This is a genomic window from Proteiniclasticum ruminis DSM 24773 (assembly GCF_000701905.1).
In the GTDB taxonomy this organism is placed as follows: Bacteria; Bacillota; Clostridia; order Clostridiales; family Clostridiaceae; genus Proteiniclasticum; species Proteiniclasticum ruminis.
Genome location: NZ_JNKC01000009.1, coordinates 1 through 115,343, shown reverse-complemented (window position 1 = coordinate 115,343; position 115,343 = coordinate 1). Strand labels below are relative to the sequence as shown.

Sequence of the window (115,343 nt, the reverse complement as noted above, 5' to 3'; positions counted from 1 at the left end):
TTATAACTAGTAGTTTCTGCATACTTAAATATTTCAAGCTGATCAATGAATTTTTTAGAGTCATCTACACACGGTAAAACATCCATGTGAAACTTCGCTTCATCATGATAATTCAGTGTCCAGCATCGCTTACCATTTTTAGGTTCATTGATCATGTTTTTACTTTTAGCATAGGATTTCACTTCTTTGCCCAGTAAAGTCTTTAAGTCTTTCTGACTTATTGTCTGTTTGGATAAGTTATTGAACTTACAAACCATATCTATGTCGTAGCTATCATTTTCACCTACTGGCTTTATTACGGTTCCTAGCTTGAAAGACCCTTGTAAATAAATCTCCGGTTCGTATTCTCTCAATGACGATTCATCCCGATCTAACCAGCTATTAAAAGAAGTGTAGCTTGTATTGGCCTTCTCGTAATAGTTCTCAGGGATGTCTAGTTCTTTATATAGTTGTTCGTAAAAATCATCAATTTGAGAGAATAAAAGCATCTATATTACATCCTTTACTTACAGAATATGTTTAGCATGTTCACCAGTTTTCTTTGATGATCCATTTAAATCAATACATTCTTTACTGATATCATCTTGAGTTGCTAGAATAGCTTTTTCGGGATTAGATTCACAATATTTAACAATCCGTTCTTCCTCTTGATTGGTTAATTCTAAATCGTATATTTCATAAAACAAAACTTCTTTACATTTGAAGTGTTTCGAAAAGTGAATATTGGTATTCACAGTTTTACAATACTCAGGAGTAAAACTTCTCAATGAATTAACTTCTAATATTTCTGTCATTATCATCTCTTCATAGAATTCTCTATGTACACCAACTTCACGATTTTTTCTTGTGTAAAACCAGTTAAAAAGTTTCACTAGATTTTTCCCTTGTACTCTAATTCTTAAGTCGTCCTTACTTGTTTCGTCTATAGGTAAATGATCATCATCTGTTATTTCATAGTTGCGTTTTATATCTTTGAAACTCGGCAACATTTTAAATACGCCACCGACAGGCTGATATTGATCAATTCTATTTCCTTTTACCAATAAGTACTTTCCATTAATTTTGATTTGAAATAAATATGAAATACTTACTCGGATTTCTGTTTTCCATAATAGCATTGCTCTTACAGCAACAGATAAATGCTTTCTATTCTCTAAAATATATCTGAAAATCCAGAATAACCAACCGGATATAAGTCCTGCAACAACAGACAATAAGAATGCAATTAGATTACTACTCATAACAGAACTCCTTTCTTGATTTAGGTCTATGTATTGTATAGAGGTGCTTTTATATATTTAGCATCTTAATTTTCTTCTCTATATGTAGTATTTTGATTGTTTTCAGGTGCTATATCTTGCATAATTCTATGCTTTGATTGGATGCTTAGACGTGTAATGCTTCTGTAACATTAGTACATTTGTCTGCTGTGCTGAAACCCTTGATATTACTGACTTACAACTTCTTTATCCTTTCACCATACTCACGTCGACGCGGTTATGGTAAAAGAATGTAATTTATGCAACATATGGTAGTCAAATATTTTTGACCCACTACATATTGTGGTTTCGTTCTTTTAAGATACTCACGTCGCGCAAAAAATCCAATCACTTCAGTAAATACGGAACATCATCTTCGTCTTCACCTATGTCATGCACACTACAAAGCAATCTTTGAGCCACAATACTTATTGTACCATGACCAGGGCTGATATTTTCTCCCTCTTTCAGTATAAATCCTGCTAATAGTGTTTCGTTGTGCTTTTTCCAGTTGCTACAAGATGACTCTCATATTCTTTAATAAGCTGTGTCCGATGATACTGACAATCACGTTCTCTTGCATTTACCAAGATATCAGTCCCCTTAAGAGAAGCCAAGGCAAGAAGAATCGCAAGGAGCCCCATGACCGCAAGGAGCTCAAGGAGCGTACATCCCTTTTCACTCCTTGAGCGTTTGTTCTTGGATTTTCCTAGTTTCTTCATCAGATACTTCTTCTTCACAAAACCACTCCTGTAATCAAACATGAGCATACCCTGTGCTAAAAATAGCCTTACCTCAAATCCGGTGTATAGGTCTTCACAATAGAACCTACAAGCTCCTTCACCATCTTTGAAGACACGTCGTCATCATGGATCTTCTCCTTCAGCATCATCAGTGTCTCTTTCAGCGTCTCCTTGTCAAAACCGTTGGGCCTTCCAATATAGATGAGTTCATTTGGAGTCTTCTCCAGTCCTTCCTCTGCCATGAGAAGCTCCTCATAAAGCTTCTCCCCGGGACGAAGACCCGTCACTTTAATCTCAATGTCCTCATGAGGTTCATACCCGGAAAGACGAATGAGATTTTCCGCCAGATCATAGATCCTCACAGGGTCTCCCATATCCAGCACAAAGATCTCTCCTCCCTGGGCGTAAGACCCAGCCTGAAGGACCAGCTGCACCGCTTCCGGAATGGTCATGAAGTATCTCACAATATCCTTATGGGTTAAGGTCACAGGGCCGCCGTTCTTAATCTGCTCCTTAAATAGAGGAATCACAGAACCATTGGATCCGAGAACATTTCCAAACCGCACTGCCACAAACTCCGTCTTTTCCGCATCTGCGTCCAGGGTCTGCACAATCATCTCACAAAGCCTCTTGGAAGCGCCCATGATGTTCGTGGGATTCACTGCCTTATCCGTAGAAATAAGAATGAACTTCTCTGCCCCAAAGTTTCTCGCCGCCAAAGCCACATTCAGCGTACCAAAGACATTGTTCTTAATGGCTTCTTCTGGGCTGGTCTCCATGAGCGGCACATGCTTATGTGCCGCCGCATGGAACACCGTCTCCGGTTTCTCCGCTTTAAAAATCCTGTCAATCTTCTTCTGATCTCTTACAGACGCAATGAGGGTCAGAAGATGCATCTCCGGATACTTTCTCTTCAGCTCATTTTCAATCTCGTAGGCATTGTTCTCATAGATGTCCAGGATGATGAGTTTCTTCGGCTGAAGGGCTGCGATCTGTCTACAGAGCTCACTGCCGATGGAACCTCCGCCTCCTGTAACCATCACGGTCTTTCCTTTGATGTACTGAGAAATCTTGTCGTTATTCAGCTTGATCTCTTTTCTGCCCAGAAGATCAGAAATCTCCACATCACGGATGGAGGAAATGTTGATTCCCTTATCCACCATCTCATAGATCCCAGGAAGAGTCTTCAGCCTGGCCTTGGTGGTCTTTGCAATGTCCAGTACACGTCTTCGGTCCTCATGGGAAAGACTTGGAATGGCAAAGAGGATTTCATCTACTTCTAATTCTTCCACAAGTGCAGGAATCTCCTTGGCCCTGCCAAGAACCTTAAAGCCTGCGATTCTTGCCCCTTGCTTGAACTCAGAATCATCCACCAGGCCCACCACTTCCATAAGTAGCTCCCGATGGTTTCTGATCTCCTTGATGATCATGGCTGCCGCCTGACCCGCGCCAATGATGAGAACCTTCTTCAGACCTGGGTGCACACCACCCTTTTTAGGTAGTTTCTCCAGGAGAAGTCTTCTATAGATTCTGAAGTACATTCTCACCGCCAAGGTCCCCGTCAGAGCCACGATGGATCCCATGATGATCACCGAGATAGAAACAAGACCATTATAAAGAAGAACAGCGAGAAGGTTCACCACAAGCCCTGAAATGACATTGGCCATGACCACATTACGGTAGTCATAATACCCCGCCACGGTCCAGAGACTCTGATAGAGACCAAAGGCATGAAATATAAGAACATATGAAAGTGGAATCACTATCCCATAAAATGAAAAGGTGCCCTGATCAATCAGAGGCACACGAAATTCATGAAGCAGCATATTGGCCATGACAAAGGAAAAGAAGATGAGAAGAACATCCGCCATGAGGATGAAGATTCTTTTATATTTTCTGTATTTCAATAGCATCATTGTCATTTCATCTCCATCAGTAGTCTAGATTAACCTTGCATATCCTCAGAAAAAGGAATGGCTGCAAGAAGTGGCAGGTTCAGTTCATTTGTGATAAAGTCTGGATCCTTCACGGTCTTATCCATGAACTCCATAAGGAATACTAAGAATACAGACAGCATGAGGCCCAGGACAAATCCAATGGCCAGATTCATCTGAAGATTCGGGGACGAAGGTCCCCCAGGCACATTGGCAGGATCAAGGATCTGCACAATGTCCGTGCCTCTTAGTTCTCTCGACACTACCTTGAGGCTTCTTGCCATCTGATTGGCCACTTTATAAGCAAGCTCTCTGTCTGTGGACGTAACACTTAAATTCAGAAACTGTGTGTTTCCTTTTGGAGAGGTACTGATCATTCCCTGGAACTGCCCTACGGTGAGAGTAAGGTCCAGGTTCTTAATGACATCTTCAGAAACAGTTCTGGACTTGGCAATCTCTGCATAGGTGTCCACCAGCTTCTGGTACATGTTGATGTCATTGATGGTTTCAGACACAGAGTTTCCGTCTCTCTCATCACTGATAAATACAGAAACAGTACTTCTATACTCCGGTTCGATGAAGAAGAAGGTGACAATACCAGCCAGCATGGTCACAAGGACCGTTAACACGATAATGAGTCCCATCTTCTTTCTAATCATCTGCCATAATTTACTCAGGTCTATGGTTTCTTCATTCATATACTGCTATTGCTCCTCTACGATCTAAAATTCAAAATACTAACTACATTTCTCGAATATTAATTATAGCATAATTTGCCATGCTCATTGCAGTTTTTATATTACATAGTTCGCAAGCTGCACCTTAAAACTTTAATTGTTACTTTATTGTAACCAGTGAATTCCGTAGATACCGCGAAGGCAAGTGGATTCTCGTGATCTATTTTTAGATTTTATAATAGAATACAACTTCCATCAGACAAAACTCCTCGCGAAATTGCAGTATCACAAATATTCGACAATCCTTCACCAATAGTGCTCTAGTTTTTTTGCTTTTGTCAATTCCTACATCTATCATGCGAATAAAACAAAAAAATAATATTTCTACGCATGCATAAAAACAGAGCACAGGAACTTTCACGTGAAAAAACCTCCAGAAGGGTTCTCCATGACGGAACCTTCCAGAGGTTTTCTAGTGATCTTTTTCCTATAGTGTTTTTTGCAGTCTATTCTGCCATCTGCTTCTGTCGTCTGCTTCTGTCGTCTACTTCCTTTGTATGCTGGATATCATTTGTCTTTACGCATCATTTTCCTTCTACTGTCCTTTTGCCTTATTATCATCTTTCTTTATCTTTCTTTATCTGTCATTTATCTACATGAAGTAGTGGCACCATCTAAGGTTTTAAGCGTACAAAGGCACATCTGGCGATGCAACCCTCTATTTTAGTACCATTCTCTTCTAGTGTACTGCTCTATCATAGCCTGGCTCCTCTTCTTTCCCTTTTCCTTTTCTCAGACTTTAGAAGTAGAGTTCCAAAATATCCTCCACCGCCAAGAAATAGAAGGAGTCCCAGAAGAGGCCAGTACTCTTTGGCGGAACCAGTGGATGGCAGAGCAGTAACATCCTCTTCCGAAGAAATCTCCGGTTCTTTAGGCGATTCAGGTTCCTCCGGCTTCACTGTTTCTGTCTTTTCCTTTTTCAGAGTCACCTTGGCAGAGGCAAAAAGCTTTACTCCTTTTGGATCTTCTCCAGAGACTTCTGCGTTGTTTTCAAGCTCCTGCGCCTGAAGATCCGCCTCCGTCACACGGTAGACCGCCGTAAGACGAAGAGACTCTCAAGACAGAAGGGTTACTTCTCCATTTTTTATATCCTTTGTAAGTACTTCCCCGCCTTTCGTCAGAAGGGACAACTTCACATCATAAAGATGTGGCAAGAGATCTGTCAGCAGCACCTTATTTAATGTGACGGCTCCTTGGTTCTTCGCCTCTACCGTGAAGCGGATCTCTTCCCCAAGATGGCTGAACTTTGTTTTGTCCGATGTCTTTGATATAGAGAGGTATGGCACCTCATTACCCGTTAACACCGCAGTATCCTTTGCTTCCAGCTTTTCCCCTTGGGGGTTTAGCGCTGTAGCTACCGCTTCATTCACTAGAATTCCGGCATCCACATCTTCCTGTGTCACCCTGTAGGTTGCCTTTGCTGTGAGCACCTCTCCCGGAAGAAGGGAAAGACTTCTTAGTTTTTCCACCGCTTGTCCATTAACTTCCATTCCAAAAAGCTCCGAAACCTTTGGAAGAGCATCTGTGATCTTAAGATCCTGAAGGGTTTGATCTCCAGTGTTCTGTAAAGTAAAGGTATAGGTGAGTAGATCCCCTGCCCGTAGCTCTTTCTTGTCCACGGTCTTTTGGAAGGAGAGACTAGAGGTTCCTGATCCTTTTGATGGCAGGAGACGCTATGGTCTCCCCTTCCTTATTTCTTATGACAAAGGACACATCATAAAGATCCGGGAGAAGATCTTCAATCTCCACCCCATACAAGGTCACATTGCCCGTATTCTCTGCAATGAGAGTGAAGTGAATCACCTCTTCTGTCTCCTTGTAAGAAGACTCCTCAGAGGTTTTGGTCAAAGTAATTTCCGGTAGAAGCTCTCCTTCCACCCGGACCTTTGCCTCTTTTTTCAGCTCCTCCCCCTCCTTGTCAAAGGCTGCAGCCTCAGCATGGTTCAGAATAAAGCCCCGGTCCACATCCTTTTGGGTCACCTCATAAGAAGCCTCCGCAGTGAGGGTACTTCCTGGAGAAAGCACAAGGCCTTCCAGAGCATCCACAGGCTCCCCATCTGCTTTATAGTTTTTTAGATCACTGATTCCATCCAAGGTATCGGTGATTTTTATATTATGAAGAGAAACTGTCCTAGTGTTTTTTATAGAAAAGCTGTATAAAAGGGTATTTCCCAGCACCAGCTCCCCTTCTTTCAAGGTCTTGGTAAAGGCCATGTCAGAAAGAACTCCTAAGAATCCCGCATTTTTAGGCACCTTGAGGTTTTCCCGGTTTAAGGTGAAGGCTTTGGTAGTGCCTTCCGGCTCCAGATGAGACCTTAGATTCTCCTCCTCTTTAAGGGTAGTGATTTCATAGCCTTCTGGCGTCTTCACCCGAATCTTGTAGGTGCCTTCTCTTAAGACATCCAGATGATAATACCCCTTCTCATCGGTGAGAGCCTTTATCGGTGTTCCATGAAGATCTAAAACAGGATTCCCCTTTTCATCGGTGAGCTCCACCTCATAGCCGGAAAACACACCTTCCTCATCCTGAAAAACTCTATCGCCGTCTTCCTCTTTGAATATGTAGCCATTCCACCTCATAGCGGTACAGCGCCGTGGACACGGCGTTGGTTTAAAAGAAATTCTTTGTGTTCACCGTACCCATAAAGGAGTTTGTGGCCATCATACCGGTTTTAAGCCCATCATCCAGAGGCACTTCATAGGGCACATAGAAGCTCACTTTTTGACCTGTCTTAAGAACACCTTCTGTCAGGACAATCTTCACCGCCTTCACCGCGCTGTAATCTGAAACCTCTCGGCTCCAGTGATCTCCCGCGTAGTAAGCTTCCAGATCCTTTCCAGGCAAGGTGCTGGAATTCTTTCAAGAAGTATGGGCTCTTCTCCTGCTGCAGATAAGTTCGTTTCTCCCGTTTCCAGGACTTCATAAGTCAGATAAACAATTTCCTCTTTTGTGCTGGCGTGTCTACCGCCAGTTCTCTGAAAGCAGCTCTTTTTCTTTCTTTTTCTATTTTATCTTTTTCATTCGACTTCTCATTTGACCTTTCTCATTTACCCTTTTTCATTAACCTTTTTTGATATTTATTATTTGCTCTCTTTCATTTTATCTTTCATTTTTCAAGATTTCCCACTTTTTTCTGCACCCCGGTACTATGCCTTAAGTTTCTGCGGAACTTTTATCTGAGCCATCATATCACTCCAATGATAAACATTTCTACGTATCTAAGTTAAAAGCAGCGCTAATGCTATGAATCACAATATCTACCGGACGGCTCAACTGGCTTTATTACCATAAATAGTGTTCTTTTGTTCTACTTCTAACACGGCTATGGTGTTTATTTCTGACTACTCCGGCATCGGTAAGGTTTTTCTTACAGCTCTTCTTTCTCTAAAGAGATTGTTCAGGTTGTTTTATCCAGGTATTACGATAAATACTAAACAAAAGCGACTTCCCCATCCGGTAAGTCGCCTTCATGTTTCATTATCCTACTAAATATAGTGTTATATGTGCTATCTAGCTCATTATTTAAACTATGGCTCCGCAAACAATACTCCGCTTGATTCCAGTTGGTTTCTGTTTGTTAGTTGTCAGGAACCTGATAGGGATCAGCACCTATTCCACCAATAAACCGGGAAGTATAGTATAAAGACTTTCGAGAAAGTTCCGTGTTCATCTGAATCCCGTATTCCTCCAAAAGAGTTTTTTCCCCCGAGAATAGATCTACACCAAGTCCCAACTTATTACCCTCAATCTCTACCCCCAAACTGGATAACGTAGACGGAAACAAATCAAAGGCAGTGAACTCACGATTCTTTAAAATTTCCGTATCCGCTGTCTTAGCCGGATTCACAAACACATTATACATGGTTCTTTCATAGTATGAATCAATATCATCCAGGAAATCCACATCCATGGTGCCATGATCCCCCACAATCACCACTGTGGTATTCTCATAAAAATCTTGCTGCTTTATCCAGGATAAAAAATCATCAACCTGTTTGGAGGAGTTTGCAATGACATTGGCATACTGCTCTTCGAACTTATCCTCTGTTGTCTCACCCATATATCCATCTTCATGATGGGTATCCGCCGTAAGCATTGTCAGGTTAAAGGGCTCTTCTTTTTCACTCAGTTCAAGAAGCTTCTCTTTGGCAAAACCAAAGAGCTTTTCATCCTCATAGCCCCACCATACACTATACCCATCCGGAATCATCCCCTCTTCCAGGGCTCTCTTGTAGTCCACAATATCATAGTCTCCATGCTGCAGATAGAAATTTCTTCGCCCACCAAAGGTCGCATCGGAACCGATGAGTAGGTTGTTGCTATATCCATGCTCCTTCAGAATATCCCCTATAGATATCGCTCCTGGTAAGAATACACCATACTCCGACATGGTATTTCCCTGAATTGGTAGTTTTAAAGGAAGTCCTGTGGAATGGGAGAACATGGCTGCCATGGTCCAGCTGGTCCCGAAGGCGTCCTTATACCCACCATATCCGCTGGTGTTGGAGAAACTGTAATTTTCTTTGGCAATCTCCAGAAGCTCTGGAATATAGTCATCTTTGAATGCACCTTGATTCTCTTCTGAAGTATAAGTAAATTCCATAGACTCCAGGAAAATGTAGATGAGATTTCTCTTCTCCTCCGGAAACGTGAGTTTCCCCACCGGATCCACATAGTGGTCTTCAATAAAACTAGAACTGTTCAACTGGTCTGATATATAGCTCTGCAGCGCAAAGCTCTTATTTGCTGAGTCAAAGGTGAAAATCAGAAGAAATATACAAGAAAGCACCAGAAGCCTTGTATAAATCTTTTTAGACCATAGCGGAATCTTATAGTGTTTGCCACTTTCTTTGAAATGCAGATTCACGTAAGTTGTCACAGAAATCTCACTGTGGATGAACAGCAAGACACCAGCCACTAGCACAACCAGAAATGCCGGTGTCAGCACCTCTTTGAACACTGAAGTCATGAAGCTCGTGTCTGCACCTTCCAGTGGCACTAAAATATGAAAAATCACCTGGTCCATGGTCAAGTCCGCAAAATTCCGACTGGTCCACTCTACCAGCCGGTAGAGTCCATAGGACAGAAATAAAGAAATGAGCACCAGGATGGAGTACCGTTTATGCACTATGGTCTTAACTATTTTTTTCAATACTGCTCTCCTTTACCTGATTTTTTTCTACGGTAATAACAATCTGAACTTTTTTCTTCAGCATCTGCCAACCTTTTCCAATAAGAATCGAAACAATACTGAAAATAAGAAGGCCTTTTACAGAAACTATCGAAGGATGAAGTCGACCTTCAATAAAAGGCGCTGGCAAACTGAATGCTATTTTGTAAATCGAAACAGAAACAATAACGTTGAAATAAATGAGAAGTATCAGATTCTTGAGCAGCTTCAGCATCTCATGAAAAGCGGGTTTCTTTTGAATGGATACATCCTCATGTATGATGATAAAAGATAAAATACCCGGTAGTATCAAAAACAAAAAATCCATCTGTATCCCCCCATAGTAGAGCCTCTTTCAGAAATAACACCTAAAGAACTTTCCACAAATAGGATAATTGTATCAATCCAAGACACTATTGTCAATTTGCTTCATAATTATACATAACTGCATAACCCAAACCTGAATCACCTGAAAAACTTAATCCATTCCCCTTCGTCAAATCTCGCTAAACGATCCTGATCTATGTCAAATTACAGATAACAAAAGTGTTCCAACAGCCTTAGTTTCTACGATCAAAGCATCTCCTCATTATCCAAGCCCTCTTACTCTCTCTTTTTTCGATAATCAGCGTGTTAAACTAAAAAAGCCAATCCCCATGGCATCTGTCTTGTCAGATGTCTCAGGGGATCGGCTTTATATTATTTCTATTATGATGATGATAATTTATTCATGCATTTTCATTATATGTTCATTTGAGAAAAGATCCCAAACAGCTCCATACAACTAAGCCTTCTTTTTCTCTTCTTTCAGCTCTTTTCGGCTGCCAGAAACAAGGTCTCTTAAATCAGATGCCGCAAGAATAGAACCAAAAACAATCACGGCCGCGAAGACAATATCCAGCCACCCCACTGTCTCTTGAAGGATGAAAAACCCGAAGACAATGGCCCAGGCACAGTAAGTAATATTCAGCGCCATGGCTTTGGAAGCACCAATCTTATGGATGGCCTTATAGTAGAACAGATAGGAAGCAGTACCAAAGAAAGCGGAAAGAAGAATCAGGAAGACCGTACTTCCTCTAAAGACCTCCATACTCAATCCCCATCCTCCAAGCACCGGTAGAATGATGAAGGCATAAAACAGAGTAGACGTAAGCTGCCTGATCTGCAGAGCGTGTTCATCGGAGATATCAGGATCCTTCAGTCCATAGGCGATGATCACAGCCTCCACCGCCCAGCCAATGACACAGAGAAACGCAAAGAAGAATCCAAGAAGCGCATTTTCAATCTCACTGCCTCCAGGTGTGTACCCCAGAGCAATGACTCCGCCAATGCTGACAAAAAGGCCCACCAGCTGGTAGGGCTTCATCTTCTCTTTTAGAAACAGATACGAAAAGAGAGCACCCACCGCAGGAAAGAGAGACGAAATGATGGCCGTATAGGCTGCACCAATATACTTGATGGACAGTACATACCCCGTCATCCCTAAGGGTCCTCCCATAAGTGCCGCAAGAACAATAAATTTACCACTTCTGGATCTAAGTACCCGAAGAACATTACGGTACTCTTTTTTCACTCCCATGAGAATGAGCATCCACACACTGGAAAAGAAATCATGAACAAAGGTGCTGACAAAAGGAGAGAGAAATATCGCCTGTTCTGTTGTGAGAAAAGGCGCACGAGACAATGCAATTCCTAAAATAACCGTATCAAGCCCCCATAAGAGACCTGCAGACAAACCTTCAAACATACTTTACACCTTTCCTACACAGCTATGAGTGCTGTCAGTTTAGCCAGATTTTTTTTTGCTCTTTCATAACGTTCATCGGCATAGGCATGAAGGTCCTCTCCACAGGCTGTTCTCTGCTTGCCCCATAGACTCCATAGGAAGTCCAGAAAGATTTTGTTCATGAGAATTCTCTTGCCTTCCTCCTCCGTCATAGCCCCTTGAAAATAGAAGGATTGGAATAATTTCTCCTCTTCTTCAGAGAAGTTACCTTCAATAAACACATCTGCGATATCCCACATCGGATCATTCATGCCAGCGTACTCCCAGTCCACAAGGTACATCCGATCCCTGCCCCGCACAAAATTTTCACACAATGGATCATTATGGCACATGACTGGATACACCCCATAAGACTTATAAAGATGTTCCAAGCCATAGACCTCTTCTTTGATCTTTGCATAATCATCCCAAAAATAGTTTTCTTCTTCCGCCTTTAGAAGATTCTCATACTCCACAATTTTCTCAAAGACATCAAAAATCACAGGAATGGTTTTTCCAGAATGATGCAGCTTATGGAAAAGCTCCGCAGTCTCTCTCATATACTGAGGTGTTTTTATGAGCTCTGGGTTCATGGTCACTGCATCCTCAATGTATCTTGTGATCTTCATGCCAGTCTTCTCATCAAACCACTGGTTTTCCGCATCAATGCCAATGTCATTGGCAAGTCTTGTGGACAAGGATTCTTCATAGCGGCTGATGAGTTCTTCCGTACCAACTCCTGGAAGCCTCACCACATAGGATCCTACCGGGGTGTCCACCTTGTAATTGAAGTTTGTGAGACCTCCAAGCCTCACAACCGAAGAACCATCCAAATCAATATTTAGCTTTTCCTTCATCAGTTCCTGAACTTTTTTCTTCATATCGTCATTCATTGTCCACACCCCTTATTTCATGATTCTCATAGCTGTACTCATACTTCTTCTCATTTGCTTTAAAGATAAATCCATGAGCCATCCCTTGAACGGATACTGGGCTTATCACGTCAATCTCAGCTTCTTCACAAAGAAGCCTGCGAGAAATATCTTTTAAGATGGAAGAACGTGAATCCAGCGCATAGCTCTTGTCAAAATCTTTCAGCTCAGAAAGGGAGTCAAACTCCTTGATGATGCCCTGAGGAAACTTCTTGATCTTCATCTTCAGCTTCTGAAGATGCTTGAGATACATATGCTCCCACAGCATCGTTTCACTTCCAGGCATTGCATAGGTTTCTTCCAGGATCGGGATAAATCTCTTGGAAAAATCCTCCGTAAAAAAAGCATGTCCGATCATATACCAGGCATCGCTCCCACCAATGGTGACACCTGAAATGAATCCATCCCCGTCTTCTTCCATGCACCACTCTTCCGTACTGCCCTTGGCATATTCTGCAGAATAATAGGCTTCCATCGGCTCCTCACAAAAAACGTTGGAGGTGAAATAATTATCTGCAGAGCAGATATATGTATCCCTAAGCCGGTCTTTCACCGCATACATGGACGAAAGATTGTTTTTTACTGCATACTCTCTATTTTCCACAATCTGCACCTGGAATTTCTTTTCAAGGTACTGGAACATCTCCTTTTTATACCCCACCACCAAGGTAATATCCTGTATCCCTGCTTCTATGAGCTGCCGAATCTGGCGCTCGATGAGCACCTCTCCTTTCACCTCCAAGAGTGCTTTGGGTTTTTCATAAGATAAAGGCGCAAATCGGGAAGAGAATCCCGCCGCCAGTATAATCGCATTTTCTTTTCTACTCATTTTCCCAATCCTTTTCCATATAGTCCAGTACAATTTTGCTGTATTCTTTGGCGTAGCGGTACTGCCTTAGGGAGTACTCCCCAAACTCAACACCAAGCATTCTTTTATATTCACACCAGTTGCTCCATAAGAGGCCACAGACAGCTACATACGCATAAAGCTTCATCCTGGTCTTTCTGTCGGGCTTTGTCTTGAAATACGCCTCCATGAGATGATCAAACTCCTGTTCGTCATACAATGCATAAATAGCAAACATAGCCAGATCCACATGAGGATCCTGCATCCCCGCGTATTCCCAGTCAATGAGGCGGATGCCCTCTTCCGTGAAAAGAAAATTATCAGGCACCGCGTCAATATGAGTTAGAACGAAATCCCCTCTTTCTTTCTCAATGAAAAGCTTCAGAGCCGTGACCTTTTCCTTGACCTTCCCGTAGTCCCCAAACAGTGTTTCTCTGGTCCAGAGACTTTCATAATAGTCGATGCTTTTAAAGAGATCAAAGGTGTGCGGCACTGTAAGCTTCTTCTCATGGAATGCTCTCAGATACTTCATACACGAAGATACCTCCTGGAGGTTCTGTGGATCACACTCCCTGGTGTCCTGCCAGTACTTCGTGATCTTATAGCCTTTCTCCGGACAAATAGCCACCACCTGATCGGAGATGCCTTCACCCTTTATTGCTTTATAGGTGTGATATTCACCAGTTCTATTGATGAGGTGCTCAGTCCCTTCACCAGGAAGACGCATGATATATCGCCCCCCTCGCAGTTCAAATAAGAAGGACCTGTTCGTCATCCCTTTCTTCATGAGAGAGATTTCTTGGATTTCTTCTATAGACGCATGAAAAACCTCAGCAATATACTGCAGCACTTTAGAGTTCAGATGGTCAGACTCCGCATCCAGGCTCTTCAAATCCATATAAGTTGTAATCTCTACGGCTTCCTCTTTTCGGACAAACTTTGGGAAGATGCCGCCCATTTTCTTCTGAAACAGCGCTTCCTCCCAGAAAGAATGGGCCCAGTCGTCCTCTTTCATGAGATCTTCCATGCAGTCTGCCAAAAGCTTGCCTTTCTCTTCTGTGAGATAACTGATGCCAAGGACCCGATTTCCTTTTTGATCCAATGGAACCCGCTTCACAGTGCCAGAACGGCTTACACGGAATCCCGAACCTTCTTCCTCCTCTCCCAGCATATACCAGGAATAGGTTTCTTTCTGGCTAAAAGGATTGGTTATGGTGTACACATCTCCTGGGATGATGTAGGCGTTTCTGATCTTGTCCTTCGCAAGCCCCAGTGAGAAAAGGTTGTTCTTCTTATCGTAATCTTTATTGTACAAAAGATGCACATGAAACTCATCTATGAGGTACTCAAACATTTCCTTCAGATACCCCACAACCACATAGATTTCTTCAATCCCTTTTTCCTGAAGCTGGCGGATCTGACGCTCAATGAGCACTTCCCCACGCACTTTCAGAAGCGCTTTAGGCACTTCACTGCCAATAGGCACCATCCGAAGGCCATACCCTGCAGCAAGAATCACCGCTCTTTCAGGCGTGAAACACCTCACTTCATCTGCATCGGATGGCCTGACTTTCATGTCTTTCGTAAGGATTCCTTCCGCAATCAGTTTATTCAATGTTTTATTCACAAGTCCCAAGGACAGTCTTGTTTCAGATGCCAGCTGTCTCTGGCTTTTATACCCATCTGATAAGATGGTCTTTATAATAAGATGCTCGTAATAGTTCATCAGCGCCTCCAAATTCATTTTAGTGAACACAAAGAGTAGTATACAGGGATGTATAAGACGAATCAATAACGATCTGGTTACAAAGGAAAATAATTTCACAATCCTTCCCTTTTTCCATGACTTTTCCAAATGTCGCCCTCGGAGAGCATGAACCCATCTGATTCCAGATGAAGATGATCAAAGTAGAAAGAGGACAGCGCAACCATCTCCATGGGCACTGTCCTCTTTCTTTTTTTAGTCTCCCCTATTTCTCGTAAGCGATGAACTGATGATGACTGATTCTGTTTTCCTCTTTCGGAAGCTGCATATACTCCCCATAATTGTTTTGGAGCCACTCATCATATCCTTCAGGAATAGGATAGGTCTTTCCTTCAAACTTTCCTAGTAGACTGCTGGCAAAGGCTGATGAAGAGGCACAATCTGTGCTATTGTCTGTAAACACAAGGTTGCCCATCCGGTCTTCCACTTTTGGTGCTTCCTTGGCTAGCCTGTCCATTTGCAAGGCAATGCTGTGGGCGCTCTTGCTTTTTAAAAGAATCTTTCCCACTCTAAGAATCAGATTTTTTACAAAAGATCGCTTTTCATGAATCCTGATGGATTTCAGCATCAGGTATTGATAGAGCATCTTCATCTTTTTCTGCACTTTGAGATCTTGTGGCAGATAATCTAAGGGAAAAAGGTCGATGTTCACACCAATTTCTTCTGTCATATTGTCATTTTCTTCCATGAGCACCGTGTCCGTTTTTGCCACCTTGGCATAGGGAAATGGAAACCACTTGGTGTTATGGCAGGTATACACCTGATAAAGAGACTGGGAACGATTGAACCTTTCGATGAACTTTTCATACTCTTCCCTTTTCATCACAAGATCTATATCATCATCCCAAGGAATATATCCTTCGTGTCTCACGGCACCAATGAGTGTCCCATACCCTAGAAAATACCCCAATCCCTCTTTCTTGCAAAACTCATCTACACAATCCAGGATTTCCACCTGAATCTCCTTTAAGCGACTATGATCGATTGTCTTCATCCTTGTCTCCTTCTTGCCAGCGCTGCTGCAGGTTCCTTATATTACTAGCGTTTTCCTTCTTATTGACCAGGTGGAAAACACATGATTATAGGTTTCAATCTTCTATTTTCATTTTCTATTTTCTATTTTCTATTTTTCAGCTTGTTTTTCACGATATCCTTCAATTTCTCCACCTCTTCAATTTTAAAGAGCCAGATCAGAAGAAGGTATAGGGCACCTGCCACCACGATGGAGAAGATCAGCCCTAGACTGCTTCCAGCTTTAGACAGGAATACAGGGTAAGAGAATTTCGCCAAAGCACCCATGAGCAGAGCCGCCCCAGTAATTTTAATCATTTTCATAAGACTTGATTTAAAGGAGAGTTCCATGGATTTCTTTTTGAGACTTCTGTATAAAAGCACCGCTGTGAATATGGCAGAAATACTTGTGGCCAGCGCCAAACCTGCAATCCCCATGAATCTGGATAAAATGAGATTCAAAACGATATTTGTCACCACACCAACGACGCCATTGATGGTTGGTGTCTTTGTATCGTTACTAGCATAAAAGACCCTCGTAAAGACATCTCTTACCCCATAGGCCAGCATACTGATGGCATAGTAAAAGAGTGCCTGGGAGGTCAGTACTGCTGCCTGTACATCAAACTCACCTCGTAAAAACAGAAATTCTACGATAGGTCTTGCAAGAACCATGGCGCCAACGGAAGCAGGAATAATGAGAAGCCCCATGGAGACCAGAGACTCATTGACGACTTTATTCATTCCTTCCTCATTATGCTCCACCACCATTTTAGAAATGGTGGGAAAAATCACAGTGATGATGGGGATGACAAAGAGTCCATAGACCAGTCCACTGAGCCGGTCTGCATAGTTCAGCGCAGAGATGCCGCCTTCAATGATGGTGGATGCAATATTTTTATCCACAAGAACATTCAGCTGGTTCACCGAGGTACCGATGATGACTGGCACAGCCAAAATCAGCATTTCTCTGACATAACGGTTTTTATGGCTTAGTAGTGCATAATACTTGAACCTATTCTTCATGACAGATGGCAGAATAAAGACAAACTGAATCAGAATGGAAAAGAATAAGCCATAGCCCAGAAGAATGTTCCCAAACCTGCTTGCAGCCGCATAAAACATAATCAGTACAAGATTCATGGGCAAGCTGATGAGTGCTGGGATGATAAACTCGTCTTTCAGCTGAAGATATGCATTCAGAATATACACCAAAGACGTGAAATAAATCCCGAAAATACTGATTCTTGTAAAGGTAACTGCCAGAGAAAGGGTCTCCCCTCTAAAACCTCTAGCAAAGACTTTCACCACTTGCGGGGTAAAAATCAGTACAATCAGAATGAGCACGCTGCAGATGACCAGTACAAGATTCATCACATTGGACGAAAAGCGCAAAGCACTTTCTTCCCCCTCTTCCGTTTCCACTTTACTGAAGATGGGAATAAATGTAGTAGCAAGTCCCGTGCCCACTAAAGCAAACAGCGTCGTGGGAATGGTCTGGGCAATGAGATACACATCAGATATGGCTGTTGCCCCGAAAAAGTACGTAAGCACAATCTCTCTTACAAACCCCAGGGCTTTTGTAAAGAGCGTGATCAGAATAATGATGGCAATGTTTTTTTTCATCTGTTCTATCCTCCGGATACAAAAATCCGTTCATTTCAAAGTAAATGTTATTCTCTCATATGGTAATTTCTTGGTGTGGGATCTTTCCCGACATAATGCATAATGTAATAGAAATAAGTATTATAATACTGCTCTTCTTTTGTGAAAACAGAAATATACGGTACCCACTCTTTATCCAGAATGATCAGGCCGGACTGCTCTTTCATGGTTTCTACTTCCTTTACAAAATAAAAGGAGGTCAACAGCAGAAGCCCTAGAAGAAATACGGTACCCTCCAGTTTCGGACGTCGGAGATAAACAATTCGTGTAAATATAATGATTTCCATGAGTCTTCCGTACACTGCAATCCTAGCCGCAGTAAGTTCAGAAAACTGAAGCAAGAAGTAAAACACAAAACTCAGAAGATACACATCGGCAATCTTCTTCATCATGGGTGAAACCAAGGAAAGCTCGTTGTAGTAGTACAGCACAATGCTAAGAAGACCCAGTCTTGCTAACACCTGAATGCTGAATAGCTCCTTTAACGTAAATGCATCATCCAAGTAATAAGACAGTCTCAGAAGAAAAGGGATTTTCTCACTGAGCATCTCCACCAGGTTCCCTAGAGGGATGAAAGCAAATAAAATACTGGCGGCAATGGTCAGCATCATCCATTTTCTATTCCATGGAATGAATCGAACCAATACATAGAACACCATAAAAATAATACTGGAAGTGTGTATTGTGAGCAGGAGTATCGACGCTTTGTAAAACTCTTTTCTTTTTTCAATTGTATCGCTCCTAAGTGCTTCCAGCAGATAGAAAGCGCCCACAGACATGGCCAGACCTTGTCTTAATCCGCTGTAAACCCAGACGAAGTAGAAAAAGGCGTAGTAGATGACCATGGAGAGCATCGGATTTTTAGAGTACCGGACACAGATCCGGTAGATATAATACAGCGTAATAGCAGCCAAAATGGCCACATAGGTCTGATAGCTCAGCCCAAAGGTCTTGATGAACGATCCAAGGGCTCTGAATCCCACTTCCTGTTTTTCTGTACCGAACAGAATTTCTGGAATCACGAAGGGTTTCAGCTGCTTGTAGAGAAATTCATAAGCAAAATAATCTGCGCCAATCCCATAACGGAATGCAGCCAGAATTGTCAGGAAGATGGTGTACAGCTTTGCGGCTTTCATTTTGTCCTGCAGATAAAAGGCTCCGGCAAGTCCAATGAATAATGTTAAGTAAAGCATATGTCCTCCTGTGTTTGTATGGTCAACGGTATTCTCTTAAAATACCCTCATATAGTGCAATGTAGTCTTTGTAGCGATCTTCTCTTGCATAAAGGTCTTCTGCTCTCTTTCTGGCTTGTCCGCTATAATGAGCCTTTCCTTTTTTTCTCATGAGATCCACCGCATCCCTCAGCTCCTCCAGATTGCCTTGCTCGATGACGATCCCTGTCTGTTCATCCACAGCTTCTGGGCTTCCGCCGGTTCTGAAGGTGATGACAGGGGTACCGCAAGCCAAAGCTTCCAGATTTGTTGTCGGGAAATTATCTTCCAAGGTGGGATTCAGAAGAACATCGCAGGAGGCATAAATCTCCGCCAGTTCTTTCACATGGTCGGTTCTCGTAATCTTTACAATGGAATCTGGAAGTTCTTTCTTCAGCTCCTCCGTAAGGCCTACCAGCACAAGCTTTTCGTCCTCTTTCATGGATTTCTGAAATTCCAGCAGATATTTTAGTCCCTTACGCGGTGTCCACTCAGAACTCACCATCAGCATGACAAACTTTCCTTCCAGCTGATGTTTCTTTTTAAAATCACTTTCAGCCGGTCTGAACGTGCTTAAATCAATCCCGTTCGGAATGACAACAGATTTATACCCTCCGAGATAGGATTCTTTCAGAAGACCTTGCAGCCAGTGAGAAGGGGTGACAAAAGTAAGGTTTCTCACACCTTGGAAAAGCTCTTTCTTATCCTCATAATTTCTCTTAGACTGGTCCAGGATAAGACTCGCAGGATAGCTTTTTTTCTGAGGACACGCATGACATCCTGTTTTCCACTTCTCACAGCCAACAAAATCAAAATACGCGCAGTGTCCGGTAAAGCTCCAACAGTCATGGAGAGTCCACACTACAGGAATCCCTCTTTTTTTGATGTACTCAAAAAGAAGCCCCACGTGGAGGTAGTAGCCATGTATGTTATGAAGATGAATGAGGTCTGGCTGATAGCTCTCCACTTCCTGAAGAAACTCCTCCGTCGCTTTCTTCGAACCAAAACCATGCCGATCAAAGGCTCTGGACATGATTCCATGAACATATAGATCTTTTTTAGATCCGATTTTAATGGTTCTGTCACAATTTTTAGCTTCCAGCTGGCCATAGGCAATGACACCTTCGTGTCCTTTTTCAATGAGAAGCTGATGGATATCCGAAGCAATTCTTCCAGTACTTCGGATACCACAAACGGAATTGATCTGTAAAACTTTCATCGGTCTTCCCCTTTCCATACACCTTAAAAAAGCGTCCATTCCACCCATTAAAGATATATTTTTCAAATCTTTCCTAACATCCACACATGGCGGTTAGGTGCAAAGCTCTGATGGATCATAAGCTCTGGCTCTTTTCTATTTTTTCTGCCAAACCACACGGTTGACATAATCTGTATAGGAAAGAATGATGCGCAGCACCTTTTCAGAAACATTGGGCATACTGTAGTCTGATACATGTCTCAGTGTACCTGCATCCTGAGTTTCCAGAACGCTTAGCCCTTGAAGGATTCTCTCCTTTTTGAGGCCTACCATCATGACGGATGCTTCTTCCATGGCTTCAGGACGCTCATGAGCCTGCCGGATATTGAGCGCTCTGAATCCGAGAATAGAAGACTCCTCACTGATGGTTCCACTGTCACTCAGCACTGCTTTCGCATAGATCTGAAGTTTGTTGTAGTCATTGAATCCTAAAGGCTTCAAAAGCTGAACCTTCTCATGCATCACAATGCCTTTTGCTTCCAGCATCTTCTTTGTCCTTGGGTGAGTGCTGACAATGACAGGCAGTTCATAGAGTGCAGCAACGGCATTCAAGCTGTCGATGAGATCTCTGAAGTTCTCATCGGAATTGATATTCTCATCTCTATGGGCAGAGACCACAAAGTATTCTCCTTCCTTTAAGTCCAGCCGTTCCAGCACATCAGAATTTCTGATGTCTTTTTCTCTGGAGTTTAGAACCTCAAACATAGGGCTGCCTGTTTTGATGATTCGATCCGCTGGAAGACCTTCCCGAAGAAGATACTCTCTTGCAATATCACTATAAGTAAGGTTGATGTCCGCTGTATGGTCTACAATCTTCCGATTGGTTTCTTCCGGTACACGCTGATCAAAGCAGCGGTTTCCGGCTTCCATATGGAAAATAGGAATTTGTCTTCTTTTGGCCGCAATGGCACAAAGACAGCTGTTGGTATCTCCCAGTACCAGGAATGCATCAGGCTTTTCTTTTTCCAAAATTGGATCGATTTTCACAAGGATATTGCCAATGGTCTCCACTGGGCCACCCACTGCAGCATCCAAAAAGTGGTCCGGCTTTCTTAATTTAAAATCACTGAAGAACACTTCATTCAGCTCATAATCATAGTTCTGGCCTGTATGAACAAGAATATGCTCCATGGCTTCAGATTTCTCCAAAGCGTGAATCACAGCTGAGAGTCTTATGATCTCAGGGCGGGTTCCCACCACAGTCATTACTTTCAATTTTTTCATCGTTACACCTCCAGGAAGAATGTGTCTGGTTTCTCAGGATCAAAGGTTTCATTGGCCCACATGACGGTGACCAAATCCACATCCCCCACATTCACGATGGAATGCGTATATCCAGTAGGGATATCCACAACCTCAAGTCTTTCCCCGGACACTCGATATTCAATCACATTCGTTTCCTCAAGTTTCCGGAAGCGGATCAGTCCTTCTCCGGATACCACAAGGAATTTCTCATTTTTCGTATGGTGCCAATGGTTCCCCTTTGTGATACCCGGTTTTGATACATTGATGGATACTTGGCCATAGGCTGATGTCTTCAAAAACTCGGTAAAAGAGCCTCGGGCATCCACATTCATCTTTAATGGATAAGAGAAATCATCCTCTGGAAGATAGCTGAGATAAGTACTGTACATCTTTTTCTGAAGTGGGTCTCCCATAGAAGGAATATAGTGGCTCTTTCGGCTTTCCTTAAAGCTTCTGATCATATCTGCCAGGTTTACAAGCAGAATTTCATGTTCTACTGGTACCTTATAGAACTGAGATGCATCTGGGTCCTTAGTCCCTCTTCCTTCTAATGCGCCAATGAACTCTTCCACCACATCATCGATGTAGGAGAGCCTCAAAAGGGCCTCTGGGTTATAGATTTCAATGGCCTCATCTCTTGCAATCTTATGACAGAAGGTAGCTACCACACTGTTGTAGTTTGGGCGGGACCATTTGCCAAAAAGGTTGGCAAGACGGTACACATACACTTTTGTATTATTTTCATTGCCATAGGAGAAAAGAAGGTCTTCTCCCGCCTTCTTGCTCTTTCCGTATTCGTTGTCCAGTTCTGCCTGGATGGATGACGTGATGAGTATGGGTGGGTAGTGCTTGTGCTTCGTTAAGATACTCAGGACCTCACTGGTGAATCCAAAATTTCCCTCCATAAACTCTTCCTGGTGAACTGGTCTGTTCACCCCTGCAAGATGATAGATAAAATCACAATCTGCCAGTGCGCGTTCCAGATCTTCTTTAGAGGAAGTCGTATCATATTCGAAAATATTCTCATACCCTCTGTTTTTTAGCTCACTGACTAGATTCTTTCCAACAAAGCCCTTGGCTCCTGTTACTACTACCTTCACTGCTTATCCCATCCTTTAAGCTCATTTTGAATGTACTCCAGCTGAAGAAGCTTCTCTTTTACTTCTTCCACTGTGAGTCTGTACGTATTATGGGAAGTATACTCTTCCTCCAGTCTTTCTTCGACTCCTTCTACAAAATACTTGTCATAGTTGAGATCTCTTTGGTCTGCTGGCACGCGATAAAAGTCTTTCAGATCTTCTGCAACATGAAACTCCTCTTTTGTCAGAAGGGTTTCATACACTTTCTCCCCGTGTCTGGTCCCGATGATCTTAATCTCATTGTCCACATGGAACAGTTCTTTCACCGCTATGGCCAGATCCATGATGGTGGATGCGGGAGATTTCTGAACCATGATATCACCGGCCTGACCATGCTGGAATGCAAAAAGAACCAGCTCCACAGCCTCTTCCAGAGACATGAGATATCTCGTCATGTCTGGATTGGTGATGGTGAGAGGCAGACCTTGTTTGATCTGCTCCACAAATAGGGGGATTACAGAGCCTCTGGAGGCCATGACGTTCCCGTATCTGGTTCCACAGATTAAGGTTTTCTCTGGATTCACTGTTCTTGACTTCGCCACAAACACCTTTTCCATCATAGCTTTGGATATCCCCATGGCATTGATGGGATAAGCCGCTTTGTCCGTAGAAAGACAGATGACCTTCTTCACACCCGATTCGATGGCGACAGAAAGTACATTGTCTGTCCCAATAATATTCGTCTGCACGGCCTGCATGGGGAAGAACTCACAAGATGGCACCTGTTTCAAAGCTGCTGCGTGGAAGATATAATCCACACCATGCATGGCATCTTTGATGCTGTTTCTGTCACGGACATCTCCGATATAAAACTTTATTTTGTCATGATGATACAGTTTACGCATATCATCCTGCTTTTTTTCATCTCTAGAAAAAATTCTGATTTCCTTAATATCGGTCTTTAGAAAACGGCTTAGAACCGCGTTTCCGAAGGAGCCTGTTCCACCTGTAATGAGCAGTGTCTTATCTTTAAACATTTTTCTCTTCTCCCTTTAAGTGTTTCAGCAAGGACTGAATGAAGTTTTCCTTTCTGAAATGATTCTCATAGTACTCAAACGCTCTTCTTCCGCAGGACCTGACCAGATCCGCGTCATTGATATATTTTACCATAATTTGGCTTAGCCCTAAAGCATCCCCACTCTCCACACAGTATCCTGCGCCAGACTCTTTGATGATATCCATGCTGTCATAGGATATGGCTCCAGCGATGGCTTTTCCTTTGGCCATATAGGTCTGTAACTTACCGGGGATGGTTCTTCCGATAAAATCATCATTTCTTAACGTCAGAAGACATACATCGGTACACTTGTAAATATCATCCATTTCTTCTTGGTCTTTTCGTCCATGAAAAATGAAGTGCTCCTCTACTTTTTTCTTTCTGACCAGATTACGAATGGCGCCCTCGTTGGACCCACTTCCGACGATATGAATCTGAAAGGGTTTTCCCTTGATCTTCGACGCAGCTTCTACTATCGTTTCGAGGTCCTGAACGAAGCCTATATTTCCGGCGAAAGTGAATGTACGCAGCTTTTCCAGTCTCACATCAACACTCTTCTGATCCTTCTCCTCAGAGTTTAAAAGTTCTTCTCCCTCAGCAATTTCATCCGTGTATTGAGGTAAATAATCCATACGATCGAATGAAAGGCCAATTTTTTCTTTGAGATACTCCATAAAGGACGGCGAAGACACAAGAACTTTGTCGGCTCCTTTATAAATTCTACTGCTCATCCTATGGACCAAATCAAAAAAGAATGTGCCTTCTCTGATGGACATGGCCTTTACAGATTCAGGCCAAAGATCCAGCGTATAAAGCACACTGCGCACCTTATTCTTTTTTGCATAAACAAGCCCAGGAAGGAACATGGTGATGGGTGAAGTCTGGAAGGAAAACACTACATCATACTTTTCTCTCAGAAAAAAAGTATAGAATGACCCCATCAGGGCATAAGAAATGTAATTCAGACTCCTGAACACTGGGCCTTTTCTTCTGGATATGATGGGAACTCTTATGACTTCTGCTCCGTGGAAGTTCTCTCGTCTTCTCCTGAAGAGACGGAACTCTTTTGGCACTTTCCCTAAATCATAATCCGGCAGTCCAGTTACCATCTTTACCTGATGGTCTTTAGCCAGTTCCTTCACCACATCATTGATTCTAAAATGGTCCGGATAAAACACCTGACCTACTACTAATATTCTCATGCTGCACTCCAATTCTTTGCCATCGCAATCTCAGCTACACTACTTGCCTTTAAGTGAAAAGAACGTTAGTCCCATGATTTTCAGATCCAGAAGAAAACTCATATTCTTCAGATAGTATAAATCCAGTTCAAATTTCTCATTCTGATCTACGGTATCACGTGCCATAACTTGAGCAAATCCTGTAAGACCTGGACGAAGCTTATCTACATGGGCTTCCTTTCTTCGCTCGACGATCTCTCCCTCATTTGGAATAAAAGGTCTTGGTCCAACAAAGGACATCTCTCCCTTTAAAATATTGATGAGCTGGGGAAGTTCATCCAAACTTGTTTTTCTTAAAAAAGAACCAAGCTTTGTGACATACTCCTTATTATGAAGCTCATGGGCAGAGACATTAGGGGCGGACAACGTCATACTTCTGAACTTCAGGATTTTAAAAGGCATACTGTTTCTGCCCAGTCTTTCCTGAATGAAAATCACCGGTCCGTCTCCTTGAATTTTAATCAATAGAGCAATGATGACAAATAGTGGAGATAAGAGAAGCAGCAGTCCAACAGACAACAAAACATCTCCAACTCTTTTAGCGTGTAAATATATATTTTTCTCCATGATAACCCCTAGTTGTTCAATTTCAATATTCTGATACAATAATTTTTGTCTAGCCCTCATTTTTATCACCTGATTTTAAGATTCATGGGTTAACAAACCTCTTCTGTATAATCTTGGTGAAAGCAGCGAAAATTTGTGATATCACTGCCGCTACCAAAGTTTACTTAAATTATACTCTAAAATAAAATATTTCTATGACAATTTAATGACACTGCAGTATGTGTGATGAAACTGCAGTGCTGTTTTCTTCTTATGCTATTCTCATTTTGAATGTCTCACAATCACCTTGAAAATTAATACCTTTCTGATCACATGCTGCCTGGTTCCTTATTGAAGCCTAATTTTGTGATCTCAGATTTTCTACAGATTTAGAATAAAATACATCCGTAGGCTATCTTATCACGCGGATGATATTTCAACAATAGTATTTTTGTGAGGAAATACTTACAGAACTTGTCCTGCATTAGTGCAACAACCAATCTCATAAAATATTGTGTGATTGATGAGATTGAGGTTTTCCTTGCCCCTTTCTGAACATACTCAGATTTCAATCTATTATATCCCTTTCGCATCAAGGAAGTTTAAACATTGTTTTATTATAAGAATAATTTTCTCTTAATTTATTGAATGATGATTCTTTACATGAAACCAGCTTTGAATCCATGTAACCTCAACTCCTCTGGTGCTGTTGACTTACAAGTTAAAATTGTCATATTTTCGAATCTTACAGTGTAATCTCTGACTCTACTCCAAGGTCTACTCCAAATCCGAAAAATTTATCCGAAATGTAATGTTTTATCTGAAAAAAGGGCTATAATTGTTAAGAGAAAGAACACTACCACAACAGCGGAGGCGCAATATGAAACGTAGAAACATAAGAAAAAATGAGGAAAATAGAAAAAAGAGATGGAAGGTCGTACTTCTATCTATTCTAATGATTTTTCTATTTTTTACAGGAGTAGCATATTCCTATATCCATAATTTGCTGAATTCAACAATTCAGGATGAGATTGGCGAGACAGATGAAGAGCTTGGTATTGGGAATCCAGATTTTGAGTTTGAGCAAGAAGGAGAACCAGAAAATGAGTATGTGGACAGCCCGTTACCCTTTTTCTATGAGGAAGTAAAGGGTATTACAAACATTGCACTTTTTGGTGTGGATGCGCCTATTGGCGAAAAAGGCCGAAGTGATGCCATTATGATCGTTACAATAGACAGAAACTCAAAAAAAATAAAACTGTCTTCTGTAATTAGAGACAGTTATGTGAATATTCCTGGTAGAGGTATGGATAAAATTAATCATGCTTATGCTTTTGGAGGTCCTGAACTTGCGATAAAGACACTCAACTCCAACTTCCACTTAAACATCAAGAATTATGCTACGTTGAACTTTACAACGCTCCCTCGCGTCATTGAGGCCCTAGGGGGTGTTACCATCACCATAACAGATGCTGAAGCTACTCAGATTCCAGGAATTAATGCAGGTGGCACCTACAATCTCACAGGTGATCAAGCCTTGACCTATGTTCGTATTCGTCAGATTGATTCTGATTTTGCACGATCAGACAGGCAACGAACAGTTGTGGAAGCTACAATTAAGAAGATGCTGAGCCAACCTGTGACTTCTTATCCAAGAGTTCTAAGTAAAATTCTACCACTGGTTACTACAAACATGAATTCTAATGATATCTTGACCATTGCTGGCAATGTTGTGGCAAGTGGTATCAGAACCATAGATCAGAAGCGATTCCCAGAGGATTCCTATTCAGAGTCTAAGAAGATTAAAGGAATCTACTATTTTGTCTTCAATCGGGAGAAAGCAATTCATAACATGGGAAACTATATTTATCTTGATGAAGAGCTCATTGAAGAATGAAAAACCCTGAAATGCTAACGATAAAAGCACGGATTCAAAGTAGAATATAACTATGAGATAATCTTCTCAACAAACCGGTTTTAGTCCCAGCTATGCATGCATAGCCAGTGTTAATACCGTGAGCAAGGAGAGGATCACAAATTGGCAACAATGCAACAGGCTCGTCACGAGCTATTGAAAGTGAAATGGATGGAAATCATTAATGAGCAGCGAATCAGCGGTTTAGCGGTAAGAAAATGGTGTGAGGCGAATGAGATCTCCGCTCCCAGCTTCTTCTACTGGAGCAGAGTAATCCGTCAGGATTCATTGGTGAAAGCCGGTACCATGGCGGTAAATGGGCAGACCTGCTTTGCGGAGATTACCCCCGATCTGGACAGACTGAAGTCTGTAAATATAAACGGAATCTGTGCCGTCATCCGATTTCATGGAAGTGAAGTTTCCGGATGATGTCCGCATCTTCATAGCATGCGGACAGACAGATATGAGAAAGTCCATTGATGGCCTTACAGCCATAGTCAGTCAGATCTATAAGCTTGACCCATTCCAGAATGCGCTGTATTTATTCTGCGGTAGACGAAGGGATCGGGTCAAAGCTCTGTACTGGGAGGGAGATGGGTTCTTGCTGTTCTACAAGAGACTTGAAAACGGAAGTTTTCAGTGGCCTCGGACGAATGATGAAGCAAGAGAGATTACTCCGCAGCAGTACCGTTGGCTATTGAAAGGTCTATCTGTTGATCAGAAGAAAGTCATTCAGAACATCGAAAGTAAAAGAATACTCTGATACGCTGAAAATGTTGAGAAATCAATGAGTTCAGCGATATTTTTTGTGCAAAATTATTTAATTTATGATATAATCCGAGTTTCAAGAAAAATAAATGAAAAAATATAGCGGAAAGCCTCTAATCTCAGTAGTTAGGGGCTTTTCAAAACGCTTTGAGTATTCTTTTGAAAATTGACCCACCTGTCCGGTCTTTAGATACCGCAGTTCCGATACTCTGATACCAGGATTCCGATTAGTGAGTACCGCAACTGCATCATAGGAAACGTTACCTTATAATATATCTATACATCGCAAGATGTAAATATATTATAAGGAGGTCATATTCATGACCGAGTATCGAGAAATCTTGAGGCTACATGCATTGGGCTTTAGTCAACGAAACATTGCCAATAGCTGTCACGCCTCAAAAACTACAGTCAGCCATGTTCTAAAAAAAGCCAAAGAGCTTGGCATCTCCTGGCCACTTGATGAAAATCAAACCAATGGAGCATTGAAAAAGCTGTTCTCCTCTCCTTCGCGCAAGCCTGAAGCCTCTAGCCCATTACCTGATTTTGCCTATATCAGAAAAGAACTGATGAGAAGTGGAGTGACCAAGAAACTGCTTTGGGTAGAGTATATGGAGGAGTGCAAACTTAATAACCAGACTCCACTGATGTATTCTCAGTTTTGTCACTACATCCAACAAGATGAGCAAAAACGAAGAGCTTCAATGCACATAAATCGTAAACCAGCAGAACAGATAGAGGTTGATTGGGCAGGTGATCCTGCACAAATAATCGATCCTGATACAGGAGAAATTACAAATGTTTCCATCTTTGTTGCTACGATGTCATACAGCCAGTACTCCTATGCTGAAGGCTTCCTGAACGAAAAACAGCAAGCTTGGATTACAGCTCATGTACATATGTATCAATATTTTGGAGGAGTTACTAGAATTCTTGTCCCTGATAATCTTCGTACAGCTGTAGATCATAACAAAGACTGGTATACACCTAAACTAAACAGATCTTATCATGAAATGGCCGAGCATTATGGGACGGCTAACATACCCGCAAGGGTCAGAAAACCCCAAGATAAACCTAGTGTAGAAGGCGCTGTAGGTCATATTTCCACCTGGATAATTGGTGCACTCCGTAATGAACAATTCTTCTCACTTTCAGAACTCAACAGTGCAATCCTGAAGAAACTTGATGCACTTAATCGCAAAGAATTCCAAAAGAAAGAAGGAAGTAGATTGAGCCTCTTCCGCAACGAAGAAGTCCCTTATTTACTCCCACTCCCTTCTACTCCATATGAACTTGCTGTATGGAAACAAGCCACTGTTCAGTTCAATTATCATATATCCATAGAGGGAATGCTATATTCCGTTCCATCTGAATACATAAAGAAAAAAGTGGACGTAAGGATTACTGAAACAATAGTGGAAGTTTTCTATAATCACACAAGGATTGCTTCCCACAGGCGCCTCTACGGGCGTAGAGGGCAATATGGTACCCTCAATCAGCATATGCCTCCAGATCACCAGAAGTATGCAGAGTGGGATGGAAACAGATTCAGAAAGTGGGCAACTAAAATCGGACCTTTTACCGCTAGAACCGTGAACTCTATGCTCTCATTCTATAAAGTGGAGCAACAGTCATACAGGGCTTGTATGGGCCTACTTCAGCTATCAAAAAAATATGGGGATGAGAAATTAGAAGCCGCTTGTGAGAAAGCTGTGAGCTTTACAGGAACTCCGAGCTCCAAAATCATAAAGAACATCTTGGTTACCGCAGCATCTAATAAAACACCACTATCAGAACCAGTGGAATCAAAGAAAAATATTTACGGCATGACACGTGGTGCGAAATATTATGGTGGAGGCAACGAAGATGATAAATAGAAGTACACTTGAAAAACTCACTGAAATGAATCTAACTGGGATGTCTGATGCCTTCCGGCATCAACTCAGTGATCCTCAAATGAATGATGTTGCTTTCGAAGATCGGTTTGATATGATGGTGGACATTGAATATAATCGACGAAAGAATAATCGTCTTGATCGGCTAATTAAGAATGCCAACTTCGACCAGCCAGATGCCAACATCATGGATATTGACTACAGATCGGGTAGAAAGCTAAACAAAGAGCTCATTATGAGGCTTGCGTCTTGTGAGTATATCACAGATCACAGAAACATCTTCATCACAGGTGCAACAGGAACGGGCAAGAGTTATCTGGGATGTGCATTTGGTATGGAAGCCTGTAAACAATACTATAAAACGAAATATATACGTCTTCCTGACTTCTTCATTGATCTGGAATATGCACGAAGTAACGGAACATATAAGAAGGTTTTGGCTAAATACTCCAATCCTGTACTACTCATCATTGATGAGTGGTTACTGACGAAACCCACTGAGAGTCAGATTGTGGATATCTTCGAGCTGGTGCACCAAAGAAGAAAAAGATCTTCAACAATAATCTGCTCTCAATATCATCATAAAGGATGGTATCAGGAACTTAGTGGCGATGAGAATCCGCTTGCTGATGCTATCCTGGATCACCTTGTGCATGATGCGTATAAGATACACATTGAACCAGTTGATCCGAAACACGATATATCCATGAGACAACTCTATGGTCTGGATAAGTCAATAAGTGAATAAATTTTCTTAAGTGGTATCATGAGTCCGGACAAGCGGTATTCACCGCACCGGATTCATGGTACATCTAGAGGAGAATATCCACGCTTATTTTATGATATAATATTAACGTACTTAAATGGTAAAATTAGGAGGGTTCTATGCATATTGAGAAGTTTAAGTTAAATGGAACAGTATATCTCCGACTTGCAGAAAGTTATACCGTGATGGAAAATGGTGTGTCTAAGCAAAAAAAGAGATCCCTCTATCATATTGGCCCCCTACATCGGTACGATGACGGGGACCCGAACTATCTGGAACGACTGAGGGAATCATTTAGACAAGGTGCCCCTCTCATTCCAGAGCTAAAACCCTATGTCCAAAAGACACGCGACACCGTTGGATCATAAAGACATCTGAGGAATGGCTCAGTCCAGTAGTCGCACGACTACTGAAGAAGCTGCTGGATGAATCCTACATCCATGCTGATGAAACAGTTGTTCAGGTGATGAAAGAGCCAGGGCGGAGCAACACGAGCAAGTCATATATGTGGGTCTATGCTACAAGCCGTCACACTGCACGCCCCATCCGGATCTTTGATTACCGTACCGGTCGCAGGGGCTCATGCTTCGGAGTTTCTGGAAGGCTTCCACGGCTATCTGCATACGGATGCCTACGCCGGGTATGAGAAGGTGAAGGATGTCACCCGCTGTCTCTGCTGGAGCCACAGCCAGCGTTACTTTCATGATGCTCTGCCCAAAGATCTGAAAAGTACGGAAGCCACATTGCCTCTTGAAGGTATCCGATTCTGCAACAGGCTGATCAAGATAGAGGAGTTGTGCAGGGATCTCTCCCCGGAAGATCGTAGAATCAAGAGTCTTGAACTGGCAACGCCAGTACTGGAGGCTTATTGGGCATGGGTTGAAAAGAATGCGGACAAAGTCCTGCCCAAATCGAAAATCGGAAAGGCTTTCCAGTATACCCGGAATCAGAGGGAAGGGCTGATGAACTATCTGGAGGATGGTCACTGCGAGATTTCCAACAACATTGCGGGAAACAGCATCCGCCCTTTTACCGTAGGAAGGCGCAACTGGATGTTCTCGGGGAGTCCGAAGGGTGCTTTTGCAAGTGCCATCGTATACAGCCTTGTGGAGACATCCAAGGCCAATGGTCTGAATCCCTACAAATATCTCAATCTCCTTCTGGATGTTCTTCCCCGGTACTCCGTTGAAGAAAGATCCGAAGGCATCGAACAGCTCCTGCCCTGGAATCCTCAGGTCAGGAAAGAATGTTCGACATAATAGTCAACACCGGCGGTCGTAAGGTCGCCACTTGTTTTCTCTCACCAAAAATTATCACATACTTCCCTCATCAGATACACCCATCCGATTAAAGACCGCTTACGGTTTAACGGTAAGAAAATGGTGTGAGATGAATGAGATCTCCGCACCCAGCTTCTTATACTGGAGCATAGTAATCTGTCAAGATTCATTGGTGAAAGCCGGTACCATGGCGATTATTTCACAAATAGTCCCCTAATATCAGAAAGAGTCTTAAATAGTCTATAATTATAGGTTATTAAATACCCATTTTTCAATCCATAAAAACCGTTATCTTTCCCTGTTTTTTTGATTCTTTTGACCTCAGATGATATCTCTTTTCTCTCATTTCTTGTTAATAAATCGTAATTCTTAAATATTATCTTATGCAATTTCCCAAGTTTCATTTTTGTTGCATTATCAAATGCTAGCATTTTCTCGTCACAATACTCATAGCAAATGTTATTGTATACTGTAATGTAACCGTGCAAGCTTTTTAGTCTATTTCGATTTGTCATAATGGAGTTTTTTCTGATTCTGCGCATAAAAAACTTACGTGGAATATACATTGCATTTTGAGATTTCATAAAAACGTTAAATGTAAATAGTTCATCTTCGTGTATGATTCCTTCTGGAAATCTCAATTGATTTATATCTAGCAAGTCTTTTTTTACCATATATAAGCATGGCGAAACTATAAACTCACTATTCTCTAGCATTTTTTCAAGCAAGTCTTTTCCAACGTGTTTGCCATTATAACTGCCTTTTCTAGTATAGTTTACTCCATATTTTTTCCCGTTTTTATAATCTTCATCGTAAAAACTGTCTCCATCAAATATGATCAGATCAAGTTCGTCCTTCTCACACGCATTATATAAAAACTCAATTGTGTCAGGTAATATATAATCATCACTGTCCATGAAGTATATATATTTACCTTTTGCTTTACTCAACCCACTATTTCTCGCAGCGCCCTGCCCCATATTAATCTGGCTTATCAAAAAAAAATTATCATATTCATCAGCATATTCTTTGAGTATATCGAGACTTGAATCTGTAGAACCATCATTAATTAAAATTACTTCATAATTATCAAAAGTCTGATCAATAATACTATCGATACATCTCTTTAAGTATTTCTCTGTGTTGTAAACGGGAACCACAATAGAAACACCATTAAACCTGTCTTGCACTTTGCATCCTCCTGTCCACAAAAAAACAACTCTTAATCTCATCGATTCGAACTTTTCTATTTATACTAACTTTACATAAGTAACACAATATAAGCGAAACAATCTTAGAATTTTATACAGTATATGCGGGATAAACATACTAAAATTATTTTCGATTTATAAAGAATTTTATCGAATACTATTTGTTTTATACATCGATTTTATTTCATTATAGCTATCTAATGTACCGATATCATATCTGGAACCTTTAAAGTGAAAAACATGGATTACTTTTCTCTTTAGTAACCAATCAATAACCATACCTGGAGCATCTCCATTATTCCCTTCATTTATAAACTCTTCAATCAATGGTATCGTTTCTTTTTGATAAATATAAAATGGTGGTACTGCATACGATGATTTTGGGTGAATTGGTTTTTCTTCAAAAGAAACTAGACGAAATTGTGCATCAACTTCTGCAACTCCGGTCCTTTTAAGCTTCTCAATGTCCTCTAGCTTGTGAGCAGTAATACAATCGGTTCCTACACTTTGATAATAATCCACAAAATCATCTAACCCAAACTCAAATAAATTATCTCCAGCTAGTATCATAAGTGAGTCATATATATTTAGGTACTTAACCGCGAATAAAACATCATTTATGGCACCTAATCTTGTTTCATTTGATATTGATCCATCGTCAAGAACTGTGATTTTTTTTGCTCCTCTGTAAGTTTCTCTCCAATTCTCAAAATGATCAATAAATTTGTGGTTTGTTACAATTACAATCTCGTTTACAATATGAACCGCTTCTATCTTATTAACAATATGATCGAGAATTGTCTTGCCGTCTACTTCTAATAATGATTTTGGCAGATTCTCTGTGAGTGGATATAGGCGAGTTGCGTATCCTGCTGCCAGTAAAATACATTTCAATGCTTCATCCCCCTATATCTTATGATAATGTGCACCATCAGCAATTTTACAAAAGTGTACTTTGTAAAGATCTTTATACTTTGGATGTTTGACTGGATATACTGAATCCATGGTCTTTTCTATTTCTTTTTTAAACGCAGGATTAATTAAACCAATACAACAGCCTCTATATCCCGCCCCACTAAAACGAGCCCCATACACACCTGCTGAATTTTTCAAAGTATCAAAGATGGTTATTAGTTCTGGACATCCGCATTCATATTGATGTACTGAGCTATCACCAGATTCGTTCATTAGTTGTCCAAAAGATCTTAAATCTCCACGTTTCCAAGCTTCAATGCCATCCTTAACACGCTTCTGTTCACTGAAGTAGTGTTTGGCTCTTCTTTTGAACCGACCCGGCAGCATGTGAGAATATTCTTCAAAAACCGAAGGATCAATATCTCGTAGTTTAGACTCCTTTAAATTCGGTAAAGTCATGGAAGATATTTCATGTAATAACCAAGAAGAAACCTTACATTCATCAACACGATTATTATAGTCAGTTCTAATAAGCGATGTAGATATTCCTGAATAGACAATGACAAACTCCAAATCATGCTCAATCGCACCAATGTTTTCAAGTTTATACTCATTAGACTTGCAATCCATTACCATTAATTTATTATTTTCACTCAGAATATTAGCAGATTGATCCAATATTCCATTCTTTAGTCCAATATACTGTGTTTCAACCCAGTGACTATACTGAACCAGATCCAATTTTGAAATCTTAATGTTATTGACATCACACAAAGCCATCAAGTAGGCTGTTGTAACGGCAGCAGAAGAACTCAACCCACCGATAGGTAACTTCCCACTGACAATTCCATTTATTCCATTTCGCAGTATATAATCTCTTTTTAATGAAAGCGCTGCTCCCTTTATGTAGTTGCCCCAAGATCCTGGAATAACCTCTGGAACATGATCAAGATGAAACATTTCCTCATCAGGAAAATCCTGACTTTGTATCCTAATATAACCATCTGTCGATGGAGTGTATACTAGATTAATACTGGAATCAAGTGCTACCCCTGTTACCAATCCGCCCTGATGGTCAACATGTGCCCCTAGTGGACAGATTCTTAAAGGAGATCTGACTGCTCTAATGTCCGTTGCCTTAAATTTTTCAACTAACTTTAAGCTCAAATCCTTCATTTTGTTGCCACCTTAGTATTAATCTCTACTGAATAAATCACGAGTATACACCTTTTCTGATACATCTCTAATCTCATCTGACAGTCTATTTGCTACGATCACATCTGAAATTGTCTTAAACTCTTCGAAATCCTTAATAACCCTTGAGTTGTAGAAGTCATTTTCCTTGAGCGCTGGCTCATAAACAACTACTTCAACCCCCTTCGCTTTAATTCTCTTCATTACCCCTTGAATTGCAGATTGACGAAAATTATCTGAATCCATCTTCATTGTTAATCTATATATCCCAACTATTTTAGGATTACTTCTTAAGATCATATCTGCGATATGATCTTTTCTTGTTCTATTTGCGTCGACAATTGCAGACATAATATTCTGCGGAACATCAGCATAGTTTGCTAAGAGTTGCTTTGTATCTTTGGGTAAGCAATAACCGCCATATCCAAAGGATGGATTATTATAATGTGAGCCTATTCTTGGGTCAAGACCTACTCCTTCTATAATTTGCTTTGTGTTTAATCCTCTTACCTCTGCATAAGAATCAAGTTCGTTAAAATATGCAACACGTAAAGCCAGATACGTATTGGCAAATAATTTTATCGCTTCTGCCTCTGTAGAGTCGGTATAGAGTATTGGAATATCATTTTTAATAGCTCCTTCAGCTAGTAGTTCTGCAAAAACTCTTGCCCTTTCAGACTGCTCACCTACTACAATTCTTGATGGATAAAGATTGTCATATAATGCCTTTCCTTCTCTTAAGAACTCCGGTGAGAAAATAACATTATCTGTATCAAATTTCTCTCGAATATTCTCTGTATACCCAACAGGGACCGTCGATTTTATAACCATCACAGCTTCTGGGTTAATTGAAAGCACACTCGCAATGACAGCTTCGACCGTCCTTGTATTAAAATAGTTCTTTTCAGGATCATAATTAGTGGGTGTAGATATAATGACATAATCAGCATCTTTGAAAGCCTCAAAATTATCTGTTGTAGCCTTTAAATTCAGTTCTTTTGTTGCGAGGTACTCTTCAATTTCCGCATCAACTATTGGTGATTTCCTATTGTTGATCATATCAACTTTTTCTTTAATAATATCCAATGCTATAACCTCATTGTTTTGAGCTAAGAGTATTGCATTTGATAGTCCTACGTAACCTGTACCTGCTATTGTAATTTTCATTATTATCCCCCTTATGCTTGTTCATCATAACTAACGAAATTTATTCAAATCTAATATTATAATAATCCTTATACCAATTAACAAATCTGCTAATTCCATCTTCTATGGTTGTCGTTGGTTTGAAATCTATCGCTTCTTCCAGTTCATCAACATCAGCATATGTCTTGACAACATCTCCCGGCTGCATATCAAAAAATACCTTTTTCGCTTCTTTTCCTATTGAACTTTCAATCGCTTTTATAAATCTCATTAGTGAAACTGGCGCATTATTCCCTATATTATATATCTTATATGGTGCAAAACTGCTACTAATAGAATCCTTTGATTCATCCCAATTTTTAACGCTTGAAGGTATCTGCTTGAGTAATCCGATAATCCCTTCAACAACATCATCAATATATGTAAAGTCTCTCTCCATTAAACCATGGTTAAATACTTTAATCGGTCTTTCATCAAAAATATCCTTGGTAAATGAATAATATGCCATATCAGGTCTTCCAAAAGGTCCATATACCGTGAAGAATCTTAGTCCAGTAGTTGGAATTCCGTACAAATGACTATAAGTATGAGCCATCAACTCATTAGATTTTTTGGTTGCGGCATATAGTGATACTGGATGATCAACATTGTGACTGGTTGAAAAAGGAGACATTTTATTCCCCCCATAAACAGAACTGGAAGAAGCGTACAGTAAATGTTTAACAGGAAAATGCCTGCATGCTTCTAAAACATTCATAAATCCATAAATGTTTGAATCGATATATGCGTATGGATTTTCAATGGAATATCTAACTCCTGCTTGAGCAGCAAGGTTTATTACGATTTCAAATCCAGAATTCTCGAACAAAGTTAACAAAAAATCCTTATTGGTTATATCGCCTTTTAGGAATTGATAATTGTCAAACTCAACCAGTTTCGATATCCTATCATATTTGAGTTGCGGATCGTAATACTCATTCATGTTATCAATACCAATAATTCTGTGACCCTCTCTTAATAGCGCTTTTGTTAGGTGATAACCGATGAACCCAGCACCACCTGTAACTAAAATTTTCAATGTCTCCACATCCTTCATCACTATACTTTAAATCCTTCTGCTTATTACTTATTAGTTCGCAAGTATTCTACTTTGGGAGTATTGGGACTCTTTATCTTTGATTGAAGCTTCATATGAACACTCAAAGTTATAGTTTGAACGAACTTATCCAACAGCAAACCTATCGATATCCAGAGTGGTAATTTTTCTATGTGTCGATACACTTGCCACTGATATCGTACTAAATCTGATTTCTTGCTGGATAGAGAACCTTCTCGAACCCTATGATAAGTAAGGGGTGTTTGCAATGTATGCATTGTTTTAGCTTCTTTTATAACCTGTAACCACATAACAAAGTCGTTTCTCCGCCTTATGTTAGGAATGTAGAATTTCCCTAAGTGGAGTGAGTTATACATGACAGTACTGTTGCCAGGGCATCTTCTTAAAAGTTTATAATAATCAAGTATTTGAGGGCTCTTCACAACTACGTCTAAAGGTTCTCCACTTTCACTCATTTTCTGATAATATGTACAAGAAAAATAGTATTTATTACTCACCATAAAGTTTAATTGATCTGAAAGCTTGTTGGAATGCCAAACATCATCACTATCAATGAATGCAATAAAATCTCCTTTTGCAATCTTTACTCCACTATTTCGAGCAATTGCAGCACCTTGATTTTCAGCCAAATAGATTGATTTAATACGAGGATCAACTTTTGCATACTCTAATATAATTGATTTTGTTTTATCAGTAGAGCAATCATCAATAATTATGAGTTCCCAATTACGATAATCTTGCGCTAAAACTGAATCAATCGTTTCAACAAGGTAAGTATCCGCATTAAATGTTGGCATGATTATTGATATTAAATGCTCTTGTTTGTTATCCATATACCTTCCCTTCCGATTTATACTCCCCTATTATTAAAAATAGTGAGTAAAATAATTTTAATATCTAAGAAAATAGATTTATTTTCCAAATAATATAAATCTAACTCTATCTTCTTTTTTTGGTTGTTTGTGTTCCTTGCCATTATCTGAGCCCAACCTGTCAATCCTGGCTTCAATAAGTGAATTCCATACTTTTCCCTTTCTTTAAGAATTTCACCTTCATTCGGAATAAATGGTCTTGGACCGACGAAAGACATCTCTCCTTTAAGAATATTGAGTAGCTGTGGCAACTCATCTATACTTGTTCTGCGAAGAAATCTTCCAATACCTGTAGTGTATTCGTTGTTTTCAATATTTCTTGATGCGACATTAGGAGCCTCTTTTTTCATACTTCTGAACTTATAGATTTTAAAAAGATTCCCCCATAATCCAACTCGATATTGCTTGAAAAAAATAGGCCTGCCATCAATGACTAATATTGCTGCCATTACCAGCAAAAATAACGGTAACAAAATAATCAATAATGAAATTGATCCTAGTATGTCAATTATTCTCTTTAGTATATTATACCGCGTACTCCCCATTCGCTACTCCTATTTCTATTTATATAATTTTAATTTTATATAGCCTCAATAAAAATATAGCTTAACAATGTGAAAACTTGAATTATTTTCAGTAATTATTCATTAATGTTAGGTGCGACAGAATATTCATATTCATTAATCAATATCTTACTAAGAGATTTAATAATTATCTAACGCACTCAATCATAATCACACAGTTACACTCGTTACATTTACAATTTTTAAATGAGATAATACATTATCTCTAGGAAACTTTGGTCTTTTTCTTTTTTCGCCCAAAAGCCATGAGTAGAATCTTATACCTTTTTGTGAAAACCAATGTAGTACAATATACTAAACTTCCAATAACAAGTTTCGTGCCAAAGGAGATAAATAATGAATCAAATCTAAACTGAGAAACCACGAATATAGCACCAAAAGTAATGATGAAATTGAAAATATCTGGTAAAAACCCCTTATAAAAATCAACTAAACTCTTGCCAAGTCCAATTTTAATTAACATAAAAAATGTGATAAAAAAGTTGATATTATAACCAATTGTAATAAATAGTGCTACTGAGTTAATATCACCTAACAAAACTCCTATTAATATCGATGAAACTTGAAGTGCTGAAGACAGTAATCCCGTCTTAAAAAGTAGTTTTGTATTTCCAATACTTTGAAAAATCGATCCCGTACTCGAAGTAATCATCTGAGCCCAAATAGACAGTGCTAAATATCTAAAACTGATTACAGATAGCCCCCATTGATTGCCATACATAATCAAAATGATTTCTTCAGCAGCAAAAAATGAAAAAGCAGATACAAAAACACCTAATACTGAAAGGATGTTTATTACCTTTTTATATTGATTAAAAAGTTTATCTTTATCAAATTGAGATGCTGACAGAATTGGGTGTAGCACAGGTGTAATAACATGGGTTAGATTGTTAACTGGGTATAACATGAGACGGTATGATTTATCATAATATCCAAGCGCTTCACTTCCGATAAATCTACCTATCAACAAATTATCTAAATTTCTCGAGAAATAATTTATTACACTAAACCCCATTTGAAAGGAAGAGAAGGACCTTATTTTCTTTATGCTATCACTATCGACACGGAAATGAAACTGCGGCTTCACAGTAAGATAGTTCCAAATAAATTTTACGAAGGAAACCAATATTGAGTGAAGAACTATTGAGTAGTACTTGAATCCAAAATTTGCCATTATGAGTGTTGGTATCGCTGTAATAATGGTCACTGATACTAGTCTCATGTTCACAAGTTTAAATCTATGTTCTTTTAACAGTATTGCATTGGGAACAATATTAACTGTATTGAAAAATAGAGAAATAGAGAGAAGTATCCCGATTGGTATGTATACACTGTCACCATAAAACATTGATAAAGGAATCGAAAAAAGACTGAATGCAATACCAATCAACAGCCCTATATATACTGTGTACGAATATATATTGTTAACATCATTATTACTTAGTTCTCTATTTTGAATTATTGCTGGTCCGATTCCCATGTTTGCTAGCAAGGAAAAGAATGAGGTAAATACCGTAACAACTGCAACAACACCAAAGTCTTTGGGTTCGAGAAATCTCGATAATATTGCACTATATACTAGGCCCAAAAGAATATTTGAATATTTACCTACAAAGTTAATCATTACAGCTTTTCTGATCGATGTATTTCCCATTATATTTCCTTCCAGTTGTTCATACGAATTATTTTGCATGAACATATATGATATATTTTTATATGTTTCAATCAAATTTAATATTTCAATTTGTCAATCTTTCTACTTAAGTTATATTTATAATATTCCAAATAGATTAAAATCACATCATTGTACCCATATAAGTAATGTTAAGCCTCAAATTCGTATAATTATCTTGAGAAGCACTTTTAAACTATCTTTATTAAGTACTTTAGAAGATTTAACTGATGTTTTCCAAAATGAAAACGCTCGTTTTTTATCTCCACCCATTAAGTATACTTTTGCCAAGTCTAAGTTCTTCTTTGCAAAGATCTTTTTGTCAAGAAAAAAGTCATCATAGTATTTTTGATATATATATTCTCTTGAGGCAATTTTCTTAGAGCTGTCGTTAGATATCCTCTCACCATCATGAATAATATAGTTCATCAAAGGTTCATCTACATAATCGATCTCATGTCTTTTCGATATCCGAAGATAAAGTTCATAATCCTGGGATGCAGGTAGGTTAACATCAAATCCTCCAATATCCCTTAAAGTCTGCGTTTCGACTAAGATACATGATGTTGAACCAATATAGTTCTTTAATAATAGTTCTTTATAAATATTACCCTTTTTTGTAGCTTTATGTATTTGTGTGTTGGAGGATCTTACCATGTAATAAGAGGAATAAACCATTTTGAGATTGAGTCGTTCAATCAAATCCACTTGTTTTCTCAGCTTCTCAACCAACCAGATATCATCATCATCTAAAAAAGCCACATATTTACCTTTGGCAGCAAAAATCCCTGTGTTCCTAGCTGCACATGCTCCGAGATTTCGATCATGTTTAATATAGCGAATTCTGGGATCATCAATTGAAATTATTTTACTTTCAATAATTTTTCTTTCATTGTAGTCATCAGGACTATCATCAATAATAAGAATTTCTATGTTTTCGTAAGTTTGCTTTAAAACACTGTTTAGAGCCATTTCGATAGTTTCGAACTTCCGCTTATATGTAGGAATTACAACAGATATTAAACTACTCATAATCTCTCCTTGGTATTGATCTAAGGTCTATCATATCACCAATTCTCAAGTTCCATTCGTCTGGAGTGAATTTACCATAACCACTTTTGGGGAAAAAAGTCATTTCGCCAAAAATGACACGCTTATTTACATAATAAAAGTCAACTCGTACAAATGGAAAATCTGATGCTAAAATAGCTGCAACTTCAATCATTTCATGAAGCCCCTCTGGTTTTTCAGTTAACTTAGGGGAAAAAGATGCTTTTTGAAGACCATTGAAATCCATATGATTCCAATTCATATCATAAAAATCTACTTCAACAGATTTTTTTCTATTTTGAATTACTTGGCAATAAGTAGGTATTCCATTAAAACAGTATAACTTATAATCAATTAACTCATTAGACTGTTCCTCATCTACAAGAAACTCTTCACAAATGATACGCGGCTTAATATCTTTATAAACCCACTCTCTTCGCTTCCAGTAATAATTTACTTTTAAAGCCCTCTTAAGCTTTATTTTCTCTAATTTCCAATCATACGTACTCTTATCTTTACAAATTGATATAAACCCATTACCAGAAGCATGCGTTGCTTTTAACACGAAACACTGCGGGAGTATTGAAAGGTCAATATCATCCACACTATTATAATAACTAATTAATCGATTAAGGTACTTTTTACCAACTTTCTTTTCTACATAATCTCTAACCAAGAATTTATCCGCACATTGCTGAGCTTCTAGATTAAACCAATGTAGTTTTAGCCATTGTAGTTTCTCTGAGAACAATTCTGGACTCTTCAAATTCGGTTTAAAACCAAGCTCTTTTTGATACATCTTCGTAATTAATCTAATATCACTATAGAAAAACTTATAATAAGATTCAATCAATAAATCATACGTTCTTGACACTATGTAGATTCGTTTCAGTTTGTCTACTATAAATTTAGAATTCATTCTAATCATGTTTACTCGCTTCCTCAAATTGATTGATAAAATTTTATGTAACTTCGGGCTACATTTTCGAGTGAAAACTCCTTGCTTGATTCAGTATAACAAGTATCTGCAATATATTGTCTATATTTATCGTCTGAAATCAGCCTATCTAATAAAGTCTCCATTTTTTCGATATCACCAGGGTGAAAAAGTAATGAAGTAGACTTCAGAATATCGGTCACTCCTCCTATCTGAGATCCTATAGATGCAACACCTGATACAGTCGCCTCTAGGAGGACATTAGGTAACCCTTCTGAATATGATGGTAAAACAAAAACATCAGATGCCTTATAAATCTCAGACATATTATCAACTCTTCCGAGGTATTTAACAAAGGAATATTCAGTATTGTTATTAACTATAGTTTCAATAATATTTTCATGATCTGGTCCACATAAAACCAAAGTGAAGTCCCTCAAAGATTTCTTCGAAAGTCTTCTTGTAGCTTCTAGCAAATCATACGTTCCCTTTCTTCTATTTAATGCGCCTGCATACAATAGAATGATCAAATTATTATCTAATCCAAATCTTTTCCTCACATTACTGCTATCATTAACATTTCGCTTAGTATATGTTTTTGTGTTTACACCATTCGGTATTTTTACTATTTGCTCTTGATTAATACCAACCGCTTGTAAATCCGATTCAATCTGTTTGCTAATTGCAATGTAGTAATCTGCTTTACTCGTCAGTCTGATTCTGAAGTTCCTGATTAATTTATGTAACCACGATAGTTTTTTGATTGTTTTTCTAAATTCTGCTTGTGTCACTTTAATATAAGTGCTTTTTTTTAACAACTTACCTGCATAAATACAAGGAATCGCTGTATGCCCATGGGCACTGATACAATGAATGCTATCAAAAGTATTCTTATGAAGAATAGCCCAAAAAAATACATGAACTCCAAAAAAAAACGAACTCAGAAGCTGATTTTTTATAGAAATGCCTAGATTTATAACTCTAGGTTGAGTATTTTGTGTAGTGTTACAGTTATTTGTTGTCAAAACTGTAAAATTAATCGAATCAGTAATTGACAAAACTTCTTCCATAACTGAACTTATCTGATTACCGTAGCCTGAATAAACTGGCGGGTATTTTAATGTAACAACTAATACTCTTTTATTCATCAAATTTTACTACCTTTCGAATATAGTCTGTTATTTTCCTCAAATAAGGTAAAATGGATAGTCCAAGGAAATACCAAAAAACGGTATCACTGATAAAAGTTCCACTTAAAAGAAGCCGCGTCATAGCAATAATAAAGAATACCAAAATAAGCTTCTTATGCCAATAATCCATGGTTTGGCTTTTTAGCCCTCTATACAGAATGAACAAAATCCATCCTAAAACAACTATTGAAAAAAATCCAAAAGTATACAATATGTCAATATAAAAATTATGCGGGTATGTTGTAGAACCCGTAACATATTGATAATAACCAAGTCCTTTAGGCATGAAATTATTGTCCTTAATAATTCGCAAAGCTTCTAAGTAGATGTCTCCCCTACCAGATGAAGCTGATACTATTCCGTCATTCAGTTGTTTCATTATTTTCATTAAGGAGTAAGAATAGACACCATTCTCTCTAAGGGTTATATAAAGAAGCGTTGTTAGCTTCCTTAATCCACCTGTGACATAAAGGACTCCAAAGGTGCCAATTGACGCCCATAGTGCTACTTTCCATATACCTCTAGCCTTTATAAATGCAGTTACCAATATTATAATCAAACATGTAAGCAAAGCACCTCGGTTTCCAAAAGTAAGAATCATGACGAATGATATAAGACTAAAAAATATGCTGCTTTTCTTCTTATTCTCAACACCATCTATAAATTGAGCAGAAAAAACATAAGACATGTTTACTCCAAAAAACATATACTCAATATCTCCATTGATCACACTTCGGATAAAAACTGTGAATATAATGAGAACAAAATAACTTAGATATACCATGTATTTCATAACATATTTATAATCTAAATCCTGAACACTGAGAAATAGGGCAATAAACCCGAATTTCATAAACTCAGTCAGCTGTATAAATAAATGAGTAGTACTCTCAGTAATGAGTAAGTTAATCGCAATCAATATAGTGATTATGAAAACAATAATATAGTTTCTCATCTCTTTGTATGATTTATTAACAATTATTGATATTATTAGGATGATCCCAGTCACTAGATAGGTAGACAAATTATTCCCTGTTGCCACTCTAATTGGATAAGTTAAGGCATGAACAAACAGAAATACCCCAATAAAAAAACTATTCAATTTTTTCCTGTTAATTGCATCAATTAGTTTATCATTCATCTTATCAATTCCTTATAAATATCCATATATCTCTGGGAAATATCATTCCACCTGAATACAGTACTGCTTTGTAGACAACGGGTTGCTATTTCCTTATAGTCTTCAATTATCATCAATATTTTTTCCGTAATATCACTAGAGCTCTTCGGGCTAACATGATAACCTACAACCCCCTCTGCAAACTGATTGTCAAATCCTTCACCTTCTGAGTAAATGACTGGAACTCCTTGTGATAGTGCTTCTGCATACACTAATCCAAACGACTCAGTAAGTGATGGCATCACAAAAACATGAGCTTTTCTGTACTCTTCAAGGAGCAGCTCGAAAGGCATCTGTTGCTGATATCTGACTCGAGTGTTTCTCACTAATCTGTCATAGATGGCAGAATCCTCGACTCTGCCAACTACTGTTAGTGTCGGATCAAATCCTCTTTTAACTAGCTCCTCTAATGCATTAACAGTCATAAGAACATTCTTTCTTCTATTAATCGCACCTACATACAGTAAATTTATCCTATTGTCGGGCTTATCCTTAATATTTTCAGGCTTATTATTATGCCAATAATCTGAAATTCCATTAGGAACAACCAAAGATTTATCTTTGACTAATAGCTTAATATCTTTATGTACATATGTATCAATTGTTTTTGATAAATATGATTCAGACAGAAAAACAACTCTATCCGCATTTTTTAGTATCTTATTTCCAATACCTCGCAAAAAGACTCTCTTTTTGAAAAATTGATTAATATCTGTATCTCTCACTGTGACAATATATGGTATTCCATAAAGTTGATTTAGCTTATAAGCTAAGTAACCATTTGTGAATAGTGAGTGAGCATGAATTACATCGATAGTTTTAAAATCATACTTACATACTAAATCCTTACATATTTTATTATGCTTAACGCAAAACATATATCGATCATTTTTCTTAAAGCAAGAAGAAATAAGGACATTACTATCAGTGCCCAGAGATTCGCATTCAGGTCTTGCGCTATATCCTTTATAAACGGGTACATAACTTAAGATTTCATGTTTATCTTGTGAGAGCGCTTCCCATAAAGAATGATGAACAGTAGAACTCAAATAGTAAGAGTTAATATTTAAAATCTTCATACATACCTCATTATTTATAGTCAGTCAGTTCAAATCGTATTTGTGCTTTATTTGCAACCATAATATCATAAGCAAGTCTTAATCTACTTGTTTGCTTAACAGCCCACGCAACATCTGTCGCGTACTGATGTGTCCCAGGATTGATCGGATTCCATCTCATTTTATATAATGTGTTTTGATTTAAGGTAGAATGATTTATATAGTTTTTTGAGATCCACGAAGTTCCACCAATTATTGCCTCATTAATAGAGAGCCATCCTTGTTTGTATGCATATTCGGCTCCTAGTTTGATTGGATCTCTGTCATAAGCTCCAATACCAAAAACGTTATAAACCATTTTGGGTTCAACACTAACACCGTCAACTTCACTGACCATGATTCCGTTAGCTAATGCACTACTTCCGTTGCCACTCTCTAAAAATGAATGTGCAATCAGATATGCGATATTGATATTATATAGTTCACCCGCTTCTTTATATGCTGTTCCTTTTCCATCCAAAATTCCTTTACCAAGCAACTCTTTGTTTATGCTGGCTACAGAAAGATTTGGACCTCCAGATAGATCCATAAACTGAAGAAAGCTACTAGGTACTGTGTCAACTAGTTTTACCCCTTCTACATCGATATATCCATTAACACCTGCATATTGAACATAGTACATTTTACCAGTTGACCCCAAATAATCTAGAATAGTATTTCTGCTTATGGAAGTTACCACAGTTTCTTTAGATGAACCGCTATACATATTAATATTATCATAAACTACCTGAACTGATGAAATTTTAGTAGGTACATTCATTGGCTTACTTACTGTCGAAACGTAAGCTCCAGAAACCCATCCGAATCCTACACTCGTATTTATTTGATACCAACCATCAACCATATCAACAACATCATATTTAGCACCTCTGTTTACTTTTCCTATAACGACGCCATCCACAACAGATGGATTGGATCGAACATTGAGAGTGTCCGTACTAATTATAACAGATGATATCATTCCTTCAGTTGAATCTTCGAAATGCAAATATTTTTTTGAATTCATGTATTGTTCTACTTCTGACTTTTCAGCAGCTCTCCACCTGTTGTTAGGATCACTGGAGTATATAATTGGTTTTGCTCCAGAGTTCATCTGTAAATCCAAGGCATCAATAAATGCTATATTAGAAGTTATCTTCGTATAAGTATTATGACCAAGAACTTCCGCTATGAAATCAAGTCGAGCATCCTGATTCATACTACTAAATCGGTCTTTCACTTTGCCTCTGATTCTGTATATCCCATTTTTTAATGGAACCCATTTGAATTGATTATTTGGAGTATAACTTGATAAATACGACCACTTTCCCGTCGTAATATCTTGAATCGCTACCTGGTATAAAATCTCGCTATCACTCTTACCATTTAAAGTAATCGAGTAGTCAGATCCAATGTAAAATCCTTCTTCAACAATCATTTCGTTTAAGACTGCTTTCGGTTCCAAAACTTCAATAAAGAAATCCTTTCTAGAGTCTTGATTTGATGTACTGTATTGATCTTTAACTTTTACACGAAGTCTATAACTTCCTCCTCTTTGTGGAATCCAGTTGAAACTGTTCCTTTCAGAATATGATTGAGGATACGTCCATCCACCTCGTGTAAGATCCTCTACTGCAAACTCATATAAAATACTACTTTGACTACTACCATTGGCTACTACTTCGTAAGCACTTCCTGCAAATTCACCTTCAACAACAACCACTTCATTAAGTGTTGCTTTAGGCTCCTTTATCTCAATAAACAAGTCTTTTCTCGAATCTTGATTCAACGTAGAATATCTGTGTTTGACTTTTACTCTAATTCTAAATTTACCAGTTTTTGTTGGATTCCAAGCCAAACTATTGTTAGCAGAATATGGCTGAGGATATGTCCATCCACCACTTGTTAAATCTTCAATCGCATACTCAAATAAAGTATTACTGTTGTCAGAGGCTTCAGCTGTAATATTAATCATCTTTCCAATGTATCCATCTAGGTTAGTAGCTGACACTTCTGTTAATACCGATTTTGGATCACTAACTTCCACAAAGATGTCTTTTCTTGAATCTTGATTTAATGTGCTATTCTCATTTTTAACCTTTACTCGTATCCGGTAGCGGCCTGCTCTATCAGGAATCCAAGTCGCAGTATCCACGCTTGAATATGGTTGTGGATATATCCACCCACCTCGGCTTAAGTCTTCAATCGCAAACTCATAGAGGACTGGTAACCTACTTACCGCAGTAGCAACAATAGTATACTTTGAGCCTGAAATTTGACCTTCTACTACTTCTACACTTTCAAGAATAGCTTTTGATTCTTTAATCTCAACAAAAAGATCTTTTCTTGAATCTTGATTAAGACTACTATACCTGTCTTTAACTTTTACTCTAATCCTATAAGTACCAGGTTTTCGGGGATTCCATGTTGCATTATTTGTAGTAGTATAACCCCCTATATACTCCCAACCTCCACGTTGGAGATCTTCTATAGCAAATTGGTAGAGAGGCTCATTAGAACTTTCCGCCATCGCTTCTAAATAGAGAGAACTATCAACCACTTCGTCTCCAGACATTGTAAAGTAAGTCACTTCAGCTCTGTTGACTTCGGCTCCGAAACTAACTCTAGTTCCCATAAGCATCAGTGCAGTGATTATGATTGTAAACATAATAGATTTTCTTTTTATAACCATAGTATCCCCCTCAAGACATGTAGATTCTCACCTGAAAATTTATGTGATCTTATGTTAGATTAATACTGTATATTTATGTATATTACATTGAACATCAACTCTACCTAAGAAAACAATAACGAATTCTTATTCTTTTATTCACTTTTTTCTGATATGATAAATGAAAGAAGTCGCAATATTTAATCATTGCTTCTTTACAATCATTCAATAAGGAGTGGATCATATGAAAATTGATTTAAACAATCCAAGAGTCATCCTGGCCCATGAAATTCGAGAAAGCTTAAGTGATGTCGAATTTGAAGGTCCAGAACTCGTCGCCATGGCTGTAGGTGGATCAGTTTCCAGAGGACAAGCAGATGCTTTCTCTGATCTAGAACTCCTTTGCTTCTGGGATGTATTTCCAGATGTCGATACCAGACAAAAGCTGGTGGACTCAATTAAAGCAGATCTCATTTTCCCCATTGACGATGACCAAAATGAAGACAATCTCATTCTGAAAGACATCCAGATTGATATTCTTCATAATACCGTTGATTACTATGATAACATGATTGAAGACGCCTGGGAGTTCCATTTGGCTGATTATCAGACCTTAGGATTCCTGGACACCATCACCTATGCTTATCCTCTTTTCGGCGAAGATATCCTCAATGCCTGGAAAGAAAAGACAGAGGTCTATCCAAGAGAACTGGCAATCAATGTCATCTTCGATAATCTTGTTAAGCTTCATAATGGAAACATCGAGCTCTACATCCAGAGAGATAATCCCACTGAATATTATGCTCAGATGGTTACCATTCAAAGAAAACTCTTTAATATCCTTTCAGCAATCAACAAGACCTATGCAGGAGGCTACAAATGGATGTACCCTGAATTGGAAGCAATGACCATTGCTCCAGTGAATGTAGCTCTTAGATTTAAGGAAATGTTCTCCATCAATAAATTTGAAGCTGTAGAAGATCTTTATGCTATAGTCTTTGAGACACTGATTCTTGTAAAACAGCAATTCCCAGAAGTGGACTTCAGCGTAGAAGAAACCTTTGATAAGTTTATGATCAAGAGACTTCCTCTCTAAAAAATAAAACCAATACAAAAGCTTGGAGCAGTCCAAGCTTTTATATTGAATTCATACACTATGTAATAATACTCTTTTCGGTTTGTTTTTTCAAGTTCAATACCGATTATTATCATATTATGTTAAAATTAACACGAAATAGGAGGTGTATGGTGTTATCACTAATTTATAACTTGCTATCCTTAGGTCTTTTTTTAGGAATTATTATTGTAATACTATTTATTCTCTATAAAAGCATGAAAGGGAGATCAACTTTCCAAAAATTAAATAGACTGACTGTCCTTGCCATGATCATAACTTTCATTGGACTCGTTTTTTTAGGGTATGGATTCCTAAATGCTGTACTTGGTTCTACTCTTGTTCTTCTGCTTATCCGGATCTCCTACGTGATCTACGTGGACTCCAATTAGCGTCAGATTATAGGATTTTGAAACTCTCTATCACAATATACATTCAATACCTATATATTGTAAATTATATCCATAATTAAAATAAAAAATTATAATAATTATCTCCATATAATTAGAATATAAATATTATTTTCATAATTTATTCCGTGATTTGTATTATTTTGGTCAATCCATATTATAATATAAATAATCTTGAGTATGCTAATTAAGTATTTAATGCATATTTAGATTATGCAGATATAATTTCTGGGGAGGACTTAATGAATAACAACATTTTTATTCACGCAAAAAACGGAAATAGAGAGGCGATTGAATTTGTCATCAAGACCGTTGAACCCTTTATCTTTAAACAGTGCCGTAGAATGAAGCTTCAAGAACATGATTTTGAAGATTTGTGCCAAATCTCCTATGAAGCAATCATCAAAGCGATACCAAAACTGGATGAAAAGCATTTGGATTCAGCTCCATCTTATCTTATGAAATGTATCCATAATGCACTCAAATATGAAGCCAGACGGATTCTTGCAAAGCCACAGGATACGAGTCTCGATAGTGAGGATAAAGATGGGATTACCCATGCTGAGAAACTCGTCGCCAAAGAAAATACGGAATCCATCTTCATCCGTGATGAAAACACTTCTAGAGTCAAAGAAGCTTTTATGACCTTAACCCCGGAAGAAAAAACAGTGCTTTCATACTTTATCCAAGACCCTTATGGAGGCATCAAAAGATATTCAGAGCTCTATGACACCGACTACCGTAAAGCCAGATACCTGAAAGATAAAACACTGAAAAAAATGAAAGCCTATCTGGAAGCCCATAAAGATGATGACTTTGAATTCTGATTTCCGTTCCAAATAAAACAAACGAAATTATACTGCACTCAAGATATACAAAGCTCGAAGGCAACTTCGGGCTTTTATTTCATTGAAAAATCTCAACCTGCTTACTTTCCTATGGTAAAATACCAGTAGAAGGTGATAAAAATGAATCTACTATTAAAATCTGCTGAACTGCTGAAAAACTCAAAAAATATACTTGTGCTTACCGGTGCAGGCATGTCCACAGAATCCGGTCTCAAAGACTTCAGATCTAAAGACGGACTGGGGTCAAGTCTTTATGAAGGGTATTATCCAGAAGATCTTCTCTCCAGAAGATTCTTTTACCATAATACAGCCCTTTTCTATCAGTACCTAAAAGAAAAGCTAAATGTTACAGGATTCTCCCCTAATAAAGGACACCTGATTCTAGCGAAGTGGGAGACCACTCTTACTATAAATATCATTACACAGAACATCGATATGCTCCATCAAAAAGCAGGCAGTAAAAACGTGTTGGAACTTCATGGCACATTGGCCACCTGCACCTGCACAAACTGCCACCAGAAACGATCTCTTCACGAGATTTTTAAAGATGGTTACAGCTGTCTCTGTGGCGGTGTATTTAAACCAGACATCGTACTCTATGATGAAGAAGTCTCACTGATCCATAAGGCATTCACCATGGCAGAAAAAGCAGACCTTCTTCTTGTTTTGGGAACCTCACTTAAAGTATATCCAGCTGCCAGTATCCCTGAGGTATTCGGTCTAAAAAATAAATCTATGATCATCATCAACAGAGATGCTACTCCTTATGCGCACCACTATAATGTGACCGAAATTCATGATGGTATTGGCAATACTCTTGAAAAGCTAGACAAGCTATTGAATAAAATATAGCCTCAAAATTGAAGACTTCCGAAGTAAAGTCTTAGTTTTGGTTGAATATTTCTTAATTTATCTAATTTGTCATATTTTCAGCCAAATATACTGTATAATTGTAAATTGAAATAATAATATAATATAGTCCCTCGGAGGTACTTTAATGAAGAGAAGAGAATATAAGACTGTAAACAAAAAAAAGAAAAATGTGAAAACACCTTTACTCATTGCCCTGGCTGTTATACTTTTTCTCAGTGGGTTCGGTTATGCTTATGTACATAGTCTGCTGAACTCCACTAATAAAGAAGCTATAACAACAGACGATGAAGGACTTGGAATTGGTGATAAGGAATTTGAGTTTGAATATGAAGAAGGGGTTGAAATCCCCGGAGGTGTGGGAGAAAACGGAGATCTTCCTTTTTATTATGAGGATGTAAATGGAATTACAAATATTGCTCTCTTTGGGGTAGACGCTCCCATCGGAAAACGAGGCCGAAGCGATGCCATCATGATTGTGACCATTGATAGAAATTCCAAGAAAATCAAGCTTTCCTCCATCATCAGAGACAGCTATGTGAATATCCCAGATCGAGGAATGGATAAGGTAAACCACGCTTATGCCTTCGGAGGTCCTGAACTGGCGCTGAAGACTTTGAACTCCAACTTCCATCTAGATATTAAGAACTTTGCCACCGTAAACTTTACAACACTACCTAAAATTGTTGATATTTTGGGGGGCGTTAGTATAAAGGTTACCAACGCTGAAGCATCAAAAATATCTGGAATATCTTCAGCAGGAACCTATAATCTAACTGGTGCCCAAGCACTACAATACAGTAGAATCAGAAAAATAGATTCTGACTTTGCTCGATCTGAACGTCAAAGAACCGTTATGGAAGCAATCATCAAGAAGATGCTTGATAAGTCTGTGACTTCCTATCCTGGTATCTTAAGTAAGATTATGCCATTAGTAACAACAAACATGGCTTCTAACGACATTCTAAGTATTGCAGGAAATGTAGTGACCAGTGGTATTAGAACAGTGGAGCAGAACCGCTTCCCTGAAGACAGTTATTCCAGTGGACAAACCATCAAGGGCATCTACTATTATGTCTTCAATCGTGAGTCAGCAATCCATAGTATCGGTAGATACATCTACCTAGATGAAAAAACAACCAATTAGAGTTCTTGAGCACTACAGAATACAACGTTCTGCAGTGCTCTTTTTTTCTCCTTCTGTGAAACACTGCTCCAATAATCAAACAACAAAGACTCAAAACAGATTTGTAACTTTCTTTCCGTTGAAGCCACCACCATACAATGTTATAGTTATAAAAGAAGTCATGAAAGAGGGATTTATATGAAGAAGTTTTTTGCAGTACTCCTCATAGCATTTGGCCTGCTCCTGATCTTTACCCCAAAAATAAAAGATCAGGTCATTCAAAATACCATCAATAACACCGTTGAGGTTGTGGCTGATTATCCACCTGAGAAGATCAAAGAAAATGAACAGAATGAAGAAGCAGAATTTGATTTCTCCATCGTAGAAGATATCAGCGTCACAGGTACTCTCCTGGATGCTAGTAAAATCAATAAGAACCTGCTCATTGGGCAACTGGTCATTCCCAGCGTCGATATGAACATCCCGATATTTAAGGGCATCAACAATGCAAATCTTCTTGCAGGCTCTGCCTCCATGAGAAAAGACCAGAAGATGGGACAAGGAAACTACCCCCTTGCCGGTCATTATTCCAAAGATAAAAATATTCTTTTTGGCTCCCTCATGGATGTGAAAAAAGGAGACATTATCAGGCTCACAGACAATGAGACCATTTATGAGTATGTTGCCTATGATGTGACCACCGTACCAGACACCGCCGTGTACATCATTGAAGATCAGGAAGCAAAAAAGAGAGGAAACGCCATACTTTCCCTCATGACCTGCTACTACTCTTCTTCCACGGGCAAACGCTACTTTGTCATGGCAGATTTCAAGACCTCCTACCCCTATTCTAAAGACCTGCTCCACTCAGAAGCCGCGTATAATGCTGCCAACTGACCAGGGAGAACTAAAGCACTAAAGCAAATAGAGCCCTCATCTGAAGAAAACTTCAGATGAGGGCTCTATTTATTATGATTACTTCTCAATTTTCAAAAAAAGGAACCTGGCATATACTAGCTTAGGCTTCAATCATCACGCAATAGATAGAGGTTTTTGCTTGTTTCTGCCAGGTTCCAGTGGTATGATGCTCCGAGCTTCCTCTCTGCGAGTAAAGAACCGGTTGTCCGCGAAAGACGGAATAACAATCACAAGATTTAATTTAGCATACTTAATACCACTTTGCAATCAAATACCGTAAAAATATATCACTTTAGAAGAACTTAAGAAATTCGGAGATCCAGTATTTTCAACTGTACTCTGGTGATGCCGTTGTAGGTGTTGAGATCCGGATAGAAAAGAAGATCCACCTTCTTGTCTTTCAGCAAAAGATCCAGTCTTTCAGGCTCCATGCCATGGACCTCCCTATAATAATCCTCCAGTTTCTTCACCCCATAGAAATAGATACCTTCCACCAAGGAAGTTTCCGACTGGAAAAGAAACTTCAGATGGTCTTTCTTCTGTCCTAGAACATAGATCTGAGAAATGGTAAGCTCCTTCTCCGCAAAGACGGGCTTCGGATTCTCCTTGCCAAAAGGTTCCAGAGCATCCAGAGCACGGACAAAGCTTTCTGTGATCTTCCCAGGCGAAAGCCTGGCATCAATACGCACCTTCGGCAAAAGATCCTCTTCTGACAGCTCTGAATTCTGATTCAGACTCGCTCTCAATAAGTTCAAATGCTCCTCTTCTATAGTAAGCCCTGCCGCCATGGGGTGTCCACCAAATTTTTTCAGATGCTCCTTCACACTGCTGAGCCCTTCAAAAATATTATACTCCTCAATGGATCTAGCAGATCCTTTCAGCCCATTTTCTGTGGTGGTCAAGACAATGGCTGGTCTGTAGTATCTCTCCTTCACTCTTCCTGCAATAATTCCAGCAAGGCTCTCATGAACGTCCTCCAGATGCAGAACCATCACATGGTCCTCTTGGTAGCCATGGGTACGGATTACGTCCTCCGCAAGGATGATGCCCTCTTCTGTCATGGCCTTTCTGGTCTGGTTCAGCTGATAAAGCTCCCTTGCGAGTCTTCTGGCTTCTTCCCCTTTTGAAAACAGAAGCTCCACACTCTTTCTCGCCGTGGCCAGTCTGCCTGCCGCATTAAAGCATGGGCCTAGAACAAAACCGATGCTGTAGGTGGAGACATCTGTAAGAGAAAGATCAGCAGCCTCTGCTAAGGCAAGTAGACCTTCATTTTTACTATTCTTCAGTAGGGCTAAGCCATGTTTCACAATGATCCTGTTTTCTCCCGTAAGGTCCATGATGTCTCCCACGGTGGCAATGGCAGCATAAGGAAGATACCTCGTGACCACATCCTCTTCGATCCCCATGACCTCATAGAGCTTTATGATGAGTTTAAACGCCACCACAGCGCCGCAAAGCCCTTTGTAGGGGTAAGAGCACCCTTCCTGCTTGGGGTTCACCACAGCGTCCGCTGGGTGCAGCACCTGCTTCTTCTCATCTCCTTCTATACTATAAGGAATATCATGATGGTCCGTAACGATAATGTCCATACCCAGGTCCTTGGCATGCTGCACCGCTTCGAAGGCTGAAATACCATTGTCAAAGGTAATAAGAAGATCAATCCCCTCTTCTTTGGCTTTCTCCACCATATCTTTATTGATGCCATAGCCGTCCTTTACCCGGTCTGGAATCTCGTAGTCCACCAGAGCATCCACTTCTCTCAGCGCTGACAGCGCGATATAGATGCTCATGGATCCATCAATGTCAAAATCCCCTACGAGGCGAATTCTCTTTTCTTCCTCCAAGGCCGTTAAAATCAGATCCACCGCCAAGTCCATATCCTTCATAAGACCCGGATCGTGAAGATCCGAAAGGCTGGGGTGAAGATATGCCTTCATCTCCTCCAAGGTTCCTGGACACCGGTTCACAAGGCATCTGGCAATCTCTTCTGGAAGATTCAGCGCTCTACTCAGCGCACCATAATCTGTCCTGATATTCTTCATCATCCATTTACTCTGCATGTTCTCTTATCCTGTTCTTTCTCATATTTTCATTCATACCATTCATTATAGCCAATTTTTTCAAGAGAATGCAAAAAGAATCCCTGATTTTACTCAGAGATTCCCAAAATTCATAGTTCTATACATGGAGACTCTTTTCATCTGCGATGTACAGGGATTCTACTTTCCTTTCTTTTCCAGAAGGAAGTTATACTGCATATCTTCCCGAAGCTTTGCCGCATCCTCTTGAAGCCCTAAAGCCTCCAGAAGAGAGAATCCCATTTCCATCGATGTGCCCGCTCCTCTTGAAGTAAGAATGTTTCCGGACTTTACGAAGACTTCATGAACATACTTGTCCGGATGAATCTTCTCTTCGAAGGTTGGTGCAGAAGTGGCCTCATGGCCCTTTAGAACCCCAGCTTCCTCCAGCACCCAAGGTGCTGCGCAAATAGCCCCTATGAGCACCTGATCTTCATTGTATTTTCGAAGAAGATCCAGCACTTTTTCGCTGGCTGCCAGATTGTTCACACCAGGAACGCCTCCTGGAAGATACACCAAATCATAGTCATCATTATAGATGTCAATGAACTCCAAACGAACGTCACTTTTCAGCGTGATATTATGAGATCCTGTCACATCCTCTTTTTCTGTAATAGACGCCACTTGCACTTTCACCTTGGCTCTTCTTAAGATATCTATGACAGAAACCGCTTCAATCTCCTCAAATCCAGGTGCCAGCAGCACCAATGCTCTTTTACCGCTCATCTTTCATCCCTCCGAATCATTTCTTGATCATTCCACTGATTTCTTCAATGTTTTACTCATTATATCATGAAATTCTTAAGAAATTATCAACTTCTTAGAGTACTTTGAAAGAGAAATGGAAACAGAAATTTCGAGAACCCTGCCAGTATTTATCCTTAAATCACGGCAAAGATCCTGTCTAGAATCCTAGCATTCATCCTGGTCTCAGCAAGGGACAAAAGCGGAAGCTTTCCGTCCAGAATGCTCACAGAAAAGTCCTCAAACTCCTCTGTAAACTTCTCACAAGGCTCCACATAGATGTCTTCCTTCTTTCCCTCTAGATGAAGCGTTATAGTTCCGTCGTTGTAGAGGAATGGATCCGGAATCACCAGTCTTCCCTGGGTGCCAATGATCTCTGCCTCATTCTTCTCAAAGGAATTGAAGCCGCTGTGGATCACCGCAGTAACTCCATTCTCATATTCAAAAAGCACCGTGCTCTGAACATCAACACCTTCTTCTACTTTCTTTGTTCCCAGGATACTGATGGGCTCTTTTTTCATCAGAAGCGTCAGGAAGTTCACGCCATAACTGCCCACATCATAAAGAGCACCTCCACCCAGGTCCTTGTCCATACGGATGTCTCCTTCCTCTTCCATCATGAATCGGAAGGAAGCATCAATGTGCCTGGTTTCTCCTAAGACACCACTGTCCACAATCTCCATTACTTTCTGTATTCTTGGAGTATAGCGGTACATAAAGCCTTCCATGAGGAGTCTGTCCTGTTCTTCCGCCCGCTTCATCATATGGACCACCTCGTCTTCTGTAAGACCCAGAGGCTTCTCACAAAGCACATGCTTTCCTTTTTCCAGTGCCTTCACGGTCCACTCCTTATGAAGACTGTTGGGCAGCGGAATGTATACCGCATGGACGTCTCTGTCCTCCAGAAGCTCTTCATAGGACCCATAGATCTGATCAAAGGGCTCTTTTATCCTCGCCTCTTGGATCTCTTCCTCATCTTGGCTTGCCAGGGCATACAGATGAGAATGTTTGGAATCCAGTATGGCTGGAATGCCTGATTCCTTGGCAATGGATGCATACCCTAATATTCCCCAATTAATCTTTTTCATGTCCTACCTCCGTTGGTATCTATCTTTTTTTATCTCATTCTTTTTAATCAGCTTTTTAAAAAAGCTGCTACTAAGGAGTATAGGCATAATCTTTTACCTTGACATGAACAGGAGGAAAACACTCCTTAAGAATTTTTGAACAATGGGAAAAAGAAAAGGACAGTGGAGGAAGTAGACTGCTCTCTAACCCTCTCCTGTCCATTATAGTACTATCTTTACTGCCTAAGCTTCGCCCCGATGACCAGGAGAAAGAAGATCGTTCACCTTCTTCACCGGATTAAAGGTGGAAAGGGGCACCTCCACAAAGAGAGTATTCCATCTGTCCATGGCCCCATTCCAGAGTCCTGGATGTTCCAGGGCTTTGATGGGTTTCCCTTTATAGCTCTTCATGGAAATGAAATATCTGTCCTCATTCACGTACCGAAGAAGATCAAACTTTTCCCCTTTATAGTCTCTTACAAAGCACACCAGATCCACAGGATTAAAGAACTCTGAAGTCTCAAAAAGCATCCTTTGATCTTCTTTCGAAAAATCCACTTCACTCTTTTCGCAGATCTGAAGATCTGTATAGTCTCCCTGGTCCAGGACAAAGGGTCCTCCACCAGGTTCACCCTGGTTCTTCACCACGCCGCAGACCCGAAGGGGCCGGTTAAGAAACTCTACTGCTTTCTCTCTTGTGAGCTCTCCTTTATAGGAGATATGAAGATCATTCAAAAGAAAGTCTTTCACTTCCTGAAGATCCACCTTGTTTTCCAGAAGCTTCAGAAGATACCCATCGATTCTTTTCTTCATCTCATAGCCGATGGAAGCCAGCTTTTTCTTAGAATCCACTGTATCCTCTAAGAACGCCCGATGGCAGACATTATCGATGTTTTTAATGAAGATCACATCCGCATCCAGATCATTGAGGTTTTCAATGAGGGCTCCATGACCGCCAGGTCTATAGAGATATTCTCCATTTTCTAGAAGAAAGGGTTTATTTTCCAAATCCACTGCCACTGTGTCCGTGGAGGACTTCTGGAAGGAATAGGTCATATCCAAAGGTTTTCCCGCATCTAGTGCACGCTCTCGATAGGACAAAAAGAGCTTTTCATGGTTTGGAGAGATGGTGAAATGAAGCTTCAGATCTTCCGGGCTCAGATACCTCTCCCCCTCATAGAGATGCTCCTCAATGGGCATGGCCGAAAAGTCCTCATAGCGGTTCATTTTGATGAAGGCTTTGGGGTATTCTCCATACTTCATGTCAAAAAGTAGATGTTCAATGATTCGTTTGCGGTCTTCCACCCGATCTTTATGAAGATTCTTCTCTAAAAGAAAGTCCTTGAGATCCTCATAGAAAGGAAATTCTTCCAGACGACTAAAAAACTCCGTGATGGCCTCCGTCTCTTTTCCCTCTTCCAGATACTGATAAAGATCCTCAAACATTCTGGTGGCAGCGCCACTGGCAGGCACAAACTTTACGCAGCGAAGGTTCAGATACTCCTCCGAAATTTCATTAGAATTCGTCAGATGCTCCCGGGTTACAGGAGATACAATACGTACATACCTTGTTCCAGATTTAAATTTCTCCAAATTCTCTTTCATAAGATCCTCCAACTATACTTCTTTTCATGTTTTATTCTTATTATACTTTAGAATCCCATAAAAAACATATCATCCATTTATCTTCAAAGTTTTACATCGTATTTACTCCGTATTTCCGATATTTATTGATTTTACGTGATTTATTTCATAAATAATTAAATACACTTCCTGTATTGATATGCATTCGCGTATTCTTAGATAAAACTGTCATTTGTAGATGCTTCTGAGGATTCTGTCCATGACACGCGCCTGGAGAAGGCTTTCCTGAAGCGTAATGAGCGGTCTGGACTTTTCTATAACAGCCTGAGAAAAGTCCTCCACTTCTAGCATGTACCGGCGACAGCCAGGTACGGAAATAGTCTCTACTTTACCTTCATGATAGAAGGTAAGCGCTCCTTCCTCTTCCAGGAAGGTATCTGGAATCACCAGTCTTCCCTTGGTTCCTAGAATCTCACTAGAGTTTACTCCATAGGCATTGAAACCACAGTGCAGGGACGCTGTGACGCCATGACTATAGGTCAGAAGCACCGATGTCTCAATGTCCACTCCTTCCTCCATGACAGAAGATACAAAAAGATCCTGTGGCTCTTCCTTCAGAAGGAGGTTTGCAAAACTCACGGGATAACACCCCACATCATAGAGAGCTCCTCCACCCAGCTCCTTCTTCATCTTGATGGAATTGGGCCGGTCCAGATAAAAACGGAACGAGGAGTCTATGTGACGAATCTCCCCTAAAACGCCGCTACCCACGATCTCCATAACCTTTTTCATTCTAGGAGTGTAGCGGTACATGAACGCCTCCATGAGAAGGACGCCATACATTTCGCTGACTTCTGTCATTTCCTTCACTTCATGCTCTGACAAAGCCAGAGGCTTTTCACAAAGAACATGCTTCCCCTTCTCCATGGCCTTTACCGCCCACTCTTTGTGGAGGGCATTGGGCAGCGGAATATACACCGCCTGGATGTTCTCATCTTCCAAAAGCGCCTCATAGGTCTCATAGACCTTCTCAAAAGGAAAAAGGCTCCTTGCTTCTTCTCGTTTCCCGGAATCTCTAGAAGCGATGCCATATAGACTGGCGGAAGGTGCCTCCAGTATTGCCGGAATCAGCTCATTTTTGGCAATTCTGGCATACCCCAGTATGCCCCAGTTGATCTGTTTCATTTTTATACCACTCTCCTACACTCAAAAGGAGCACGAAATCTGACCTAAGAAAGAGTGCTCCCTTTGTATTTGCCCACCATGATGGACTTCTTCTCTCTTCCAGTTTATCACAGGAAAGGTTCTTTGCTCCCTTGCCCCGTAATAAAGAAAGACACGCCCAGCTTTCGCCTGTGCCCTTCTCTCTTCTGTGATTATTTTCGTCCTACTATTTCTCCTCTTCTGGCGCCAGAACGTTCAAATGCGCCTTCAGCACCTCCACCGTAAAGGGCACCTTGGGTCCTTTCTCTCCGTCCAGATCGCTCTCATAATGCTCCTCTCCTACGGGGGTCACCTTCATTTTTCTTGTAGCAAAGTACGTCAGGTGATCTGACGACGCCACATCTCCTTTCAGAAAATCCGGTAGAATTTTCGCTGTATCCAGAAGGCTCAAGTCTTCTATAAGAAGCACATGCAGCTTTCCATCCTCCAGGGTCGCCTCAGGGAAAATGCCTTCAAAGCCTCCAAGAGATCCAGAAAGGGATCCTACCACCGCCATGAGCTCCCCTTGGAAGACCTGTTCCTTGCTGTCAATCTTCAGCTGAATCTTTTCCTTCTCCATGAGTTGTTTAAGACCCGCCAGAAGATAGGCCAAAGGCCCCAGCTTTGATTTCTCATCGGGTGTCACCTGATGGATGCTTTCCGGGACTCTTCCCAGGGCAAATCCGCTTGTAAAATACCGGTCTCCTGCTCTTGCGATATCGATGGGCCTCATTTTCCCTTTTGTCAGCACTTCGATGGCTTCTTCTGGCCGGAGTGGAATCCCCAAAGCCCGTGCCAGGTCATTGACGGTGCCTAAAGGAATGATGCCTAAGGCTGGCCTTACCTCGTTTTCAGACAGACCATTTACGACCTCATGGACCGTACCGTCTCCCCCCATGGAAACCACCAAAGAGACCCCTTCTTCTGAAGCCTCCTTGGCGAAATCCGTAGCATCCTCTGGTCCCTTTGTTTCCTTCACTTCTACTTCCTCATAGACTTTTTGAAGCTCCTTCACCGCTTCTTCTGTATAAGCTCTCGCCTGTTCTTTCCCTGATGAAGGATTGACAATCAGTACTGCTTTTCTTTTCATAGCATCCACTCCTCTTTCTTACACACGGCCATCTATGGGAAACCTGCTGCTTCAGGGTCTCCCAAAAATCCGCTTACTCTACATTTCAGTATAAGAACATACTGTGAAACCGCTGTGAACCCCAAAATAACAAACCTTGAAGACGAAACAAAAGAAAACTCTTAGTAGAAAGGGCTGATCTCACCTTTCTACTAAGAGCGTTTCTTTTAAGATGTCTATTCTCTTTCAGGTGTTCCTTCAGGTAAAAAGCATCCTCATAGGCTGTTTATTGGCATTGGACAGCACCGCGAACACAGAGACCATGATGTGACACCCTGATATTCTTCCATAGCTTTTTCTGCTCTTATAGATTGGCCTCTTCTTTTTTCTGATTTAAGAAATGTTGAATGAGATCAAAATACCGTTTCTGTAAAAGCACTGTACCCGGAAAGGTACCACTTCTATAGACATCACGCTTCTTCAGATCATTTCTTGTTATGAGCTCTGCCAGATTACTCACCTGAGTTCCAGCATCCTGATGAAGAAGGTAGATACCATCATTGCGCTCCATCTCATCAATAAGAACCGAATCCAAGGTGGTGGCAAAAAGACACGTTCCTTTCAGGTTCACCTCAGGATTTGAAAATAGCCTTAAAAGAGTAACAGCCTTATCTTTCGCCATCTCCTTCTCCAGCCCATCCACTAGGAGATATCCTCCGTATTTCAGCACCCGAGAGGCCATATGGAGTAGCACCTTGCGTCTCATAAGCCCCGGCGAAAGATATCTTCTCAGTTCTTTCGCCTCCTTGAGAAAGAACTGGTCCATATCATAGAACTTCAGATGGATTCCTTTCGCTCCCGTCACTTCATACACCGTATCCAATGTGATCTTCTCAATTTGGGGTGCCGTAAACTTCAAAAGACTCTTATCCACGGAGAGAAACATCTGAAGAAGCTCTTCTTCCGATAATGTAATAAGATCCAGATGCTCCATTCCACATGTCTCCTCCTTGTAGATGTCCTTCGCAATGCTTACATCAAGAGGCAAGTAGTCAGCTTTGCCTTTCCGGATGAGAACCGGCAATTCACCCTCGAAGGTAAAGAGATTTTTTCTCGATCGTATCTTCGCAGGCTCCTTCTCATAAAGCGCTTCATTTTCTATAACAAACCTACTTTCCTCCTCAAAGAAGTCCACATCCTTTCGGATGGTGGTCACCAATTTATATAGCTTTTCCGATGTACCCATAAAATACGTTTCCAGATGAAATCGCTCTCAAACACTTACGCCATCAAGAATAATGGCGTTTTTCATGAGTGACAGAGGCATACCTTCCAGCATTCGCATGGCAAAGGAGATCATCTCTATGGTAGGCGATTTTCCAGATGTGTTATCTCCTATGAACATCAGTGTGCTGTTCTGATAAACCCTGGGGAGCAGCTCGTAAAGATGGCTGTTCCCTTTCATCCCCCGCTGCCGTGCGACAAATTCCAGCTCCAGAGGAGTCTTATAGGCCTTGAGGCCTTCTATTTTAAGTTTAAGCAGTCTCATGTTCTTCATCCTTTATTCTGATTTCTTTTGTTTTCTCAACGAACCTTGTTCTGTCGGTTGTTTCTGCTGTTTACCGTACATGTTTCTTAGATATCAAAGGCTTCTTTTTGAATAAGCCAATCAACAGATGCGCCATCATCTGCTTTTCCTTCATTGATATTCTAATTTCGTGCCTCTAATTGGCTTCCTTCTAGAAGCTTTCTTATGAACTCAGAGAAATAGCGATAAAATTTCATCCTTTTTCCCTTATCATCCATTGCCAAAATAATATAGAACTCTATAGTTTTGTTTCATTCCCCATTCATCGTGTCCGATTTTGCCTAGGCTACTTTCGTTTGTTATAACACTCCAAGGGCGTAAATCCCCATACAACGCATGGTACATATGAACAGCTATCTTTCAGGTGATTATGCTGCTAATCCATATCTCGAAAGATTAATGCTGGCGTTATAATCCCTGTGTATAACACAATCACATTCCTCACAGATATAAGTTCTTTCTGATAGTGACAGTCTTGTTTTTACATGACCACACTCACTACAGGTCTTGGATGATGGATACCAGGTGTCAACCTCTACAAATTCTATCCCATTAAACTCACACTTATACTTCATCTGCCTTCTGAACTCGTATAAGCATTGATTCCCAATAGCCTTTGCTAAGTGTCTATTACTCATCATACCTCTAATAGTAAGCGTCTCCATAACAACTCGGGATGGTTTGATTTTCACGATCTCACTTGTCGTCTGGTGCAAATAGTTATTTCTTATATTACTAATTTCCCTATGAAGCAGCTTAATTTGCTTCTCCAGTTTCACTATGTTACTGGTTTTTACGAACTTTTCTCCGCTCTTATTCATCTCATATTTCCTGGACACCTGACGCTGTAACCTACGTAGCTTCTTCTCCTTCTTCCTCATCACTTTACTTTTATTTATATTCTTATATACCTGTCCATTAGAACATACTGCCAGGTCTTTAATCCCAACATCAATCCCTAAGCTCTCACCAGTCAATTCTAACTCAGGCTTTTCCATTTCTACCCCAACAGCTACATAGCAGTATTTCCCATCATAGGAAACTCTGGGGCTACTGTACTTCTTCTCCAATGGAATCTGATTTTTCTTTATACTTACCCAACCAACCTTCTCTAATATTTTATTGCAAACCATCTGGAATCCTTCCAAATTAACGGTATCCAGAAAGTTCACCCCATCCATGTCTATATTTATGATGCATCGTGAGACGATGCTCTGAACTTCAATTAAATTATAATGTTCTTTTAATCGTTTACAATGCATAAAAATTTTGCACATCAGCAAATATCCCCTCCCTGCATTCATCTGCTAGGATTTACACCCCACTGACACATCTGTAATATTGACGAAGATCCCCCCTAGAAGCTTCAGCTAAAATAAAAAAGGATCCCATGAAGCTTATTTTAGAAAGCTCCATGGAATCCTTTTTTATTTCCTAGTATTTATTGAGGTGAACGCCTAGGTTCTACTGCTCACTGCTGTAGATGATGGTACCGCTTTTCCCAACCAAAGCATCATTGGCTTTTTCCAAAGACCCGATGATTGCTTTTCTGTCCTTTCCGGACTGGGCAAAGGCCACACCTGTGAGCACCTTAGGGAGCATACTTCCAGGTGGGAACTGTCCTTCCTCTGCATAGCGCAGGGCCTCTTCCACATGCATGCTGGAGAGATTTTCCTGGTTTTTCTTGCCAAAGTTGATGGCCACCCGGTCCACTCCAGTGAGCATGAACATGAAATCACAATCAGAAAGCTCTGCCAGCTTTCCACTGGAAAGATCCTTGTCGATGACCCCTTCCAGTCCTTCAAAGCCAGACTGTGTCCTTTTCACAGGGATTCCGCCACCCCCTACAGAGATGACGATGTGTCCTGCAGAAAGAAGAACCTTCACAGACTCCTTCTCCACGATGTCCACGGGCTTTGGTGAAGGCACCACTCTACGGTAGCCTCTTCCAGAGTCTTCCACAAAAGGATATCCTATGGCCTCTTCCTGAGCCTTGGCCTCCTCAAGGGTCATAAAACGGCCGATGGGCTTTTGAGGATTCTTAAAGGCCTCATCCTTCTCATCCACCACCACCTGGGTGACCACGGAGAGCACTTCTCTATGAATGCCTCTTTTCAGAAGCTCATTCTTTAACGCATTCTGCAGATGATAGCCGATGTAGCCTTGACTCATGGCCGTGCACTCGGTAAGAGGCATTTCTTCCTTGGACATGGCATCATGAATCATGCCCACCTGAGGACCATTTCCATGGGAAATGATCACTTCATGTCCCTTTTCAATGAGATCTGAAATGGATCTGGACGCTTCTTTCAGCGCTTCCTTCTGTTCTTTCCAGGAATTTCCCAGGGCGTTTCCGCCCAGGGCAATCAGTATTCTACTCATTCGCGTTGCTCCTTTTTTCTGCCAGAGCCAGAAGAGCTTTCTTGAAACAGTCCATTGGAGGGCTTACAAGACCTGCACCTACCTGACCGATACCGGCTACTTTATGGGCCATTCCTGTATTGATGATGGGAAGAGTGCCTGTGGCGATGACCTTCAGGACATCGATGCCGATGGCAGATCCTCTGAAATCTAAAGTAGGAATGGAGAAGTTTGTATTCTCAGATGTGGTGATGGTGTACATCTTTTCGCTGTAGGCAATGGCGTCCGCCACGGTTCCACCTACAAACTGCACGATGGCAGGAGATCCGCCCATGGCAAATCCGCCGATGCCCATGGTTTCTGTGATGGTGCTGTCCCCGATGTCAGGGTTTGCATCGTCTTCGGTGAAGCCTGGGAAAAGAAGTCCCTTGATTTTATCTGCAGGTGCAGTGAACCAGGTTTCCTTGCCAAGACCGCTGATTCTGATGCCAAAATCCACACCATTACGGGCCATGGTGGTGACCACAGTGGATCCTTCTACATGCTGGGCTGCATCTGTAGCTGCCTTACAAGCCGCCATGGAAAGGTTCAGGAAGTAGTGGTCATTGCCTTTCATGAACTCCACACATCTGGCGATGGCCTTCTTGTCTTCCTCCAGGAGGAAGAAGTAAGAGGAGATCTCACGGAAGAAGAGACTGGTGGCTGCCTTGTTTCTGTTATGGCACTCATCTCCCATATGCACCGCCTGGGAAATGAGGCTCTTGATGTCTACGCCGTCTCCCTTTAATGCCAGAGCTTTCTTCATGATGGGCGCAAACTCTTCACGGATCCACTTGAGCCTCTTGATGACGCTCTCGTCATAGGCGCCATATCGAAGCACCTTGCCAAGACCTTCATTGACACTGCAGAAGGACACGTTGCCATGGGTCATGTCTTTTACCACATGCACCGGCATGTGAGGAGAAAGAACGCCAGCCATGGGACCTACCGCACTATGTTCGTTGCAAGGGGAGAACTTGATGATGCCGGACTCAATAAGCTTCACCGCTTCCTCTTCATTCTTTGCTCTGTCTTCAAAAATAAGAGCTCCAATGACGGCCCCCTTCATGGGCCCGCACATTCTCTCCCAGGAAATAGGAGGACCTGCATGGAGGATGGTATTCTCATCCATACCAGGCACCACATCAATGGCTTCCGCCATATCGATGAGGACGCCATGGGAAGCCTTCATGATGTTTACCACCTTCTCATTGGCTTCCTTGATCTTCTCATCCTTCTCCAGCACTTCCAGTGCCTTAATAAGAGAAACATCACCACCGGCAGGTGGCTTCCAGGCCACATGGACTACGTCTCTTTCCTGAAGCTTCAGATCTTCAATAAATGTTTTTGCACCAATATTTACTACCTTCAGTTCACTCTGAAGAAGCTTACTCATTTCACTCATTCTCTATACCGCCTTCTTCATGATCATTGCTGCCGCCAGGGCTGCTTCTTTATTGCTGTCAAAGACCAGGATGCCATGCTCTCTGAGAAGTCTCTTCTGGAGATGATAGTCCTGCTTATCCAGGTCTGTACCAAGCACGTAAGCCACAAACACCAGATGTCTGTCGTCTTTCTCAGCCAGGATCTTCGCCTTTTCAATGGCCTTCAAGGTCACTTCCACAGCTTCGTCATGGGATCCGTAGCCCAGTTCAAAGTCCAGTAAAATAATACCGGTCTCTTCCTTCGCCGCTTCTCTTAGGATGTGCTCATTTCTTAAGGAAGGCTCAATCATCGGATGAGGCTTTCCGTTGGTGTACTCATCCTCACCCAGATCTAGAAGCACATGTCCTTTGGTCTTCACGCCATCGGTGAGCTTTTCTTCGCTCTTCTTGGCCACATTGCTCTTCACAGGACCTAGAGCGTCTCTTAAGATGCTGAGGCCTTCTGCACATAAGGTGCCACCACAGTAGAGTCCACGTAGGTCTGTCTGCTTTTCTGATAGAAGATCGCTGTACTTCTTTGGATCAAATCCGGCAAGAAGCTCTTTCTTCTCTTTCTCTGGCTGAAGAAGAGATACTGCAAGCTCTGCGCCCTCATAAAGTCCTTTGGCAAAATGCACATGCTCTGGAAGTCCTTCCACAGGCTCTCCATCCAGGAAGCACACCACCACAGGTTTCTCCACCTTGCTGATGGTTTCAAAGATCTTGTCCGCAATGGACTTGGCTGGTGGCTTAGATACCAGAAGAAGCACTTTTGTGTCCGGATCGTTACTTAGCGCCTCAATGCCCTGAAGCATCATGATGCCGCCGATCTTCTCATGAAGATCCCGCCCGCCGGTGCCGATGCCATGGGAAACGCCTTCGCCCAGATGATGGATCTGAACCATAACTTCCTGAAGACCTGTCCCTGAAGCGCCGACGATACCGATGCCTCCTCGTCTTACATCATTGGCAAAGCAAAGGCCTGTGCCGCTGATAAAGGAGGTGCCGCAGTCCGGTCCCATGACAAGAAGTCCCTTGTCTCTGCCCATTTCCTTCAGCTCACGCTCTTCTTCCAGTGACATGTTGTCACTGAAGATCATCACATGAAGTCCAGCCTCTAGAGCTTTTCTTGCTTCTCTTGCCGCATAGTCGCCAGGAACAGAAAGCACCGCCACATTGGCTTCAGGCAGAAGTTCCACCGCTTCTTCCACGGATTCTGGAATCACTTCCGCGCCTTTTCCCTGGACTTTTTTCTTTGGAGACAGAAGCTCATGGATCATCTTGTACGCTTCTTCCACCACTTCTTCCTTTTCAGAAGAAACAGCCAGAAGAAGATCCGATGGACCTGCGCCTTCCATTTCCTCTGTGAAAAGTCCTACGCTCTTCAGAAGGTCCTTGTTCATCTCTGTGGCCATGGAGACCACCGCATCTATGACGCCTTCCATCTCCCGGATCTTGCCGGTGAGAGACATAAGAGTCACAGAGTCAAAATACATATTCTTTCTCAGTTCAGCTTTTTTTATCATCATTTCCTCCACATTGTTGTTCTAGATTGAGTTCAAGTGCAAAAAGTGCACCAGAGGCCATATCCGTCCCCGAAATAGACCCAATATTCAGTAATTTCTTCATAGTATGGTTCCGTTTTTCCGGATCATTTCCGTAGAGCACTTCCTCACAGAAGTCTGTAAGATCTCCAGGAAATCTGCCCTCTTTGCCAAAGTGCAGCATCTGGAGGCTCACCTCCGTGGTGCTGACTGTTCCTTGTTCCAGAAGGGTCTTAAGCTTTTGTGCGGTGTCTCGCACAAAGCTTTCTTGCAAATAAGATGCCATGGCCATGAATCCCAGGGCGAAATCATCCCCCGAGGGTGTCAGGCCGAGGCCAAGTCCTAGAATCTTTCTAAAATCTCCCGTTCTTTTCATCTCTAAAATTCTTTCCTGAAAGGCTTTTTCCAGATACCCCTCTGGAGATCCGGGAAGAAAAAAGGAGAGGCAACCTCCCCGCTTTCCTTTCCTCCGAAGCTCTTTCAGTGTTTCTTCCAAATTGTCTTTGGGATTCCCTGGGCCCATGGCTGTGGCATTTCTTTCTGGAGGCTTTCTCACAAGTAGATCTGAAAGATCCACCTGTAAGCTGTGTCCAAAGATCAGCATGCAAGAAGCCAGGTGCACAGGCTTTCCCAAAAGATCATGATATTCCTCGAAGTTGATCTTCCCCGAAATTTCCAGGGTGCCTGGCAGATACATCTGCCGCTCTATAGAAACGGTCCAGAGTCTGCCGCCCTCCTCCATAAGATTCATGGTGGAGGAAAATATGCTGTGGACCTTCCCTCGGAATCTTATCCCAGGCTGAAGCCTCTCAAAAAGAAGCTCCTCCGCCCGGAGACCTTTTACAGTTCTCACTTTTCGTCCTCCGCCGGAAGAAAGAGATCCAGCGCAATGGCGGTGACCGCAGAAGGCACCACACCGGAAGTTAAAATCAGCTGAATGTCCTGATGAAGATCCCCCAGGGCCTCAGGCACAAGGCTAAGCCCAATGCCAAGTCCCAAAGACAAGGCAATGATGAGGGAGTTCCTGCTGGTGAAAGGAATCTTTCCCAGGAGAGAGAACCCAGACACCGCCACCATGGAAAACATGGCAATGGAAGCCCCGCCCAGTACAGGAATGGGAATCATGGACAGCACTGCTGCAAACTTCGGGAAAAACGCTAGAATCAGCAGCATATAAGCACCAATTCTTACCACATGACGGCTGAATACCCCCGTGAGATTCACCACCCCGATGTTCTGGGTATAAGAGGTATTGGGAAATCCATTCATAATAGCCGCTAAGGAACTGGCAAACCCATCAGCAAGAACGCCTCCGGTCTTTTCCTCTTCTGAAGGCTCCCGGTCTTCTCCTGCCACGGTGATGGCAGAGATGTCTCCCAATGTTTCAATGGTGGTGGCCACATACATAAACAGCATACCAATGATGGCCGCTGGATAGAATTTCCACTGGTACTGGAAAGGTTTTGGCACAGCCATCCAGGAAGCACTGCGGATGGCGCTGCCATCGAGCATACCCAGGATGCCTGACAGAACAAACCCTGCCAGGATACCGATGAGAATAGAAGCGGATTTCACAAACCGGTTTTTGGACTTATGACAAAGAACAATGGTCATAAGCACCATCGAGGCAATACCCAAGGACTTCAGATCCCCCAGATTATTGGCACCCCCCGCCGCCTGGCGGATGGCCACCGGGATGAGGGTCACCCCCAAAGTGACCACCACCACACCGGAAACCAAAGGGGTAAATACTTTCTTCAGCTTATGCAGGCTCTTTCCGAGAACCATCTCGAAGAGTCCTCCGATGAAGCTGGAGGCAAACACCGCACCAATGCCATAAGTGCCTGCAATGGACAGGACCGTGGCAAGAAACGCGTTGCTGGTGCCCATGACAATGGGCAGACCCGACCCGATCTTTTTACCTTTTCGGATCTGGATGAGGGTCCCCACCCCGGCCATGAAAAGCGCACACTGGATGAGAAAAGTCTTGTCCTTCCCAGGAAGATCCAAAAGTGCTGCCACCATGAGGGGCACGGTGATGTTCGCGGCAAACATGGCAAAGATGTGCTGGAAAGCCAGAGGCACCGCCTTCTTCAGCTCCGGTTTGTCCTCAATCCTATACAAAATATCTCGGTTCTCTTTCACTTCAGCCATATCTTTGCTCCTTTACCTGTTTCGTCTGTTTTTCACGTCTTGCTGTCTGTTATACAAATATCACGGCCATGGCGGTGAGAAGTACCATAGCGCCAATGACATACTTGAAGTTCATGCGGATGACCCCCATGATATCAGAGTCAAATCCCTTCGCCAAGGCTGCCACGTTGATCTGCACAGGGCTGATCTGAGTACCAAGTCCTGTGGCAATGGCCACAAAGCCCATGGCTTCTGAAGGAAGACCCAGTGCGGAAAGGGTAGGCAGAATAAGGGTCAGCACTCCGGCAGTGAATGCGCCTGATGGAATGGCAATGAGGAAGGCGATAATCATGGCCACCGGCAGAATGATAGACTCCGGTGCATTTCTCGCAATACCTGCAATCTGTTCAAAGGTGCCCAGTGCTGCAATCATATTGATGAAGGATAAGAAGATTCCTACAGAGAACATGGTGGTCAGAATGAATCTGGACCCGTCAATGAGGGCTTCTGAAGTTTCATCTGTGTTCATATTGGTGAGAAGCACTGTGAGTACTGCCGTAAGAATTACGGTGGTGGCAGGGTTAAAGAGGGCAATACCCAAAAGACCGTTGATCTTGCTGCCCGCTACAACCATCAAAAGAAGTGCGATGGCTGGGAACGCTCTTTTCAAAAGCTGTCCTGAGGAAGTGTTTTCAAGATCGTCTTCTTTCGCCTGATCTTTTCCAGTAAAGAGTGCGCCTCTCTTCTTCACGCCATAGACGGCTAGAGCAAAGGCAAAGAGGTAGAATGCGATGGTGAAAGGCATCATATTGCTGGCATGAATTCCCACATCCACACCTGCGCTTTCTGCAGCCAGAATGGTTTCTGTAGAAGCTGGCGAGGTGGTGAAGCCTACCGCAGAGATGATGGCCATGGCTGCGATGACTTCTGGCACTGCACCAACAGCTGCAGCAACGAGAGGTGCTGTTACCATGGTGTTTCCTGCGCCCATACCTGCCATATAGGTGGCAAAGCCCTGGATGAGGACGATGATCCCCGCAAGGATGGCAATTTTACCTTTGAGGCTCTTTCTGAAAAGAGTTACCAGAGCTTCAATGCTTCCCGCCTGGGAAACCATAGCAGCAGAAGCTGCATAGAGGATTGGCACCGTGATGCCCAGCATGTTGGAGATGCCTCCCACAAACATACCTGAAACATCAGAAAGGTTCATCCCGCCGATGAGGATGGCAGCCAGTCCTCCGAAGAGTCCTGCCACCAGCATATGCTTCTTCATGAAAAGAAGCGCAACAACTATGATAAGAGGCACAAGATTAATTAGTAAATCCATTTTCTGTCTCCTTTACGTCATCCCTCGACGTTTATTTTTCGATAATTACGGCCACTGGACCGCCGCCTGCTGGTCCCTGGTGCTCTGCACCACCGGATACGTAGACCATAGGGTCTCCCACAATTCCTGCGATGAGTCCATTAACTACTGCTCTTGCATGTCTTGTGTGGTTGATGTCAGAGTCCGTCAGCATGGTGTTTCTTCTGCCTCTCACATATCCATCTGGAGAAGCTTCTGCCTTCGCCAGCACATTGACGATTCTCTTCTTGTCTTCTTCTGTAGGCAGTTTGTCCACTGAAAGACCTGCACTGTTCATGGCTTCGATGATGCTGTTTAGATCAATGGCATCCTGCATGACGCTGTGACCGATTCTGTACTTGCTCTTTGATCCCTTGGCATTTCCCATGAGAATAATCTCGCAGTTTAGAAGTTCAACGCCCGCTGAGGTGGAAGCCACACCGGAATACAGGCTGTAGTCTTTTAGAATGGTCTCTTCTGTAACTTTCGCCTCATCCACTTCACCCAGAGCAATGGCAACGCCTAGTGCAGATGCGCCTCTGGTGTATCCCATGGACTTGTAGGTGTCGGTGACCACAACTTTCTTGCCACGCTTTTCCGCATCAAGAATTCTGTCAGAAGTTAAAAGCGGACACTTGATCTGCACAAAATGCACATCATCCTTGCTTTCGATGTTGGCCTGCTCCATGAGCTCCAGCACCACTCTTTTCACTTCCTGAACCATGGTGACGGTTCCCATTTCTTCTGGCAGGAAGTTTCTTGTGAATCCTACCGTTACATTCAGTGCTTTTTCTAAAGATGTGGTTTCCTCTTCCAGTTCTTTTCTTGTGAAAATCATCACGTGAGGAGACATGACGCCTTCGGTTCCACCGGACATAACAAAGGCCACCTTCTTCTCCACATCATGCTCGGATAAGCCTGTGAGCTCAGAGATGGTTTTTCTGTATGCCATGGTGCAGAATCCTCTGGTGAAGTCATTGACACAACCGTTTCCTTCTGTCTTTCCGAGAACTGCAATGATGTCCTCTGCGACAATTTCTCCTGCTGCTACTTTTTCCTTCAGTACGGACACATCATCTGGTCCTGCCACTGGAAGTTTGAATACGTTGATATCTACCATGTTGTTTCCTCCTAGAATGTTGATTGTTAACAAATTATCTGTTGCCCTCATCATATCATGAAGGAAAATGTGATTTCATCATGATATAGTGCCAAAAGAAAACGAGTTCACTGTCACCAAGTGACAACGAACCCGATGAGGATACTATCTGTTTTATAGGTCTTCTTTCAGTTCTCTAGACTTTTCCGCCTTCTGCCATATATAGGCATAATAGGCAAAAACAAGTTCTCCTAAAGAGAAGCCCTGCTCCAGTTCCACCCCCAGCTCCTTCAGCTTCTCGATTCTGTGGCGCATGGTGTTGTAATGGATGAACAGCCTTTTGGCGGCGTTCTTGGCATTTAAGTTCTCCTCCAAAAGCACCCGAAGGGTTTTGAGAAGATCGCCGCTGTGGGTTTTCTCATGAATCAGCAGTCTGCCAAGCTTCTTTTCCACAAAAGCTTCCAGAAGCACTTTATCTTTCATTTCCCTCAAAAGAGAGAACATCTCATAGTCCCGATAGGAAGAGGTGAAGTCGTTTTCTTTAAGAAGACTGCCGATCTCCAGTGTCATTTTTGCCTGGCGGTAAGAAGAAGGCAGCTCCAGTATGGACAACGCCTCTTCGGAGATGCCGATGCCAAGACGCATCTCTGTCCTTTTCATCTGAAGAAGCTTCTCTGCGGCATTTTTCAGCGCCTCTTCCCTCTTCTCCAAAAAGATGGTGTTGATGAAGATGACGATGGAGTCGTCCAGATAGACATATTTGAACTTCTTTCCCGTGAGCCTCAGCTCTCTTTCCAGCACCCTGTCAATGATCTTCTCATCCATGACCTCCTCATAGTAGGTCTTTTTCATTTTCTCATCGCCGTTGAAGATCTTCAGCACCAGGATCACCTGGGGAAACTCCATGTTCCAGCCGAAGTACCGAGCTTTATTGATGGTCTCCATGGGAGAGGTGACCTTTCCCTGGAGGATGTCACGGATAAAGGAATCCTGGAAGCTTCTTTCCTTTTCCATGACGGCATAGTTTTTAAAATACACCGAGGCGATGAGAAGAGAAGCTTCTTCCGCGGCCACCTGAAGGCTGTCGCTTTTCCCATTTTCTTTCAGAAGAAGAAGATAGCCAAAGAGCCTGGCTCCTGCCCGGATGGGATGGAGAATATAGTTCTCTTCACTTAAAAGCTTTTCTCCCAGATGCACTTTCAACACGCCCCGCTCCGGTGTGCCTGTGAAGGTATAACAGGGATCGCAGGCTTCGCCGGACCGGTGAAGCACCTTATAGGAAGCATCCAGAAGCACCGCTTCACTCTGGCAGATGTCCGCAAGGCTCTGGAGAAGCTCCGGGATTTCCCGGCCTTCTAAAAAGAGCCCCATGAGGCGGTCATGGACATTATTTCTAAAGTTCAGCACATCCATATGTTTTTTCAGGGAAATCTCCAGGATCTCTGTGACAAGCCCCGAGAGATTGGCTTCTTTGGGAAGCTCGATCACCGGGAAGGACAATGCGTCCGCCTGCTCCTTCATCCTCTCTGGAATGCCGCCAATGTACCGGAAAGGCTTGATGCAGATGCCGGAGACTCCAAGCTCAGAGAGCCTTGGAATCAGCTCTTCCATGGCCTTCTCATCCTCATAGACCGGAAAGAGGGTCGTAATGAGGAGATTGTTTTTTTCCACATAAGGAAAGATATCTGGAACCTCCATGAGCATGGCATTATTCACCATCAGGTGCATGCCGGCTTTTCCAGCCACCACCTTCGCATTCTGGAACCCGTCCAGCTGAAGTATGTTTTCAATTGTCACCAGTGCCATCTTTCTATCTCCCCCTTCTATCACTTATGTACATTATGCGGAAGGCAGCCTTCTTTGACAAGGCCTCTCTACTTCTTTCTTCGAATAGTATCAATTCTCATAAACGTGTGAAGATTAGAACAATAAAAAACCGCAAATCGAAAGATGTGTTCAACACCCTTTGATTTACGGAAATCATTATTTTTAATTCTAATTCTAACTACGAGATATGATACGCTTAAATTAATCCATTGAAATCACTTCAAGATTATCCTGTCAGTGACTATCCCCAAATATCAACGTTGGGTATTTCTACACTTTCCAACTTATTTGAATCCACATCAATATCAATGGATAGTTTTATACCATCGGTTCTCAAATAATACTGTGAAAAATGTACAGGACGAGATTCATCCCAGATGATTTTTCTGATTTGAACCACTTGGTCTAAAGGAGACACATTCATATGTCTTGCTACTTCATCATTTGGATGCACAATTTCCACTTCTTTTTTTGCCTTTTTGAACTTGATCCCAAAGTGCTGATTAATCAACCTAAATGTCGAGACATTATCAGCCACCAAATTCTCAATATCCGGGTAAATGGATGTAGGTAGAAAAGCATAGTCCACACTGATGGGTCTATCCCCTTCTCTGATGATACGGACCAATTTTAAAACCTCCATTGCTCCTTCCTGCCCAAAAAGCTTAGCAAGACTTTTATTGGCAGTGATGATTTTCTTTTCCAAAATCACCTTCGTTACTTGATGGTTTCCAATCTGAAGACCATCCGTAAAACCTTCTTCAAGGTTTAGAATTCTCACCGGTCTTTTTGCCTTCTCCACAAATGTTCCTTTTCCTCGGACAATCCGAAGAACCCCCTCATCCGCAAGTTCTTTCACTGCCCTACGGATGGTGATTCTGCTTGCACCAAAAAGTTCACCCAGTTCGAGCTCAGAGGGAATTTTTTCACCTTCCCGGAACTCACCATTTTCTATCATCTTAATAATCATGATTCTGATTTGGTCATAAAGATAGGCTGAACTTTCCATAAAACACCTCTATTACTACATCTTATGTACATAGTATACCATATCAGCCTCTATAATTCTTTAGGATAACCAAACCCTCCGTAAAATGTACATGTGTTTTTCGCTGACTCTGCTCCTCTATAGAGAGCTTCTTGCACTGTGAGTTGATCCATGTATCCAACAAGAAATGCTCCGATAAAACTATCTCCAGCACCCATAGTATCTACAACTTCTGTTTTCAGAGGGGCTTGTTCATAGATTTTTCCATTTACAATGAATATTGCAGGCTCACTCCCTCTAGTAATTCCCACCACACTTATACTGTACGGTTTTAAATTCTCTATCAGACCACGTAATTCCTCCTGAGTTAGATGGGATCCAGAGAAGAATGCAAACTGCACATAGGGACAGACTCTTTCCAGATAACTTCTATCATGACGGTCCGAAAAATCAAAGCTTACCGGAATCACAGAAGATAATGCAGGCAGTTCTTCTTCAAAGGAAGAATAGCAGCTAGAATGTGCAAGGTCAAAGTTTTTAATATAGGAGAGATCCTCTTCTGTAAGCCTCAACTTCACGCTGTGCTGTACAGTATTTTTAGGGCCTCCAACAAATACACGATCTCCATCTTCTGTGAGATTTACTTTGGGTTGTCCGCTGATCCCCTTGACCTCTCTAGAGTGACCAAATGGAATATTTTCCGTTTGAAGACACGTCTTGATATGCTCTGCTTTGTCATCTGACGCAAAAATACCGAGATAATGTGCCTCTTCTGCTCCTGCACGTTTGGCATTTACAGCCACGTTGACACAGTTCCCTCCTGGATAAAATAATCCCTGATCCAGATAGCAATCTACCACATTGTCACCTATTCCAATTATTTTCATTCAATATCCCTCCAATATAAGTTATCCCTTGACAGATCCTTCAGACAAGCCTCTGACAAGATGCTTCTGAAGAAGAATAAGAAGAATGATCATAGGCAGTGTCGCAATAACCATACCAGCTAAAAGTACTCCCCAATCCGTTCTTAACGCATCTCTAAAATTCATCAGACCTGATGGGATGGTCTTTAGGCTATCAGAATCAATGAATATGGTAGCAAACAAAAACTCATTCCATGCATAAAAACTAGTAAGAACTACTGTGGTCAGTAGTATAGGTTTTGACATGGGAAGGTAAATTTTCAAATAGATTCCAAGTTCACTGCAGCCATCTACAATTGCCGACTCCTGTATTTCTCTTGGGATACTAAGGAAATAGGAACGTAGAAGAAGGACAGAAAGAGGCAGACGAAACGCAATATAAGGAAGAATCAGCGCAAATCTTGTGTTGAGGAGATTCATATCCGTCAAAATCCCATGAAGAGGAATTAGTGCCACCTGGGGATTGATCATCATTCCAGCCATAATAAACACCAGAGCTACATCAATGAGTCTCGTCCTATATCTAGACAATGCATAAGCTGCCATAGAAGCAATAATAACAACTGAAACAACCGTGGCACCTGTTACGATGACACTATTAAGAAAATATGCCGAGATTCCTTTAGACCATGCAGTCTGATAATTCTCCACCAACCATTTTGCTGGAAATCCCCATACATCATTATAAATCTCGTTGTAGCTCTTCATGGAAGAGACCACCATCCAGAGGAGAGGATAGATTACAAGTACTGCACCTGTGATGAGCAACACATGAGTGAAAATTACACCTGGAGACCATTTTACTTTTCTTGAAGATTCTTTGAATTGCTCTCTCATCCTTAATCCTCCTTCCCTGTTCTGGATATTTTGATTTGAATCAGCGCAAAAATTGCAGTGAGTATAAAAATTGTGATGGCTATGGTGGAAGCATAGCCCATTCTGTCCCTAAAGAATCCCATCTGATACATATACACAGAAAGGGTTGTGGAACTTGTACCTGGCCCGCCACTAGTGAGGATATAGGGTTCATTGAACACCAGCATGGAACCATTGATGGTAATCAGAGAATTCACAAACAAAGTTTCTCTCACCTGGGGAACTGTGACACTGATAAACTGTCTGATTTTACCAGCTCCATCTAATTCTGCTGCTTCATATAATTCTTTTGGTATTTTCTGAATCGCTACTACAAAAAGCATCATCACATAGCCAATACTCTGCCACTGACTCATGGCGATGACAGCATAGATGGCTGTTTTTGAATTTCCTAACCACGCTTTTCCAAGCGTCTCCAGACCAATAAGTTCTAGAAAGCTGTTCAAAAGCCCCATTTGTGGATTGTAGATAAATCCAAAGAGTAATGCAATGACCGAGATGGAAATCATCACCGGCATGAAAAATGTAACCCTAAAAAAAGCAGCAAATCTTCTAAAAATCTTATCTTCCAGAATAGCAGCCAGTACGAGACCAAAACCAACTTGTAAGGTCACGGAGATGAGTGCATATCGAATATTGTTCTTCACTGCTGTTAGAACTGTCTTATCTCCTAGGAGTGTCTGAAAATTGCTCCAGCCTACAAAGCTCTTCTCTGGTGAAAATACAGAGAATGAAAAGAAACTGTTGTAAAAATTCTGGATGAGTGGTACAAATACAAACACTGTGAGAAAGATCAGGCTGGGCAGCAAAAATAGGATTGGGGATAGTTTTCGCTTGAGTTTCGCCATGGCTTTTCTCCTTCCAGTTACTTCCTATAAACAAAGGCTCCGAAGAGCCTTTGAAAAGAGGAAGAAAAATGTTTACTTTTTTAATCTTTCGGCTTCCGCTTGTACATCCTTCATGATATCTTCCGGCGTCTGCTCACCAATGGCGAGATTCTGTCCACCTCTCATAAAGATGTCTGCGATATTGATGTTGACTGCATTATCAAACCAAGGCGCTGTCGCTGAAGCACTATTGACGATTTCATATGCCTCCATTCTAAATGCTGATGTGTTTGTTTCATCAACTCCACCAATTATCGCATTCAGCTGTCCATCCGTTTTTGTAAACTCATAAGCTGTCTCTTTGGATGTAAGGAACTTCAGAAAGTCTACTGCTTCCTGAGGTGCGTTCTTACTGATCATCCACCCTTCTGGCGCTCCGGTAAGTGCATCCTTGTCTCCCTTTCCTCCTTCTATTTCTGGAAAGTTAAAGAATCCGAATTCTACATCACTGCCGTCTTCCACCATTTTAACTTCAGCAAACTGCATGTATACGATGGGCACTTCACCAGCAATAAACATATTTCTTGCTGTTTCGTGGTCAATGGCTGTTGCTGTTTCACCCATATACTCTGTGAGCTCTTTGAAAATCTCAAGACCTCTGATATATCCAGGATCAGTAAATTCTCCAGTGGCAACATTATAGTCTTTCGTCGTTACAGCAGGATCCAACACTCTTTGAAATATTGTGCCCATATAATGTGAGATTGCCCAAGCATTGGTCAGACCTTCCACAATTGGTGATTCCCATCCAGCTTCTTGCAGTTTCTTCAGAACATCTACAAATTCACTGTAAGTTTTAGGAGCAGATAAATTGTTCTCTTCGAAAATAGTCTTGTTATAGAAGAAAGCTTTACCATCAATGGTGAATGGAATTCCATATACGGTATCATCAAAGGTAAACCCAGAGAACTGAGACTCAATGATACTATCTTTCCATGCTTTATCAGCATCCAAAATCTCATTAAGAGGCTGGATTCTATCAGAAGATACAAGATTCTGAGCAAAGGAATCAGACCATGAGGTGAAGATATCTGGTAAATCATCATTGGATATTAACACACGGATTTTCTCTTTATAGCTGTCATTGAGTACAGCATCAATATTGATTTTAACATGAGGATTGGCATCCATGAACTCTTTTGCTTTCTGATCATAGAAAGATTTTCTGGGTTCATTTGGCCATCTATGGAAAAAATCAATGACAACTTCATCTTTTCCAGAAGGGGTCTCCCCTGGAGTATTCGGTTCTTCACTAGTGCCTGAACTACATGCTGCCAGTGTTGGAAGAAGAAGTGCTGCCGCTAAAAACATGGCTATTTTCTTTTTCATTTATTTTCACTCCCTTATTTTTATTTTTAGGTACCCTTATCTTTTGTTTAGTATTCCATCTTCCACATGTATCTTCTGACTGACAGCGGATGTCCGGTATGTTCTGCGAGACCATCTGCATAGAGCCTCATCACCGCTCCAGATACTGCGGGAGCAAGGAACTCTTTTAGATCTTCTTCTACCCCTGGTAAAAGAAGTTCTTTCATATCTACCACTTCCACATTGTCACTGAACTTCTTCGCAAATGCAATTGCTCTTTCATCTAAAGGTCTTGTAGCTCCTTCACCATTGATGATAAGGAATGGTACATCATAGTCTGTCACTTCAAAGGGTCCATGGAAGAACTCTCCTGCGTGAATAGCATTGGAGTGAATCCAAAGCATTTCCATTAAAAGACAACTGGTGAAAGAGTATGCCTGATCAAAGTATGCGCCGGAAGCCATCGTATAGATGAGTTTCTCTCTTTTATTTCTCTTCCCAAAGCTGAAAGCAGCATCCATGAACTTCTCTTTGTTCACATTTAAAAGGGTTTCCAGATTATTTAGAGCATTTAATACTCTGTCAAATTTCTCATGAGGTGTCAGCGCATTCAGAAGATTGAAAACTAGTGCATAGTACATTCCTGTGTCGCCATCCACTGCATCAGAACCATCTTTGTAGTTATAATGAATAACATACTCCGCTTCCTTGCATAGTGGTGATTCTGTATCCATAGAGATAGCAATCGTTAAAGCCCCTTTTGCTCTTGCGAACTTTGTTGCTTCTACCGTTTCAGGTGTCGTGCCGCTGTGAGATCTGGTAATCACCACACTGCCTTTTCCAAGCCCTTTAGGATTCATATGAATAAATTCATTGGATGTATAGACCTTGCTTGGCAATTCCAGCTCTCTGGAGAAAAAATACTCTCCAGGTCCAAGAGCAGCCTTAGAACCTCCGCAGCCGACAAAGAAGAAGTTTTTAACTTCCGTGGCTTTTACTGCATTCACCACTTTTGAGATTTGTTCCTGATGTTCAACTTTCATACATGTACCTCCTAGATCTCTTTATAACATCATATGATGTCTTGCCAAGATAGTACATCTTATGACATCATAAGTCAACACCAATCTTTATCTAATTATATTGGATAATCGATTACATTTATGATTTAATTAAAATATCTCAATCTTATCTATCATTTTATCATCTACCACGGAGGGGTTATAACTATAATTTATGATTTGTTATTTATTTTAATTATTGCGACTATTTTAACAATTTATATTAAAGTACTCTTTAGTTTCAGTTTTGCGGAAATCCCTTAAACAACCTATGATTTAATCTACTTTCTTTTTATTATTTTGATAATGAAACTATTATACTATGTTTTCTTCTATGAAGTAGTACGTCGTATATGATAATATGTAAAACTAATTTTTAATAATGCTATGAACATCCGAAAAGAATGTTACTCTTTCAAACTTTCCTTCCAATTTTTTATGTTATTTATGATATTTATGATTATTAAACTCATGAGATACAACTTCTAATTATCTTTCATTATTCTATACCTATATTATATATGTTATTATATTGTTTTTTAACACAACAAAACATCACTTCAACAGCATCCCACACTCTCTGGCAACTACCTCGGTATTCTGGAACTCTTTCAAATCAAGCATATTTTAATTGTCACAAGCGCCATGCTTCTATCTCTTCTAATAGTTATGTACATTTTGAGAAAGGCCTCCCTCTTTGATAAGAGCCTATCTTCTTCTTTCTCCCTTAGAAACCAAAAGAAGAGAACAGATGAAGATATACAACAATATAAACCCTGAAACTTCTAGACTATAGTAGTATCACAATATATAATAAAGTAGAATTAAGTGTCTTTATTAAATTTTGAAAAATACAAATTTAATTTCTTGGAGGTATGATTCATGGCCAACTTATTTGAGAAAAAGAAACGAAGCCCTCTATACCAGCTGCTCTTCAGCGTTATTTTTATCGCTCTCATTGCTCTAAACAACAATGAAAAACTGAGAACCATTCCAGCAGCCTATATTTCCTTCCGAATGGTCCAAATAATCTTCAGTATGTTTCTTCTCGTAATGGGCATCCTTCTGATCATCGGTACTTTCAAAGAAAAGAAAAACAGAACAGGGACCGAAAATCTTCAGATCCTGCTTGTGGTGTTTGCCATGATTCTTTTGGTATACTTCACCATCGACACCACCCTTCATACAATAACCTATTTCGGAAAATTATAATCAGTCAAAAGGGATTCCACGGAGTCCCTTTTATGATGCCTGTTCTCTCAAAGCAAAAAAACCTAGAGATGAGAAAAAGCCTCTGTGAGAAAAAATAATTCTTCACAGAGACTTTTTTTTTAAGGTTCTAGCTTTGGTGGATCATTTGGGAAACCCCTTCCACATATACTTCCATGAGGTCCATATGATTGTCCAGCACCAGGAAATCCGCCTTCTTGCCTTCTTTCAAAGAACCCACCTCATTAAAGACACCAATGTACTTGGCTGGATTTTCCGAAGCCATGGTGATGATCTCCTCTAAGGAGATGCTGTGCTTTTCCATGATGGTCTTCACCGAAGAGAAGTAGCCCATCTCCAGGTTTTTTACATCTTCCACATCCCGTCTGTTCAGACGGTACTCCTCTCCAGAATCCTTCCTGATAAGGACAGACTCTCCATCTGGGATATAGGTTTCTTTCCGGATGTAGTGATGGAAAGGACTTTTCACATGGGCAAGGCCCGTGCAATCGGTGCACAGCATGATGCCCTTGGCCCCTTTCACTTTGTAGGCAATGCGGAAGGCTTCATGAGACACTGTCATCCCCGTCTGCTTGGCAAACTCGCAGTAGAGATCCTCAAAGTAGAGGGCCGCCCCTACCACGCCAGGCCTTCTGTGATGAAAGCCCCGCATACCACTGTACATATGGGTGACGCCTCCAAGGCCGTAGCCCTTGAGCCTTCCGATGTCTTCCAGTTCTGCAGCACTGTGGCCAATACTGATCTGGACCTTCTTCTCATGAAGATACTTTATAACCTCCTCCGCACCAGGCAGCTCCGGCGCTAAGGTCATCAGGTACACATGCTCTTCCCCTATGGCAGATAAAAGATCCTCTGCCACTTCCACGGTGGGATCGAGGCAGTACTCCTCCTTCTGCATCCCCTTGAACTCCTTATTGATGAAAGGCCCCTCCAGATGCACGCCAAGGATTCTGGATCCTTTTTCTGGTGTCCAGTTCTTTACCGCTTTTTTTGCTTCCACCAGGCTTTCTTTAATCTCTTCCAGATCATCGGTGCCCGTGGTACCAAGAAAGGTGGTGACTCCTTCTTTCACCATGCTTCTCGCCATGGCGTTCAGAGATTCCTCGGTCTTTTCATACCAGAAGGATCCTGTGCCAAATCCATGAACATGAAGGTCCAAAAAGCCTGGAATGATATGGCTGTCGCCATAATCAAGAAAGCCTTCCCCCTTGATATCTTCACCAATAAATACAATTCTGCCATTCTCTACCTTGAGGAATCCATCCACAACGCCTTTTTCTGTATATATGTTTCTAGAACGAATGATCATGTCAAACTCTCCTTTTCTCCAGCAGTTTCTGCGTATACGTTAAGAGAATCTGGAGGGTCAGGTGCATGCCCACTCTGGATATAAGATCATTAACTTCTGTATCTGTGGTTTTGGCATAGGCATACAGCACGCTGTCTGCATACTTTTCCACTTTGTTGTCCGAAAAGCCAGTGATCACCAGCACCTTGGCTCCACGGATTCTCGCCCCTTTGGCAATATCGAGGATCCTTTTGGTGTTGCCGGATAAGGAAAGAAGAAGCACCGCTTCATCGGGCTCTATATGGTCTTTGATGTTGTCGATGAGATTGAAGTCATCCACGAAAATAGTCCTTATTTTCAGCATGGCGAGCCTTGTGTTCAGATAACTCCCAAAGGGTTTGGAGGCTCCTCTTGCCACCACATAGACGGTTCTTGCAGACTGGAGAATCTCGGACATCTTTGACACATTCTCCTCTTTCTGAAGATCCAAGGTCTTTTCCGCTTCCTCCCGAAGATCCCGGAGAATCTCGGAAAAAGACACTTCCTCTTTTTCCTTCCATGCCTTCTTTTCGTCTTCAGAAGAACTTTTGAGATAATATTTCAGCTCCGTATAGCCCTCAAAGCCCAATTTTTTACACAGATTGATGATGGTGGTTTTAGAGATGAAGAGTTTTTCCGAAAGATCCCTGGCGGTCATCTTCACCACCTCTTCAGGCGAAGACGCCATGAACTCCACCACCTTCTTCTCCAAGCTGCTGAGCTGTCCGTAGGAACCTGTGAGTCTTTCCAGTTTCATCTATTTCATGCACCTCCTTTCTCCAGTATATCAAATTCTTTAGGAAGAAACCCCCAAGGCCTTGGGGGTTTCCATCATTTTCAGCTCTTTTTGTTTTTCGTTTCTATGATCTCCTACAGCTCTTTTTTCTCTAAAGTCCAGTAGTCTGCACTGTGGTCCATGAGATCATCCAGCACCAGCTTCGCCTTTACAGGATCCACGATGGACCGATTTAAAGTCAGCGCCTGGAGTGCTTTGGTGTAGTCTTTTTCTAGGTAGCTCTCCACCGTGAGCTTCTCATAGGCATACTGACCTTCAATGAGCCCTTTATAGAAAGGTTTCACCTCTCCATATGGAATCATCTTCGCTCCCTCTTTTCCAAGGTAAGAGGCCAGCTCCACCATGGCGTCTTCTGGAAGGTTTGGAATAAGGTCTCCATTTCTTCCGATGACCACAAAAACTTTATTGAGGTCATTGTGGATGGAGTCCACCACTTCCACCATGAGGTTTCCAAAGACTTCCCCCTGCATCAGCGGAATGTCTGTGAGGTTTCCCTGCTCACCCGCTTTTTTCAGAATGTCCAGAACCTTTTTCTCCCGGCCCAGCTTCGCTTCATCTACCCTAGTAAAGTTCGGATCGGAATCCTTCACGATTTCTTCTGCAAAGAAGTAGTACTGAAGATAAGTGTTTGGCACATATTCCGGGAAGAACTGCATGAGCTTGTTGACGTTCTTATAGGTCTTCAGCCAGGAGGGGTCTCTTTGCTCTGCGTTAAATGGCTTGAACTCATGACCCATAAGATAATCTTTAAGCTTTGGCAGAAGCTCTTCGCCAGTCTTTACGTTCTTTAGAGAGGTGAACCAGCCAAAGTGGTTGAGACCAAAGTATCTGGGCTCCAGATCATACATATCCTCGCCTAGAATTTTCGCAAAGGACTTGATCATGGAGTAAGGCTGGTCACAGATGTTCATGATGCGTTTGTCTTCTGGGAAGACCTTATCCAGCGCCACCGCCACGATGGCGGCAGGGTTTGTGTAGTTGAGGATCCAGGTGTCTTTGGAATACTTTCTCACGGTATTCACCATATCGATCATGGCACCGATGGACCGCATACCATAGGAGAAGCCGCCAGGACCGCAGGTTTCCTGACCCACCAGGCCATACTTTAGAGGAATCTTCTCATCCACACTTCTCATGGTGTCCACACCCACTCTCATGTTGCAGAGGACATAGTCTGTGTCTTTATAGGCTTCCTCTTCTTTGGTTGTGAACAGCACTTCCGCCTCACTGTAGTACTCCTTGAGGGTGAGATCGATGTAGGCTTTCACTCTTTCCAGCCTTTCTTCATCAATGTCAAAGAGTATGATTTTTTCTACGGGCAGCGTTTCCTTATAATAAATGAGACTGCCAATAAGGGCAGGAATCCGAAGGCTTCCAGCGCCCGCTATGGTAATCACAGGGTTCTTTCTCATGGTAATTTCCTCCTTCTTTTTAAAGGAGCTAAAGGGGAGACCCCCTTTAGCTGATCATCTTCAGTTCGTCTGTAACAGCGTTCTTCACAAATTCCACATTGGGTCCGAAGACGATGTGGATGTGGTTTTTCATGGGGAAGAAGATTCCGGAGGTGCCGGAGTCTTTCAGCCTTTCCTTGTTCACCAGATTCATGTCCTTCAGGTCAATACGAAGCCTTGTGACGCAGTTGTCCACGTTGACAATGTTAGAAGATCCACCGATGGCTTCAATGACAATCTTCGCCACTTCTCCATAACGCTTTTCCTTAATGAGGTTGTTGTATTCATACTCATCACTTTCTCTTCCTGGGGTGGCAATGTTATATTTCTCAATGGCCCACTTGAAGATAAAGTACGTGGCAATGGCCAGAGGCACACCCACGATGAGGATGTTGTACCATCTGGTGTTCTCATACATGAGACCGAAGATGGCAAAGTCAAAGATGGTTCCTCTTATGTATCCAACCCCAGTCCCCATGAGATAAAGCGCCACAGCGCCTACACCTGCAAGAAGCACATACACCACATAAAGAAGCGGTGCGATGAAAAGGAAAGAGAATTCCATAGGCTCTGTGATGTTTCCAAGGAATGGTGTAATCACCATGGTGATGATAATCCCTTTTACAAAAGGTCTGTTCTTTGCATAGGCACTCTTATACATGGCAAGGCCAATGGCAGGGATGATGAAAAGAGTCACCAGCATCTGGTTCTGGGCCATGAACTTGGTGAGTTCTGGCAGCATTTCCCAAGCTTCAGAATTAGGCCCCTGATTAAAGAGCACTTCGTTTAAGGTTGGCAGGATTCCAGTAAAGGTTTCCCCGTCAATGACGTAGGTTCCTCCGGCTGGGGTGAATCGGATCAGCGCACTCCATACATGATGAAGACCCAGTGGAATGAGAAGCCTCACCATCAGTGCATTGACGAATGGTCCAACCGCACCCACTAGAATGACCTTGGACAGGGCAATGAGTCCCTTGGTGAGATATGCCCAGAAGAAGGGAATGATGAGTCCTGCAATGGTGGCCCATACAATGCTCACCATGGGCACAAACTTCTTTCCAGAGAAGAAGGCAAAGGCTACAGGAAGCTCTTTGTTGTAGTACTTGTCTGCTGCGAAGGCACCGATAAGACCCGAGATGATGCCGCCAAGGACATCCAGTCTTAAGGTCTGGATGCCAAGGACCATGCCTTGACCCACCTGAGCCATGGTTTCGGCATCCGCCAGGGTTCCCGTGGCTTTCAAGTAAACGTTGATGGTGATGTTTAGAATGAGATAAGCGATGATGGAGGAAAAGACAGAAATTCCTTTTTCCTTCCTGGACATCCCATAGGCCACACCCATGGCAAAGAGTACTGGAATATTAGCAAAAATAATATCAGCGATGCTTCGTAAGCTGGTCAGAATCAGCTGAAGCGTCTCATTGGCTAGAAATGGCACTCTTTCGACCATGTACCCCTGAACCAGGGCACCGGTCAGTCCTAGAATCATACCCATGGGGGCCATGATGGCGATGGGAAGAAGCAGAGATCGTCCGAATCTCTGGATTCCTTCACTGAATCGTTCTCGTTTTGTCATGTACTGCACCTCTTTCTTGTTTGATACTCTTACCTTATCGGAGAGAAAATGAAATGAAAAGGGTTTCTCGCCCTTTAGGACGCATATTCCCTCTTTTGCCTTTGGTCAGAACCTGTGACCATGGTATAGAACCCTTGTATCTCCAGACTTTAAGATCGATTATCTCTATGTCTTCACTTAACCTGTGCGGACACAAGTCTTTCTATTATGGAAAAACGGACCAGCCTTCTACTTGGCTGATCCGTTTTTCTAACCGTTCATTTTAGCTGTTTTTAGTTCAGATCCACCTTGTTGATGGTGTCTCCAAGATACAAGGTCATGATGCTCTTTCCTCGGGTGGCACGGTTTTGAAGCTTGATGTCCGAAATCACTTGAGTTTCATCGGCGTTGCCCTTAGATCCCACAACCATTTCCTTTTCATCGGTGATGATCTTCGCAAAGAATACCCGGTCCTCTTCCCGAAGATTCATCCCAAGAACGCCCGCTGCATTTTTCGATAATAAAGAGATGCTGCTGGATTCAAACCGGATGGCCATCCCCCTCTCAGATACCATGAGCATGGTGTCCTCCATATTCTCAGGGAAGGCTTCCGCATAGACCAGTTTATCCGTCGGTGTCTTGAACTTTACCACTTGTCCCCTGGTGGCATCTCCTTTAAAGTCCTCCACAGAGGTTCTCTTCACGATGCCTTCTTCGGTGGCAAAATACACTTCTTTCCCGGACGCTGTCTCCTCCTCCAGAGTGAAGATGCCCACAACTTTCTCATTCTTGTCGTAGTCATCGTAAAGGTCCTGCATGAGGACACTGCCCGTGAGGTTCTCAAACATATAGAGTGGGAGTTTATAATAGGCGCCCAGACTGGTCACAATGACGAGGCTCTCATAAGATTCCCCAGAAGCCTTATAGAGGTTTCTGGCTCTGCTGGCTCTTTGGGTCAGCTTGATCTCCCCTCTGTCTGACACTGTGACATTGAAGGCCTTAGCCTCATAGTCCTCCTCATAATGGACCCGATACACTTCATCCTTATCCGGCAGGATTAAGAAAGGATCCGGCGTTGTCATACGTTCTTTGATCTCCACATGGGCTTCTGGCACAGTAAAGTCCAGACCATTCTTTGTGAGGATTCTCAAGTACTGAGGCACCTTGGGAAGATCCGTGAGGTGCAGTGCATCCTTATGCTCATAAAGGAAATCCTTGTATTTTTTAGGGAGCAGTGCCCCCGCTGTATTCTCATAGTAGATCCTATGCTTTTCAAGGACCACAGACACCAGCTTCTCGTCTCCCTTCAGTTTCAGGGCGATGATCTTGGTGTAATTTGTTTTGAAGCTTTCAAGACTCGTTCTCTTCATGGCCCCTCGGGACGTGATGAAGCGGAAAGCTCCTTCCTCATCCAGATTCTCCAGGCTGAAGGCACCAATGACAGACTCCTCATTAAAGTCAATACCCTTGATGTAGTTGTCCAGGCGCACGCCCTTGTCCTTCCACTTGTGCTCCGGCACATCCATGGTCTTCATCTGATACAGCATACCGGCATCCGTGAAGATATAGAGAAGATCTCTGGTGTTGCTCTCAAGAAGCACAGACAGACTGTCCCCTTCCCGGTACTCGATGGCAGAGGTGTCTGAGGTGACTCTTTGGAAATTCTTTAGAGGCAGACGCTTGATGAAGCCTTCCTTGGAGATGGTCACCGCCACATCTTCCTGAACGATGATGTCCATAACGTCAATGACCGCTTCCTCCTCATCCCGGATGATCATGGTTCTTCTTTCATCCCCATGGGTTTCCGCCACTTCCAGAAGCTCCTTCTTCACCAGCTTGTTGAGCTCTTTTTCGCTGTTCAGGATCTTCTCTAATGACGTGATGAGTTTTCTCAGCTCATTGTGTTCCTTCACATAGGCTTTCAGTTCAAGCCCTGTGAGTCTGTAGAGCATGAGCTCCAATATGGCTGTGGCCTGCTCCTCAGAGAAGCCAAAGTTCTTCACAAGGTTTTCCTTGGCATTGGCCTTGGAACTGGACTCCCGGATGGTCTTAATGACTTCATCCATGATGTCGATGGTCTTCATGAAGCCTTCTACGATGTGGAACCTCTTCATGGCCGTCTCCAGCTCTTTTTTTGTTCTTCTTGTTAAGACTTCTCTTTGGTGCTCCACATAATAGCGGATCATATCCAGAAGACTCATGGTTTCTGGTTTTCCTTTGTATAAGGCCACCATGTTGAAATTCACATTGATCTGCAGGTCACATCTTTTGTAGAGGTAAAGAAGAATCTTCTCCGCCGTCTCCAGATCCACCTGCTTTTTAAACTCAATGACCGCTCGTACGCCATTTCGGTCAGACTCGTCACGGATGTCCATGATGCCTTCTAAGACCTTCTGATGGCGCTTGTCTGCCGTCATGGCAGAGATCTGCTGAAGAAGCTTCGCTTTGTTCTTTCGATAAGGAAACTCTGTGATGACAACGCCATAGCGACCCGTGGTGAGCTTCTCCACTTTGGCATTGGCTCTTAATACAACTTTCCCTTCGCCCTTTTCGTAGGCATCCAGAAGTGAGTCTCCTCCAATGAGAACGCCCCCCGTAGGAAAGTCCGGCCCTTTGATGTGATTCATGAGCTCTTTTATGGTGATGTCTTCCTTGTCAATGTAGGCGCACACCGCATCAATACTCTCTCTCATATTATGAGGAGGAATGTTTGTGGCAAGACCTACAGCGATACCGAAGGCACCGTTCACCAGAAGATTGGGGTATCTGGCCGGCAGCACCTTGGGCTCCAGCTCTGTATCAGAGTAGTTATAGGTAAAATCCACCGTGTCCTTGTCAATGTCCCGAAGCATCTCCATGGCCCCGGGCGACAGCCTGGCTTCGGTGTAACGCATGGCAGCCGCGCTGTCGCCATCAATGGATCCCCAGTTTCCATGGCCGTCAATCAGAGGCAGTCTTGTGGAGAAATCCTGAGCCAGGATCACCATGGCCTCATAAACAGAGGAGTCTCCATGGGGATGGTACTTCCCAAGGATGTCTCCCACCACTCTTGCTGATTTATAATAGGGCTTGTCTGGAAACGCCTTCAGCTGATAAGCACCATAAAGGATTCTTCTATGCACAGGCTTCAAGCCGTCCCGTACGTCCGGCAAAGCTCTGTCTTTCGCCACTTCCACGGCATAGGGTAGAAAATTGTCCGGCATGGCCTCTTCCAGAGGGACATTCAAGATGTTCTGGTCTTCAGGAATTCTGTTGTCTTTCGCCAAAATGCCACCTCCTAAAATTCTGCATGTTTATAAATATAGTTTTTACGGGGCTCCACCACGTCACCCATGAGTAGAGACACCATACGTTCTGCTCTTGCGGCATCATCGATGGTGACCCGAAGAAGGGTCCTGGTCTCTGGATTGAGGGTGGTTTCCCAGAGCTGGTCCGGATTCATCTCTCCCAGACCTTTAAATCTCTGAATGTTGTAGTTTTGTCCAAATTCTTTTTTCAGCACTTCCAGATCGTCATCGGAGTAGGCGTACTTATGGACCTCTCCCTTCTTGGTCTGCTTGTAGACCTTATAAAGAGGAGGCTGTGCCAGGTACAGCATACCGTTACTGATAAGCGGCCGCATGTAGCGGTAGATGTAGGTGAGCCACAGGGTTCTGATGTGATATCCATCCACGTCGGCGTCACTCATGATGATGATTTTCCCATAGCGCACATCGTCCAGCTTGAAGCTCGTTAAGGTGCCGGTGCCGATGGCGGTGTTAAAAAGCCTCAGCTCCTCTGAGCCCAGAACATTTTCAAGCTTCTGCTTTTCCGTGTTCATGATCTTTCCTTTAGACGGCATGATGGCCTGGAACCGTCTGTCTCTGGCCTGCTTTGCGGATCCTCCCGCGGAGTCTCCTTCCACCACGATGAATTCCAGAACATTCTTGTCTCTTGAGGTGGCCACAGCAATCTTTCCTGCCAGAGGAGACGTGCCCTTGCCCACCTTTTTACGTTCCATATCACTGATCTTCTTGATCTTTTCCCGGCGCGTGGCCGCGTCGATGGCATTCATAATAAGCTGGGAAGCGATGTCCTTATGGTCCTCAATCCACTCATAGAACTTGGTGTAAGACAGATCGTTCATGAGGGTATAAGCTTCGGAGTTTCCAAGCTTATTCTTGGTCTGCCCTTCAAACATGGGGTTTGTGAGACGCACCTTCACAATGGCCGTCATGCCTTCCCGAAGATCGTCCCCTTCAAAGTTTTTGTCTTTCCCTAAATTGAGCTTCTTTGCCCACTCTTTGAACGCTCTTGTCATACCGGTCTTGAATCCTGTTTCATGGGTTCCTGCCTCATTGGTGGGAATGTTATTCACATAGCTTGCGATGTTCTCCAAAGAAGAGTCTGTAAACTGCACACAAACTTCCCCTTCCAAAGTCACATTGCCAATGCTTCTCTCCCCTTCAAAATGGATGGGCTCCTCATGGATGACGGTCTTGGACTCATTTAAATAGGCAATGAAATCCAGAAGTCCCCGTTCACTGTGATACGTCTTCTCCACAGGCTCCTCGCCGCGAAGATCCTCTAAAACCAAAGTGATGCCCTTGTTCTGGAAAGAAAGCTCCATCATTCTCATGTCAATGATTTCAAAACGGAACTCCACATTGGTGAAGACCTCCGGGTCCAGCATGAAGGTGACTTTTGTCCCTTGCTTTTTTGTGGTGCCCACGGTTTCCAGCTTCGTCACAGGTGTCCCCGGCATCTTTTTGTCATACTTCTTGTCATAGGCATACTCAAAGCGTTGGCGATAAAGTTTTCCATCCTTATGAACCTCCACCTCCAGCCACTTGCTTAAGGCATTGACCACGGATGCGCCCACGCCATGAAGACCACCTGATGTCTTATAGTTTTCGTGGTTAAACTTTCCACCGGTATGAAGCTCTGTATAGACCATCTCCACCCCAGAGATTTTCTTCGTGGGATGGATGCCTACAGGAATGCCACGGCCATTGTCAATGACTGTAACACTTTTATCCTTGTTTAAAATCACATAAGCTGTATCCCCATACCCATTGGTGATCTCATCAATGGCATTATCCAGGATCTCCCACACACAGTGATGAACCCCTTTTTGTCCGGTGCTTCCGATGTACATGCCCGGACGGACTCTCACAGGCTCGAGTTTCTCCAGAGACGTTAGGTCTTCTACACTATAGCTTTTATTCTGTTCACTCATAGAGACACTCCTTCCTCATTTTTCTTCGGATACCCAAAGGTGGCCAGGTGCACATCGATGGTGACCTTGGACAGCTTCGCTCCGGGTTCCAGAATCGTTTTATCCCATAACATGGGGGTCATGAGGAGAAGATCATCTGCATAAGGCTCCACATTTTTCTGAACCCTTACATCCCGCTCCTTATATACCACAGTGTGGTTTTTCAGATGAGAGACGATTTCTCCATTGTCATACTCGGAAAGTCCATAGAGCTTCCGAAGCTCCGTCAGGTACTTCGCCCCCGGAATCACCTTATAGGCACGTCCGGTGGGAGAAAGGACCCGCTGAAACTCTTTATAGCTGGCTGGAGAGAGGATGTTTAAGACCACATCAAAGGAATTGTCCTTAAAAGGCAGCGCGCTGAGATCCGCCACAAAATAAAGGGCGTCGTTCATCTTTCTGCCCGCAAGCAGGATCCCATCCTTTGACAGATCCACGCCTACCATGGACACCTGAAGACCTTTTTCTTTCAGCGCATCGCCAAGCATCGCCAGGTGACTTCCGTCTCCACAGCCTGCATCAAGAATTCTGATGATATCCCCTTCTTTTTCAAGAAGGAGAAGATCCTCGTAGATTTCCTCGGCCATGGCCGTTAAAATCTCCTCAAAAAAGCCTTCTGCCATGACCCGCTCTCTTGCTTCCAGCATGGCCATGTTATAATTTTCTTCTCCATACCCCAGCACAAAGTTTACGGTGCCTTTTTTAGACACATCGTAGGTATGGCGGTTTTTGCATTTCAAACTCTTTTCTTCCACATGAAGTTCTTCTCTGCACTTGGGGCAAAGAAGAACATCCATCTCTTTCATTTGACTGATTTTCTGATCCATTTTTTTCATCTTCTAAACTCCTGTCTTCTTTCTCTTAAAAAGAAGGTGTTCCTTCGGTTTTTCCATGCGATGCCATGAAAGCATTAGCATAGCACATACTACGGTATTATATGCCTGTATGCTCAACCCATTCTAAATTATAGCAGAAAAGCCCAGGGATTGGAAAATGAAACTTTGAGGAGTCAGGATCCACCTCTTTTGTCATAGATTTTTCTTATATGGATCTCCAGTGCATCCAAAGTCTTTTCCCCATTTTTCCCTGTTAACTTTCTATGAACTGCCTTTCAAACCACTTTCGGTTGAATGTATAATAAACAGATTATCCCCCAAAGGAATCCTTTCTCTCTGAAACAGGAAGGAACCTAGGAAGCATCCCATGGAGGAAGACATTAACTCCATGGATAACATAAAGGAGAGTTTTAGTATCGTGCAAAGAATCAGCATCGCCCCCATGATTGACGTCACCGATCGTCACTTCAGATATTTCACAAGGCTTCTCACAAAAAAAGCCATGCTCTATACCGAGATGATCACCAGTAACGCCATCCTCCATGGAGACCGGAAGAAGCTTCTGGATTTTTCTCCTCTTGAAAAACCCATCACCCTGCAGATTGCCGGCTCAGATCCCAAGGAGATTGCAGAGGCCATTAAAATTGCAGAAGACTGGGATTATGATGAGATCAACTTAAACGCCGGCTGCCCTTCTGACCGGGTCTCAGGAAATGATATGGGGGCCTCCCTCATGGCTTATCCGGATCTTGTGGCTGAAATCCTCTCTGAGGTAAGAAAGGCCACAAAAAAGCCCGTCACCGTGAAGTGCCGCATCGGCATTGATGGCACCAGTGTGCTGCCTGAGTCTCTGCCCCGGGTGATTCTCGATCAGTACGAAGATCTTTCGTATTTTGTGAAGACGTTGAAAGATCAGGGCACAGAGCATTTCATCATCCACGCAAGGATTGCCATCCTTGCTGGACTCAGTCCCAAGGACAACCGGGAGATTCCACCCCTTCGCTATGAGGATGTGTACCGCATCAAAAAAGAGTTTCCAGATCTTTTTGTGGAGATCAACGGTGGCATCCGGACGGAGGAGCAAATCAAAAGCCACCTGAGACAGGTGGATGGGGTCATGATTGGCCGCGCCGCCTATGAGAATGCCTATCTTCTTTCAAAAGTGGACGCACTTCTTCCTGGAGAAACCTCCTCTTCCCCCACAAGACGGGAAGTCATCGAGAACTTTCTCCCCTATGTGACCCAGTTTGGGGAAGACAAACGGACGGCCCATCATGCGCTGAAAAACACCTTGGGTCTTTTCCATGAAAGACCTGGAAGCAGACTCTGGCGCCAGCTTGTGAGCAGCTCTCTTCACCCGGATCTGACCGCAGAAGACGTGCTCCGGAAAGCCCTCAGAGAACTGCCCACGGAAAGCCTCGATGAAACTACCCTGTACTAGCAAAAAGACCAAGAGAATCTGTAAGGGTGATCCTTCCAGGTTCTCTTTTTTTATGGTGGTAAGACTCCATAAGAAATGGAGTGCACTTGGATATACACGCGTGTCGAAAATTTATTTGAATTTCGAAGGAATATTTCGTATTTATCCACAGAATACCGATGCTATTTTTAATCATCTGGTAGAATATGGTTGTAAAAGCCAAAATATGACAAATCAATGACAACGTTCTTGTGTCTAAAACGTACTATTGCTATACTTATCACAGAATTTCAACCTCTGGATAGGTTCTTTTTTTTCATCTTAAATATTCAGAATTGACATTCAATTGAATCATAGGAGGGAATATACTTGAAAAGACACATGGTGAAATTCACATCCGTTCTGCTGTCGCTGTTTCTGTTGTCGTCCAGTGCCCTCACAGTAAAAGCTGCCCCTCTGGTACCCAAGGAGGCCTTAAAGAGTCCAGTAAGCACCTTGTGGGACACCACCCTCACCAGCATCGCAAAAAGCAAAGGCGACATCCTTTACGAAGATGATGATGTGGTTCGTCTTCTCATCGAAGTCACCGGTAAACCGGTCATCGATGCCGCGACTGAAAGAGGTGTCTCTGTAAAGGATCTGGCAAAAACTCTAAGAAAATCCATCACAGACAAAAACCGGGCTTCCCAGAAATCCGTCAAGGATCTCATAAAAGCTGCAGGAATCTCTCTCAAGGAACTGGAAACCTATGATACTATACTGAATGGATTCAGTATTGAAACCACTTACAAGAACTTAAAAACCATCAAAAACCTGAAAGGCGTCACCCACGTATCCGTGGCCCATACCTTCTCAAGACCTGAACCTGATATGAACAGCAGCACCGAAATGGTCAACGCCATCAAAACCTGGACAGATACAGGATATAACGGCGAAGGCATGGTGGTGGCCATCATCGACACAGGGATTGACCCATCCCATAAGGATATGATCCTCACAGATGAAAGCAAAGTAAAACTCACAGCATCTACCTTAAACGGTCTTCCTGGAACCTACCGCACAGCAAAGGTTCCCTATGGCTACAACTATATGGATAAGAATCAGGAGATTCTTGATTTAAGACCTGGCGCTTCCATGCACGGCATGCACGTGGCTGGCACCGTCGGCGCCAATGGAGATCTTCTCACTGGCGGCATCAAGGGTGTAGCCCCTGAAGCTCAACTTCTTGCCATGAAAGTATTTGGAAACAATCCGTCCATGCCCTCCACCTTCGGAGATGTCATCGTAAAAGCCATCGATGATTCTGTGGCTTTAGGCGCAGACGTCATCAATATGAGCCTTGGCTCCACCGCTTCTTATGTGGATGAGAACGATCTGGAGCAGGTGGCCATTCGAAATGCCATGGAAAACGGCGTCATCGCAGCAGTGTCCGCCGGTAACTCAGCCATGTTCGGAGACGGCTTTGACAATCCTTACACTGAAAACCCAGACATCGGCGTGGTGGGTTCTCCAGGTCTTGCTCCTGAAACCATTCAGGTGGCTTCCATTGAGAACAATATCATCACCGCCAATGCCCTGTCTTATTTCTACGCAGGAGAAGAACTCCTTGCTCCTTATATCAGCGCAGGCCCTAAAGACCCTAAGGATGTCTTCACCGGAAGAGTTCCTTATCTACATGCAGGTCTTGGAGGAACAGAGGATTTTGCCGGACAGGACTTCACTGGAAAAATCGCCCTTATTGAAAGAGGCAGTTACGATTTCACAGCAAAGATCCAGAACGCATACAATAACGGCGCCAGCGGCGTCATCATCTACAACAGCCCTGCTGGCGGAGATGGCCTCATCAGTATGCGCTATCCTGAAGGCATCAGTATTCCAGCAGTCTTCATCGGAAGATCCCATGGACTGAACCTTGTGGAACTCTTGCAGACAGAAGGAAACTATGTGGCTTTCTCCGGTAAACTGGCAAAAGCTGGAAATCCGGCGGCTGGGAACTTATCCTTATTCAGTTCCTGGGGCGCTACACCGAACCTGGATTTCAAACCTGAAATCACCGCCCCTGGCGGCAGCATCTGGTCCACAGCCCAAAACAACCAGTACCAGAGTATGAGTGGAACCTCCATGGCAGCCCCTCATGTGGCTGGCGGATCTGCCCTGGTTCTTCAAAGAGTGGATGAATACTTCAATTTATCCTCTTCAGAAAGAGTCCTGATGGCAAAGAACCTTCTCATGAACACAGCCATCGCCCACCACGATACCGGAGCATACAACAGCTCCTACGGAACCGGTGACTACAACTACACTTCTCCAAGAAGACAAGGCGCTGGCGTCATGGATGTTTACGCCGCAGTGGTAAGCCCAGCCGTCGCTTATGAAAAAACATCAGGCATTGGAAAAGTCAGCTTGAAGGAAATGAAGGATGTCACTACATTCAAAGTAGACGTGAAAAACCTGTCCGATGAAGAAGTGACCTATGTGCCAAGAGGCACCGTGCAGACGGATCTTTCCGACGGTGAGTATAACTACCTGGAAACCCAGGGAGTATACTTAGATAGCACCCTGGAAGAATATGGACCAAACGGACTATACTCCGGTGAGTATCCCATCTATTTCAGCGAAGACTCTTTAACGATTCCAGCCGGAGAAACAAGAACCCTCACAGTCACCGTAGACGTGACCAATGGTGTAGACTGGTACTACGGTGCGCCTTTAGCAGAAGTCTTCCCTAATGGAACCTTCCTGGAAGGTTTTGTGGTCCTGGAAGACCCCGAAGAAATGAACCCCACCCTCAGCATTCCTTACATGGGATTCTATGGACAATGGGATAAAGCTCCTGTGGTGGATCAGAGCATCTATGAAGGCAGAAGTTTCTATGGCATCACTACTCTGGCCTGGTATGATCAGCCCAATGAGATGTTTGAGTTCCTGGGTGTGGACCTTAGTGGCGTAAGAGACAAAAATACCATCGCTTTCTCTCCAAACAGAGACAAGAACCGCGATGATGTACTTCCTCTTCTTTCCTTCTTAAGAAATGCCAAGGACATGGAACTGAATATACTGGATGAGAGCGGAAAAGTCATCAGAGCGCTCTACAAGGACAGTAATCTTACAAAGAACTACTATGACAATGGTGAAGGAACTATGTACACCGCAAGCCTCGACTGGATTTGGGATGGAACCGCCGGAGGCAAGCTTGTCAAAGACGGAAACTATTTCTATGAGGTAAAAACAAAGATTGACTTTGAAGATGCCGCCTGGCAGAGCGTGAAGTTCCCAGTGAAAGTGGACACCAAGAAGCCGATGAAAGAAAGCCTCACCTATGATGAAGATGCCAAGACCCTCACCGTAAAAGGAAAAGATGAACATAGCGGCATCTATGCCTACGTTCTGGAAATCACTGGAGAAGAGCCTGTGGCAAACAATACAGGAATCTTCGATTTCACGGATATGACCTTAACCAAGAAATCCACCCTGAAGATTTATGACTTTGCAGGCAATGTGGAAACTCTGGATCTCTCTAAAGAACTGAGAAAGATCATGAAACCTGTAAATCCAAGTCTTCCTGGTATTCCCGTACCAGAACCCCCAGCCCCACCTGTATCTTTTACGGAGCCAAAGGCCCCTCTAGCCGGTGATGTGGATGCACCGGTGGTTATGATCGAATCTCCTGAGTTCTTTGAAACTGTCACTTCAAAAATGGTGACGGTAACAGGAACAGTCTCTGATTCTTCACCACTAGAATATCTGAAGATCGACGGAAAGAATGTGCTCTACAGATGGAACGCAGCCAGCGGCAAGTGGGTCTTCAGTCACACACTGCTCCTAGAGGATGGATACCGTTCTTTAAGAGTGGATGTGAAAGACAAAGCCGGCAATCAGCTGGACTTCCTCCACAAGATCTTTGTAGACACAAAGAAACCTGTCATTACGCTTTCAGAATCTCTCCCAAGAGTCACAAAAGAAGCCTCCATCACCTTGAAGGCTCTGGTGACAGACAACCTGCCGGATCTGAAAGTCACTTTGAACGGCAATATGCTGGTGAACATCAAAGAGGACTGGTCCTATTTTGACAGTCTCTCCCCTGCTTCTTACACGCTTGATGAAACCATTCCGCTGAACCTTGGAAACAACACCATTCTTTTAGAAGCGGAAGACAGTGCAGGAAACCTGACAAAACTGACCTATACCATAAAACGTAATAAATAAACTCAACCATAGAGAAGACCCCGGAGGGCACCTGCATCTTTTGCAGCCCTTTCCGGGGTCTCTTTCATGGGGTATATAGTAAGCTCAACGAAAGGACCATAGGTTTTCCTAGTAGCCAAACTCCTTTAAGATGGTACCCGTCTTCAGCCCCAAAGCCTCCTCAATGAGGGTGCAGTGGACCCTGGGGTCTGTGACTCCTTCCACATAAAGATCCGCAATCCCATGGATGAGAATCTTCAGCATATAGTCCGGATACTTAAGATTCAGATATCCCTCTTCCACCCCTTTTTGGAGCAGCACTTTTGCATGCCGAAGAGCCAGCTCCGAAAGACTGGTTTTCACCAGCTCGAAAAGCCCCGGATTCTTCGGCGTGATGCTCATGATCGCTGGATGCTCCTGAATGGAAAGAAAGAACACCTTCACCACCTGAGCAAGACGCGTATGGAAGGAAAGCCCTTCCATAGAAAGCAGCGTTCTGATCTCCTTTTCGACGCCTTCGGAAAAACTCTCCACCACAGCTGCCACCAGCTCCTCTTTAGATCGGAAGTAGTAGTAGATGAGGCCCTTGGCCACGCCCATGGTTTCTGCAATATCATTCATGGACGTCTTCTGGATGCCCTTTTCCTCAAAAAGCCTCAGAGCTGTTTCGAGTATTTCCTGTTTCCGTTCCTCTGGATGTTTTGTTATACGCATAAGACGCCCTCCTATTCCACAGATTTTAGAGAAGCAGCCATATCAATGTTCTGAAGCTTCTTCGACATGAAGAGATTCACGAAAACCGAGAAGGCCATGGTGAGCACCATGGAATACAGGAAAGACAGAACATGGATGTTCCTGCCGAACATCATGGTGTCAATCTCCATGGTACGGATGACAAAAAGGTGCAGACTGAAGCCCAGAAGAAGACCCACCAGGCTGCCCACAATGGTTAAAAACACATTTTCCCGATACACATAGGACGCCACTTCCTGATCCCGGAATCCCAATACCTTGATGGTGGCAATCTCTCTTAGTCTTTCGGTGATGTTGATGTTTGTCAGGTTATAGAGCACCACAAAAGCCAAGGCTCCTGCAGCAAGAATGAGAATCACAATGACATAGTCCAGTGACGCGATGCTTTTCTCAAAGTCCTCCTGGATGCTCTTTACCATCACCGTGGCCAGCACTCCATCACTTTCCAGAAGCCGCTCACTAAGAGCCGTCTCCTCTACCTGAAGGCCTTCCCGGTACCGGAAGGCACCGGCATTAAATTCCGGCTTTCGAAGCGTAAGGCTTTCAAAGGCTTCCGGAGACATATAGATATAGTGTGCAAGATAATTCTCTGTGATGTCCGTCACCGTGAAGGTATAGGTTCTGTTTTCCGCATCCTGATAGACGAGTTCTTCCCCTTCTGATATCCCTAGAAGATTGGCCAGTTTTTCTGAAATCACCGCTCCTTTTTCGGGCAGCGGAATCTTCTCCTGGGACGCGCGGTCATGAAGATCAATGAAGCTTGCAAAGGACGCCATCTCTTCAGGCACCATCAGTGTCACTTCATACTCTCTCGTTCTTCCCGGCAGATGCACTCTGATGCTTTCACTTAAGAAAGCCCCATAGCGCTCCACTTCTTCTTGTTCTCCAAGAATTTCAGAAAGGTTTCTCTCTCCTTCCTCCTTGTCCATATTCAGAAGCGCCAGTCCATCATAAAGGAAAATCTCCTCAAACTGTTTGCCCATGATGGCATTGACAGAGTCTTTGATGCCAAAGCCTGTCACAAGAAGGGCTGTACAGCCCGAGACACCCAGCACCGTCATGAGAAATCTCTTTTTATAACGGAAGATGTTTCTAAAGGTCACCTTGTAGGAAAAACTCATGCGCTTCCAAAGAAAAGGCACTCTTTCCAGAAGAATTCTCTTGCCTGGCTTTGGCGCTTTGGGCATCATAAGATTCGCCGGGGTTTCCCGAAGCTCCGAAAGGGTAGCGAATAAGCTCGCGGACACCGTGGTGAACACTGCAATGGCCGTGGAGAGAAGTGCCAGATCCAGATGAAAGGGCGTCAGCACATAAGGCGTATTATACATGGCCCCGTACACCGTGATGATGATATAAGGGAACAGCTTGAACCCAATGGAAAAGCCCAGGATGCTTCCAAATACACTGGCTAAGAGCGCATAGCTGATATATTTCATGGCGATGGTAAAAGTGGTATATCCTAAGGCTTTCAGTGTGCCGATCTGGACCCTTTCCTCCTCCACCATTCTTGTCATGGTGGTGAGACACACCAGGGCCGCCACCAGGAAGAAAAACAGCGGGAAGGTGGTGGCCAGAGACCCCAGCCTGTCCGCATCATTTCCGAGAGAACCGTAGCCCGGGAATCCTTCCCGGTCATAGACAAACCATTCTTTAGGAATCTCCAGAAGGGCACGCTCCGCATCAAGGATTTCTTTTTCTGCATCGTTAATCTTCTTCTCTGCGTCAGCTTTCTCCCGGGCAAAGGTTTCTTCTCCTTCACGAAGCTCCGCCTTTCCTTTCTCCAGGTCCTCTCTTGCCTCTTCCATGGAGGCTTTGAAGGTCTTTTCTCCCTCCTCCAAAGCTTTCTCTCCATCTTTTAAGGTCTTCTCACTGTCGTCCAGTTTCTTTTTGGCTGCATCAAGCTCCGCTTTTCCAGCATCCAGCTCCTTCTTGGCCTCTGCCAGTTCCTTCTCCCCTTCCTGGTATTCCAGTAAGCCTTTCTCATAGGAGGCTTTACTCTCTGCCAGGGTCTTCTGTCCTTTTTCATAGGCAAGGACGCCTTCTGAGTAGTCTTTTTTCGCACTTTCCAGAGTGTCTGTGAGCTGAATGATGCCGCTGTCCAGGGCAGTCCGTAAGGTGTTCACAAGATTCGGATCATTATAGGGAACACTCTCTTCCAGAAGCCTTGCAAGGTCCGGCGAAAACACCCGGATGTCCTCGATGATCTGTTTGTACTCTTCCTCTGTCAGTTCTCCACCCGTCTCCGGAAGGCTGGCCCGGATGTCTTTTAACCCCTGAAGGGCACTCTCCAGAAGTGCAATCTGTTCCTTGGCAGAGTCCAGCTGCTCTTTGGCAGAAGCAAGCTCTCTTTCTCCTGCATCAATCTGGTTCTTCGCAAGATCCAGGGTGCTCTTGGCGCTTTGCATCTCTGCCCGTCCATCCTGATACTCGTTGTACCCCATCAGCCACTCTGTATAGCCATCAAAGTACGCTTCTCGGCCTTTCACCAGGGCTTCCTTTCCATCCAGAATCTCCTGACGCTTATCCTGAAATTCCTTAGTATACTTCTCCTTTTCCGATAGAAGCTTCTCTTCTCCATCCTGGATCTCTTCCCGGGCTTCTAGAAGCTCTTCCTGGGCATCTGCAATCTTCTTCAGGGCATCATTTTTTTTAGATAAAAACTCTGCACGCCCTTCTTCCAGTTCCTCCCGGAGGTCTTTGGTGTCCCTTTCCATGGCCAGCTCTCCCAAAGCGGAAAAGGAGGATAGAAGAGGTTCATGATAGGTCTTATATCCTTTAGAATAGGCTTCCAGATCATCAGACTTCACGGTCTTCACAAAAAGATCCGTATAGTGTTCCATAGAAAAGTCCTCTTGGGGCACATAGGCGAAATAATCAATGGAGCCGTCTCCGATGTTGGTCTGTCCTCTTTGAAAACTGATGTAGAGGGGGGACATGATAAATCCCACCACTTTGTAGGTATCCTCCTTGATGAAATCAGAGAGAACTTCCCCATTGGGCAGAGAAAGAGCTACTTCATCTCCCAGGGAAATGGAGAGCCCGTTTTTCGCGCCCATTTCCAGAAGGATCTCGCCAGAGGCTTCCGGCATTCTTCCTTCCAGCACTCTGGGCTCATTGAGAAGCCCCTCTTTCCTCATATCATAGCTGAACACTTTTGTCACAGCCGTTTCCGCAGAGGACGACACAAAAAGATCCTTGCTGTAGCTTCTCAGCACCTCAAGCACCTCTTTTGTCTCTTCTACAGCTGCAAGGTCTTCCTCCTGATACCCTAAGGGGTTATATATCCTGAAGTTCGCCAGGTTATAGTCTTTATAATAGGCATCCGCCGACAGCACCATGTCCGGTTTGGTGGCATTGATGCCCGAGAAAAATCCTACGCCCAGGGCAATCATCACCAGAATGGAGAAAAATCTCGCCTTGCTGCCCGTAATGGCCCGATACAGGTCTTTCTGAAACGCATTCTTCGCCATTACCACTCAATCCTTTCCACAGGCACAGGATTCTCATTGACATAAAACTCCCGGACCTTGCCGTTCTTCATGCGGATGACCTTATCTGCCATGGCCGTAAGAGCCGCATTATGGGTGATGACCACCACGGTGACGCCACGCTCTCTGGAGGTGTCATGAAGCAGTTTCAGGATGTTCTTTCCTGTCTGGTAATCAAGAGCTCCCGTGGGTTCATCGCAAAGAAGAAGCTTTGGGTTTTTTGCAATAGCTCTGGCGATGGCCACCCTTTGCTGCTCCCCGCCAGAAAGCTGAGAGGGAAAATTGTTGGCGCGTTCTGAAAGCCCCACCAGGTCCAGAACCATCTCCGCGTCCAGGGGGTTCTTTGAAATCTGGGACGCAAGCTCCACATTCTCCACAGCGGTTAAGTTCTGCACCAGATTGTAAAACTGGAACACAAATCCGATGTCAAATCGGCGGTACTCTGTAAGCATCTTCCGGTTATACTTGCTGATGTCTTTTCCGTCCACCAGGATCTTTCCGCCATCGGAGGTATCCATGCCGCCCAGGAGGTTTAACACCGTGGTCTTTCCAGCCCCGGAGGCTCCCACCACCACCGCAAAGTCTCCTTTTTCTATGGAAAAGTCCACACCGTCCACGGCAGTGATGGTGACTTCTCCCATCTTATATCGTTTCTGGACATTCTCCAGTTCTATAAACGCCATTTTCATTCACCTTTTCTTTCACTTAGTATATACTTTATTTTATCACTGACTGACCGATAGTCAATGAAGAAACCCTTAAATATTTCAGAAAGAAAACGTGTCTTTTTTGTTCTTACAGGAGAAACCTCCTCACCTTGTCTTTTAAATAAGGATATGGAGAAAAGCAGTCCTTTTCTCAACCTCTTTTCAAAGCTTCTGTTGTCACCATAGGCGATTCTAGCTATAATGAGAATATATAGTAAATTATCTGAATTTAAAGAAGATTATCCAATGCCTGATCGCGTGGGAGGAATAGAAATGGAGAATAGAATCAAACTGGGACTGGTGGGCTTAGGCTCCATCTGCAGAAAAGCTTATATGCCTGTACTCTCCAAGGAAACCAAATGGACCTTAGTAGGTGGGTATGCCAGAACAAAAGAAAGACGGAATGATTTTGAAAGAGAATACCGGGTCAAAGCCTATGAAAGCCTTACAGCTCTTTCTGAAGATGTGGATGCTGTCATCATCAATGCTTCCACAGAAAGTCATTTTACCTTGGCGAAATTTTTCCTGGAAAAAGGCATCCATGTGATGATTGATAAGCCTCTTGCACCTACGGTGGAGGAATGTGAAAGACTGGTCTTCTACTCCGTCCATCATCAGGCAAAACTCATGGTGAACTTCAACCGAAGATTCGCCCCCCTTTATCAGGCGGTGAAAGACGAAATCACCCCCACCTCTCTCATCCGGATCGTGAAGAACCGTTGCGGCCGCATCGGACCAGAAGATGCCCTCTTCACACTGAATGATGACTACATCCATCTGGTGGACACCGCCAGGTGGATGGTGGACGGAAAGCTCATCATGGAGGACGGGAACATTGAGGTGAATGGAGACAATCAGCTCATCTATGCAAAGCACAGATTTGTAAGCCCGGAAGGGCTTCAGGTGGAAACGCTCCTTCATCGGGACTCCGGAAAGACTCTGGAACTCATGGAACTGGTGAAAGAAGGAAAAACCGTCCGAGTCATCGATCTTGCCACCATGGAGACGGACGTGAAGAACGAAACCAGAATCAAATCCCCTTCCCAATGGGATACGGTGGAAAAGGTAAAAGGCTTCAGCGATGCCATCGATGCCTTTTCTGATGCCATTCTATTAAATAAAGAAATGCCTTCCTCCGGAATGGAAGCCCTGGCGACCCAAAGAGTCATGGATTCCCTTTTACGGGGTATCTGATTATTTTTAAGGCTCTATATGAAATCCATGTTGATAATTCATAAAATGCAATGATGTGATTATATGAAGCAAAGATATACCAAAGGATGTGATTACAATTTATAACTATCTCTATGTTCGAGCAAAAATTGGAGGGTTTCTAACCCCACCAAACTACAAGGAACTGATTGATAAGTATGCTCAGGAAGGCTGGAGATTTGTTGCAATGATTCCCGCTGTATTTGGTAATTATGGGCAAATGAAAGAAGTAGATTTGGTTTTTGAAAGACAAGAATAGTTGTTAGTATAAATCCCAATTTCAACACTATTCACAAACAGAGCCATTTTTAAACAGGGAACCCCGACAATCACGAAACAGTACTTCACTGTTCAGAGAATGTCGGGGTTTATTATTTTCTTTCCTTGTTTTTGTTCTACTTACTTCTCAAAGGATATTCGGAATCCTGTACCCATAACACCATTCATCTCAGTGCCATCCTTACTATACTGATAGATTTCATCGGAAGTCATGGTCACGCCATAGTTCTTGAGCTTGACGACAACTTTGAATAAGTCTGTTTCAAAAAGTTCCTCTGGAAGGTTCACAGTAAAAGCTTTGTGGGCAAAACCGTAATCATGTTCTGGATCAGGAAGACTAACTTCAGATTCTTTCATCTCAAGCCTCCTGATCTCCTCATTCTTGCCATTCAGGACCACTGCAGATACTTCTTTTAAAGATTCTAAATAGACAGCACTCTCTTCTGTGACTGCGGTGAGATCCATCACAATTTTCTTATCGGTTTCTTCCAGACTCATGCTGCTGATATCAATGGCAACGTACTGCTCCACATAGATTTCAGGAAGCTTTTCCTGAAGTGAACCTTCTTCTGTCTCTATGACAGCGTAGACCTGATTGTGTTCTGCCACATCAAAGGGCAGAGAAGCTGCAAATGAACTTTCATTCTGCGCTTTGGCCTCCACTTTATCATATCCCGACACCACATAGTATGTGCTCCCTGGCTGCAGCATTTTGGGGACCAGTGTGACATCCAGCATGAGCTTACCGTTTTTGAAAGAAAGTTTGGTTTCTGAGGAAGCCAAAGCACTGGCTCCTTTTTTGAGCTCTTCCATGATCCGGTACTCCATGCCACCATCATTAAAGGAAATGGCGGAGATGGATCCTCTAATGTTCTGAAGCTCCAGCTCAAGGTCTGAAAGCTTATGCCGCAGACTGAAATTATTTACGAGGAGCAGTAGAAGCGCTCCTAAGACGAGCAGTATCTGACCTTTATTTCTTTTATCCATGAATAAACCTCCAGCTGTTTCTACTAATGCTTACCTCCTATAGTATCATACTATCTTCTATCTCTCTCTATAAAATGACAGAAAGATCATAAAAAATAGAACTCCAGCGTACTGTATTCCTTTCAGGAATAGGGCACTGAAGTTCTATCTTCTCTTTTTTCTTTTTTACTTCAGCGGCTGAAGCTTTGCTGTGAAGTGTCTTAGGATTTTAGGTTCCCAGGTGATCTCATACCCTTTTAAGGAGTCCTTTCTCTTTTTGATTTCAATAAGAGCCTCCACAATCACATCCAGATGAGACTGGGTATACACTCTTCTTGGCACTGCCAGCCTAGTGAACTCAAACTGAGACTCCAGCTGCACTCCTGTGTCCGGATCGTTCCCCAGCATATAAGAGCCGATGTCACAGCCTCTGATGCCCGCTTCCAGATAAAGCTCAATGGTCAGCGCCTGACCTGGGAACTCATGATAAGGAATGTGTGGCAGAAGCTTTTTTGCATCCAGGAATATGGCATGACCTCCCGCTGGAGTCTGGTGTGGGATGCCTGCTTCTGTGAGCTTTGATGATAGGTATTCCATCTGACCGATGCGGTATTTCAGGAAGTCTTCCTCCACCCCTTCCTGAAGACCAATGGCCAGAGCTTCCAGATCTCTTCCAGCAAGGCCGCCATAGGAAATGAATCCTTCAAAAGGTATGGTGTTGGCTTTGACCTTCTCAAAAAGATCCGCATCCTCTTTCACCCCCACAAGACCGCCAATGTTCACAATGGCATCTTTTTTAGAGCTCATGGTGAAGAGATCTCCGTAACTGAAAAGCTCTCTTGCGATCTCCCGGATGGATTTATCCCCATAGCCTTCTTCTCTTCTCTTAATAAAGTGGCAGTTTTCAGCAAATCTTGCTGCATCAATGACCACCTTGATGCCAAATCTCTTGGCGATCTCAGAGGTCTCTTTGATATTTTTCATGGAAACCGGCTGTCCTCCAGCACTATTGTTGGTCACCGTGATGATGATGGCTCCCACATTCTCTTTGCCGTACTCTTCGATAAGCCTCACAAGACGCTCATTGTCCATGTTGCCTTTAAAAGGAGCATAGGACTCTGTATCAAGAGCCTCTGGCACAACACAGTCCACAGCCCTTGCTCCTGCAATCTCCACATGGGCTCTGGTGGTGTCAAAATGCATGTTGGAAATGGATACCTTCCCTTCCCCCAGAAGAATCGGCATCACCACTTTTTCTGCCGCCCGTCCCTGATGCACCGGCTGAATGAAGGTATAGCCAAAAATGTCCTTCGCCGACTCCTGAAGACGGTAAAAACTCTTGGACCCGGAATAGGACTCGTCCCCCCTCATGATGCCTGCCCACTGGTCCGCACTCATGGCACCGGTGCCGCTGTCTGTAAGAAGGTCAATATAGCAGTCTTCTGCTGCCAAAGAAAAGACATTATAGTTTGCTTCCTGGATCTTCTTTAGCCTTTCTTCTCTTGTGAGAATCTTGATGGGCTCCACCATTTTAATCTTGAAAGGCTCTGCAAAATACTTTACGCTCATTTCTAAATTTTCCCCCAACTTCATTATTTGTGCTTTTATAAAAAACTACAGAATGGCCACGACCTCAATTTCAACCAGTGCATCCTTTGGCAGTCTTGCCACCTGGAAAGCACTTCTTGCTGGATAGTCCCCGGAGAAGAACTCTTTGTAGACTTCATTCATCTTGACAAAGTTTACCATGTCACTGAGAAAAACCGTGGTCTTCACAATTTTATCCATATTGGACCCCGCTTCTTCTAAAATGGCCTTGACATTCTTCAGGCACATTCTGGTCTGAAGGGTAATGTCGTTTGCCACCATCTCTCCGGTTTCTGGATCGATGGGCAGCTGGCCTGACGTATAGATCATGGTGCCTGCTATGATGGCCTGTGAATAAGGCCCGATGGCACCGGGTGCTTTGCTGGTTGCGATGACTTTTTTCAACTCGTATTCCTCCTTGATTTGTAAATGTTTACAAACTCATTATAGTACAGGTTCCTTTCCTCATACAAGGACAAGTTCCGGAAATGCTCTTTCAAAAATTATACCACAAAGACAGAAAGACCCGCTAAAAAGCAGGTCTTCACAGTTTTTCTAATCTATACTTCGTCCATAAAGAAGGGTGGAGAAAAACATCCCATTTTGGCAGATATCTCTCGCAAGGCTTCCTTCTTCATAGAATCCGAGATTTTTGTAGATCTCCTGAATCTTGAAATGATCTTCCCGGACCCGGAGATTCACCTTTCGGATGACGCCTTTGCCTTTACAAACCAGAATCATTCTGGCGATGAGCCCTTTCCCCATAGTGCTCACATGTTCATCCGTTCTCAGTGCCAGGGTGATATTCCCCACATGCTTGTACTTTTCAGCACTTTTCTTCGTGAGCACCACGATCCCCTGAAGCACTTCATCCTCCAGTCCCAAAAGAAGGTTTCCTGTGCCGAAGGTTTCCTGGAAGGTCTCATAGGTGGCCTCCTCCAGAGGAAACTCCATCCAATCATACTCTCCATAAATATACTTGTTGACGATGATGCACTCTTTGAGAAATGCTTTCATTTCTTCCACATCTTCTGCACTGCATCTTCTGATCACAAGGTTTGTGTTTTGTTCCGCAATCGACATAGTTCACCCCAAATATCATCACACATTTTTTTGTCATTGCTCATAATTATACTGCTTTGTCATGAAATTGTAAACCATTTCTATCGGTATGATGGTACTCCTCTATGGTGATCCGCCCCTATCTTATTAACGATAAGCTTCAAGCATCAAAAATAAACCGTCATGTTCACCGGCTTCCACGTCGTTTTTGAGGCAGTATATATAACAAAAGAGCATACACCGTCTGCATGCTCTTTCTGCTCTTAAACTAATTACCGGTCTCCACCGGTTCTTCCAGCTCGTCGCCGGATGGAGGTGCCACGGGCGTTTCCACAGGAGGATCTAAGGCATCGCCTGAATCTGGATCCTCTTCCCCTGAATTTTCCGAAGGCGTCTCAGGGACCACAGCTGTCTTTTTCTTTCCTATGACGATCTGCACTCTGCCTTTTTCAGGGACTTCAGATCCTCCGGCTGGAGACTGGGAGAGGACTTTTCCGATGTTTCCATCCGCATCTTCTTTTTCAGTCACCGACACCTCATAGCCCGCATTTTTCAAAATACTCTCTGCTTCCGACCTTGTCTTTCCAACAACACGGGGCACCTGATGCTTTGTCTCTTCGGGCTTTGCCCCAAGACTCACCCACAGAGTCACTTCCTCTGACGGCTGAAGCTTTGTGGTCATTGCTGGCTCCTGCTTCATGATTATGCCAATAGCCACGTCTTCGCTGTAGCTTTTTCTCACTCGGACTTGAAGTCCCATTTCCTTGAGAATGGTTTCTCCCTCTCTTTGGGTTTTCCCCAAAAGGGAGGGCATAAGAATTTCCTTATCATCTTCTTCTGAATCAGCCTGACCAAATGGACCTGCACTCACCGTATAAATAACTTCCTGTCCTTCAAACATCTCGGTGCCTTCCATGGGTCTCTGATAGAACACAAAGTCTTTCTCCACCTGATCTGTATGTTCTGTCACGCTGCTTGGCTGAAGTCCTGCTTCTTCCAGAAGCTTCCTTGCATCCTCTTCAGACAGGCCAATGATTCTAGGCACTAAAGTTTTCTTCTCCGAGGGCTTTTCCACAAGGGGTGGCTCTTCTTCCAGAGAAGCTGTATCAATGGGTTGGGAGAGCGCTTCGCGGATCTCCTTCTGATAGGAAACAAAGCCTATGAAAAAACCTAAGGTTATCATGGCAAAAAGACCACTCAAGAGTAATTTTTTCAGCATCTTTACCCCTCCCATCCTTGTTTTCTTCTACCTTATGATACTCATCTTCTCCTACGACCCGGTGCTGACTCTGATGGTGATTCTGGTGCCCTTGGACACCTTGGAATCCACCAGGTAATTCTGGCTGTAGACTACACCTTCTGCATATCCACTGGCAGGATTATACTCGTATCCCACCTGGAAACCAAGGTTTCTCAGCTCTTTCACCGCTTCCTCTTCTTTGAGTCCAATGAGCATAGGCACCGCTACTTTTTCCTCTTCCCCCAAAAGACTTTGGTTGCTCACATAGACCCTGACGGTTTCTCCCTGCAGGATCTTTTCCTCCACATAAGGTTTCTGGAAAAAGACCACTCCTGTGGCAAAGGAAGCGTTCTTTTCCTCCAGAACTTCCATCTTCAGTTTCAGCTCCGACAGCAGCTCTTCCGCCTCTTCCTCTGTCAGCTCATAGAGGTCTGGCATTTCCACCCTCTCCGGATTTTCAATCACAGAAGGGTCTTCCTTTACAGGGTCTTCTTCTCCACCAGATTCATCAGAAGGAATCTCAAGTGATGGCAGACCGGACTCTCCAATCTCCTTGGCCAGGGTTTCTTTTAGATCATTCTGATACTTCAAAAACCCAGTGACAAAGAAAAATGTTGCAACAAGCAATATCAAAATCATAATGATTTTACTCTTCATGATACACCTCAAACTTCTTCCGTTTATTTCCGCATCTTTTCTCAAAGATACTCATACTATAAAAACAGTATAACATACCCCAGTACAGTTTTTGAACAGAAAATAGAAAACGCCCGCAAGAAAACCCTGCAGGCGTTAAAAAATCACTTATTTCCAGTTGTAGGTAATGCCATCCCAAATCATTTTGCCGGATTTCGCCAAAGAGACCAGTCCGTAGACACTGTTAGGCAGGTCCTGACTCATGATGGTAAAAATGAAATCTCCCTTCTGAAGTTCAATGAGGGTGGTGTCATTCTCAATCCCAGGCATATCTCCAGCCTTGGAGGCAATCTTGTTTTTCAGCGGCTCATCCAGGTAGAAAGCCGTCTTCTTCTTTTTGTTCTCCCCTTTTAGAAGCTCAATGATATATCTGGAATGCTCCTGGGAAAGATACTCTCCTTTTTTCAGGATCTTCCAGCAAAGAGAAAGGTCGTAGCTGGTCGTATGATTGATGGGGGAACCTGGCATGTCATTCATGGCCGTGTTCTGAAGTCCCATCTCCTCAAACTTTGACTTCAGCTCATCAAAGCCAATGAGATTCACAAGCTTCTGGGTAGCCGTATTGTCGCTCTCCACAAGCATCACAAGAATCAGCTCTCCCACAGTATACTCTCTGGAGTTCAGATGTTTCAGTATGCCGGAGCCTTCCACACGGTCTCTGCTGATGAGAAGCACCAGATCATTCAGAGAAAGTTTTCCTTCCTCCACATCTTTCATCACCGCCATGGCTACAGGCAGCTTCATGCATCCTGCTGAGGTCATTTTCACATGTTCATTGTACCCATAGATGAACCCGGATTTGAGATCTTCAAAGTAAAAACTGTAGGTCCCAAGCCGGTCTTCCAAATATCTTCTGACTTCCTTCATTTTCTATCACTCCAATTCATTACTAAGCCCATTTTAGCACAAAGAAAGACTTATTGAAAAGCATTAGATGGAAATGACATTGGTAAGTAGAAGAAGTGCAAACACAGTGGAAATGGCAATGCGGTAATAAGCAAAAATCTTCATGGGCTTCTTCTGAATATAGCCGATGAATCCCTTCACGCATAACAGCGCTACGATGAAGGCCACCACAAATCCTAGAAGAAATGCAGTCCACTCCGTAGCTCCTAAAGTGCCAAAGCCCACATCTCCCTGAAACTTCAGCACTTTTACAAGAGAAGCGCCGATCATGACAGGAATGGCCAAAAAGAAAGAGAATTCCGAGGCCACTTTAGAGGAGAGTCCGCTGATCCAGCCCCCCATGATGGTGGAAGAAGAACGGGACATACCAGGCCACATGGCGAGGCACTGGAAAAAACCGATTTTTAAAGCCTGAAGCTTTGTGATGTCTTCCACTTCATGAACATGAGCTTTCCCACGGTACTTGTTCTCCACAAAGATCAGAAGAACCGCTCCCACAAAAAGGCCAATGATTACAGGCAGTGGCTTGAAAAGATACGCATCAATGGTGTCTTCCAGAAGGAAGCCAAAAAAGGCTGCCGGCAGCACCCCAATGATGAGGGCAAACCCAAAATTCAATCCTCTTTTTTCTCCCTTAAAAAAGGAAATGGCCGCATGAAGGAGTTTCTGCCAGTAAAGAACCACAATGGCCAAGATGGCTCCCAGCTGGATCACCACATTGAACATCTTCGTGAACTCTGTCTCTGGAAACCCGATGAGATCTCCTACTAGAATCATATGCCCCGTGGAAGACACCGGAATGAACTCTGTAAGTCCTTCCACAATGGCCACCACCACAGCTCTAAAAATAAAATAAATATCCAAAAATAAATACCTCCATCTTCGATTTACGTCTATCTTCTATTCTACTAAACTTTTTTTCATAAATCCCTGAAAATCCGCTTAATTTTGAAATAAAGAAAAAGGCCTAGGACGAACCTGTGCGCTTCCCCCAATTTCTTTTTCACACAGGATCTGATCCTAAGACCTTTTTTTAGAATTTTAGTAAGGACCTGCTGCGACGATTCTTTCCGCAGCGCCCTCAAAGCGGTTAAAGTTCTCTTTGAACTTTCTTGCCAGTTCTTTTGCGGTGGCTTCATACTCCGCTTCATCCTTCCAGAGCTTTCTTGGATGAAGAAGCTCTTCAGGGACGCCAGGCACAGAAACCGGCACATCCAGATGGAAGATCTCGTCGTGGATGAACTCTGCCTTGTCCAATTCTCCACCAAGAGCCGCATCCACCATAAGCCTTGTGTACTTCAGTGGTGTTCTCTGTCCAACGCCATAGACGCCACCGGACCATCCGGTGTTGATGAGGTAAACCTCGGTATTGTGCTCGTCAATCATCTTTCCAAGAAGCTCAGCATACTCTTCAATCTTTCTTGGCATGAAAGGCTCCCCAAATAGTGCAGAGAAGGTGGTTTCCGGATTCACGATGCCTCTTTCCGTACCTGCAAGCTTTGAGGTATAGCCAGACATGAAGTGGTACATGGCCCCTTCTCTTGTGAGCTTGGAGATGGGTGGAATCACCCCAAAAGCATCTGCTGTCAGGAACAGTACCGTGGAAGGGTGTCCACCCTTCTTCTCATCTACTCTGTTCTCAATATACTCCAGAGGATAGGTGCATCTGGTGTTTTCTGTCAAGCTTCCATCACAGTAGTCTGCGATGCCTCTGTCACTGACGATGACATTCTCCAGGACAGAACCAAATCGGATGGCCTCATAGATTTCCTTTTCCTTGTCTTTGTCCAGATTGATGCACTTGGCGTAGCATCCGCCTTCCATGTTAAAGACCCCTTCTTCAGACCAGCCATGCTCATCGTCTCCAATGAGGAATCTCTTCGGATCTGCAGACAGAGTTGTTTTTCCTGTTCCAGACAGACCGAAAAAGAGAGCCGTTTTTCCATCTTTTCCCATGTTAGCAGAGCAGTGCATCGGCAGCACCCCTTCTCCCATGAGTCTATAGTTCATCACAGAGAAAATGGATTTTTTGATTTCACCAGAATACTTGGTTCCACCAATGAGCACCAATTTATCTGTGAAACTGATGATCACAAAGGCTTCAGAATGTATGCCATCTTCTTTTCCATTGGCCTTCAGGTTTGGCAGAGCAATGACGGTGAAATCGGCATCAAATCCTTCTCTGTCCTGATCTTTAATAAAAATCTGGCTGGAAAATACTGCTTGAGCCGCATCTTCACAAAATACATTGATGTCCATGGCGTGGTTTTCTGAAGCTCCCGCCTTGGCTTTGATGACGTATAACTCTTTATCCTCCACATAGGACTTTACTTTCTGAAGAAGATTTCTGTAGACCTCTTCTGATAAAGGCAGGTTGGTTTTCCCAAAGGCCACCGTATCCTTTGTCAGTTCATCCAGTACAATAAAGCGGTCCTTAGGCGAACGGCCAGTATACTGACCTGTTTCGATGAGCAGTGCTCCTTCCTTTGTGAGCCTTCCTTCACCTCTCACCACCGCTTCGTTGATGAGTCTGCACACAGAGTAGCCAGTCTTCAGCTGTTCTTCTCTCAGTCCCAATAAGTCCATTGTTGACATTCCATTTCCTCCTTAGATTTACCCTAAATATCTATAAGCTGTTTCCATCCCCATCATAACCCTGAAGAAGAAACAAACCTATATCCACCGACGAAGAAATACACTAAAAGTACAAATTTGACACTCCCACAGCTAAAGCAATGGGATTCTTGGGTGATTAAACGCCAGTCTGTTTCCAGTAGGCGAGTATGACCCCAAGCTGAGGGCATGCCATTGCCCCTCCTAAGACAGTACATTTAGTATCTTAGGCTGATAGACTTTTACCATCTATCACAGGTGCTTTAATGATATTCATTGCACCAACTCTATCTCTATGTGTTTTGAAGCCACATGAGCATTTATATTTTCTATCCCTTGCCTTGTTTTTTTCTCCACACTCTGGGCAGATTTGACTGGTATATTCGGGGCCTACATACTCTACTTTTATACCTG

Annotated in this window: 96 protein-coding genes and 2 pseudogenes (1 of these 98 running past the window's edge); 17 read left to right on the top strand and 81 right to left on the bottom strand. The window is 42.6% G+C overall.

Annotation, left to right across the window (positions count from 1 at the left end; all coding sequences use genetic code 11):
- From T487_RS0111195 to T487_RS0111070, 24 genes are all read right to left on the bottom strand, one after another.
- Positions 1 to 488: the 5' end (the start) of a nucleotidyltransferase gene (locus T487_RS0111195; protein WP_031577218.1), read on the bottom strand. The gene continues 1,048 nt to the left of window position 1, outside the view; the window shows 488 of its 1,536 coding nt (coding positions 1-488); its start codon is at positions 486 to 488; its stop codon lies off the left edge, out of view.
- Between the two features lie 18 nt (positions 489 to 506).
- A complete protein-coding gene (locus T487_RS0111190) occupies positions 507 to 1,241 on the bottom strand; it encodes an SMODS-associated NUDIX domain-containing protein (RefSeq protein WP_031577217.1) in 735 nt (244 codons plus the stop codon).
- 500 nt (positions 1,242 to 1,741) lie between these two features.
- Positions 1,742 to 1,999, bottom strand: coding sequence for a prepilin-type N-terminal cleavage/methylation domain-containing protein (locus T487_RS0111185; protein ID WP_031577216.1), 258 nt, complete (start codon positions 1,997 to 1,999; stop codon positions 1,742 to 1,744).
- Positions 2,000 to 2,049: 50 nt separating this feature from the next.
- Positions 2,050 to 3,918, bottom strand: coding sequence for a polysaccharide biosynthesis protein (locus T487_RS0111180; protein ID WP_162178252.1), 1,869 nt, complete (start codon positions 3,916 to 3,918; stop codon positions 2,050 to 2,052).
- 29 nt (positions 3,919 to 3,947) lie between these two features.
- Entirely contained in the window at positions 3,948 to 4,634 is a 687-nt protein-coding gene (locus T487_RS0111175; RefSeq protein WP_031577214.1) for a YveK family protein, read from the bottom strand.
- A gap of 734 nt (positions 4,635 to 5,368) precedes the next feature.
- On the bottom strand, positions 5,369 to 5,698 hold the full coding sequence (locus tag T487_RS0111165; RefSeq protein ID WP_031577212.1) for an LPXTG cell wall anchor domain-containing protein: 330 nt from the start codon (positions 5,696 to 5,698) through the stop codon (positions 5,369 to 5,371).
- Between the two features lie 30 nt (positions 5,699 to 5,728).
- Complete coding sequence (locus T487_RS0111160) at positions 5,729 to 6,340, bottom strand: DUF11 domain-containing protein (protein WP_278245037.1); 612 nt, start codon at positions 6,338 to 6,340, stop codon at positions 5,729 to 5,731.
- Complete coding sequence (locus T487_RS0111155; protein WP_031577210.1) at positions 6,312 to 7,253, bottom strand: DUF7507 domain-containing protein; 942 nt, start codon at positions 7,251 to 7,253, stop codon at positions 6,312 to 6,314. The genes T487_RS0111160 and T487_RS0111155 overlap by 29 nt, the downstream gene beginning before the upstream one ends.
- Positions 7,254 to 7,284: 31 nt before the next feature.
- Positions 7,285 to 7,518: a hypothetical protein gene (locus T487_RS0111150; protein ID WP_031577209.1), complete on the bottom strand. Its 234-nt coding sequence runs from the start codon at positions 7,516 to 7,518 to the stop codon at positions 7,285 to 7,287.
- A 733-nt stretch (positions 7,519 to 8,251) separates the two neighbouring features.
- Positions 8,252 to 9,826 carry an LTA synthase family protein gene (locus T487_RS0111145; RefSeq protein ID WP_051651683.1) on the bottom strand — a complete coding sequence of 525 codons (1,575 nt, stop codon included), beginning with the start codon at positions 9,824 to 9,826 and terminating at the stop codon, positions 8,252 to 8,254.
- The gene (locus tag T487_RS0111140; protein ID WP_031577207.1) at positions 9,810 to 10,172 is read right to left on the bottom strand and encodes a hypothetical protein; all 363 of its coding nucleotides are present in this window, start codon (positions 10,170 to 10,172) and stop codon (positions 9,810 to 9,812) included. The genes T487_RS0111145 and T487_RS0111140 overlap by 17 nt, the downstream gene beginning before the upstream one ends.
- 456 nt (positions 10,173 to 10,628) lie before the next feature.
- Complete coding sequence (locus T487_RS0111135; RefSeq protein ID WP_031577206.1) at positions 10,629 to 11,591, bottom strand: DMT family transporter; 963 nt, start codon at positions 11,589 to 11,591, stop codon at positions 10,629 to 10,631.
- A gap of 14 nt (positions 11,592 to 11,605) precedes the next feature.
- Entirely contained in the window at positions 11,606 to 12,490 is an 885-nt protein-coding gene (locus T487_RS0111130) for a phosphotransferase (protein ID WP_162178251.1), read from the bottom strand.
- A gap of 4 nt (positions 12,491 to 12,494) precedes the next feature.
- On the bottom strand, positions 12,495 to 13,370 hold the full coding sequence (locus T487_RS0111125) for an NTP transferase domain-containing protein (RefSeq protein WP_031577204.1): 876 nt from the start codon (positions 13,368 to 13,370) through the stop codon (positions 12,495 to 12,497).
- Entirely contained in the window at positions 13,363 to 15,114 is a 1,752-nt protein-coding gene (locus tag T487_RS0111120; protein ID WP_031577203.1) for a phosphotransferase, read from the bottom strand. Before T487_RS0111120 ends, T487_RS0111125 begins: the two co-directional genes overlap by 8 nt.
- A 244-nt stretch (positions 15,115 to 15,358) precedes the next feature.
- Positions 15,359 to 16,147, bottom strand: coding sequence for a LicD family protein (locus T487_RS0111110; RefSeq protein ID WP_031577202.1), 789 nt, complete (start codon positions 16,145 to 16,147; stop codon positions 15,359 to 15,361).
- Between the two features lie 122 nt (positions 16,148 to 16,269).
- Positions 16,270 to 17,790: a murein biosynthesis integral membrane protein MurJ gene (gene murJ, locus T487_RS0111105; RefSeq protein WP_031577200.1), complete on the bottom strand. Its 1,521-nt coding sequence runs from the start codon at positions 17,788 to 17,790 to the stop codon at positions 16,270 to 16,272.
- Between the two features lie 47 nt (positions 17,791 to 17,837).
- Positions 17,838 to 19,022 carry an EpsG family protein gene (locus T487_RS0111100; protein ID WP_031577199.1) on the bottom strand — a complete coding sequence of 395 codons (1,185 nt, stop codon included), beginning with the start codon at positions 19,020 to 19,022 and terminating at the stop codon, positions 17,838 to 17,840.
- Positions 19,023 to 19,044: 22 nt separating this feature from the next.
- Positions 19,045 to 20,259: a glycosyltransferase gene (locus tag T487_RS0111095; protein WP_031577198.1), complete on the bottom strand. Its 1,215-nt coding sequence runs from the start codon at positions 20,257 to 20,259 to the stop codon at positions 19,045 to 19,047.
- A 135-nt stretch (positions 20,260 to 20,394) separates the two neighbouring features.
- Positions 20,395 to 21,522 (bottom strand): non-hydrolyzing UDP-N-acetylglucosamine 2-epimerase, encoded by a 1,128-nt coding sequence (wecB, locus tag T487_RS0111090; RefSeq protein ID WP_031577197.1) that lies wholly within the window; start codon positions 21,520 to 21,522, stop codon positions 20,395 to 20,397.
- 2 nt (positions 21,523 to 21,524) lie between these two features.
- The gene (locus T487_RS0111085) at positions 21,525 to 22,643 is read right to left on the bottom strand and encodes a polysaccharide biosynthesis C-terminal domain-containing protein (protein WP_031577196.1); all 1,119 of its coding nucleotides are present in this window, start codon (positions 22,641 to 22,643) and stop codon (positions 21,525 to 21,527) included.
- Positions 22,640 to 23,659 (bottom strand): polysaccharide biosynthesis protein, encoded by a 1,020-nt coding sequence (locus tag T487_RS0111080; protein ID WP_031577195.1) that lies wholly within the window; start codon positions 23,657 to 23,659, stop codon positions 22,640 to 22,642. Before T487_RS0111080 ends, T487_RS0111085 begins: the two co-directional genes overlap by 4 nt.
- Positions 23,652 to 24,881 carry a glycosyltransferase family 4 protein gene (locus tag T487_RS0111075; RefSeq protein ID WP_031577194.1) on the bottom strand — a complete coding sequence of 410 codons (1,230 nt, stop codon included), beginning with the start codon at positions 24,879 to 24,881 and terminating at the stop codon, positions 23,652 to 23,654. Before T487_RS0111075 ends, T487_RS0111080 begins: the two co-directional genes overlap by 8 nt.
- A gap of 39 nt (positions 24,882 to 24,920) precedes the next feature.
- Positions 24,921 to 25,487, bottom strand: coding sequence for a sugar transferase (locus tag T487_RS0111070; protein ID WP_031577193.1), 567 nt, complete (start codon positions 25,485 to 25,487; stop codon positions 24,921 to 24,923).
- A gap of 934 nt (positions 25,488 to 26,421) precedes the next feature.
- Here T487_RS0111070 and T487_RS0111065 point away from each other — a divergent pair.
- The 7 genes and pseudogenes from T487_RS0111065 to tnpC all read left to right on the top strand — a co-directional run bounded on the left by T487_RS0111065 (position 26,422) and on the right by tnpC (position 32,069).
- Positions 26,422 to 27,363, top strand: coding sequence for an LCP family protein (locus tag T487_RS0111065; protein ID WP_176758079.1), 942 nt, complete (start codon positions 26,422 to 26,424; stop codon positions 27,361 to 27,363).
- Positions 27,364 to 27,513: 150 nt separating this feature from the next.
- The gene (gene tnpA / locus T487_RS0111060) at positions 27,514 to 27,810 is read left to right on the top strand and encodes an IS66 family insertion sequence element accessory protein TnpA (RefSeq protein ID WP_423219171.1); all 297 of its coding nucleotides are present in this window, start codon (positions 27,514 to 27,516) and stop codon (positions 27,808 to 27,810) included.
- Positions 27,788 to 28,144 (top strand): IS66 family insertion sequence element accessory protein TnpB, encoded by a 357-nt coding sequence (gene tnpB, locus T487_RS0111055; RefSeq protein WP_031577190.1) that lies wholly within the window; start codon positions 27,788 to 27,790, stop codon positions 28,142 to 28,144. The genes tnpA and tnpB overlap by 23 nt, the downstream gene beginning before the upstream one ends.
- A 325-nt stretch (positions 28,145 to 28,469) precedes the next feature.
- Complete coding sequence (gene istA / locus T487_RS0111050; protein WP_031577189.1) at positions 28,470 to 30,026, top strand: IS21 family transposase; 1,557 nt, start codon at positions 28,470 to 28,472, stop codon at positions 30,024 to 30,026.
- On the top strand, positions 30,016 to 30,792 hold the full coding sequence (locus T487_RS0111045) for an ATP-binding protein (RefSeq protein WP_031577188.1): 777 nt from the start codon (positions 30,016 to 30,018) through the stop codon (positions 30,790 to 30,792). The genes istA and T487_RS0111045 overlap by 11 nt, the downstream gene beginning before the upstream one ends.
- A gap of 137 nt (positions 30,793 to 30,929) precedes the next feature.
- Positions 30,930 to 31,178 carry a hypothetical protein gene (locus tag T487_RS0111040; protein ID WP_031577187.1) on the top strand — a complete coding sequence of 83 codons (249 nt, stop codon included), beginning with the start codon at positions 30,930 to 30,932 and terminating at the stop codon, positions 31,176 to 31,178.
- Positions 31,172 to 32,069: pseudogene (gene tnpC / locus T487_RS15510) on the top strand (IS66 family transposase). The gene T487_RS0111040 and the pseudogene tnpC overlap by 7 nt, the downstream one beginning before the upstream one ends.
- Before the next feature lie 215 nt (positions 32,070 to 32,284).
- Here tnpC and T487_RS15505 read toward each other — a convergent pair.
- The 14 genes from T487_RS15505 to T487_RS0110965 form a co-directional block, all read right to left on the bottom strand.
- Entirely contained in the window at positions 32,285 to 33,280 is a 996-nt protein-coding gene (locus T487_RS15505) for a glycosyltransferase (protein ID WP_036909428.1), read from the bottom strand.
- A 168-nt stretch (positions 33,281 to 33,448) separates the two neighbouring features.
- Positions 33,449 to 34,195 carry a nucleotidyltransferase family protein gene (locus tag T487_RS0111025; RefSeq protein WP_031577185.1) on the bottom strand — a complete coding sequence of 249 codons (747 nt, stop codon included), beginning with the start codon at positions 34,193 to 34,195 and terminating at the stop codon, positions 33,449 to 33,451.
- A 12-nt stretch (positions 34,196 to 34,207) separates the two neighbouring features.
- The gene (locus tag T487_RS0111020; RefSeq protein WP_051651679.1) at positions 34,208 to 35,392 is read right to left on the bottom strand and encodes a GHMP family kinase ATP-binding protein; all 1,185 of its coding nucleotides are present in this window, start codon (positions 35,390 to 35,392) and stop codon (positions 34,208 to 34,210) included.
- A gap of 18 nt (positions 35,393 to 35,410) precedes the next feature.
- Positions 35,411 to 36,577, bottom strand: coding sequence for a nucleotide sugar dehydrogenase (locus T487_RS0111015; RefSeq protein WP_031577183.1), 1,167 nt, complete (start codon positions 36,575 to 36,577; stop codon positions 35,411 to 35,413).
- Positions 36,578 to 36,617: 40 nt separating this feature from the next.
- Positions 36,618 to 37,652, bottom strand: coding sequence for an NAD-dependent epimerase (locus tag T487_RS0111010; RefSeq protein ID WP_031577181.1), 1,035 nt, complete (start codon positions 37,650 to 37,652; stop codon positions 36,618 to 36,620).
- A 26-nt stretch (positions 37,653 to 37,678) separates the two neighbouring features.
- Positions 37,679 to 38,506 (bottom strand): glycosyltransferase family 2 protein, encoded by an 828-nt coding sequence (locus T487_RS0111005; RefSeq protein WP_074542610.1) that lies wholly within the window; start codon positions 38,504 to 38,506, stop codon positions 37,679 to 37,681.
- Between the two features lie 17 nt (positions 38,507 to 38,523).
- Positions 38,524 to 39,090: a sugar transferase gene (locus tag T487_RS0111000; RefSeq protein WP_031577179.1), complete on the bottom strand. Its 567-nt coding sequence runs from the start codon at positions 39,088 to 39,090 to the stop codon at positions 38,524 to 38,526.
- A gap of 244 nt (positions 39,091 to 39,334) precedes the next feature.
- The gene (locus T487_RS0110995) at positions 39,335 to 40,783 is read right to left on the bottom strand and encodes a lipopolysaccharide biosynthesis protein (RefSeq protein ID WP_031577178.1); all 1,449 of its coding nucleotides are present in this window, start codon (positions 40,781 to 40,783) and stop codon (positions 39,335 to 39,337) included.
- Positions 40,784 to 40,960: 177 nt separating this feature from the next.
- Entirely contained in the window at positions 40,961 to 41,833 is an 873-nt protein-coding gene (locus tag T487_RS0110990; RefSeq protein ID WP_031577176.1) for a glycosyltransferase family 2 protein, read from the bottom strand.
- A complete protein-coding gene (locus T487_RS0110985; RefSeq protein WP_051651678.1) occupies positions 41,826 to 42,779 on the bottom strand; it encodes an ATP-grasp fold amidoligase family protein in 954 nt (317 codons plus the stop codon). Before T487_RS0110985 ends, T487_RS0110990 begins: the two co-directional genes overlap by 8 nt.
- A 14-nt stretch (positions 42,780 to 42,793) precedes the next feature.
- Positions 42,794 to 43,936 (bottom strand): glycosyltransferase family 4 protein, encoded by a 1,143-nt coding sequence (locus tag T487_RS0110980; RefSeq protein ID WP_031577174.1) that lies wholly within the window; start codon positions 43,934 to 43,936, stop codon positions 42,794 to 42,796.
- The gene (locus T487_RS0110975) at positions 43,929 to 45,119 is read right to left on the bottom strand and encodes an O-antigen ligase family protein (protein WP_031577173.1); all 1,191 of its coding nucleotides are present in this window, start codon (positions 45,117 to 45,119) and stop codon (positions 43,929 to 43,931) included. Before T487_RS0110975 ends, T487_RS0110980 begins: the two co-directional genes overlap by 8 nt.
- Entirely contained in the window at positions 45,116 to 46,237 is a 1,122-nt protein-coding gene (locus T487_RS0110970) for a glycosyltransferase family 4 protein (protein ID WP_051651677.1), read from the bottom strand. The genes T487_RS0110975 and T487_RS0110970 overlap by 4 nt, the downstream gene beginning before the upstream one ends.
- A gap of 10 nt (positions 46,238 to 46,247) precedes the next feature.
- Positions 46,248 to 48,947, bottom strand: a complete 2,700-nt coding sequence (locus T487_RS0110965; protein ID WP_031577171.1) for a triple tyrosine motif-containing protein — start codon at positions 48,945 to 48,947, stop codon at positions 46,248 to 46,250.
- Positions 48,948 to 49,170: 223 nt separating this feature from the next.
- Between T487_RS0110965 and T487_RS0110960 the strand changes: the two genes are divergently transcribed.
- The 5 genes from T487_RS0110960 to T487_RS0110935 all read left to right on the top strand — a co-directional run bounded on the left by T487_RS0110960 (position 49,171) and on the right by T487_RS0110935 (position 54,191).
- A complete protein-coding gene (locus T487_RS0110960) occupies positions 49,171 to 50,022 on the top strand; it encodes a DUF4037 domain-containing protein (RefSeq protein ID WP_031577170.1) in 852 nt (283 codons plus the stop codon).
- Positions 50,023 to 50,692: 670 nt separating this feature from the next.
- Positions 50,693 to 51,277: a sigma-70 family RNA polymerase sigma factor gene (locus T487_RS0110950; protein WP_031577168.1), complete on the top strand. Its 585-nt coding sequence runs from the start codon at positions 50,693 to 50,695 to the stop codon at positions 51,275 to 51,277.
- Between the two features lie 141 nt (positions 51,278 to 51,418).
- Positions 51,419 to 52,150: an NAD-dependent protein deacylase gene (locus tag T487_RS0110945; RefSeq protein ID WP_031577167.1), complete on the top strand. Its 732-nt coding sequence runs from the start codon at positions 51,419 to 51,421 to the stop codon at positions 52,148 to 52,150.
- Between the two features lie 145 nt (positions 52,151 to 52,295).
- Positions 52,296 to 53,315 (top strand): LCP family protein, encoded by a 1,020-nt coding sequence (locus T487_RS0110940; RefSeq protein WP_031577166.1) that lies wholly within the window; start codon positions 52,296 to 52,298, stop codon positions 53,313 to 53,315.
- Positions 53,316 to 53,492: 177 nt separating this feature from the next.
- A complete protein-coding gene (locus tag T487_RS0110935; RefSeq protein WP_242848055.1) occupies positions 53,493 to 54,191 on the top strand; it encodes a class A sortase in 699 nt (232 codons plus the stop codon).
- Positions 54,192 to 54,514: 323 nt separating this feature from the next.
- On the opposite strand, the gene recJ is transcribed toward T487_RS0110935, so the two are convergent.
- The 23 genes and pseudogenes from recJ to T487_RS0110820 all read right to left on the bottom strand — a co-directional run bounded on the left by recJ (position 54,515) and on the right by T487_RS0110820 (position 81,345).
- Positions 54,515 to 56,257, bottom strand: coding sequence for a single-stranded-DNA-specific exonuclease RecJ (recJ, locus tag T487_RS0110930; protein ID WP_162178250.1), 1,743 nt, complete (start codon positions 56,255 to 56,257; stop codon positions 54,515 to 54,517).
- 174 nt (positions 56,258 to 56,431) lie between these two features.
- Positions 56,432 to 57,016, bottom strand: coding sequence for a DJ-1 family glyoxalase III (locus T487_RS0110925; RefSeq protein WP_031577162.1), 585 nt, complete (start codon positions 57,014 to 57,016; stop codon positions 56,432 to 56,434).
- A 155-nt stretch (positions 57,017 to 57,171) separates the two neighbouring features.
- Positions 57,172 to 58,122, bottom strand: coding sequence for a Gfo/Idh/MocA family protein (locus T487_RS0110920; protein WP_031577160.1), 951 nt, complete (start codon positions 58,120 to 58,122; stop codon positions 57,172 to 57,174).
- Positions 58,123 to 58,344: 222 nt separating this feature from the next.
- Positions 58,345 to 59,706, bottom strand: a complete 1,362-nt coding sequence (locus T487_RS15500) for a DUF4301 family protein (protein WP_051651676.1) — start codon at positions 59,704 to 59,706, stop codon at positions 58,345 to 58,347.
- Positions 59,707 to 59,913: 207 nt separating this feature from the next.
- Positions 59,914 to 60,870 carry a Gfo/Idh/MocA family protein gene (locus tag T487_RS0110910; protein ID WP_031577159.1) on the bottom strand — a complete coding sequence of 319 codons (957 nt, stop codon included), beginning with the start codon at positions 60,868 to 60,870 and terminating at the stop codon, positions 59,914 to 59,916.
- A 205-nt stretch (positions 60,871 to 61,075) separates the two neighbouring features.
- Positions 61,076 to 61,978 (bottom strand): diacylglycerol/lipid kinase family protein, encoded by a 903-nt coding sequence (locus T487_RS0110905; protein WP_031577157.1) that lies wholly within the window; start codon positions 61,976 to 61,978, stop codon positions 61,076 to 61,078.
- Between the two features lie 343 nt (positions 61,979 to 62,321).
- Positions 62,322 to 63,203, bottom strand: coding sequence for an AAA family ATPase (locus T487_RS0110900; protein ID WP_031577156.1), 882 nt, complete (start codon positions 63,201 to 63,203; stop codon positions 62,322 to 62,324).
- Positions 63,204 to 63,230: 27 nt separating this feature from the next.
- A complete protein-coding gene (locus tag T487_RS0110895) occupies positions 63,231 to 63,506 on the bottom strand; it encodes a hypothetical protein (RefSeq protein WP_031577154.1) in 276 nt (91 codons plus the stop codon).
- 407 nt (positions 63,507 to 63,913) lie between these two features.
- A pseudogene (locus T487_RS0110890) lies at positions 63,914 to 64,663 on the bottom strand (RNA-guided endonuclease InsQ/TnpB family protein); the annotation flags it as partial.
- A 346-nt stretch (positions 64,664 to 65,009) separates the two neighbouring features.
- The gene (gene arcC, locus T487_RS0110885; protein ID WP_031577151.1) at positions 65,010 to 65,927 is read right to left on the bottom strand and encodes a carbamate kinase; all 918 of its coding nucleotides are present in this window, start codon (positions 65,925 to 65,927) and stop codon (positions 65,010 to 65,012) included.
- Positions 65,920 to 67,350 carry a YlbE family protein gene (locus T487_RS0110880; protein ID WP_031577150.1) on the bottom strand — a complete coding sequence of 477 codons (1,431 nt, stop codon included), beginning with the start codon at positions 67,348 to 67,350 and terminating at the stop codon, positions 65,920 to 65,922. Before T487_RS0110880 ends, arcC begins: the two co-directional genes overlap by 8 nt.
- Positions 67,351 to 67,353: 3 nt before the next feature.
- Positions 67,354 to 68,898 carry an acyl-CoA synthetase FdrA gene (fdrA, locus tag T487_RS0110875; protein ID WP_242848054.1) on the bottom strand — a complete coding sequence of 515 codons (1,545 nt, stop codon included), beginning with the start codon at positions 68,896 to 68,898 and terminating at the stop codon, positions 67,354 to 67,356.
- Positions 68,879 to 69,766, bottom strand: a complete 888-nt coding sequence (locus T487_RS0110870; RefSeq protein WP_031577146.1) for an oxamate carbamoyltransferase subunit AllH family protein — start codon at positions 69,764 to 69,766, stop codon at positions 68,879 to 68,881. Before T487_RS0110870 ends, fdrA begins: the two co-directional genes overlap by 20 nt.
- Positions 69,763 to 71,067, bottom strand: coding sequence for a uracil-xanthine permease family protein (locus T487_RS0110865; RefSeq protein WP_031577144.1), 1,305 nt, complete (start codon positions 71,065 to 71,067; stop codon positions 69,763 to 69,765). The genes T487_RS0110870 and T487_RS0110865 overlap by 4 nt, the downstream gene beginning before the upstream one ends.
- A gap of 49 nt (positions 71,068 to 71,116) precedes the next feature.
- Positions 71,117 to 72,373, bottom strand: a complete 1,257-nt coding sequence (locus tag T487_RS0110860; RefSeq protein ID WP_031577142.1) for a hypothetical protein — start codon at positions 72,371 to 72,373, stop codon at positions 71,117 to 71,119.
- Between the two features lie 31 nt (positions 72,374 to 72,404).
- Positions 72,405 to 73,511, bottom strand: a complete 1,107-nt coding sequence (atzD, locus tag T487_RS0110855) for a cyanuric acid amidohydrolase (RefSeq protein WP_031577139.1) — start codon at positions 73,509 to 73,511, stop codon at positions 72,405 to 72,407.
- Positions 73,512 to 73,664: 153 nt separating this feature from the next.
- Positions 73,665 to 75,296 (bottom strand): PucR family transcriptional regulator, encoded by a 1,632-nt coding sequence (locus T487_RS0110850; protein WP_031577137.1) that lies wholly within the window; start codon positions 75,294 to 75,296, stop codon positions 73,665 to 73,667.
- A gap of 262 nt (positions 75,297 to 75,558) precedes the next feature.
- Positions 75,559 to 76,326 carry a GntR family transcriptional regulator gene (locus tag T487_RS0110845; RefSeq protein WP_051651675.1) on the bottom strand — a complete coding sequence of 256 codons (768 nt, stop codon included), beginning with the start codon at positions 76,324 to 76,326 and terminating at the stop codon, positions 75,559 to 75,561.
- 50 nt (positions 76,327 to 76,376) lie between these two features.
- Positions 76,377 to 77,192, bottom strand: coding sequence for a PfkB family carbohydrate kinase (locus tag T487_RS0110840; protein ID WP_031577133.1), 816 nt, complete (start codon positions 77,190 to 77,192; stop codon positions 76,377 to 76,379).
- Between the two features lie 21 nt (positions 77,193 to 77,213).
- The gene (locus T487_RS0110835) at positions 77,214 to 78,068 is read right to left on the bottom strand and encodes a carbohydrate ABC transporter permease (RefSeq protein WP_031577132.1); all 855 of its coding nucleotides are present in this window, start codon (positions 78,066 to 78,068) and stop codon (positions 77,214 to 77,216) included.
- A 2-nt stretch (positions 78,069 to 78,070) separates the two neighbouring features.
- Positions 78,071 to 78,955, bottom strand: a complete 885-nt coding sequence (locus tag T487_RS0110830; protein WP_031577131.1) for a carbohydrate ABC transporter permease — start codon at positions 78,953 to 78,955, stop codon at positions 78,071 to 78,073.
- A 72-nt stretch (positions 78,956 to 79,027) separates the two neighbouring features.
- Positions 79,028 to 80,323, bottom strand: a complete 1,296-nt coding sequence (locus tag T487_RS0110825) for an ABC transporter substrate-binding protein (protein ID WP_031577129.1) — start codon at positions 80,321 to 80,323, stop codon at positions 79,028 to 79,030.
- A 47-nt stretch (positions 80,324 to 80,370) separates the two neighbouring features.
- Complete coding sequence (locus T487_RS0110820) at positions 80,371 to 81,345, bottom strand: SIS domain-containing protein (protein WP_031577128.1); 975 nt, start codon at positions 81,343 to 81,345, stop codon at positions 80,371 to 80,373.
- Positions 81,346 to 82,245: 900 nt separating this feature from the next.
- Here T487_RS0110820 and T487_RS0110815 point away from each other — a divergent pair.
- Positions 82,246 to 82,575, top strand: coding sequence for a hypothetical protein (locus T487_RS0110815; protein WP_031577126.1), 330 nt, complete (start codon positions 82,246 to 82,248; stop codon positions 82,573 to 82,575).
- A gap of 127 nt (positions 82,576 to 82,702) precedes the next feature.
- On the opposite strand, the gene nagA is transcribed toward T487_RS0110815, so the two are convergent.
- From nagA to T487_RS0110780, 7 genes are all read right to left on the bottom strand, one after another.
- The gene (gene nagA, locus T487_RS0110810) at positions 82,703 to 83,902 is read right to left on the bottom strand and encodes an N-acetylglucosamine-6-phosphate deacetylase (protein WP_031577124.1); all 1,200 of its coding nucleotides are present in this window, start codon (positions 83,900 to 83,902) and stop codon (positions 82,703 to 82,705) included.
- A gap of 1 nt (position 83,903) precedes the next feature.
- Positions 83,904 to 84,677, bottom strand: coding sequence for a MurR/RpiR family transcriptional regulator (locus tag T487_RS0110805; protein WP_031577122.1), 774 nt, complete (start codon positions 84,675 to 84,677; stop codon positions 83,904 to 83,906).
- Between the two features lie 113 nt (positions 84,678 to 84,790).
- Positions 84,791 to 86,128 carry a family 4 glycosyl hydrolase gene (locus tag T487_RS0110800; RefSeq protein ID WP_031577121.1) on the bottom strand — a complete coding sequence of 446 codons (1,338 nt, stop codon included), beginning with the start codon at positions 86,126 to 86,128 and terminating at the stop codon, positions 84,791 to 84,793.
- A gap of 46 nt (positions 86,129 to 86,174) precedes the next feature.
- The gene (locus T487_RS0110795) at positions 86,175 to 87,743 is read right to left on the bottom strand and encodes a PTS transporter subunit EIIC (RefSeq protein ID WP_031577120.1); all 1,569 of its coding nucleotides are present in this window, start codon (positions 87,741 to 87,743) and stop codon (positions 86,175 to 86,177) included.
- 272 nt (positions 87,744 to 88,015) lie between these two features.
- Positions 88,016 to 90,988: a DNA topoisomerase (ATP-hydrolyzing) gene (locus T487_RS0110790; protein WP_031577119.1), complete on the bottom strand. Its 2,973-nt coding sequence runs from the start codon at positions 90,986 to 90,988 to the stop codon at positions 88,016 to 88,018.
- 11 nt (positions 90,989 to 90,999) lie between these two features.
- Positions 91,000 to 92,940 carry a DNA gyrase/topoisomerase IV subunit B gene (locus T487_RS0110785; protein ID WP_031577118.1) on the bottom strand — a complete coding sequence of 647 codons (1,941 nt, stop codon included), beginning with the start codon at positions 92,938 to 92,940 and terminating at the stop codon, positions 91,000 to 91,002.
- Positions 92,937 to 93,815, bottom strand: coding sequence for a methyltransferase domain-containing protein (locus tag T487_RS0110780; RefSeq protein WP_051651674.1), 879 nt, complete (start codon positions 93,813 to 93,815; stop codon positions 92,937 to 92,939). The genes T487_RS0110785 and T487_RS0110780 overlap by 4 nt, the downstream gene beginning before the upstream one ends.
- Positions 93,816 to 94,182: 367 nt before the next feature.
- Between T487_RS0110780 and dusA the strand changes: the two genes are divergently transcribed.
- Both dusA and T487_RS0110770 read left to right on the top strand, forming a co-directional pair.
- Positions 94,183 to 95,256 carry a tRNA dihydrouridine(20/20a) synthase DusA gene (gene dusA, locus T487_RS0110775; protein WP_207638311.1) on the top strand — a complete coding sequence of 358 codons (1,074 nt, stop codon included), beginning with the start codon at positions 94,183 to 94,185 and terminating at the stop codon, positions 95,254 to 95,256.
- Between the two features lie 348 nt (positions 95,257 to 95,604).
- Positions 95,605 to 99,441, top strand: a complete 3,837-nt coding sequence (locus tag T487_RS0110770) for a S8 family serine peptidase (RefSeq protein WP_081827628.1) — start codon at positions 95,605 to 95,607, stop codon at positions 99,439 to 99,441.
- Positions 99,442 to 99,549: 108 nt separating this feature from the next.
- Here the strand turns inward: T487_RS0110770 and T487_RS16010 are convergent, their stop codons facing one another.
- Genes T487_RS16010 through T487_RS0110755 form a run of 3 tightly spaced genes read right to left on the bottom strand, consistent with a single transcriptional unit; the run spans position 99,550 to position 104,344 of the window.
- Positions 99,550 to 100,134: a TetR/AcrR family transcriptional regulator gene (locus tag T487_RS16010; protein ID WP_051651673.1), complete on the bottom strand. Its 585-nt coding sequence runs from the start codon at positions 100,132 to 100,134 to the stop codon at positions 99,550 to 99,552.
- A gap of 11 nt (positions 100,135 to 100,145) precedes the next feature.
- Positions 100,146 to 103,643 carry an FtsX-like permease family protein gene (locus tag T487_RS0110760; protein WP_031577108.1) on the bottom strand — a complete coding sequence of 1,166 codons (3,498 nt, stop codon included), beginning with the start codon at positions 103,641 to 103,643 and terminating at the stop codon, positions 100,146 to 100,148.
- Positions 103,643 to 104,344, bottom strand: a complete 702-nt coding sequence (locus T487_RS0110755; RefSeq protein ID WP_031577107.1) for an ABC transporter ATP-binding protein — start codon at positions 104,342 to 104,344, stop codon at positions 103,643 to 103,645. Before T487_RS0110755 ends, T487_RS0110760 begins: the two co-directional genes overlap by 1 nt.
- Before the next feature lie 297 nt (positions 104,345 to 104,641).
- On the opposite strand from T487_RS0110755, the gene T487_RS0110745 reads away from it, so the two are divergent.
- Both T487_RS0110745 and T487_RS0110740 read left to right on the top strand, forming a co-directional pair.
- A complete protein-coding gene (locus T487_RS0110745; protein WP_031577105.1) occupies positions 104,642 to 105,562 on the top strand; it encodes a Gfo/Idh/MocA family protein in 921 nt (306 codons plus the stop codon).
- Positions 105,563 to 105,650: 88 nt separating this feature from the next.
- Positions 105,651 to 105,839, top strand: a complete 189-nt coding sequence (locus tag T487_RS0110740) for a DUF4177 domain-containing protein (RefSeq protein WP_051651672.1) — start codon at positions 105,651 to 105,653, stop codon at positions 105,837 to 105,839.
- 140 nt (positions 105,840 to 105,979) lie between these two features.
- On the opposite strand, the gene T487_RS0110735 is transcribed toward T487_RS0110740, so the two are convergent.
- From T487_RS0110735 to T487_RS15495, 10 genes are all read right to left on the bottom strand, one after another.
- On the bottom strand, positions 105,980 to 106,846 hold the full coding sequence (locus T487_RS0110735; protein ID WP_031577102.1) for a hypothetical protein: 867 nt from the start codon (positions 106,844 to 106,846) through the stop codon (positions 105,980 to 105,982).
- A 165-nt stretch (positions 106,847 to 107,011) separates the two neighbouring features.
- Positions 107,012 to 108,394, bottom strand: a complete 1,383-nt coding sequence (locus T487_RS0110730) for a tryptophanase (protein WP_031577100.1) — start codon at positions 108,392 to 108,394, stop codon at positions 107,012 to 107,014.
- 45 nt (positions 108,395 to 108,439) lie between these two features.
- Positions 108,440 to 108,817, bottom strand: coding sequence for a RidA family protein (locus tag T487_RS0110725; RefSeq protein WP_031577098.1), 378 nt, complete (start codon positions 108,815 to 108,817; stop codon positions 108,440 to 108,442).
- Between the two features lie 150 nt (positions 108,818 to 108,967).
- Entirely contained in the window at positions 108,968 to 109,495 is a 528-nt protein-coding gene (locus T487_RS16005; RefSeq protein WP_051651671.1) for a GNAT family N-acetyltransferase, read from the bottom strand.
- A 247-nt stretch (positions 109,496 to 109,742) separates the two neighbouring features.
- On the bottom strand, positions 109,743 to 110,693 hold the full coding sequence (locus T487_RS0110715; protein ID WP_031577094.1) for a PASTA domain-containing protein: 951 nt from the start codon (positions 110,691 to 110,693) through the stop codon (positions 109,743 to 109,745).
- A 51-nt stretch (positions 110,694 to 110,744) separates the two neighbouring features.
- Positions 110,745 to 111,371: a PASTA domain-containing protein gene (locus tag T487_RS0110710; RefSeq protein ID WP_031577093.1), complete on the bottom strand. Its 627-nt coding sequence runs from the start codon at positions 111,369 to 111,371 to the stop codon at positions 110,745 to 110,747.
- A gap of 147 nt (positions 111,372 to 111,518) precedes the next feature.
- Positions 111,519 to 112,277, bottom strand: a complete 759-nt coding sequence (locus tag T487_RS0110705) for a serine hydrolase (protein WP_031577091.1) — start codon at positions 112,275 to 112,277, stop codon at positions 111,519 to 111,521.
- A 63-nt stretch (positions 112,278 to 112,340) separates the two neighbouring features.
- Positions 112,341 to 113,180: an undecaprenyl-diphosphate phosphatase gene (locus tag T487_RS0110700; RefSeq protein WP_031577089.1), complete on the bottom strand. Its 840-nt coding sequence runs from the start codon at positions 113,178 to 113,180 to the stop codon at positions 112,341 to 112,343.
- Positions 113,181 to 113,357: 177 nt separating this feature from the next.
- Complete coding sequence (gene pckA, locus T487_RS0110695) at positions 113,358 to 114,911, bottom strand: phosphoenolpyruvate carboxykinase (ATP) (RefSeq protein ID WP_031577088.1); 1,554 nt, start codon at positions 114,909 to 114,911, stop codon at positions 113,358 to 113,360.
- Between the two features lie 244 nt (positions 114,912 to 115,155).
- Positions 115,156 to 115,343 (bottom strand): zinc ribbon domain-containing protein (locus tag T487_RS15495; RefSeq protein ID WP_036909419.1); only part of this gene is annotated, 188 nt, incomplete at its 5' end.

Bases quoted from the DNA above. Each gene is read 5' to 3' on its own strand.
- T487_RS0111190 (WP_031577217.1), bottom strand. From the start codon at position 1,241: ATGAGTAGTAATCTAATTGCATTCTTATTGTCTGTTGTTGCAGGACTT.
- T487_RS0111180 (WP_162178252.1), bottom strand. From the start codon at position 3,918: ATGATGCTATTGAAATACAGAAAATATAAAAGAATCTTCATCCTCATG.
- T487_RS0111175 (WP_031577214.1), bottom strand. From the start codon at position 4,634: ATGAATGAAGAAACCATAGACCTGAGTAAATTATGGCAGATGATTAGA.
- T487_RS0111155 (WP_031577210.1), bottom strand. From the start codon at position 7,253: ATGAGGTGGAATGGCTACATATTCAAAGAGGAAGACGGCGATAGAGTT.
- T487_RS0111140 (WP_031577207.1), bottom strand. From the start codon at position 10,172: ATGGATTTTTTGTTTTTGATACTACCGGGTATTTTATCTTTTATCATC.
- T487_RS0111135 (WP_031577206.1), bottom strand. From the start codon at position 11,591: ATGTTTGAAGGTTTGTCTGCAGGTCTCTTATGGGGGCTTGATACGGTT.
- T487_RS0111130 (WP_162178251.1), bottom strand. From the start codon at position 12,490: ATGAAGAAAAAAGTTCAGGAACTGATGAAGGAAAAGCTAAATATTGAT.
- T487_RS0111125 (WP_031577204.1), bottom strand. From the start codon at position 13,370: ATGAGTAGAAAAGAAAATGCGATTATACTGGCGGCGGGATTCTCTTCC.
- T487_RS0111120 (WP_031577203.1), bottom strand. From the start codon at position 15,114: ATGAACTATTACGAGCATCTTATTATAAAGACCATCTTATCAGATGGG.
- T487_RS0111110 (WP_031577202.1), bottom strand. From the start codon at position 16,147: ATGAAGACAATCGATCATAGTCGCTTAAAGGAGATTCAGGTGGAAATC.
- murJ (WP_031577200.1), bottom strand. From the start codon at position 17,790: ATGAAAAAAAACATTGCCATCATTATTCTGATCACGCTCTTTACAAAA.
- T487_RS0111100 (WP_031577199.1), bottom strand. From the start codon at position 19,022: ATGCTTTACTTAACATTATTCATTGGACTTGCCGGAGCCTTTTATCTG.
- T487_RS0111095 (WP_031577198.1), bottom strand. From the start codon at position 20,259: ATGAAAGTTTTACAGATCAATTCCGTTTGTGGTATCCGAAGTACTGGA.
- wecB (WP_031577197.1), bottom strand. From the start codon at position 21,522: ATGAAAAAATTGAAAGTAATGACTGTGGTGGGAACCCGCCCTGAGATC.
- T487_RS0111080 (WP_031577195.1), bottom strand. From the start codon at position 23,659: ATGTTTAAAGATAAGACACTGCTCATTACAGGTGGAACAGGCTCCTTC.
- T487_RS0111075 (WP_031577194.1), bottom strand. From the start codon at position 24,881: ATGAGAATATTAGTAGTAGGTCAGGTGTTTTATCCGGACCATTTTAGA.
- T487_RS0111070 (WP_031577193.1), bottom strand. From the start codon at position 25,487: ATGGAGAAAAATATATATTTACACGCTAAAAGAGTTGGAGATGTTTTG.
- T487_RS0111065 (WP_176758079.1), top strand. From the start codon at position 26,422: ATGATTTTTCTATTTTTTACAGGAGTAGCATATTCCTATATCCATAAT.
- tnpA (WP_423219171.1), top strand. From the start codon at position 27,514: ATGCAACAGGCTCGTCACGAGCTATTGAAAGTGAAATGGATGGAAATC.
- tnpB (WP_031577190.1), top strand. From the start codon at position 27,788: ATGGAAGTGAAGTTTCCGGATGATGTCCGCATCTTCATAGCATGCGGA.
- istA (WP_031577189.1), top strand. From the start codon at position 28,470: ATGACCGAGTATCGAGAAATCTTGAGGCTACATGCATTGGGCTTTAGT.
- T487_RS0111045 (WP_031577188.1), top strand. From the start codon at position 30,016: ATGATAAATAGAAGTACACTTGAAAAACTCACTGAAATGAATCTAACT.
- T487_RS0111040 (WP_031577187.1), top strand. From the start codon at position 30,930: ATGCATATTGAGAAGTTTAAGTTAAATGGAACAGTATATCTCCGACTT.
- T487_RS0111020 (WP_051651679.1), bottom strand. From the start codon at position 35,392: ATGAAGGATTTGAGCTTAAAGTTAGTTGAAAAATTTAAGGCAACGGAC.
- T487_RS0111015 (WP_031577183.1), bottom strand. From the start codon at position 36,577: ATGAAAATTACAATAGCAGGTACAGGTTACGTAGGACTATCAAATGCA.
- T487_RS0111010 (WP_031577181.1), bottom strand. From the start codon at position 37,652: ATGAAGGATGTGGAGACATTGAAAATTTTAGTTACAGGTGGTGCTGGG.
- T487_RS0111005 (WP_074542610.1), bottom strand. From the start codon at position 38,506: ATGGATAACAAACAAGAGCATTTAATATCAATAATCATGCCAACATTT.
- T487_RS0111000 (WP_031577179.1), bottom strand. From the start codon at position 39,090: ATGGGGAGTACGCGGTATAATATACTAAAGAGAATAATTGACATACTA.
- T487_RS0110995 (WP_031577178.1), bottom strand. From the start codon at position 40,783: ATGGGAAATACATCGATCAGAAAAGCTGTAATGATTAACTTTGTAGGT.
- T487_RS0110990 (WP_031577176.1), bottom strand. From the start codon at position 41,833: ATGAGTAGTTTAATATCTGTTGTAATTCCTACATATAAGCGGAAGTTC.
- T487_RS0110985 (WP_051651678.1), bottom strand. From the start codon at position 42,779: ATGATTAGAATGAATTCTAAATTTATAGTAGACAAACTGAAACGAATC.
- T487_RS0110980 (WP_031577174.1), bottom strand. From the start codon at position 43,936: ATGAATAAAAGAGTATTAGTTGTTACATTAAAATACCCGCCAGTTTAT.
- T487_RS0110975 (WP_031577173.1), bottom strand. From the start codon at position 45,119: ATGAATGATAAACTAATTGATGCAATTAACAGGAAAAAATTGAATAGT.
- T487_RS0110970 (WP_051651677.1), bottom strand. From the start codon at position 46,237: ATGAAGATTTTAAATATTAACTCTTACTATTTGAGTTCTACTGTTCAT.
- T487_RS0110965 (WP_031577171.1), bottom strand. From the start codon at position 48,947: ATGGTTATAAAAAGAAAATCTATTATGTTTACAATCATAATCACTGCA.
- T487_RS0110960 (WP_031577170.1), top strand. From the start codon at position 49,171: ATGAAAATTGATTTAAACAATCCAAGAGTCATCCTGGCCCATGAAATT.
- T487_RS0110950 (WP_031577168.1), top strand. From the start codon at position 50,693: ATGAATAACAACATTTTTATTCACGCAAAAAACGGAAATAGAGAGGCG.
- T487_RS0110945 (WP_031577167.1), top strand. From the start codon at position 51,419: ATGAATCTACTATTAAAATCTGCTGAACTGCTGAAAAACTCAAAAAAT.
- T487_RS0110940 (WP_031577166.1), top strand. From the start codon at position 52,296: ATGAAGAGAAGAGAATATAAGACTGTAAACAAAAAAAAGAAAAATGTG.
- T487_RS0110935 (WP_242848055.1), top strand. From the start codon at position 53,493: ATGAAGAAGTTTTTTGCAGTACTCCTCATAGCATTTGGCCTGCTCCTG.
- recJ (WP_162178250.1), bottom strand. From the start codon at position 56,257: ATGATGAAGAATATCAGGACAGATTATGGTGCGCTGAGTAGAGCGCTG.
- T487_RS0110925 (WP_031577162.1), bottom strand. From the start codon at position 57,016: ATGAGCGGTAAAAGAGCATTGGTGCTGCTGGCACCTGGATTTGAGGAG.
- T487_RS0110920 (WP_031577160.1), bottom strand. From the start codon at position 58,122: ATGAAAAAGATTAATTGGGGAATATTAGGGTATGCATCCATTGCCAAG.
- T487_RS15500 (WP_051651676.1), bottom strand. From the start codon at position 59,706: ATGAAAGAGAATTTGGAGAAATTTAAATCTGGAACAAGGTATGTACGT.
- T487_RS0110910 (WP_031577159.1), bottom strand. From the start codon at position 60,870: ATGAAACAGATCAACTGGGGCATACTGGGGTATGCCAGAATTGCCAAA.
- T487_RS0110905 (WP_031577157.1), bottom strand. From the start codon at position 61,978: ATGAAAAGAAAAGCAGTACTGATTGTCAATCCTTCATCAGGGAAAGAA.
- T487_RS0110900 (WP_031577156.1), bottom strand. From the start codon at position 63,203: ATGGGTACATCGGAAAAGCTATATAAATTGGTGACCACCATCCGAAAG.
- T487_RS0110895 (WP_031577154.1), bottom strand. From the start codon at position 63,506: ATGAGACTGCTTAAACTTAAAATAGAAGGCCTCAAGGCCTATAAGACT.
- arcC (WP_031577151.1), bottom strand. From the start codon at position 65,927: ATGAGTAGAATACTGATTGCCCTGGGCGGAAACGCCCTGGGAAATTCC.
- T487_RS0110880 (WP_031577150.1), bottom strand. From the start codon at position 67,350: ATGAGTGAAATGAGTAAGCTTCTTCAGAGTGAACTGAAGGTAGTAAAT.
- fdrA (WP_242848054.1), bottom strand. From the start codon at position 68,898: ATGATGATAAAAAAAGCTGAACTGAGAAAGAATATGTATTTTGACTCT.
- T487_RS0110865 (WP_031577144.1), bottom strand. From the start codon at position 71,067: ATGGCTGAAGTGAAAGAGAACCGAGATATTTTGTATAGGATTGAGGAC.
- T487_RS0110860 (WP_031577142.1), bottom strand. From the start codon at position 72,373: ATGGATTTACTAATTAATCTTGTGCCTCTTATCATAGTTGTTGCGCTT.
- atzD (WP_031577139.1), bottom strand. From the start codon at position 73,511: ATGGTAGATATCAACGTATTCAAACTTCCAGTGGCAGGACCAGATGAT.
- T487_RS0110850 (WP_031577137.1), bottom strand. From the start codon at position 75,296: ATGGCACTGGTGACAATTGAAAACATACTTCAGCTGGACGGGTTCCAG.
- T487_RS0110845 (WP_051651675.1), bottom strand. From the start codon at position 76,326: ATGGAAAGTTCAGCCTATCTTTATGACCAAATCAGAATCATGATTATT.
- T487_RS0110840 (WP_031577133.1), bottom strand. From the start codon at position 77,192: ATGAAAATAATTGGAATAGGTGACAATGTGGTAGATTGCTATCTGGAT.
- T487_RS0110835 (WP_031577132.1), bottom strand. From the start codon at position 78,068: ATGAGAGAGCAATTCAAAGAATCTTCAAGAAAAGTAAAATGGTCTCCA.
- T487_RS0110830 (WP_031577131.1), bottom strand. From the start codon at position 78,955: ATGGCGAAACTCAAGCGAAAACTATCCCCAATCCTATTTTTGCTGCCC.
- T487_RS0110825 (WP_031577129.1), bottom strand. From the start codon at position 80,323: ATGAAAAAGAAAATAGCCATGTTTTTAGCGGCAGCACTTCTTCTTCCA.
- T487_RS0110820 (WP_031577128.1), bottom strand. From the start codon at position 81,345: ATGAAAGTTGAACATCAGGAACAAATCTCAAAAGTGGTGAATGCAGTA.
- T487_RS0110815 (WP_031577126.1), top strand. From the start codon at position 82,246: ATGGCCAACTTATTTGAGAAAAAGAAACGAAGCCCTCTATACCAGCTG.
- nagA (WP_031577124.1), bottom strand. From the start codon at position 83,902: ATGATCATTCGTTCTAGAAACATATATACAGAAAAAGGCGTTGTGGAT.
- T487_RS0110805 (WP_031577122.1), bottom strand. From the start codon at position 84,677: ATGAAACTGGAAAGACTCACAGGTTCCTACGGACAGCTCAGCAGCTTG.
- T487_RS0110800 (WP_031577121.1), bottom strand. From the start codon at position 86,128: ATGAGAAAGAACCCTGTGATTACCATAGCGGGCGCTGGAAGCCTTCGG.
- T487_RS0110795 (WP_031577120.1), bottom strand. From the start codon at position 87,743: ATGACAAAACGAGAACGATTCAGTGAAGGAATCCAGAGATTCGGACGA.
- T487_RS0110785 (WP_031577118.1), bottom strand. From the start codon at position 92,940: ATGAGTGAACAGAATAAAAGCTATAGTGTAGAAGACCTAACGTCTCTG.
- T487_RS0110780 (WP_051651674.1), bottom strand. From the start codon at position 93,815: ATGAAAAAAATGGATCAGAAAATCAGTCAAATGAAAGAGATGGATGTT.
- dusA (WP_207638311.1), top strand. From the start codon at position 94,183: ATGGAGGAAGACATTAACTCCATGGATAACATAAAGGAGAGTTTTAGT.
- T487_RS16010 (WP_051651673.1), bottom strand. From the start codon at position 100,134: ATGCGTATAACAAAACATCCAGAGGAACGGAAACAGGAAATACTCGAA.
- T487_RS0110760 (WP_031577108.1), bottom strand. From the start codon at position 103,643: ATGGCGAAGAATGCGTTTCAGAAAGACCTGTATCGGGCCATTACGGGC.
- T487_RS0110755 (WP_031577107.1), bottom strand. From the start codon at position 104,344: ATGGCGTTTATAGAACTGGAGAATGTCCAGAAACGATATAAGATGGGA.
- T487_RS0110745 (WP_031577105.1), top strand. From the start codon at position 104,642: ATGGAGAATAGAATCAAACTGGGACTGGTGGGCTTAGGCTCCATCTGC.
- T487_RS0110735 (WP_031577102.1), bottom strand. From the start codon at position 106,846: ATGGATAAAAGAAATAAAGGTCAGATACTGCTCGTCTTAGGAGCGCTT.
- T487_RS0110730 (WP_031577100.1), bottom strand. From the start codon at position 108,394: ATGAGCGTAAAGTATTTTGCAGAGCCTTTCAAGATTAAAATGGTGGAG.
- T487_RS16005 (WP_051651671.1), bottom strand. From the start codon at position 109,495: ATGTCGATTGCGGAACAAAACACAAACCTTGTGATCAGAAGATGCAGT.
- T487_RS0110715 (WP_031577094.1), bottom strand. From the start codon at position 110,693: ATGCTGAAAAAATTACTCTTGAGTGGTCTTTTTGCCATGATAACCTTA.
- T487_RS0110710 (WP_031577093.1), bottom strand. From the start codon at position 111,371: ATGAAGAGTAAAATCATTATGATTTTGATATTGCTTGTTGCAACATTT.
- T487_RS0110705 (WP_031577091.1), bottom strand. From the start codon at position 112,277: ATGAAGGAAGTCAGAAGATATTTGGAAGACCGGCTTGGGACCTACAGT.
- pckA (WP_031577088.1), bottom strand. From the start codon at position 114,911: ATGTCAACAATGGACTTATTGGGACTGAGAGAAGAACAGCTGAAGACT.